Here is a 115,343-nt window from a genome sequence, read left to right as displayed (position 1 = left end):
CTTTATCTTTCTCAGCCACACCGGCGACGATCAGATTCTGATTAGCAGTAAGCCTGAAATCACCTTTGTGGATCTTAGCGATTTCTGCCAAACCGGTTTTCAGTGGCTTGCCCGGGTAATCCAGAATGCGGCCATTTTCGATAAACAGCGTCAGGTGCCACTGGTGGTCGATGCCCTTCACCCAGCCGATGCGGTCGCCGCGGCCGGTAAATGCGTAAGGGCGCACATCAGCGAATTGAATCCCGGCACGTTTTTCTACTTCAGCTTTGAAAACCTCAACACCGACGCGTTCCAGCGTGTATTTGGTTTTGGCATTTTTACGGTTGGTACGGTTGCCCCAGTCGCGCTGAGTGGTCACCACCGCTTCGGCCACGGCCAGCGTGTTCTCCAGCGCAATGAAGCCCAGCTCACTCGCGGTACGGGCATACGTCGCTTTGTCACCGTGAGCGATAGACAACCCGCCGCCGACCAGCACGTTGAAGCCGATCAGTTTGCCGTTATCGGCGATTGCCACGAAGTTCAGATCGTTGGCGTGCAGATCGACATCATTTTGCGGTGGGATCACCACTGTCGTTTTGAATTTACGCGGCAGGTAAGTCGCGCCGAGGATCGGCTCTTCGTCGGTGGTTTCGACCTTTTCCTGATCCAGCCACACCTCGGCGTAAGCCCGGGTGCGCGGCAAAAGATGTTCGGAGAGCTTTTTCGCCCACGCATAGGCTTCCTGATGCAGCTCAGACTCCACCGGGTTCGACGTACACAAGACGTTACGGTTCACGTCGTTGGCGGTCGCCAGTGCGTCCAGCCCGAGTTTATTCAGTAACTGATGCACCGGTTTGACGTTCGGCTTGAGAATACCGTGGAACTGGAATGTCTGGCGGTTAGTAATACGAATACTGCCGTACAGGGTGCTCTCTTCGGCAAATTTGTCGATGCCCAGCCACTGCGCCGGGGTCATGACGCCACCAGGCAAACGGCAGCGCAGCATCATGGCATGGCGCGGCTCAAGCTTTTGTTCGGCACGTTCGGCGCGGATATCACGGTCATCCTGCTGATACATGCCGTGAAAACGGATCAACAGGAAGTTGTCACCGTTGAAGCCGCCGGTCAGGCCATCTTTTAAATCGTCGGTAATGGTCCCGCGCAAGAAATTACTTTCTTTCTTCAGACGCTCAGCATCGGCCAACGGGGCATCGACGACCAAAGGGCCTGGGCCGGGGTTCAGTTCACTCCACAATTTATTGCTCATAATTTCTCGCTCATAACTTTATACCCAAAATCATTCGAGTTGCAGGTAGGCGGCAACTGAAGGAATCCCGATGAGCTTACACAAGTAAGTGATTCGGGTGACTGAAGGAAGCCAACACCCCTGCAATTTGAAGGATGCAGGGTATTAGTAAACGTCACGCTGATAGCGGCGATCCTGACGCAACTCACTTAAAAATTCGTCGGCAGTTTCCAGATCCATCGAACCCTGTTCTGCAATGATTTCCAGCAGAGCCTGCTCAACATCTTTCGCCATACGGTTGGCATCGCCGCAGACATAAAGGTGTGCGCCTTCCTGCAACCATTGCCAGACTTCCGCGCCTTTTTCGCGCAGTTTGTCCTGCACGTAAACCTTTTCGGCTTGATCGCGTGACCAGGCCAGAGAGATATGGGTCAATAAGCCCTCTTTAACGTAGCGCTGCCACTCCACCTGATAGAGAAAATCATCCGTGAAGTGCGGGTTGCCGAAGAACAGCCAGTTTTTGCCACGGGCACCGTCATTTTCACGCTGTTGCATAAAGGCGCGGAATGGCGCGATGCCCGTACCAGGGCCAATCATAATCACTGGCGCCTCGGCGTTGGCAGGCAGGCGGAAATTGTCGTTGTGCTCGATAAACACCCGCACTTCGCCATCTTCCTCCAGACGGTCGGCCAGATAGCCGGATGCGCCGCCAGAACGGGCGCGCCCTTCAATTTCGTAGCGCACAGCCCCCACGGTGATATGTACTTCAGACTCGGTTTCGGCCTGAGACGACGCAATAGAATATAAGCGCGGCGTCAGCGGGCGCAGCAGGTCAATCAGTTGCTGCGCATCCAGCTCAGTCGGCGCCTGGCGCACCATGTCGACAAACGGCGTCGTTTGCGCGAACTGCTGAAGCCTCGGTTTATCTGCCAGCAACGCTGTCAGTGTCTCATCGCGGCACAGCGCGGCATATTTCTCGACGATCGGCGTGGTGTTTTGCGTCAGCTCGATGTGGTTTTGCAACGCCTCGCTCAGCGTCAGCGTTTTACCGTTCACCTCAACCGGCTCGTCGCCTTTCAGCCAGAGTAATTCAACCACTTCCTTCACCAACTGCGGGTCATTTTCAAACCAGATGCCCAGTGCATCGCCCGGCTGGTAACGCAGGCCGGAATCCCCCAGATCAATCTCGATATGGCGCACATCTTTGTCTGAATCACGGCCGGTAATTTTCTGGTTAACCGACAGCAACGCGGTCAGCGGCTGCTCTTTAGTATAGGGGCTGCTGTCGATTTGGTTGACTGCACCGGCAAGCGTTGCAGCAGGTTGCCCGGAGGTATCAGCAGGCACGCGCTGTTTAAGCACCTCCACAACGCGCTGGCGCCACGCGGCGGCTTGTTCATGATATTCAACGTCAGCATCTACGCGCTCAAGCAGGCGTTCTGCCCCCAACTCGCCCAGGCGGTTGTCAAAATCTTTACCCGCCTGACAGAAGAATTCGTATGAAGTATCACCTAGCGCAAATACCGCAAAGGCGGTGTCTTTCATCGATGGCGCTTTTTTCGATTGGAGGAATTTATGCAGCGCGACGGCTTCTTCCGCCTGCTCGCCCTCGCCCTGCGTGGAGGCGACAATCAGCAGTAATTTCTCCTGACCGATTTGCTTGAATTTGTAATCCCCGGCATTCACCAAATTAACATGCAGCTTTACCGCCACTAAGTCATCACGCAACTGCTCCGCCAGCCGGCGTGCATTGCCGGTCTGAGAGGCAGAGATCAGGGTAATCGATGCGGCGGCTACCGCAGGCACACTGGCCGCAATGGCGCCCGGCTGCTGGTTGACCATTCCCCAGAAGTACCCTGAGAGCCAGGCCAGCTGCGTGGGGGAATATTCACCAATCGTCGATTGGAGGCGGGTCAGTTGTTCCGCAGTAAGCGGAAGCAAAGAAGTTGGAGGAGCCTGAGTCGTCATCGCGGTACGAATTCCCTTATGCATAAGCCAGTTAGCAATCCGGCCTTTGGCGCTTATTTGCGCCTTTTGCGGTAAAACGAGCGCGCAAAAAGACCTTTATTGTTTGTAAGGTTAACGAGGCCGATGATAACAATTAAAGAAGTGATGGAAATAATAAATAACCAAAATGACTAAGTGGTTTTAGAGATAGAAATAACCAGAAAAAGTGGTCATTACGTTTTTTTATCTTACTGAAATGGTTATTAAAATATTGGCTATTCGATGGGGCATTAAAAACTGACTGTTATATAAAGAAAAACCCCGCCGCAGCGGGGTCAGATTTATTTTCAAAACGCATCAGGGGCGAAACTCGCCGTGCTGTTCGAACCAGGCAAACTGCCCTGCGGCAAACACCGACATTTTACTTCCGCTGTGGCCGACATCCGGCAGGTCCACAAAGTGCCAGTTAAACGGGGTGTTATTCTGCTCAGCACGCTGCTGGGAGGTGGTGAAGTAGCTTTCGGCCCGTTCAAGGCGGTTGCTGCCCTGCGCCATCGCCTGTTTTGAACGGCGCAATACGTGGTTTTCCGGGTCGTCATCCTCACTGCCTACGGCGATGAGCATCGGCTTTGCAAAGTAGCTGGCCAACTGTTCCTGACTGACAGCAACCGGTGATTCACGCAGCCCATAAGGCCAACGCTGATCGGTATCGGGTAATGTCCACCACCCTGCCGCTGCACACACCGCCGCTTTGACCTGCGGTTGCGGTAACAATGTCAGCATACGGTGAACAAACTGGCAGCCTGCGCTGTTGCCGAACAGATAATATTGCTGCTGGCTGGTAATGCCCTGTTTCTGCAACTGGCTGAACAGGGAATCCACCACCGAGAAGGCCCACTGTGAAGGCGGAAGTTTACGGTGGGTTTTGGCATCGACCAGATTACCCAGGTTGTAGCCTGCGGCACCGGGGAAATCCTGCTCACTAAAGCGCGGGACGATCACTCGCAAGTGGTATTGATCCGCCACGGTCATCCAGTCATTGCGGTACGTAGCCGCATTGCGATCCAGCCCCGTCATGACAATCACCACCGGGGTGCTGGCATCAGCACCAACAGGCTGGTAACTGAAGACCTCCAGACTCTTTTTCCCCTGCGACAGTGGAACACGAAAACTGCCGGATCCCGCTGGAAGTGTAATGGCCGAAGATTGCACAGCCGTCGCAGTTTTGCTCACTTTTATGTCAGGGCTGGCCGTCGCCGGTTCGGGCGTAGCGGGCACAGCAGGCGGCGCAAGGGTTTCCGCACCGACGCTCGCAGAGAAAAGCACTGAAATTATGACCAAACGCAGCACAGTAATCATTCATACACTCAACAGGTTAGTCAGACTTGGCCCACTTTAAGCCAGTGAAACATGCTGAGTAAAGCAGTGGTTGGTAACGCCTTGTACAGTTCCAAGCTTCTTAATATACCCAAAATCATTCGCGTCGCCTGGAGGCGGCAACTGAGTGGATCCCAGGGAGCTTAGAAAACTAAGTGACCTGGGTGAGTGAAGTCAGCCAACAACCCTGCGACGTGAAGGATGAAGGGTATTCATGGCGTGATGGGCTGATATCCGCTACTATGCCGCGTTTTTTGAGCAATGAGACAGCGCCATGACTACCACATTATTTAAAGATTTTCAGTTCGAAGCCGCCCACCATTTACCCCATGTGCCGGCAGGCCACAAATGCGGCCGCCTACATGGTCACTCTTTCACTGTGCGTATAGAAATTACCGGTGAAGTGGATCCGTATACCGGTTGGGTGATGGACTTCGCCGATCTGAAGGCTGCGTTCAATCCGACACTAGATCGTCTCGATCACTATAATCTGAACGACATTCCAGGATTAGAAAACCCGACCAGCGAAGTGCTGGCCGAATGGATATGGAATGAAATGAAGCCAAAACTGCCATTACTCAGTGCCGTACGCGTAAAAGAAACCTGCACAGCGGGTTGCGTTTATAAAGGTAACTAGAATCAAGATCTCCAAAATCATTCGCGCTAAATCGCAAAACTTGCTGCAAGCCGCGTAATGCGGCAAGCGAGTAGATCCCCAGGAGCTTACATAAGTAAGTGACTGGGGTGAATAAGCGCAGCCAACGCAGAGTTAGCGTGAAGGATGAAGGAGATCAGGCGATGTTTAGGTACTTATGGGTCTGCATTGATAACCGCCAATTTTTTGCAATGCAGGTCGCAATGCACAATTTGGTGGCTTCTTCTTTTTGGCTGATCGGCTGCAAAGCAATGATGCGCGACTTCTCATCGGTCAGCGTTGCCAGCAAAACTTCGAGTGCATCTATATCACGCTGACGTGCCACTGGATGTTTCACTTCATCAGCCCGTTTCAGCGCCTGCGGCAGAATGTCGTAGCCGCCACGCATGTTCACTTTCGGCGAAACCGTCACCCAGGTATTCACCGAGCAGCGCACTTCATGCGTTCCGCTGGTTTCGATCTGGCAGCTGAAACCGCTCAATTCCAATAAAGACGTCAACGGTTGCAGGTCATAAATGCAGGGCTCGCCGCCGGTGATCACCACATGGCGCGCGGTATATCCCTGCTGTTCAATAATTTGCAGCAGTTGTTCGGCAGTCGCATTGCCCCAGGCATCACTTTCTTCGGTTTTCACCAGAATGCGCTGCACGTCGACTTCCCGATCGGCAATTTTGTCCCAGGTATGTTTAGTATCACACCAGCTACAACCGACCGGGCAGCCTTGCAGGCGAACGAAAATAGCCGGCACGCCGGTAAAATAGCCTTCCCCTTGCAGGGTTTCGAACATTTCATTAATCGGGTACTGCATGGTTTTCTCAGTCATCTCTAAAAAACAGCACGTATTATCGCAGATAGCACGTGCTGCGCCAAACATAGGCCGATGCGAGTTTGTCAGCAAAGATTATCGATAGCGTCGGTGAAGCGCTGAGTTATCTGTTGCGGACGGGTAATTGCCCCGCCGACGACAACCGCATGCGCCCCCAGACTCAGACAACGTGCCGCCATTGCTGGCGTATCTACATTCCCCTCAGCAATCACGGGTATCGTGCAAAGCGCCAGCACCTGACGCAGAAAGGAAAAATCATCATGCCAAAGTTTGCAGCCCTGAGTTTCCCGGGTGTATCCGTGCAGCGTGGTGCCGATACAATCAAAGCCTAATCTCTGCGCATTTACTGCTTCTTCGGTGCAGGCAATGTCGGCCATCAGCAAAAGCGAAGGGTATTTCACGCGAATGGCCTCTATAAGTGCGTCAAGTTGCAGTGGGCCAGGACGTCGATGAAACGTGGCATCCAGGGCAATCATCTGCGGCCCCACCCGCATCAATGCGTCCACTTCCGTCAGCGTTGCAGTGATATACACTTCGCTGTCTGGATAATCACACTTAATGATCCCAATTACCGGTAAGGGTACGGCGGCGCGAATAGCTTGCACATCTGCGGCACTGTTGGCACGGATGCCGACGGCCCCACCCTGCATAGCGGCCAGCGCCATTCGACTCATGATAAAATCACTGTGCAGTGGTTCATCGTCCAGTGCCTGACAAGACACCACCAATTTTCCTTTTATGGTCGTTAACATCGACAGATTCATACTCCCAGCATCTCCTCAATTTCATTTTTAATGATCGTGACATGTGGCCCATAAATGACCTGGATCCCGTTCCCACGAATTAGCACAGCGCGTGCTCCGCTGGCTTTCAGCCTGGCTTCATCGACCAGTGAAGACTGTTGAACGCTGATGCGCAGTCTTGTTGCACAACAATCCAGTTCAACAATGTTAGATGCTCCGCCGAGCGCTTCAATCACCAGCCCGGCACGATCGGTGATCACACCGCTTTCCTGAACATCTACGCTGTCACGCCCCGGCGTTTTCAGATTGAAGCGTTTAATGAGGTAGCGGAAGGAGAAGTAATAGAGGCAAAACCAAGGCACACCGACCAGCGGCACATACATCCAGTGCGTTTTGCTTTCCCCCTGTAATACGCCAAACAGAATGAAATCGATAAAGCCGCCGGAAAAAGTCTGGCCAATAGTGATATGCAAAATATGGGCAATCATGAATGCCAGCCCGTCAAACACGGCATGCAGGACGTAGAGCATGGGGGCAACGAACAGGAAGGAGAATTCAATGGGCTCAGTGATCCCGGTTAAAAACGAGGTCAGTGCCGCGGAAAGCAACAAACCTGCCACGCGTTTTTTATTCTCAGGTTGCGCAGTGTGATACATCGCAAGACAAGCCCCCACCAGACCAAACATCATGGTGATAAAACGACCGGACATGAATCGTGACGTTCCAATATAAAACTGCTGGGTATTGGGGTCCGCCAGTTGCGCAAAAAAGATGCGCTGGGTGCCTTCGATAAGATGGCCGTTGACGACCTCACTACCGCCCAATGCAGTGGTCCAGAACGGCAGATAGAAGATATGGTGCAGGCCGAAGGGACCGAGCATGCGCAATACAAATCCGTAGATGAACGTCCCAAGATACCCGGTTGCATCCACCAGCCCACCCAGGCTGAAAATGACTTTCTGGAAATGCGGCCATATGAAGAACATGAGCGCACCTACTGCTATCGCCGCCACGGAGGTGACTATAGGCACAAACCTTGAACCACCAAAGAATCCGAGAAATTGTGGCAACTCAATTTTGTTATAGCGGCTATGCAGCCACCAGGTGACCAGGCCGATCACTACGCCACCGAACACACCGGTTTCGAGTGTCTGGATCCCAAGTGCCATACCTTGCCCTGATGCACTGAGATTCGCCGGGGCTAGCTGTCCTTTCAGGATCAAAATGGCATTAATAGTCGCGTTCATCACCAAATAACCCAACAACGCTGACAGTCCCGCAGTCCCTTTATCACTGCGGGCTAATCCAACCGCGACCCCAACAGCAAACAATACAGCAAGGTTGGCAAAAACGATCGAGCCCGCACTGGCCATGACCGTGAAGATAGCCTGTAATCCTTCAATATTTAAAAACGGATAAGCCTTTAACGTATTGGGGTTGGACAATGCACCACCAATACCCAACAGCAAACCCGCAGCAGGCAAAATTGCGATGGGCAACATAAATGACTTACCGAATTTTTGTGCCTTTTCAAACCATGCCCCACCACCTGAACCGTTGAAGATTGACATGAAATCACCTTTATTTTGCGCTGATGTGATAAATATTTTCATCACAATATGTAATTGTGGAGAAAATTACCACCAAATAAAGAAAGTTATCCATACGGAATTCTTCTGGCGTTAACTGCGTCACATCAGCAAACTAGAGTGGTCAATTATTTAAAGGAGAGTTGAGTGAGTCAGACTAAGGAAACCGGCACATTGCTCTTGCGTATGCGCCAGGGGCTAGAAAACTATAGCCCGACACTGTCTAAGCTCGGCAGCTTTGTGTTAGAACAGCCACAACGTGTGCTTTATCTGACCATTACCGAACTGGCACGTGAAAGTAATACCAGCGAAGCCAGTGTCACTCGCCTATGCCGCCAACTCGGATGTAAGGGATTTACCGAGTTCAAAATGGGGCTCGCCATGGAGACTCGTCAAAGCCATCCCCTTAAGTCTGGTGAAGGCGATGATGAAGTCCAAACGTTGATTGAAGACAGTGTGAATGCACTGCGCGATACCGGAAAACTGCTTGATCGTCAAATGCTGACTGACGTCGCCCTGCAAATTCACAATGCACGCTCAGTGCAAATTTATGGGGTAGCCGCCAGTGCTATCGTGGCAGATTATCTTGGCTACAAATTGCTGCGTCTCGGCAAAGCCTCACAATGTTTTTCTGATATGCATCGGGCCGCCATGAATGCGGTCAGTCTGGACAGGCAGGATATCGTCGTCGTGATTTCCAGTTCCGGCTCCACCAAGGATGTGCTTCATGCCATTGAACTGGCACAACGACAGGGAACAAAAATTATTGGTATCAGCAATACACTGCACAGCCCTCTTTCTGCACTAGCTGATGTGTTGCTGGTGGCAGCCAAACCGGAAGGGCCATTAACCGCAGGTTCACTGACATCAAAAGTGGGCGCTATGCTGCTGGTAGAATTGGTCATTAATCAGCTATTAACGCTTTCGCCTTCTTACGTTCAGGCCAGCCAAGACAGTGCCAGCGCGACACTCTCTCTGCTGCTTTAAGTTTTTTACGTTAGATTCATGCTAAACATCAGACATAAAAAAACCCGCCGAAGCGGGTTTTTTTGGAAGTATAAAAGCGCAGTAATTACTGACCTTTAACTTCTTTCAGACCGTTGAACGGAGCAGGTGTACCCTGTGCCGCCAGTGCTTCTTCGATACGAATCAGCTGGTTGTATTTAGCAACACGGTCAGAACGGCTCATAGAACCGGTTTTGATTTGGCCCGCTGCAGTACCTACTGCCAGGTCGGCAATCGTTGCATCTTCGGTTTCGCCTGAACGGTGAGAGATAACGGCAGTGTAGCCAGCATCTTTCGCCATTTTGATCGCAGCCAGGGTTTCGGTCAACGTACCGATCTGGTTGAATTTGATCAAGATGGAGTTAACGATACCTTTGTCGATACCTTCTTTCAGGATTTTGGTGTTGGTTACGAACAGATCGTCACCCACCAGCTGGATTTTGTCGCCCAGAACTTTAGTCTGGTAAGCAAAACCATCCCAATCAGATTCGTCCAGACCGTCTTCAATAGAAACGATTGGGTATTGTTTGGTCAGGTCTTCCAGGAAGTGAGTGAACTCTTCAGAAGTGAAAGCTTTGTTGCCTTCGCCGGCCAGAACGTATTTACCGTCTTTGTAGAATTCTGATGCTGCACAGTCCATCGCCAGAGTAATATCTTTACCCAGCTCGTAACCTGCTGCTTTTACCGCTTCAGCGATAACAGCCAGAGCTTCTGCGTTAGAACCCAGGTTTGGCGCGTAGCCGCCTTCGTCACCAACAGCAGTACCCATGCCTTTAGACTTCAGAACTTTAGCCAGGGTGTGGAACACTTCAGAACCCATGCGAACAGCTTCTTTCAGCGTTTTTGCGCCAACAGGCTGAATCATGAACTCTTGAATATCAACGTTGTTATCAGCGTGTTCGCCGCCGTTGATGATGTTCATCATAGGCAGTGGCATAGAATATTTGCCTGGGGTGCCGTTCAGTTCTGCGATATGAGCGTACAGTGGCAGACCTTTAGAAGCAGCAGCCGCTTTAGCAGCAGCCAGAGAAACGGCCAGAATCGCGTTAGCACCAAACTGAGATTTGTTCTCGGTACCATCAAGATCGATCATGATCTTGTCGATGTTTGCCTGGTCTTTCGCGTCTTTACCCATCACAGCCTGAGCAATCGGGCCATTTACTGCAGCAACAGCTTTCAGTACGCCTTTGCCCAGGAAACGAGATTTATCACCGTCACGCAGTTCCAGTGCTTCACGGGAACCGGTAGATGCGCCTGATGGTGCAGCTGCCAGGCCAACGAAACCGCCTTCCAGATGAACTTCAGCTTCTACGGTCGGGTTACCACGGGAGTCGATGATTTCGCGGCCGATAACTTTAACGATTTTAGACATTAAGATTTCCTCAGTACAAGTTAACTAAAGCTTCAGACAAGCAACAAGCCACCTTGGCGGCATGTTGCTTCTCCTATGTTTATTTTACCTGACGCTTCTGATACTCACCGGCAGCCTTCACAAAGCCTGCAAACAACGGATGACCATCACGCGGCGTTGACGTAAATTCCGGGTGGAACTGGCAAGCCACAAACCATGGATGGGTCGGCAACTCGATAATTTCCACCAGTTGCTTATCGCCAGAGCGTCCCGCAACGCGTAAACCTGCGGCTTCGATTTGTTTGAGCAGCATATTGTTTACTTCGTAACGATGACGATGACGTTCAACTATTGTCGGCTCGCCGTACATCTCGCGAACCAGGCTACCGTCGGTAAGATGACATTGTTGACCACCTACACGCATGGTGCCGCCTAAATCACTCTCTTCAGAACGGACTTCTACGTTCCCGTCCTCATCGCGCCATTCGGTGATCAGTGCCACAACCGGGAATTTACAGTCTGGCACAAATTCGGTCGAGTTGGCATTTTCCATGCCCGCTACATTGCGGGCAAACTCCATCAATGCCACTTGCATACCCAGACAAATGCCCAGATAAGGGATGTTGTTTTCACGCGCGTAACGAGCGGTGGCCACTTTGCCTTCCACACCACGGTAGCCGAAACCACCTGGGATAAGGATCGCGTCCAGCCCTTTAAGGACTTCTACACCACGCGTTTCAACATCCTGAGAATCGATAAGTTTAATGTTCACGGTCAGACGATTTTTCAGACCGCCGTGTTTGAGCGCTTCAATCACAGACTTGTAGGCGTCTGGCAGCTCAGTGTATTTGCCCACCATGCCGATAGTGACTTCGCCACCCGGATTGGCTTCTTCATACACAACCTGTTCCCATTCGCTGAGGTTCGCTTCAGGCGGGGTCAGGTTAAAACGTTTACAAATATAGTCGTCCAGACCCTGAGATTTCAATAGGGCCGGGATTTTATAAATGGAATCAACATCTTTAAGCGAGATAACGGCTTTTTCAGGCACGTTACAGAACAGGGCAATTTTGGCGCGTTCGTTGGCCGGTACAGCACGGTCTGAACGGCAAATCAGCACGTCTGGCTGGATACCAATCGACAGCAGCTCTTTTACTGAGTGCTGGGTTGGTTTGGTTTTGACTTCACCGGCCGCCGCCATGTAAGGCACCAGCGTCAGGTGCATATACAGCGTATGCTCACGACCCACGTCAACCGCCATCTGGCGAATCGCTTCCAGGAATGGCAAAGATTCGATATCACCGACCGTACCGCCAATTTCCACCAGTACAACATCGTGGCCTTCGCCGCCTTCGATGATGCGTTCTTTGATGTTATTGGTGATGTGCGGAATAACCTGAATGGTGGCGCCGAGATAGTCGCCGCGGCGCTCTTTGCGCAGCACGTCGGAGTATATGCGGCCCGTGGTGAAGTTGTTACGGCGGGTCATTTTGGTGCGGATAAAGCGCTCGTAGTGACCGAGGTCCAGATCCGTTTCAGCGCCATCTTCAGTGACGAAGACTTCGCCGTGTTGGGTCGGGCTCATAGTACCTGGATCCACGTTGATATACGGGTCCAGTTTCATCATAGTCACGTTGAGGCCACGGGCTTCGAGAATAGCCGCCAGGGAGGCTGCGGCAATGCCTTTACCCAGAGAGGATACGACCCCGCCGGTCACAAAAATATAATTAGTTGTCATGCTGAACCTGAGAGGTTAGGTTTAAAGATGATGGAGTAACCAAGACGGGAAAACAGTATACCGGAACCTTGTGTGCGCCACAAATAAACGTTTTGCTGCCCATCATCGTTTTCCTCAGCGTCAGTTCAGTAGAGTTAATCCTGCCAGCGTCATTCTTTCCGTCTTTCAAAACAACCAGTTAGCATCTAAAAAGTGCTGTGATACTCTCATCAATCAGTAAAACATCTTAGATTTCAATTTGTTGTACTTTAATGCTCTCAGATCAGGCTTTTACCTGCTTAATGACTCTGAGCTTAACCGTTTCAGCAAGCGCAGATCTTGTCGCCGATCAAAGTCAGAGCACAGGTTTATCCGCTTCGCGCAGTTTTACCTGCTGCCACGCGGCTTCCATCTGGTCTAACGTTGCCTCTTCCATGCCCAACCCCTGCTCACGGATGATGTCTTCCACCTGACGAAAACGGCGTTCAAACTTACGGTTCGCGGCCTGTAGCGCATCTTCAGCTTTGTGGCCGAGGTGACGTGACAAATTCACCGTAGCAAATAACAGATCGCCGATTTCCTCGCCGAGCTTTTCTTCATCGATCACCACCTGACGAGCTTCAAACATCACTTCGTCGATTTCTTCGTAGACCTTATCCAGCACTGGCCCGAGGGTGGTCCAGTCAAAACCAACGTTCGAGCAGCGTTTCTGAATTTTGTGCGCTTTCATCAGCGCAGGCAGTGCGGAAGGAATATCATCGAGTGCCGAATGCAGCGATTTATCCGCCCTTTCCAGCGCCTTGCGCGCTTCCCACTTGACCAACACCTCTTGGCTGCTGGCGTTTTTCGACCAGGCTTCCTCAGTACCGAAAATTTGCGGATGGCGACGTTCGAGTTTGTCAGAGATGGCGTTACAGATATCATCAAATTCAAACAGCCCCTGCTCGCTGCCCATCTGGGCGTAAAACACCACCTGGAACAGCAAGTCACCCAGCTCATCGCGCACATCGTCATAATCATTGCGTGCAATGGCGTCCAGCACTTCGTAGGTCTCTTCCAGCGTGTAAGGCGCGATGGTGGCAAAGGTTTGCTCTTTATCCCACGGACATCCGGCAACCGGGTCACGCAGGGTTTTCATGATAGTGAGCAAACGTTGCAGAGCTGATTCAGTCATGGATGGGTCCGTTTTAAATAAGTTTTTATAAGGCAAATATAAGAAAGGCCCGACTGGCGGGCCTTACAAACTGATGAAACTTAACTGCCATGCAGACGTTTGGCGTCAATCACATCTGGCAGTTGGTTAAGCTTGGCAATCACACGGCCCAGCACCTGCGGATTGTAAATCTCGATATCCATATCGATAGTCGCCAGTTGCTGTTTAGTGTCGCTGCGGCTGGCAACGCCCAGTACGTTAACCTTTTCGTTGGCCAGAATGGTGGTGATGTCACGCAGCAAGCCACTGCGATCGTTAGCCACCACACGAACCACCAGCGAATAACCGCTGGAGTAGCTTTCGCCCCATACAGCATCCACCACGCGTTCAGGCGCATTCAGACGCAAATCCTCAAGCTGGTCACAGTCAGCGCGGTGAATGGAGATCCCGCGCCCCTGAGTGATGTACCCGACAATCTCATCGCCCGGTATCGGCTGGCAGCAGCGCGCAATGTGGTGCATCAGATTACCCACCCCTTCAACCACCACGCGGCCATTGTCTTTACCGCTATTACGCGGCGGCGCGGGGGTGGTTTTCTGGGTTAGTTGACGCAGCGCTTCTTTGTCCAGCTCTTCTGCACTCGGTTTTTTCAACTGAGATTGCAGGAAGTTCACCATCTGATTGAGGCGGATGTCACCATTGCCAATCGCCGCCAACACTTCGTCGAGCGAGTTGACGTTGTAGCGCGGCAGCAGCAGCTTCTCAGCGTCTTTAAGGCTGATGTCCAAGCGGTCTAACTCGTCGTCGAGGATCTGCTTACCGGCAATAATATTTTTGTCGCGATCTTGTTTACGGAACCAGTTATGGATCTTCGAACGGCCGCGGCTGGTGGTAACGTAACCGAGATTCGGATTCAGCCAGTCACGGCTTGGATTGGGGTGCTTTTGGGTGATGACTTCAATCTGGTCACCCATGCGCAACTGATAAGTAAACGGCACGATGCGCCCGCCAATTTTCGCCCCAATGCAGCGATGTCCGACATCGCTATGAATATGGTAAGCGAAGTCGAGCGGCGTCGAGCCCATCGGCAAGTCGATAACATCGCCTTTCGGCGTAAACACGTAAACGCGATCGTCGAATACCTGACTGCGCACTTCATCGAGCATTTCGCCAGAGTCAGCCATCTCTTCCTGCCACGCGATAAGCTTACGCAGCCAGGCAATACGGCCTTCGTAACCGCCGCTGCGGCCCCCCACCACGGCAGTGCCTTCTTTGTACTTCCAATGCGCCGCGACGCCCAGTTCGGCATCTTCATGCATCTGGCGTGTACGGATCTGTACTTCCAGCGTTTTACCGCGTGGCCCCAAAACGACAGTGTGAATCGACTGATAACCGTTTGGTTTTGGGTTAGCGACGTAGTCGTCAAATTCATCCGGCAGATGGCGGAAATGGGTATGTACAATCCCGAGCGCTGCGTAACAATCCTGTAAACGCTCCACCACGATACGCACAGCGCGCACGTCGAACAGTTCGTCAAAGGAGAGGGATTTTTTCTGCATCTTTCGCCAGATGCTGTAGATGTGTTTGGGGCGGCCATAAACATCCACTTTAATGCCTTCTTCACCCATCGCATTTTTGACGGTGGAGACAAAATCGTCGATGTACTGCTCACGGTCGATACGACGCTCATGCAGCAGTTTAGCGATGTGCTTGTATTCGTCAGGGTGCAAATAGCGGAAACAGAAATCTTCCAGTTCCCACTTCAACTGACCGATACCGAGCCGGTTAGCCAGCGGTGCGTAGATATTGCTGCACTCTTTGGCTGCCAGCACGCGCTCTTCTTCAGGCGCATCTTTCACTTCACGCAGATGGGCAATTCGCTCGGCGAGTTTGAGGACTACGCAGCGGAAATCCTCCACCATGGCCAGCAACATACGGCGCACGTTGTCGACCTGCTCGGAGGCCATCGAATCATTTTGTGTGGCTTTCAGCTGGCGGATGGCGTCCATGTCGCGCACGCCATGGACCAGATCAGTGATGCCTTTGCCGAACTGTTGAGTGAGTGTCTCTTCGTCAACGATGCCAACATCAACCAACGGGAACAGCAGCGCGGCGCGCATGCTGTCGTTGTCCATACTGAGGGTCGAGAGGATCTCAACCATCTCCAGCCCGCGCCACAAAAGCAGCGAGGCATCAGGATGGCCCTGAGTCTGTTGTTCGCAGTAGCGCCAGGTTTCGGCTAAACGCTCACATGATTGCGTGCTGGAGAGGCCTAAACTGGTGATCCAGTCGTCGAGCGCAAACTCGCCTGCCGTGTTCAAATGTGCACTTCTTACCGCAACCATACCCTCTCCCTACGTTTCTGCTGCTAATCGGGCAGCAGACGGGTTGATAAACAAAGTCATCGACATGCGAAGGGCATTATCTTCGCCCATTCGCTCCCAGCGTGGCAACACCTTCTGATCCACTGCCGTTTACCGGGTCGTCACACGATGGCTCAGGGAGTAGAATCAAGCTAATATTGTCGATTGCCGCTGGTTCGTCAGCCACTGATTCTCCCACATTGGAACCACATGACCAAATATAGCCTCCGCGCACGGATGATGATCTTAATTTTGGCGCCAACATTAATGATTGGCCTGCTGCTCAGCACCTTTTTTGTGGTGCACCGTTACAACGAGCTGCAAAAGCAATTGATCGACGCCGGTTCCAGTATTATCGAGCCGCTGGCCGTGGCCAGTGAGTATGGAATGACCTTCGGGGAGCGCGATCCGGTTAGACAACTGATTAGCCGCCTGCACCGCAATCACTCTGAAATTGTCCGGGCAATCAGCGTTTTTGACAGTGACAACAAACTGTTTGCCACCTCAAACTCGCTGCGTGAAGGCGGGATATTACAGGTGCCTTCGCCCAGTAAAATCCCCAAAGAGCTGACTAAAAACCGCGTCGGCGACTCGCTTATCCTGCGCACGCCGATTTTAGCCGAGAGCCACACCACACCTGACGATGACGCCTCCGTCACCAATCCGCCGCGCAATCTTGGGTACATCGCGATTGAGTTGGATCTCAGCTCGGTGCGTTTGCAGCAGTATCAGGAAGCCTTTGTCTCCACCATGTTACTGTTGCTGTGTCTGGGGATCGCCACACTATTTGCCTACCGCCTGATGCGCGACGTGACCGGCCCGATACGTAACATGGTCAATACTGTAGACCGGATCCGCCGCGGCCAGCTCGACAGCCGCGTGGAAGGGAACATGCTTGGTGAACTGAGCATGTTGAAAAACGGCATCAACTCAATGGCAATGTCGCTGACGGCCTACCATGAAGAGGTGCAGCAGAATATCGATCAGGCCACCTCTGATTTGCGCGAAACGCTTGAACAGATGGAAATTCAGAACGTCGAACTGGATTTAGCCAAAAAACGTGCCCAGGAAGCCGCGCGTATCAAATCTGAGTTCCTCGCCAACATGTCCCACGAATTGCGCACCCCGCTTAACGGCGTGATTGGTTTTACCCGCCAAACGCTGAAAACGCCGCTGTCGCCAACGCAGGCTGATTACCTGCAAACCATTGAGCGCTCGGCCAATAACCTGCTAACTATCATCAACGACGTACTCGACTTCTCGAAACTGGAAGCCGGGAAGTTAGTGCTGGAGCACATTCCGTTCTCACTGCGTGAGATGCTCGACGAAGTGGTGATCCTGCTGGCGCATACCGCGCATGACAAAGGGCTGGAACTGACCCTTAACATCCACAACAATGTGCCGGAAAGCGTGCTGGGTGATCCAATGCGTTTGCAGCAAGTAGTGACTAATTTACTGGGAAATGCCATCAAGTTCACCGAAAATGGCAATATTGATATCAATGTGGAATTGCGATCGCAGAACAATTTGCAAGTCGAGCTGGAAGTACAAATTCATGACACCGGTATCGGGATTTCAGAACGTCAGCAGTCACAGCTTTTCCAGGCTTTCCGTCAGGCAGATGCCAGCATTTCACGCCGCCACGGCGGTACGGGTCTCGGGCTGGTGATCACCCAGCGGCTGGTCAAGGAGATGGGCGGCGATATCAGCTTCTACAGCCAGATCAACCGCGGCTCGACCTTTTGGTTCCACATCACCCTTGAACTGAATGACAACCGCCACATTACCCCGGTTTCGATGTCCTGCCTCGAAGGTAAGCGCATGGCGTACGTGGAATCCAACCCGGCTGCGGCCAAAGCTACCCTGGAAATTCTGCAATCTACGCCGCTGGACGTTGTGCACCGCACTACCATCCAGGCGCTGCCCGACGCCCATTACGACCTGATGCTGTGCAGCATTCCGGTTAAACTGGATCACCGGTTGTCGGATTACGATGTGCGCCTGCAAAAAGTACTGAGCATGGCGGATCGCCTGCTGCTGGCGTTACCGAGCGAATTCCAGGTCGATGCTGAAATACTGAAAACGCGTGGCGTGCAGGCCTGCCTGATTAAACCGATCTCCAGCCTGCGTTTACTGCCGATGTTGCTGGATGAGCGCCCGGTCAGCATCGTTCTCAATGCAACCGAGGCCCAGGCATCACGCCTGCCGCTGACGGCGATGGCGGTGGACGACAACCCGGCCAATCTGAAGTTGATCGGCACCCTGCTCGAAGAGCTGGTGGAAACTACCCTGCTGTGTCACAGCGGCGAAGAAGCCATCGACATGGCGCGCAACAACGATCTGGATATCATTCTGATGGATATTCAGATGCCGGAAATTGACGGTATCCGCGCCAGCGAAATCATTCATCAGTTGCCACGCCATGCCAAAACACCGATTGTCGCGGTCACCGCCCACTCACTGAGTGGTGAGCGGGAACAACTGCTGAAAGTCGGCATGGATGACTATCTGGCTAAGCCAATCGATGAAAGCATGCTTAAACGCGTACTGGCGCGTCACTATTCACACCATACCCCGCAGGAATCACCGTTAAATCAGGTGGCTGACCAACTGCCTGCCAGCACGCTGGACTGGCAATTGGCGCTTCATCAGTCAGCCAATAAAGAGTTGCTGGCCCGCGATCTGCTGCAAATGCTGGTGGATTTTCTGCCACAGGTCAGCGAACGAGTGAACGCAGTGGCACAGGGTGGGTCCGATCCTGACATTCTTTCCCTAATCCACAAACTGCACGGCAGTTGTAGCTACAGCGGTGTTCCGCGACTGAAACAACTCTGTTTTTACATTGAACAACAACTGCGTAAAAACGTCCTGGCGGATGAACTGGAACCCGAATGGTTTGAATTGCTCGATGAAATCGACAATGTCACCCGAGCGGCGCAATTGCACCTGAGAACCTAGATTTACACGGGTTAAGGTTTGCTTGAGATCTCACTTACGGAAAATAATTCCCCTCCGCATTAACAGTAACCGCATGAAACCATGCGGTATTTATTCTTCATATAAAAAACCTATGGTCGGAAGGTATTTACAACCCCCGATCACTTTGGTTTAACTCTATCTCATCAGTTGCGCAGTTTTCCGCCATCGCTTTTATGCCGGAAATATTTTTTTCGCGTCAGCTGATTTTTTTAAACTTAAAAATGAGAGCGCTCTCTTTTTATTTCTTTGACGCAAAACGTAGCCTGTCTTCCCGATGCCAAGACCACGTCGTTCGTTGACTATCACTGATTTGAGAAAGAGGGAAAACGCATGGATCTGGAAAACATGATTATGGAGTTACTGGTTCACGCAGGAAGCGCACGCAGCCACGCCATGATGGCGCTACAACAGGCCCGGCGCGGTGATTTTGCCGCCGCGGAACAGGCGATGGCACAATCACGTCAGGCTGTTTCACAGGCTCACGGCATGCAAACAGAACTGATTGGCATGGACGAAGGTTGCGGAAAAATCCCGGTGACACTCATCACCGTGCATGCGCAGGACCACCTGATGAATGCGATGGTAATACAAGATTTAGCCATTGATATGATTGAACTTTACCGGCGACTGCCGCCTGCTCAGGTTAAACCTGGCGCAGCGTTGCAGCGTCACCCTCTTTAAGCCCGACATTTTTCAGTCCAAACATTGACGTAACCAGCCACAAACAAAAATAGCCGTTAATAAAAACAGTGCGGAAATCATCCGCTCAGGGGGTGTGTAGTGTCTAAAACGAATGTCTTGCTCGAACGCTATGTTTTGCCTTTTGCCTTGAAAATCGCCTCGCAAAAGCACGTGCTATCGGTGCGCGACGGTATCATCCTCAATATGCCGTTTATGCTTATTGGCTCTTTCTTTCTGATTTTTGCCTACCTGCCGATCCCAAGCTACGCCAACATGATGGGCGAGGTGTTTGGCGCGGCGTGGCGCGAAAAACTGCTGTACCCGGTGAAAGCCACGTACGACATCATGGCGATCATCTCCAGCTTCGGTATCGCCTACCGGCTGGCGGAGAAATATAAATCACTGGATCCGCTGACCACCGGCGCGGTTTCATTGGTAGCCTTCATCCTGACCATTCCGCAAAACACGCTGTTCCAGCCGCTGAATGGGGCGACTGAGCAGATCGTCAAAGGCGTGTTGCCAATGAACTTCATCGGCAGTCAGGGCCTGTTTGTGGCGATTGTGATTGCCATCCTGTCGACCGAAATCTACCGGTTTGTCCACGACCGCAATTTCGTCATCAATATGCCTGCAGGCGTTCCCCCCGCAGTGGCAAAATCCTTTCTGGCGCTGATCCCAGGTTTCGCCGTGATGGCGGTGGTGCTGGCGCTACGTTTGGGCGTTGAAGCCACACCGTTTGGCAACATCAATAATATGATCGCCACCATTATCGGTATTCCGATGCACCACATTGGCGGTACCCTGCCGGGTATGATCTTCTCGGTGATTTTAATTGGTTTGCTGTGGATGGTCGGGCTGCACGGTGATGCCATCGTGCTGGTGTTTATTCAGCCCGTATGGCTGGCCAACATGTCGGAAAACCTGACGGCGTTTCAGGCCGGTCAGCCAGTACCGCACATTATCACCCAGCAATTCTATGATTTATGGATTGCTCCCGGCGGGACGGGTGCGCTACTCGGACTGGTGATCTTCATGCTGATCCGCGCCCGCAGTGCGCAGATGAAGCAACTGGGGAAAATCGCCGCACCGGGCTGTCTGTTTAACATTAGCGAGCCGATGGTCTTTGGTATTCCGCTGGTGATGAACCCGTACTTCGCCATCCCCTTTATCCTGACGCCGGTGGTGCTGGTGATCATCACCTACACCGCGATGGCAACCGGGCTGGTGACGCCGCCGGTGGGCATTGCCCTGCCGTTTACCACGCCGATCTTCATCAGTGGCTATCTGGCCACCGGCGGGCATATTTCCGGCACGGTGATTCAGGTGGTCAATCTGGCGATTTCGCTGGTGATTTACTATCCGTTCTTCCGCGCATGGGACCGCCTGAAATATAAAGAAGAGCATCAGGCCGCGCAGCAGGAAGCCGAGAAAGCCCTGGCGGCTGCGGGTCAGCTGACTACCCGTTAACGTTTTATGAGCAATAAAAAGCCCGGCCTTTGATCGTACATGAAGGTCCGGGCTTGTTTATCTGGCGTGCGTTAACCGGTCAGAACCAGGTGGTCACGGCACCGGTCACGTCCCACTGTTCGTTCACCCGCAGCAGTTGACGCCATTTATCGAAGGTCAGACACGGATGTGAAATATCAAATAGCAGCATATCGCCCACCTTAATATCCGCCTCTGGCGGCAGCGACATAAAGGCGTGCTGGTCCATCATTTTGACGATTTCCCACACCTTCGGCGCAGGCACCACGGTGGTATAACCTGCCGAACGGGTGGTCTCGGGGCGAAAATGCCCGGCCACAACCGGAAAGCCCGCGTCAGCACCCGCATCGCGTTTTCCCAGGCCGATGATTGCTCTGCCCGGCTCGGGTAAAGACTGCACATAGGCCCATACTTGCAACGCCGGTTGCAGACTGCTGTTCATTTCACGCGCAACCGGGTTATGCGCCTGAATGCGCTGATTGGCTTTTTCATACACCCCGGCGTCGTGTGTCAGGTAACAACCAGAACGCAGAATAACCTCGAGGGTAAAGCGTTGCGCTGCATCAAGATACTTGTCGCCACGGCTGAACTCCTCGGCCACCACGTCATACCACGCCGAGCCTGCCCCGGTCAGAATCACCGTCGGCTCAGCAAACAGGCCAGCCTGCGCCAGCGCTTCGGTGCGGCTCATGACCTGTTGCAGGAAGGCGCGAATCGGTGCTTCTTCGTCAATCACACCTTCATAAATCTCCACGCCCACCAGCTTGATCGACTGCGGCCAGCGCTGGATGGCATCCAACACCTGCTGTTCCTGCCCGGCATTGCGAACCCCGCTCCGTCCGCCCATCAGGCCATATTCCAGCAATACACGAAGCGTTTGCCCGCGCGCGGCGAAAAAATCACCCAGGGCGTCAACGTTGTCGGCGGAATCCACAATGCAGGTGAAATCAAACTCAGTATCGTGATCCAGCAGCCCGGCGATGATCGCCATATTGGCTTTGCCATTGAGCTGATTCGCCATAATGACCCGGCGCACACCGTGCTGGAACGCGGCGTTGACCTGCGGCGCAGTCGCCAGCGTAATACCCCAGGCACCGTAATCAAGCTGCAACTGATAAAGCTCCGGGCTCATGGTGGTTTTGCCGTGCGGTGCCAGTTTGAGATGATAGCGGCTGATAAACTCGCGCATCCACGACAGGTTATGTTCGATGCGCTCCTCAAGCAGTACGGCGACCGGCAGACTGACCTCTTCGCGCAGAATGTTCCAGCCCTGCTCGCCGATATCCGCCATGCAGGCTTCCCCGGGCAGCGCCCCAAGGCCTTTGGTCTGGGTGTTTACTGGTTGGGTGGAAAAGTCATACAGCGAGGATAAGTCATACAGTTCAGAAAAATCATAAGGCTCAGAGAAATCAGGCTCGGACATGGTGGCTCTCCATTTGGTGTAGTCGCACAATCAATACCCCAAACCTAGCGCAGCAGACCAGTACGGGTAAAGATGCAGAACACAAATAAAAAACCGGTACAGATTTTCATCAGATACCGGTTTTAGCCGCGCAAAAGGTTCTCCCTCTCGCCTACAATTTTTGCGCCAGCCGGATGGTCGCAGCGATGTTACGCGCCGTCTTGCGTAAATTCTCTGCCGCATTCTCCAGCGCTTCCTCCAGCGTACAGATGGTGTAAAGCACGCTGAAAACGGCGTCAAGCCCATGCTCAAACACCACGTCGACATCTTTGGTCAGGCTGCCGCCGATAGCAATCACCGGCTTATTGTAGCGTTTAGCCACCCGCGCTACACCGATGGGCACCTTACCATTGATGCTCTGGCTATCGATGCGCCCTTCGCCGGTGATCACCAGCGTCGCATCTTTCACCAGCGCGTCCAGCCCGAGCGCTTCGGTGACAATTTCAATTCCCTGGCGCAACTCTGCCCCACAAAATGCATGCAGTGCAGCCCCCATGCCACCCGCCGCGCCGCCGCCGGGGATGGTATCCACATCAATATGCAAATCACGACGGATCACCTTGGCGTAATGGCCGAGATAGCCGTCAAGCTGCTCGATCATTTCTGGCGTGGCACCTTTTTGCGGGCCGAAGACTGCTGAAGCCCCCTCTTTACCGGTCAGCGGATTAGTCACATCACAGGCCACTTCAAAACGGCACGCTTTGATACGGGGATCCAGCCCGCTGACGTCAATACTCGCCAGCTTCTCCAGTTCCCCGCCACCGTAGCCGATCTCCCGGCCCGCCTGAGTCAGCAGTTTTGCGCCGAGCGCTTGCACCATCCCGGATCCGCCGTCATTGGTGGCGCTGCCACCGATGCCAATAATGCAGTGCTTCACGCCGTAGTCCAGCGCGGCGCGGATCAATTCACCGGTACCGAAAGAGGTGGTTTTTAGCGGATTGCGTTTCGCACTGGGAACACTTTCCAGCCCGCTGGCTGCCGCCATTTCGATGAACGCGACTTTCTCATCCCCGGACAATCCGAAGAATGCCTCGAGGGGGTCGCCGAGGGGGCCAGTGACGTTCACCTTCACCACCCGGCCACCGGTTGCCGCAACCATGGCCTCAACGGTGCCTTCACCGCCGTCAGCGACGGGCAGTTTGACGTACTCTGCATCAGGGAATATTTCGCGGAAACCGCTTTCGATGGCCTTTGCCACGTCCAAAGCAGACAAACTTTCTTTGTATGAATCCGGTGCGATCACTATTTTCATAAATTGCACGCGCCGCTGTGGAAAAGCGTCCTGTTGGTTTATTCATTTAGCCAGACCGTAAAACGGCGCATTTTCTGCGCCATTATCCGTAATGACTACCGGGTCACTTCAACCTTCGCTAAGCTTTCATAATAGCGTGCAATTGCACTATGGTCAGACTGACCGTGCCCATCCGCTTTTAGCGCCTGCATCATCTCCATCACCAACGAGGTCAGCGGCAACTGCGCGCCCACGCTGTGAGAGGTGTCCAGTGCATTGGCTAAATCTTTAATATGTAAATCAATTCTGAAGCCCGGTTTGAAATTACGATCCATTACCATCGGTGCTTTGGCTTCTAATACAGTACTGCCCGCCAACCCGCCACGAATGGCCTGAAAAACCAGATTAGGATCAACGCCGGCCTTAGTGGCCAGCACCAAGGCTTCAGACATTGCGGCAATGTTCAGCGCTACAATCACCTGATTTGCCAGTTTGGTGACGTTACCCGCGCCAATGTCACCGGTATGTACCACCGAGCCGGCCATGGTTTTCATCAGCTCATAGCATTTTTCAAACACCGCCTTGTCGCCGCCCACCATCACAGACAGCGTCGCGTCAATGGCTTTGGGTTCGCCGCCGGAGACCGGCGCATCGAGCATGGCGACCTGTTTTTCCGCCAGTACCAGACTGATTTCACGGCTGGCCAGCGGCGCGATAGAACTCATATCAATCACAATCGAGCCCGCTCGTGCGCCTTCAATAATGCCGTTTTCGCCCAGTACCACCTGCTTCACCTGCGGCGAATTGGGCAGCATGGTAATGATAATGTCGCTCTGTTCCGCCACCGCTTTCGGTGTTTCGGCGCGGCTGGCCCCGGCGTCAACTAACTCTTGGGTCGCCTGTGGGTTGTTGTCCAACACAACCAGTTGGTAACCGGCTTTCAGCAGGTTTTTACTCATGGGTTTACCCATGATCCCTAAACCAATAAATCCAATTTTCATGCTGCTAACCTCTTTGGTTATTTGGTGAAACGATCGCACAGCGCCTGCGTTCCGGCGCGGTAAATACCTAAATCACTGCCGACGGCGACAAAGGTCGCACCCCATTCGAGATAACGGCGGGCATCAGCTTCAACCGGTGCCAGAATCCCGCTGGCTTTACCCTGCGCTTTGGCGCGGGCAAAAATGTGACGGATAGCCTCCTGCACCTGCGGATGCCCGGCCTGACCGAGATGTCCCAACGCAGCGGCCAGATCGCTCGGGCCAACAAAGAGGCCATCCACGCCATCAACGGCAGCAATGGCATCAAGGTTGTCGAGCCCGGCCTGGCTTTCTATCTGCACCATCACCGTAATGTTGTCGTTAATCTGGTTGAAATAATCCGGCACGGTGCCAAACATATTGCTGCGATGCGAGACCGATACACCACGGATCCCGGCAGGCGGATAGCGGGTGGCGGCGACGGCCAGTTCAGCCTGCTGTTGGGTTTCCACAAACGGGATCAGAAAGTTGTAGAAGCCAATATCCAGCAGGCGTTTAATCACGACGGGTTCATTACATGGCGGGCGGACTACCGGTGCACTTTTACTGCCCTTCAGCGCCATCAGTTGCGGTACAAAGGTGGTGATGTCATTGGGCGCGTGTTCACCATCGAGTAACACCCAGTCAAATCCGGCCACCCCCAGCACTTCGGTGGCATACGCGCTGCCCATGGCGGCCCAGCAGCCAATCAGGGTTTTGCCTTGCAATAAGTCCTGACGGAAACGGTTTGGAATCAGCTGATCACTCATAGTTACCTCGGTACCTCGGATGTATAAAGGGGACACACTTAACAGACGGCGGCGAACAGCACGCCCTGGTTAACGTCCACTGAGATGGTAAAGCAGTATAAAAATAAGCCCGCCAAATGGCATTGGGCAGAAGCCCAATATTCTGCGTGCAGAAAAAGGTTTTTCGTGGCGTTTACCCATCGCGATGAGAGAGGAATCACAAATCATGTGTGCCGAGATATCCGCGAAAAACAGACAGTGACAGGTGTCACAAAGGGTATGTCAGTTGCCCCAAGGAAGGTGGCATAAAGGCGCGAGAAACTGGTCATATGCCCGATGAACGCGCCCACGCGATCGCCTTAGAATAGACCGGTTAATGTGCAGCACTATTATTCCCTCAGCGGAGACAGTTATGTCACGTCCAAAAGAACAGGCCACTGAAGCGCTATTTATTAAAGTTCATGCCAGCGACAACGTCGCGATTATTGTGAATGACAACGGATTAACCGCCGGCACCCGTTTTGCCTGTGGCCTTGAATTAATCGAGCATATTCCGCAGGGCCACAAAGTGGCGCTGGAGCCTATCGCTAAAGGCGGCGACATCATCCGTTATGGCGAAGTCATTGGCTATGCCCTGCGCGATATCACCCGAGGGAGCTGGATCGACGAGTCTCTGGTGGCACTGCCGGTCGCACCGCCGCTCGACGCCTTGCCGCTGGCCACCCGCGTGCCCTCCCCGCTGCCGCCGCTGGAAGGCTATACCTTTGAAGGTTACCGCAACGCAGACGGCAGCGTTGGCACCAAGAATTTGCTGGCCATCACCACCAGCGTCCAGTGCGTGGCGGGCGTGGTTGATCACGTGGTTAAAATTATCGAACGCGACTTGCTGCCGCACTATCCGAACGTCGATGGCGTGGTCGGGCTGAATCATCTTTATGGCTGCGGCGTGGCGATCAACGCACCGGCAGCCGTGGTCCCCATCCGAACGATCCACAATCTGGCGCTCAATCCGAATTTCGGCGGTGAAGTGATGGTCGTTGGCCTCGGCTGTGAGAAGTTACAGCCCGAACGCCTGCTGGAAGGCACACCGGATGTTCAGCCAATTTCACTTGATGATGTGCACATTGTGCGCTTGCAGGATGAACAACACGTCGGCTTCCAGTCGATGGTCGACGACATTCTAAACGTCGCCCGCCATCACCTCGAACGGCTTAACCGCCGCCAGCGGGAAACCTGTCCGGCGTCGGATTTAGTGGTCGGCACCCAATGCGGCGGCAGCGACGCGTTCTCCGGTGTCACCGCTAACCCGGCCGTGGGTTATGCCTCCGATCTGCTGGTACGCTGCGGTGCTACAGTGATGTTTTCGGAAGTGACCGAAGTGCGCGATGCGATTCACCTGCTGACACCGCGTGCAGCCGATGAAAACGTCGGTAAGCGCCTGCTCGAAGAGATGGCGTGGTATGACAATTATCTGTCACTGGGGCAGACCGACCGCAGCGCCAATCCTTCGCCGGGCAATAAGAAAGGCGGCCTGGCCAACGTGGTAGAAAAAGCGCTGGGTTCGATCGCGAAATCTGGCACCAGCGCGATTGTCGAAGTGCTCTCCCCCGGCCAGCGCCCGACTAAAAAAGGGCTAATTTACGCCGCCACACCGGCCAGTGATTTTGTCTGCGGCACCCAGCAACTGGCCTCCGGTATTACGGTTCAGGTCTTCACCACCGGGCGCGGCACCCCTTATGGTCTGGTGGCCGTGCCGGTAATCAAAATGGCGACCCGCACCGCACTGGCGAATCGCTGGTTTGATTTGATGGACATCAACGCCGGCACCATTGCCACCGGAGATGCCACCATCGAGGATGTCGGCTGGGAGCTGTTCCACTTCATTCTGGACATCGCCAGCGGTCGCAAGAAAACCTGGTCAGATCAATGGGGGATCCATAATGCCCTGGCGGTGTTTAACCCGGCACCGGTCACTTAATCGGGCTGCCGCCCAAACTGGCTTTTAAATTCAACGTCAAGGCCTTGGGCTGCCGCCCAAACCTGCTTTAAAACCAAAACCGCGGGCTCGCCGCCCACACGGGCCCAAAGGAGGTTTAAACGAACCTCCTTTGGAATCCTGTGTTTTTTTAACTGCGCGCTATCGCTGGGACGAAGGACATATTTCGCAACTTCCGAGTGGGGCGCAAAATGTCACGGCTTCGCCGTCCCCGTATTTCGGGATTCGAGCCTAAGGTCTCGAACCTCTCATCCGGTGCCATTTTTGACTGCGCCTTGGCGGCTATATAAAGAAAAAGATAAAAGCAAAAAGACAAAACCGGTCAGGTTTTGAATTTAAAAAAGCCTGGGCCGCATTCAAAACGACGTCGAGTGAGCGGCGCAAAACCGCGAGTCTTTTTACGCGGGTTGAAGCCCGAAATGAGAGGACCGCGCAGCGGCGGAGTTTGCGGCTATAACTGCGGCCCCTGAAACACGGCCATTGTGACCAGCGCAGCTGGAGGAGCCACATAAAAAAACGCAGGAGTTACAAGAGGAGGTTCGTTTAAACCTCCTTTTGGGCCGGTTTGGGCGGCAGCCCAAGGTCTTGACTTTGCATTAAAAAAAGCGAGTTCGGAGCGCGATCCGAAGCTAGGTCGGTGTGAGCCGACGCCCACGGTTTTGACCTTAAAGTTGAAGTTGAAGTTGAAATTGAAATTGAAATTGAAATTGAAATTGAAAATTAAGTTTTACCCAGCTTTTCCAAAAGCCCAAAAGCGGTTAGCGAACAAGACACGGCTTCTTCGGATCAAACTTCCAGTCTGGCACCAGGAACTGCATGCCCATCGCGTCATCCCGCGCCCCCAGCCCCATGTTTTTATACAACTCGTGGGCTTTCATCACCTGATCCATATCGAGTTCCACACCAAGGCCCGGTCTTTCTGGCACTTTCACCATGCCGCCTTTAATCTGCAACGGTTCTTTGGTCAGACGCTGATTGCCCTCCTGCCAGATCCAGTGAGTGTCGATGGCGGTGATTTTGCCCGGAGCAGCGGCGGCAACATGGGTGAACATCGCCAGTGAAATGTCAAAGTGGTTATTAGAGTGTGAACCCCAGGTCAGGCCCCATTCATGGCACATCTGCGCAACGCGTACCGACCCCTGCATAGTCCAAAAATGCGGGTCCGCCAGCGGAATATCCACGGATTTCAGCTGGATAGTGTGCCCCATCTGCCGCCAGTCAGTGGCGATCATATTGGTGGCCGTTGGCATACCGGTGGCCTGACGGAATTCAGCCATCACTTCGCGGCCGGAAAAGCCCTGCTCTGCGCCACACGGATCTTCCGCATAGGCCAGTACGCCACGCAGCTGTTTACCTAAACCAATGGCCTCGTTGAGTGACCATGCGCCATTCGGGTCTAACGTAATGCGAGCCTGAGGGAAGCGTTTCGACAGCGCCGTCACGGCTTCGGCCTCTTCGCTGCCACGCAGCACACCGCCTTTCAGTTTGAAGTCATTAAAACCATATTTTTCATAAGAGGCTTCGGCCAGACGCACAATGCTGTCCGCATCCAGCGCCGTTTCGTGGCGCAGGCGGTACCAGTCGCAGCGCTCGCCGGACTGATTCTGGTACGGCAAATCCGTTTTATTACGATCGCCGATGTAGAACAGATAACCAAGCATTTCGACCGCGTCGCGCTGCTGGCCGTCACCGAGCAGGGAGGCAACGCTAACGTTAAGATACTGACCGAGCAGGTCCAGCATCGCCGCTTCAATGGCGGTCACCACGTGAATGGTGGTACGCAGATCAAAGGTTTGCAACCCGCGCCCGGCGGCGTCGCGGTCGGCAAACTGGCCGCGCACGGCGGTCATGACATTTTTGTATTCACCCAGCGTTTTACCCACCACCAGCGGTTGTGCGTCTTCAAGCGTCTGACGGATTTTCTCGCCGCCTGGCACTTCTCCGACGCCGGTGTTGCCGCTGTTATCGGTAAGAATCAGAATATTACGGGTGAAATAAGGCGCATGTGCGCCGCTGAGATTGAGCAGCATGCTGTCGTGACCGGCAACCGGGATCACCTGCATGGAGACAATTTTTGGAGTAGAAGACGTGGTCATAGTGTGTCCTTTTCAAAAGCCGTTGAAGAGTGGCATAGCATCAGCGCCCAAGCGCCGGGCGTTTGCGATCAAATGTCCAACCGGGGATCAGGTATTGCATGGCAGCGGCGTCATTGCGCGAGCCGCCGGGCAGTTTTTGATGTAATTCGTGTGCCTGACGGATCCTGTCCATGTCGACCTCGACACCCAGCCCAGGTTTTTCAGGCACTTTGATTTTGCCGTTAACGATCTGCAACGGCGCTTTGGTCAGGCGCTGATCGCCCTCCTGCCAGATCCAGTGGGTGTCGATCGCCGTCGGTTTACCCGGCGCGGCGGCAGCGACATGGGTAAACATCGCCAGTGAAATATCGAAATGGTTGTTGGAATGACAACCCCAGGTCAGGCCCCAGTCGTCGCAGAGTTGTGCAACGCGAACTGCGCCATGCATGGTCCAAAAATGAGGGTCGGCCAGCGGAATATCCACTGCCTGCAACATCACCGCGTGCTGCATTTCGCGCCAGTTGGTGGCGATCATATTGGTGGCGACAGGTAAACCGGTCGCGCGGCGAAACTCCGCCATCACTTCCCGGCCAGAAAAACCCTGCTCGGCACCGCACGGATCTTCCGCATAACTGAGGATCCCCTGCATGTTTTTACACAGATCAATCGCTTCATCCAGCAGCCAGGCCCCATTGGGATCGACCGTGATCCGCGCCTCGGGGAAGCGCTTAGCCAGTTCGCACACCGCCTCGATCTCTTTTTCGCCGGGCAATACGCCGCCCTTTAGTTTGAAATCCTTAAAACCGTAGCGATCCTGCGCCGCTTCGGCCAGCCGGACAACGGCGTCGCTGTTCATCGCGGCCTGATGGCGCAGGCGATACCAGTCGTGGCCGCGCTGTTGAGTACCGTCGAGATAAGGCAAATCGGTTTTCTGCCGGTCACCGATGTAAAACAGATAGCCGAGGACGGTCACTTCATCGCGCTGTTTACCCGGCCCGAGCAGTTCACATACCGGCACGCCGAGGAACTGGCCCAGCAGGTCAAGCAGCGCGGCTTCCAGCGCCGCCACGGCGTTAACCCGCAGCTCGAACGTCCAGGCACCTTTACCGAAAGAGTCGAAATCCGAGGACTGATTACCGGCATGAATCTGATGCACCAGCCGATTCATGCGCGCCACTTCCTGCCCTTTAACCTGGGGGATAGCCTCGCACAGCGTGTTGTAAATCACCTCACCACCCGGCGCTTCCCCAACGCCGGTATGCCCGGCGCTGTCTTTTAAAATCACGATATTACGGGTGAAATACGCGCCGTGCGCACCGCCGATATTCATCAGCATACTGTCATGACCGGCTACAGGGATCACCTGCATGTCGGTGATCACCGGAGAGTGTTGAGTACTCATCTTAATTTTCCTCCTGCTGCCTCAGGGCTGACGAAAGGGCGCAGCTGAATACGCTCGATTTTGCCCACAATAAACACATAGCTGACCACTGCCAGCAAAGCGTGGATGCCGACATAAATCAGCGCGCCGTTGAAAGAACCGGTAGAGCCGATGATGTAACCGATAGCGATTGGCGTGATGATGCCGGAAACGTTACCGAACATATTGAACAAACCACCGCTCAGGCCGCTGATCTCTTTTGGCGCGGTATCTGCCATCACCGCCCAGCCCAGTGCACCTAATCCTTTGCCGAAGAAAGCAAAGGCCATAATGCCGACCACCATCCATTCGGTGTCCACGTAGTTGCAGGCCACCATCGAAATGGAGAGCAGCATACCGACGACAATCGGCGCTTTACGGGCAAATGTCAGGTTGTCGGTTCTGCGCATCAGGTAATCAGAAATCACACCGCCGAGGACGCCGCCGAGGAAACCGCAGATCGCCGGAACCGATGCCACCATCCCAGCTTTGAGGATCGACATACCGCGCGCCTGCACCAGATACACCGGGAACCAGGTGATAAAGAAGTAAGTGATGGCGTTGATACAGTACTGACCGAGATACACGCCAATCATCATTCGTGATTTCAATAATTGCTTAACCTGGAAAAGCTTTTCACCTTTGACAGCTATTTTTTTGGCGCTTTTCTGATCCATGTTGATCAGCGCACCACCGGCTTCCATGTAGTCGAGTTCTGCCTGATTCACGCCCGGATGATCTTTCGGATCATGGATCACTTTTACCCAGACAAAGCTGAGGATGATCCCAAGTCCGCCCATAAAGAAGAACACGTGCGACCACCCGACAGCGTGCGTCAGCCAGCCCATGATGGGGGCGAAGATCACCGTCGCGAAGTACTGGGCAGAGTTGAAAATAGACACGGCGGTTCCGCGCTCTTGTGCCGGGAACCAGGCCGCAACGATACGGCTGTTGCCGGGGAACGACGGCGCTTCAGCCAGCCCGACCAAAAAGCGCAGGGCAAACAACGACGCCACAATGCCAAAACCGCTGAAAAGATCCACAAAGCCCTGTAGCAGCGTGAACAGCGACCAGATGAAGATGCTGTAGAAGTAGACTTTCTTCGAACCGAATTTATCCAGCAACCAGCCACCGGGAATTTGCCCAATGACGTAGGCCCACGAAAAGGCCGAGAAGATGTAACCCATACCGACGGAGTCGAGGCCGATATCTTTGGCCATCGCCGAACCGGCAATCGACAGCGTCGCGCGGTCGCCGTAGTTGAAGGAGGTGACAATAAATAACATCACCACTATCCAGTAGCGGGCGTTAGTTCTTTTTTGTGTCACGCTCGCCGCTGAGCTTAATGTATCCATGGTGTTCTCCAGAATAACTTGCCAGGCAAAATTCACTCCCCCCACAGAACATGTAGGGTTCAGGGGGAATGGGGGAAAAGCCTGATCGAGTATAAGAACAACCCCATGGCGACTCATTAGGCAAACCAACAAGCATAAATTCAGAATTGCAGTTTTCTTATGGCGGATGCCCAGAGCAATGCGAAACAGCTCACGAAATGCTCCAGGAGTGTGATCCCGGGGAGGTTTGTCTCAGCGCTCGTTGTCGAGTTGCAAGGCGATGTAGAGCAGCAGGCGGTCGTCAAAGTTACCCAGATCCAACCCGGTGAGTTCAGAGATACGGTTCAGGCGGTATTCAAGGGTGTTGCGGTGAATGTAGAGCGCTTTGGAGGTCGCTGTAGGTTGAACGTTATTGCTAAACCACGAGGAGAGCGTACGCCGCAGCAGGCCGTTGCTGTCCATCGATTTCAACCGTGCCAGCGGCCGCACCAGTTCATCGGCCTGCCAGCCGCCGCGCAGGCTGTCGAGCAGCACCGGCAGGACCAGATCCTGATAACAATAGCTGCGCTGTTCCGGCATCCGTTGTTTGCCGACGCTCATGGTCGTGCGCGCCGTGCGGTAGGAACGCGCGATGCTGCCAGGACCGGTGAAATAGTTGCCCAGTGAAATACGGATACGCAAACGGCCGGTTTCCGTCATGCGCGACAAGAGATGGTCGATACGCTGGCGGTGCGCTTCCGGGTCCCAGCGGTCGAAATTGTTCAGCGCCGGTTTCAGCACGACCATTTCCGTCAATGACACGATGGCGATCAGGTTATCGCGCTCCGGCGTGGTGAGCAGAGTTTGCAATTGCTGAAGCTCCGCCATTGCGCTGTCTACCCCCAACTGGCCGCTGTCCACCTCTACCACGGCCGCAATACGCGGTTTATTCAGATCAATGCCGAGGCGCTGCGCCCATTCGTTTAGCGCAGGTGAAAGCACATCCACGCGGATCAAATTCAGCACCAGCTCTTCACGCAGGCGGCTGTCCTGCGCCAGCATGTTCAGTAAACGCGCCTGTTCGAGCATCATTTCTGCCGTCATGCACACCAGTTCGCCATACTGACGCAACTGCGTAGGGTTGCCGGTCAGGCCGATCACACCGATGATCTCGCCATCAATACGCAGGGGCAAATTAATGCCGGGCCGTACGCCGTGCAGATGCCGGGCAACACCGTCATCAATATCAACAATCCGCATCTGCGATATCGCCAGCAATGCCCCTTCGTGCAATTCCCCAAGACGCTCCTCGTCACCGCTGCCGATGATTCGGCCACGAGCGTCCATGACATTCACATTACTATCAATAATTTGCATCGTGCGGGCTACGATTTTCTGCGCCAGCTTTGCATCGAGATGATATGCCGCCATGGACTGCTGCTCCTGCCGTGAGATCAATGATCAAACAGCATACTCAGCGGCTCTGCACCAAACATTATGCAAATGCCCAAAGCGTAAAAAAACCCGCCGGAGTTGCGGGTAGAGTCACAGTTTTGCTGTCGCAGTGTTGGCACCCACGAATAAAAAAGGCACGCCGAAGCGTGCCTTAGAGAATCGCGGTTAAACCGCAAAAATTACTGCGCTAACAGATAGATTGAGGTATCGCCACGTTGAATATCCAACGCCAGTACAGAAGGCTTGCTGTCGAGGATCTTACGCAGTTCGCCCAGATTAGCGACTTTCTGCTGGTTAACACCGAGGATCACGTCATCCTTTTTCAGGCCAACGCGTGCCGCAGCACTGCCCGGTTTCACCGCATCCACTTTCACGCCTTTCTGCGCGCCAGACTCTGCGTTGCTCAGCTCAGCCCCTTCGATACCGGTGTAGATATTGCCGGAATCGACTTTCGCCGTTTGTGTGCTCTGCTCAATGGTCACGTCAACATTGACCGGTGCGCCATCGCGCAGCAGGCCCAACGTGACTTTGGTGCCGATAGGCAGCGTGCCAATGTCAGCGCGGAAGGATGCGAAGCTGCTGATCGGTTTACCGTTCATGCTCAGGATCACGTCGCCCGCTTTAATACCGGCTTTTTCCGCCGCAGACTTCGGCATCACCTGGCTGATAAAGGCCCCGCGCTGTGCATCAACCTTCATGGCTTTCGCCAGTTCAGAGTTTAGCTCAGTCCCCATAATGCCCAGCTCACCGCGTTTCACCTGACCGAATTCGATCATCTGCTTGGACAGGTTTTGCACCATGTTGCTCGGGATCGCAAAACCGATACCGATGTTGCCGCCGTCCGGCGCGAGGATCGCGGTGTTCAGACCGATCAGCTCACCGTTGAGGTTCACCAGCGCACCACCAGAGTTACCCCGGTTAATCGCGGCATCAGTCTGGATAAAGTTTTCGTAGTTTTCGATATTCAGGCCACTACGTCCCAGCGCGGAAACGATACCGGACGTCGCGGTTTCTCCCAGACCATAAGGGTTACCGATAGCCACGGTGTAGTCACCAACGCGCAGTTGCTCGGAGTCTGCGATTTTAATCGCCGTCAGGTTTTTCGCGCCAATCAGCTGGATAACCGCGATATCTGAGCGTGGATCTTTACCGATCACTTTGGCTTCAAATTTACGGCCATCATTAAGCTGTACGGTAATTTTGGTGGCGTTATCCACCACGTGGTTATTGGTGACGACATAGGCTTTATCGGCATCGATGATCACGCCGGAACCCAGCGCACGGAAATCTTCTTTCTGTTGCTGAGGTGCCTGTTGTGCACCATCAGGACCCTGACCACCGCCCTGGCAAACAGGTGAACTCTGGAACGGCGAGCCGTCCTGGCACAGTGGCGAATTCTGGCCAAAGAATTGCTGGAACTGTTGGCCCATTCGCGGCGTTTTCACTTCTGCGCTGCCTTCAACATTCACACTGACCACAGAAGGCATCACTTTTTCCAGCATAGGCGCCAGACTAGGAACTTGAGTTGTGCTTGAAGACGCCGTTTCTGCGGCAAACGCCGATGAAACCGGGGCCACAGCCATACCAATACTTAACGCTAATGCGCTTAGGAATAGAGTAGATTTTTTCATCAGTCGTAATCTCTTTAATGAGTTTTTAAATTTATACGTGGCAACCGTAAGCGGTCACCTTGCTTGGTAGTCGTGGTACTGAGATATTATTAAAAACGTGAAGTTCATTTTGGTCGAAATCACAATGGTAAAAAATTATTGTGGTTATTTACAAAAGCTTAATTTTTAACCAGATGACCTCATGGCATTAATATTTGTTCCCTTTCAAATTATTCAAGGGAGATACCCTAAATAATCCGGGCTGCAGGGCGATGGCAACTCAATAAACCCCGTTAAGCATAGCTAACCTGATGATCAGAATGAATAATACTGCCAACAACGCGGCAGCTTGAAATATGACAGGGATATTATTCAGCAGCCATTAAACGGCGATACTCATCGTAAGCGTAAAGATCTGTCATGCCGCTGATATAATCCTGAATCATGCGTGCCCGGTAATAAAACTCACCGACCTGCTGCTGATTTTCAGGTTGCTGATTCAGCCTGGCGACGGCTTCGTTATAGGCCAGACGGTGTTTGGCGGATAACTTATGAAACAGCCGGGTTTCAATAGGATACTGGCGGTGAGTATCCTCGCTGACCAGTTGGCGGAATTCCTGCAAAGGCATATCCAATATCGGACTGTAAATATCCAATAGTCCGCTAATGACACGGTAGCCCTGTAATTCCAGCTCTTCGACTTCGTGATGATTAAAGACGTGTTTAAATGCCACGTTTTTATATATTTTCAACAACCTATTAGCCTGACTAACGTCTTCGAGTAACGCCTGATTAAAGCTTCCCTCAAATATTGCGGGCAGATTATCGATAAACCGAATAGCAGCGTGCGGCACCAGATGTTTTACCGTTTGCACCCGAAGTTCCATAAAGAAATAATCCACCGGGTTGCGGAAGGTTTTGGCTTTATTCATTTTATGATAGGCCATCCGCACCACCTTTTCGAACCAGTCGCCCTTAATTCCCTCGCCCCACTCGCGTTCGAGGTGGCCAAACAGTTGCTCCACGCTGAAAATATTCTTTTCTACGGCATCTTCCAGATCGGCGATGCAGTAAGAGATATCATCCGCGGCTTCCATAATGTAGGTCAGCGGGAAACGGCTGAACTCGCCCATATCCAGCTCTTCGCGCAACCGCTCGATGAACGGCTCTTCCGCCAGATAAAACCCCGGTTTTTTCATCAGGTAGTTGTGGTTTTCCGGCATCGACGCGGCCCAGTACGCCGGGCGGGTGTACTTTAAAATACAGGCGGTTTGCGAGAACGTCAGGTTGAGTTTGAGCAGGGTAAACACCAGCCGGATGGCCTGCGCATTGCCGTCAAAATTACATAAATCATGGCGGATTTTACTGCGAAACAGGTTCAGTTGATCTTCCCCTTCCAGCAGACGCAGGAAATTGAAGGTACAGCTGTCGGCACTTTGCGGCACCGCCCCGCAACTGGCGATATCCATCCGTTTCGCAAACCAGTTGTTGATTGCTGACTCGCCAAAATGACCAAACGGCGGATTGCCGATGTCATGCATCAGGCAGGCCATTTCCACCACGCTTTCGAAGGGATCGGTGAAGTTGCTTAGGCCGAGTGCATCGAGTTTTTCCTGCTTGCGTAAGCGGTGTAAAATCTCTTTGGCGATATGACGGCCTACCTGCTGAACCTCAAGAGAGTGCGTCAGACGGCTGCGCACTGCCGCGTTTTTCTCCAGCGGGAAAACCTGGGTTTTTTGCTGTAACCGGCGGATAGCAGCCGAGTTAATAATGCGCCCGCGGTCGCTTTCAAACTGGCGCACGACGTCATATTCATCACGCGCTTCAATCGGCGGACTGAAAGGACGCTGGAAATTGAATTTGTTCTTAAAATCGATCCCGGACATGTTCCCTACCCTTTTCAGCCACGCACGCGCCATTCTGGCGTCCCGCCAGCATCCCAACGCATTATCACTTGGTAATAGCCATGATAGACTATCGTGTATCGGACTTGTTATAAAACACCCAAATCCCTCCCTAATCTGCGAGTAATACTATGAAAGTTGGCATCATTGGCGCAATGGAGCAGGAAGTTACCTTGCTGCGCGATAAAATCATCAACCGCAAAACCATCGAACGCGCAGGCTGCGAAATCTATACCGGTCAGCTACATGGCATTGACGTGGCGCTGCTCAAATCAGGCATCGGTAAAGTCTCGGCGGCGATGGGCACCACGCTGCTGCTGGAATTGTGCAAACCCGACGTGGTGATTAACACCGGCTCCGCAGGCGGGCTGGCGAAAACCCTGAAAGTGGGGGATATCGTGGTCTCCGAAGAAGTGCGTTATCACGATGCTGACGTTACCGCATTCGGTTATGAGCCAGGCCAGATGGCAGGTTGCCCTGCGGCTTTCGCGGCAGACCCGACGCTTATCGAACTGGCTGAAACCTGTATTCGTCAGCTGAATCTGAATGCCGTTCGCGGCCTGGTGTGCAGCGGTGACGCCTTCATCAACGGTGCTGCCCCGTTGGCGCGTATCCGTGCGACCTTCCCGACCGTGGCTGCCGTAGAAATGGAAGCCGCCGCCATCGGCCACGTCTGTCACCTGTTTGAAACGCCTTTCGTGGTGGTTCGCGCCATTTCTGACGTGGCTGACAGCAAATCACACCTGAGCTTCGAAGAGTTCCTGGTGGTGGCCGCCGAGCAGTCAACGTTGATGATCGACGCCATGCTGCAATCCCTGGCGGACAACTACGACGCATGATCCCTCGTTTTTCCGGGTTATTGCTGTGCTTATGGCTGCCGTTGGCAGCCATTGCTCAACCAGCACAGCGGGTTATCAGCCTGGCCCCCAATCTTACCGAACTGGCGTATGCCGCAGGGCTTGGCGAGCACCTGGTGGGCGTCAGCGCCTATTCGGATTTCCCGCCACAGGCGAAGACACTAGAACAGGTTGCCAGTTGGCAAGGTGTGAATGTCGAACGCGTGCTGGCGCTGAAACCTGATTTAGTGCTGGCGTGGCGAGGGGGTAACCCGCAGCGTCCGCTGGATCAGATTGCCTCGCTGGGGATCCCGGTTTTGTATCTCGATCCGCAAAATATCGAGCAGGTGGCGCAAGCGCTGGAACAGCTGGCGGCTTACAGTCCCGTTCCACAAATGGCCGAACAGGCCGCGTCGCAAATCCGCCAGCAACGCGATCGTTTGAAAAAACAGTACGCCCGCCCTCATCCATTACCGGTGTTTATTCAGTTTGGTACGCAGCCCCTGTTTACCGCATCGTCAAAAACGCTGCAAAGTGAAATTGTCGCGCTCTGTGGTGCACAAAATATTTTCGCTGACAGCCGCGCGCCGTGGCCTCAGGTAAGCCGCGAGCAGGTTTTAGCCCGTCAGCCGCAGGCGATCGTGATAAGCGGTGGAAAACCGCAAACAGAGAGTGTGATCGCTTTCTGGCAACCGGCGTTAACCGTACCCGTTGTGGCAGTCGACGCCGACTGGTTCAGCCGTGCGGGACCGCGTATTTTGCTGGCCGCTGAACAGCTCTGTACACAGCTGCAAGCCCTGCCTTCGCCGTGATCGCCACCTTTCCCAATCTCAGCGCGGCCTGACACGCGCTGGCAGGTCCTTTCTGATTTGCTGCTTTATTGCACAAAATCAAATTTCAGTCTGCAGATTTTTGTTATCATGCCGTCCTGAAATCGCATCAGCGCACGACGCGTTTAAGAAGCGATTATTTTCTTATTATTCAAGAGCACGCTGGAAACAGAGGGCATCCCCCCTTTGGCAGAATGAGTCCCCCACAGGCAATAAGTTTGCATTTATTGAAATTGACTAAAGATGCCGTGGTGATCATCCGATAACTGTTTTGAGTTTTTAGCTTTTTTTGAATTTTAGTGACCACACCAGGAATTCCCCTATGAGACATCTTTTGCTCAGTGCGCTGATTGCCCTGAGTCCGCTCACTGCTTTTGCAGGAACGAGCAGCGGAGAAATCAACATCAGTCTGACCATCATGCCGACCTGCGCAGTCAGCGTGACCGGCAACCAACCTTCAGTCAGTTGCGCACAGCAAAGCTTCAGCCAGCCCCATATCAGCGAAAGCCGACTGCCAGCAGTTCCAGGCATTTCAGTGGGAACTAAACGGGTTACCGTAGAGTGGTAAAAACCAAAAAGAAAAAGCCCGTGTGCCAATAAAGGCAGACGGGCTTTTTTTGTGCTTGTGTCAGACGACAACTAAATGCTGAACGAGGATCCACAACCACAGGTGGTTTTTGCATTCGGGTTGGTCACGATAAAGCGCGAACCTTCCAGACCTTCGGTATAATCCACCGAACCGCCTACCAGATATTGCAGGCTCATCGGGTCAACCACCAGCGCAACGCCGGATTTTTCGATAGTCATGTCGCCGTCGTTGATCTTGTCATCGAAGGTGAAACCATACTGGAAGCCACTGCAACCGCCGCCGGTAATGTAAACACGCAGTTTCATGTCCGGGTTCTCTTCATCGGAGATCAGGACTTTGACTTTACGGGCAGCCGCGTCGGTAAATTGCAGCGGCAGTGCGCTGGTTTCTACGTCGGTCGGGTCACTCATTGTTGCTTCACTCATCTTTTTACTCCCAATCCGTTTTCTGTTCAGGCCGCCGCATTGACTGTCTGAATAATGACCTGATTATGTAGTACCTGAACCAATACTTCAATTATGAGCGGTTTTCGCGCCGTCGTCCTGCCTATTTATGCCCTCACCCCTCGGTTCATCTTTCGCTTTGACCGCATTCTCACGCTCCTGCCGCTGCAAGGTGCGAGTCAGGATCGCGGAATATAAGGGTTTTCCGCCGAGAAACTGCGCCAGCAGCGTGGCACCGAGGCAAGTAATGATCATCGGCAAAATCAGCTGATAGTTATCGGTCATCTCCAGTACCAGTACAATACCGGTCAGCGGCGCACGCACACTGGCAGCAAACAGCGCGCCCATTCCGGCAATTGCAAACGTGGCCGGTTCGATACCGTACTGCGGGAACATCGCCAGACTGGCGCTGCCAAAGGCGGTGCCGAGTAACGTGCCCAGCGCCAGCATCGGGGCGAAAATCCCGCCCGGTGCGCCGGAGGCAAAGCATAAAAGTGTGGTGATCACGCGGACGATAAAGATGAAAAGCAGCATGCCGAGAGTATATTTTCCGGCTGCCGCCAGCGGGATCAGCGCAAAACCGCCGCCGGCGGCTTCAGGCTGGATAAGCCCGAGAATACCGCACATGCCGCCAAGCAGACCGCCGATAATCAGCACCTTGCGTAAATTACCGCCGTGAATACGGGCGAACATATCCTGCGTACGGAAAATCAGCGCATTGAACCCGACGCCCACCACACCAAACACCATACCCAGCACCAAATAGAGCCACAGCGTGTTCAGCGGTGCACTGGCCAGTTTGCCCACTTCAACCACCGCTCCTTCGCCGTTAAAAATACGAAACACGATGCTCGACATAATGACGCCGATAAACACCGCTTTTATCGAAATCAGGCTGTAGCGAAACTGCAAACGCATCTCTTCAATGATAAACAGAATCCCGGCCAGCGGCGCATTAAACGCTGCGGAAAGCCCTGCGGCAGCGCCGGTCGCCAGCAACGAGTGGCGCGCCTCGGCACTGCGCAGGCGGAAAATATCCACCATCATTTTGCCCACGTTAGCCCCCATCTGCACTGTGGGGCCTTCACGCCCCAGCACCATGCCTGCGCCAAGCGTGCCCATGCCGCCAAAGAATTTAACCGGGATCACCCGCCACCAGCGCACCGGACGCAGCTCCTCCAGCGCCCCCTCAATTTCAGGAATACCAGACCCACTGGCCTCCGGCGCAAAACGATGGACCAGATAGTAACCAAACATCGCCAGCAGCGCGCACACGACAAACGTCGCGGGCCACAGCAAAATCACGTAGTCGCTAAAAAAACCTAACCCCGTGAGCCGCCAATGCTGCACACCGTTCACGGCTTTCTCAAACGCCACGCCAAGCAAGCCCGCCACGGTTCCGACGATAGCCGCCACGATTAAAATGGCGACCGGTGTTTTATCACGGCGCAAAAACTGGCGCAGAATTTCGCTACGTTTACGTGGACCACGCAACGCGGCAGATTCGATCGGGTCATCGTTCATCATTGGTTTTGTAAGAAAAAGAGTTTTGGGAAGAAGTGGCAATTTAATCATACAAATCCTGGTTTCGGAAAGCGTAATGCCCCGCCAGTCACGCGTAACGATTTCCTAACGCCGCCCACTTCTCTAGAATAGAGGGATTAACACACTCTCTTTTTGAGCAGCAAAAACCAGGAGCCGTATATGAGTAAGTCAGAAAGTCTGTTTTCGCAGGCGCAAGCGCTGATCCCAGGCGGGGTGAATTCGCCGGTACGCGCCTTCTCCGGCGTGGGCGGCGTCCCTTTATTCATTGAACGTGCCGATGGTGCTTTCTTGTTTGATGCCGACGGCAAAGCCTATATTGACTATGTCGGCTCATGGGGACCGATGGTGCTTGGCCATAACAATGCAGAGATCCGTAATGCCGTGATCGACGCAGCCCAGCGCGGCCTGAGCTTCGGTGCGCCGACCGAAATGGAAGTTAAAATGGCCGAGCTGGTCACCAACTTAGTGCCAAGTATGGATATGGTACGCATGGTGAACTCCGGCACTGAAGCCACGATGAGCGCCATTCGCCTGGCCCGTGGTTTCACCCATCGCGATAACATCATTAAATTCGAAGGCTGCTATCACGGCCATGCCGACTGCCTGCTGGTGAAAGCCGGTTCCGGCGCGCTGACCCTCGGCCAGCCAAATTCGCCGGGTGTTCCGGCAGATTTCGCCAAACACACACTTACCTGCACCTATAACGATCTAAATTCTGTGCGTGCCGCGTTCGAGCAATTCCCGGACGATATCGCCTGCATCATCGTTGAACCGGTCGCGGGCAACATGAACTGCGTGCCGCCATTACCTGAATTCCTGCCGGGCCTGCGTGCGCTGTGTGATGAGTTCGGCGCACTGTTGATCATCGACGAAGTGATGACCGGTTTCCGTGTAGCACTCGGTGGCGCGCAGGAGTATTACGATGTGATGCCTGATCTCACCTGTCTGGGCAAAATCATCGGCGGCGGTATGCCGGTGGGTGCCTTCGGCGGACGCCGCGACGTGATGGACGCACTGGCACCTACGGGTCCGGTGTATCAGGCAGGTACGCTGTCCGGTAACCCGATTGCCATGGCCGCCGGTATCGCCTGCCTGACACAGGTCGCACAACCCGGCGTGCATCAGACGCTGAACGAACTGACCACCCGTCTGGCTGATGGCCTGATGGACGCAGCCCGGAAAGAGAATATTCCGTTCGTGGTCAACCACGTCGGCGGCATGTTTGGCCTGTTCTTTACCGAGGCCGAAACCGTCACCTGCTATCAGGACGTCATGCAGTGTAATGTCGAGCGCTTCAAGAAATTCTTCCACCTGATGCTGGAAGAAGGTGTTTACCTGGCACCGTCCGCGTTCGAAGCCGGTTTCATGTCACTGGCGCACTCGCAGGAAGATATCCAGCGCACCATCAGTGCAGCACGTCGTTGTTTCGCGAAGCTTTGAGTTAACCGCAGCGTTAAAAATAAGAAAGGGGCCAATTTGGCCCCTTTTGCATGGTCAGAGACACATTACCGGCCCTGCTTCCTCAGTAAATAGATAAAGTACGGCGCACCGATAAAGGTGGCGAGCAGACCGGCCGGGATTTGATCCGGGAAGATCACCATACGCCCGCACCAGTCGGCAAAGACCATCAGCAGCCCGCCCAGAATACTGGCGACCATCCACTGCGGCATAGCGCGACGGAAACCCAGCATCCGCGCCATGTGCGGCGCCATCAGACCGACAAAACTCAGCGGGCCGACGGTCAGCGTCGCGGCAGCGGTCAGTACCGAAGCCAGCAGCAGCGTCGCCATGCGGGATGGAGTAAGCGCCATACCTACCGATTTTGCCGTCACACTGCCGAGCGGCAGAATAGTGATCCAGCGGCGGCAAAATGGCACTAACATCAGCAACACTACAGCGATCGCCGCCGTACGCCATGCCTGAGCCATAGTGACCGAATAGGTTGAGCCGGAAAGCCAGGTCAGCAGCCCCCCCATACGCGGATCACCACTGGCCAGCAGCAGCGACATCAGCGTGGTGAAGGCCGTACTCAACGCGATACCGGCCAATAACATGCGTTGGGCCGAAAAATTCCGCATCCCTGAAGCGGCCATAACCACCAGCAATGTGGCAGCCGCACCGACGCTGCCTGCGGGCAGCAGCCAGACAAAGGCATCGCCCGGTACAATAAACAACATCACAACGACACCGAAAGCCGACCCCGAACTGATGCCGAGCACTTCAGGGCTGGCCATCGCATTACCGGTCAGTTTTTGAATCAATACCCCCGCCGACGCCAGCATCACCCCCGCCGCCAGCGCGGCCAGCACGCGCGGCAGTCGCCACGGCAACAGGGCATCGAGCTGCGCCCCTGTTGACCCATTCCAGCCGTGCGAATCACGCCCTACCATCAGTGCCACAGCCATACCCACCAGCAGCAGCAATAGTCCCAGTGAGACCCAGCGAATCAGATGATGACGTTCATTGGGCACATGGTCGCCCTGATCCATCGGCGGTGGTATCAGGCTGTTACGCAGACGCGGCAGCAGCCATAACAGCAGCGGCGCACCGACCAGCGCCGTGGCGGCACCGGTTGAGATCTCCATCCATACCTGTGTCAGGTATTGCATGATCTGATCCGTCAGCCACAGCAGCAGTGCGCCAATCAGTGGTGCGAGCACCAGCCGCGATGGCAGGCGGCGTGCGCCGAGCATTTTTGCCAGCAAGGGGGCAAACAGGCCGATGAAACCGATGATGCCAACCGCATTAACCAGCTGCGCACTCATCAGAATTGCCAGTGTCAGCACGGTCAGCCGTGCCACATTCAGCCCCAGTCCTAAATTTTTCGCCACGCCGTCGTCGAGCCCCAGCAGGGTCATCGGCCGTTGCAGCATAAATGCCAGCAGCCAGACGATGATCACCCTGGGAAGCAGGAAACTGGCCACGCTCCAGTCCTGCTGATTGAGCGACCCGGTGCTCCACATATACAGGCTTTGCAGACTCTGGTAATTAAACAGGCCAAACAGAGCGTTAATCGCGCCGCAATACAAACCGAGCACCAGACCGGCGAGGATCAGCGTCACCGGCGACATACGCTTACCCCAGACGATGCCAAACACCAGCAGGCCAATAACCACGGCGCCAATCATTGCAGCGAATTGTTGGGTGATCTCCCCGCCCGGCAGCGCCCACAAGGTGGCGACGGTCAGCCCGAGCTGTGCACCGGCCGAGACGCCGAGCGTGGCGGGTTCAGCCAGCGGATTACGCAACACCTGTTGAAACAGCAGGCCAACCAGCCCCAGACCGGCTCCGGCCAGCAGCGCAACGGCCACGCGTGGAAGCTGGCTGTAATGGAACAGCATCTGACCGACGTCATTGATGTCGGGCTGCCACAGCGCCTCACGCCACAGCCCATAAGGCAGTTGCTGACGCAGGTTGTAAACGGTGAGCACCGCACTGACCAGCGTCAGCAGGGTTAACAGAATAAAGGTCTGGCTCAGTGAGCGACGGTTCATGGCGCGCTCCCCAGCTGTTCATTAAGAATGCGGCAAAAACGCATCGCACTGAAGGTGGAACCGTAGAACCATACGGCAGGCACCACGCTAAGTTGTTTTTCACGCACAAACGGCAGCGCCTGCCAGAGCGGCATGCGGGAAACGTTGGCAAAAATATCGGCATCGCCGTGGCTGAAACAGAGTGCGCGGGCGTTTTTGATCGACGCCAGCCGTTCTATGCCGACGGTCACGCTGCCCCAGAAACTGTCTTCGCCCTGCCAGGCATTGGTCAGCCCGAGGTCTTTCATCACTTCCTGAAACAGGCTGCCCTTGCCGAACACCAGCGCGTGGCGGGTATCGAGTAAAGAGAACAATAAAATCGGCTGCTGCGCGACGGGTTGCAGATTCTGCCGGATCTGGTTCAGCAGGTCGTGATAAGCCTGCACATGCAGTGCGGCGCGTTCCTGCAAACCGAGGTAATCGGCCAGCTTATACAGCGAACTGATGGCGCGTTTTAGCGGCTCTGCGCTGCCATCATTGGCCGTCATGCCCAACACCGGCGCAATCGGCGCCAGCTGGCTGACTTTCGGACCGTAACCTTCAGACACCAGCAACAGCGAGGGTTGAAGCTGTTGCAGCAGCTCCATGTTCGGTTCCATTCTCTGGCCCACGTCAATGACGCTGGCGGGGAGCTTGGGCTCATCCACCCACAAATTGTAATTGTGGATATCCGCCACCCCCATCGGCATCACGCCCAAGGCGATCAGCAGTTCAGCAGGCAACCATTCGAGGGCAATAATTTTTTGCAGATCGGGACGGGAAGCCGCGAACGAAGGCAATGAAGCCAGCAATGGCGAGAGCGCCAGCGCCTGTAACAGACGGCGACGCGTTAAACCGGGAGTCATTAAAATCTCAGACATATCAGTACACAAAGCTCACGGGGGCGCCACCGGCCGGGTGCGGGAGGATCCCCATCGGAATACCATAAATTTGCTCCAGAACCTCGCCGCGCATCATCTCCTGCGGCGTGCCCTGCGCAATTAATTCACCGCCGCGTAGCGCCATCAGATAATCGCAATAACGGGCGGCCATGTTCAGGTCATGCAGCACGGCGATCACCGTCAGCCCTTTCTCATGACTGAGCCGATGAATAAGCGCCAGCACATCAACCTGATGGGCGATGTCGAGCGCGGAAGTCGGTTCGTCGAGCAGCAAACAGCGGCTATCCTGCGCCACCATCATCGCCAGCCATGCGCGCTGGCGTTCGCCACCAGAGAGGCTGTCGACCAGACGATGCGCAAAAGGCTTCAGCCCCACCAGCGCGATCGCTTCTTCCACTTTCTCTTTATCCTGATGTTTAAAACGCCCCAGCGCGCCGTGCCACGGGTAACGCCCAATCGCCACCAACTCCTGCACCGTCATTCCTTCGGCGGCGGGTAATTGCTGCGGCAGATAGGCCACCTGACGGGCAAAGGTTTTGTTGTCCCACTGCGAAAGCGGCGTCTCATTAAGCAGAACTTGCCCTGAGGATGCCGGCTGATGACGGCCAAGCATTTTTAACAACGTCGACTTCCCGGAGCCATTATGCCCTATCAGACCGCACACTTTTCCCTGCGGAAAGGTCAACGAAAGCGGCGCCAGCAGCGTGCGTCCCGGCACGGTAAAACTGGCATTTTGCAGACGGAATACGCTTTCGGGCAGCGGTGAAGACAAGGACACGTTGTGATCAGCCATAAAATTTTCTTCGTTTACATCCGGGTTTGACGGTGAGTTCAATAGGAAATGGGCACGACCAGCGTGCCCGAATTGACAATGTTAACGACTGACGATCAGAAACGGAACGTCGCGGTGGCGACAATCTGACGATCGGAGCCCCAGTAACAGGCGTAATCGCGATAGCAGCTGGCGACATACTCGCGGTCCAGCAGGTTGTTGATATTCACCCCCACAGAAGAACCCGGCATGCCGAAGCGGCCCAGATCATATTTCACCGTCGCATCAACCAGCGTGTAAGCCGCGACGTTGAAGGTATCGTTAGTTTTGTCACCGGTGGTGTAGAAGCTGGAGCTGTCACCGACGTAACGCACGCCGGAGCCGACGGTCAGGCCGCTAAGCGCCGTTTCGTGGAAGGTGTAATCCGCCCACAGTGACGCCATATTGCGCGGCACTTCTGTCGGACGTTTGCCTTCGTAGCTGGTGTCATGCGTGTAGACCGCATTGGTATAGGTGTAAGACGCCGTGACGTTGATGTTGGCGTTAACCGCTGCCTTGGCTTCCAGCTCAACACCGCGCGAACGAATTTCACCCGACTGCACCTGGAAGAAGATGTTGTTCGGATCGACGGTCAGGTTGTTGGTTTTGGTCAGCTGATACACCGCAGCGGTAAGGCTGATCGGGCGATCGTTCGGAATGTACTTAACACCGGCTTCGTACTGTTTACCGATTGAAGGAACAAACGCTTGTCCACCGACGGTCGCACCGACGTTCGGCTCAAAGGATTCGCTGTAGCTGAAGTAAGGTGAAATCCCGTTATCGAACAGGTAGTTCAGACCACCACGCCAGGTGAACTTATCATTGTTCACTTCATCAGTAACATTGGTGCTGCGCGTCAGAACTGAGTTTTTCGAGAAGTCATAACGTCCACCCAGAGTCAGGATCCAGTGATCCCACTCTGCCTGATCCTGCGCATACAGGCCCGTCTGCTCCTGACGATCCAGAACCTGGTACGGGAAGTTCAGCGCCACACCGGCATTGCCGTATTGTGGATTCAGCATATTCAGCGAATTAGCCGTGCCGTAATAAGAATCTACGTCATTGCTCATACGCATGTAGTCCACACCGGTCAGTAACGTGTGGTCAACCGGGCCGGTGGCAAATTTAGCCTGCGCCTGCGTATCGACATCAAAGTTGTTCAGGCTCTCTTTTGACTGCACATAAGCGCGGCTCAGGACGCCGTTACCCGCATAACCCGTGCCGTAAACACCAGAAAAATCGGTATCCAGTTTGGTATAACGCAGGTTCTGGCGCACGGTCCAGGTATCGTTAAACTCATGATCGAAGCTGTAGCCGACCATTTTCAGATTACGGGACAGCTTATTGGACTGCTCGCCATCATTGAAATCAGTAGGGAGTTTATGCGAGTTACCGTTGGCATCAACGTAAGGCACAACGGTGCCTTCACGCGGCAGCCAGCCGTAGAAACCGGTGTTCGGATCGTTCTGGAAATTGCTCAGGAAGGTAAAGTTGGTTTTGTCATCCGGGCGCCAGCTGAATGAAGGTGCGATGGCATAACGCTGCTCTTTCGACATCACCTGCTGTGAATCCTGACTGCGCGCCACGCCGGTCAGACGGTAGGAATAAACACCCGCGTCGTCGATAGCATCACTGAAGTCAAAACCGGTCTGATAGAGGTTGTCTGACCCCATTTTGAACTGTATTTCTTTCAGCGGCTCAGTGGTCGGGCGCTTGCTGACCATCGTCACTACGCCGCCCGGGTTACTTTTGCCGTAGAGCACGGAAGACGGGCCACGCAGCACTTCCACACGTTCGAGGAAGTACGGATCCATCGACACTTCAGAGTAGTTGTCACCCTGCAGTTTGATACCGTCGAGATACTGGTTGGTATTCACCGAAGTGAAACCACGAATCGCGACAGCGTCATAAACGGAAGAACTGCCACGGCTGGCGTACACGCCGGGCGTATAACCCAGCGCTTCTTTCACCGTGGACGGCTGTTTCATGTCCATCTCTTCACGCGTCACCACGGAAATAGACTGCGGCGTCTTAACGATAGGCGTATCGGTTTTGGTGCCAGTGGCGCTGTGCTTGGCGGCGATAGTCGGTGCCGGGCCCCAGGCAGATTCTGGTGCCACATCAGCCGACGTCGAACCCGTTACAACGATAGTCTCGTCTTTTGCCGTGGATGCAGCATTAGCCTGAAAAGCATAAGAACCCAGTGCAGCGGCGATAGTTAACGCCAGTGTGCCACGCTGAAAAGTTCCCTTGGATGAAATCAGTGAAAGAGAGCGCTGAAGTGCCATTTATTATTCTCTGGAGATGTTTGAATGGGAATGTAAACGATAATTATTATTATAAACATCGCATAATATGCGCAACCCATAGCCTTCTGCAAGCCTATTAAGCCCGGACAGTCGGTGAGTGAATAAAAAATAGCCCTATGTGAAGTATGGGTAAAATCGATTGAAGATTGTTCGAAATGGGATGTGACGAGGTTGTGATGAATGCGGCTTCCCCAGCCCGTAAAGCGGAGGATTCGATATAAAAAGGGCGCGAAACTTGTCGCGCCCTTTGAGCCGGTCGTGGCACCAGTAAGAGAATTACTGGCCTGAACCGAACATATCTTTAATCCAGCCAGCGACGCCTTTGCCATCTTCTTGCTGCGGCGACTGTTGCTGCTGTTGTTGTTGTTGCTGTTGCTGCTGCTGCTGTTGTTGAACTGCTGCCTGCGACGCCTGACACAGGCTATCCGGCGCATCAGTCCACACAGGAATGCTGCGGGAACCGCCACCGTTACAAACGAAGTTTCCGCTGCCGTCGATGTTCATCAAGCTGATGCCTTCCGGCACCTGCAGGTTCAATGGCTGCGGCATTTCGTTCTCCAGATAGCGGCTGTAGAGCACCAGCGCACCGGTAGATCCCCAGAGTTTTGACGGTCCGTTGTTGTCACGCCCTACCCAGGTGATCGCCACCTGATTGCCATCAATGCCGGCGAACCAGCTGTCACGCAGTTCGTTCGAGGTCCCGGTTTTCGCCGCCAGATGCAGGTTAGGGAATTTGTTCGCCAGCGCGCGTGATGTCCCTTCGGACACCACCTGTTGCATGGCGTACATAGTCAAATACGACGCCTGGGCCGGGATCACCCGTTCTGCCTGCGGGAAGCTCTGATACAGCACCGTGCCATCTTCAGCGATCACCGAACGCACCGCAGACAGCGGTGCCTTGTTACCGCCGCTGGCGATAGTCTGGTACTCCTGCGCCACTTCCATCGGGGTCAGGGCAATCGCACCAAGCAACATGGATGGCAACTGATTCAGTGACTCTTTCGGCACGCCGAGGTTAATCAACTGTTTGGTGATGTTATCCAGCCCGACCGCCATACCGAGATTCACGGTAGGTACGTTCATCGAACGCGCCAGCGCATCGACCAGCAGCACCTGCCCACGGAACTGATGGTCATCATTTTTCGGTGACCATGTCTGGCCGTTGGCCAGTTTAATCGTCAGCGGCTGGTCAGCCAGCACGGTATTGAGGCGGTATTTGTCCGGCTGAGACAGCGCAGTCAGATAGGTTGCTGGTTTCGCCAGCGACCCCACCTGGCGACGTGCCTGCATAGCACGGTTGAAACCGGCGAACTGCGTATCCGCACCGCCGACCATCGCCCGCACTTCACCGGTATAACGGTCAACAATCACCATGGCGGTTTCGATGTCATTCAGGCCGCTTTTCTTACGCAGCAACGGAATGCCCTCTTCTACCGCTTTTTCAGCCGAATCCTGAGAAAGAGGATCGAGCGTGGTGAAAATTTTCACGCCGGACATGTCCTTCACTTTATCGCCGAGTTTGGCCTGCAACTCGTTACGCACCATCTGCATAAACGCAGGCTGCGGAGAAATCACCCCGCCCTTCGGCTGAACGCCGAGGGGGCGTGCGCTGAGCATGTCATACAGCTCCTGATCAATAACCTTCTGATTGACCAGTAAACGCAGCACTAAGTTACGGCGCTCCAGCGCCAGCGTCGGGTTACGCCATGGGTTATACAGCGACGCCCCTTTCACCATACCGACCAGCAGCGCCTGCTGATCCAGACTCAGTTCATTCACCGGACGGCCAAAGTAATAGAGGCTGGCCAGCGGGAAACCGCGGATTTGATCGGAACCGCTCTGACCGAGATACACTTCGTTCAGGTACAGTTCCAGAATGCGATCTTTGCTGTAGTTGGCGTCGACCAAAATCGCCATGTAGGCTTCACGCGCTTTACGGCTGAGGGAGCGCTCGTTGGTCAGAAACAGGTTTTTCACCAGTTGCTGCGTCAGCGTACTGCCGCCCTGCACCGCATGACCAGCACTCAGGTTAGCCAATACCGCACGGCCAATCGCCCAGAAGTTGATGCCGTCGTGCTCATAGAAGTGACGGTCTTCGGTCGCCAGCAGGGTGTCGACCAGCAAGTCTGGGAAACCGGCGCGCGGCACGAACAGACGCTGTTCACCGTTGGGTGACTGCAACATAGTGATCAACCGCGGGTCGAGGCGGAAAAGCCCGAAATCGCGGTTGTTATCCAGGTTTTTAATCTCATCGAGATGGTCATCGGCGAAGATCAGGCGTGCGTTGATCTGCCCTTCCTTACCTTCCGGGAAATCAAACGGACGACGCAGCAGATCGATGCTGTTGGCCGCCACGGTGAATTCACCTGGGCGAGTGATCCGCGTTACCTGACGGTATTGCGTCCCTTCCAGCAGGTTAACCATCTCTTTTTTGCTGTACGGCATGTCCGGCTCAAGGTTCACCTGACGGCCGAACACGGCCGCGGGTAACTGCCAGACTTTGCCGTCGATGCGGCCACGGATCTCGGTGTTGAGGTAGAAGCCGTAAATCCCCATCACAATGGCAAAAATGATAAACAGTTTGAACAGCAGCCAGAACCACCAGCGTTTCCGGCTGCGTGGTTTGCCACTGTTGTCTGACTTCGCGGCTTTACGCGGTGCAGCTTTACGGGTCATGCGCGACTCCCGGCGGTGATCTTGTTCTTCGTCGTCATCATCCGTTTCGTGATCATCTTCATACTCGTGGTCAATCTCTTCATCATCGTCATCCCGACGACTGCGAACGGGACGGGAGCGCGGAGGCTTGCGCCCTGCGGGTTTGCCTTTACGGCCAATCGGCTCGCGATCATCGCCAGACATGACAATTCTCCATAAAACCTGCTGTATTCATAAATTGCGGCCTACTCTCTGCCTCGGTTCGTATTCTGACCAGAAGAAATCTCTTAAAAGAGAGCCTTCTGATCATTGATATTTCTTGGTGCGCCGCGTGGGTAACGCGATGGCCGGATTGTCCGGCCACGGGTGCTTAGGATAGCGGCCTTTCATCTCTTTTTGTACGTCGCGATAAGTACCCTGCCAGAATGCGGCTAAATCGGCGGTGATCTGCAACGGACGTTGGGCTGGTGAGAGCAGTTCCAGCACCACGGCGACACGGCCTTCGGCCAGCATCGGGCTGCGCTCTTCGCCAAACATCTCCTGCATCCGCACCGAGAGTACCGGCGGCTGGTCAGCATGATAGCGGATTGGCAAACGGCTGCCAGTAGGAACGCAATAATGCGTGGGTAATGCGTTGTCCAGACGCTGACGTTGATTCCAGTCCAGCAAGCGTGAAAGAGCGTCGTGCAAATCAACCTGTTGCAGCGCTTTCAGGGAGCGCACTCCGCCGAGCGACGGCAATAGCCACTGCTCCAACCCGTCGAGCAGGTCCTGGTCATCCATTGCGGGCCAGCCCGCCTCCGGCAGCCATTTCGCCGCGCAGGTCAACCGTAGGCGCAACTGTTCCGCCGCGACCGACCAGCTCAACGCCTGTAAGCCCTGATTGCGGATCCAGTCGATCAGCGCCTGTTGTAATTCGCCATCATCGGGTTTGGCCAGCGGATGGGCTTTGAGCACCAGCCGTCCAACCTGCCAGCGCCGCCATGCGCGCAGCGTGCCTTTTTCTTCATCCCACTCGACGGCAGTTTGTTCTTTCACAATCTGCGGTAAACGCCCGGCCAGTTGGCTGGCGTCCAGCGTCACCGCCAATAAAATACGGGCATCCGGGCTGTTATTGCCCTGCAATAACTGTGGTGCCACCAGCCAGGCGGCGCGGGTTAAGGCGTCATCCTGCGGCAGGGAAGCACCGAGGCCGTTGGCCAGCAGATAGCGCCCGTCAGCGCCACGACGCTGGGCGATGCGGTCGCTGAAGGCTGAGGCCAGCAGCCATGGCGCGAGAAAGGCATCAACATGACCTTTCTTGCCGGACACGCGCTGAGCGAGCTGCGTGGCGCGACGCTGCCAGTTTCCCTGTGGCCTGCTAAGCCAGTAATCGATATCCGGTATGCCACCGCGCGGCGGCTCTTCCAGCATCGCGGCCAGCAATGCAGCGGTGGCCAGTGCATCAGCGCCCTGGGCATCGGCGGCAATCAGCATCGCGGCCAGGCGCGGGTCACAGCCAAGTTTCCCCATGCGCTGCCCCGCCGGGGTCAGTTTGCCCTGTTTATCCGTAGCGCCCAGCGAATAAAGCAGCGTTTTGGCCGCCGTCAGCGCCGGTGCAGGCGGCGCGTCCAGCCACGCGAGTTGCGCGGCATCCTGACAACCCCACTGCAATAACTCCAGCCAGAAGCTGCTTAAGTCGCTTTGCAGAATTTCGGCTTCGGCCTGCGCACTGGCGCGTTCTGCCTGCTCTTTGGCGAACAGATGCCAGCACAGGCCCGGTTCAAGACGCCCGGCACGACCTGCGCGCTGGGTCATCGACGCCTGACTAATACGCTGGGTGATAAGCCGGGTCAGTCCGCTGCGCGGGTCAAACTGCGCACTGCGCTCCAGACCGCTGTCCACCACCAAACGAATACCTTCGATGGTCAGGCTGGTTTCGGCAATATTGGTGGCCAGCACGATTTTCCGGCGGCCAGCGACGGCGGGTTGAATGGCTTTTTGTTGTTGTTCGAGCGTCAAAGCGCCGTACAGCGGGCAGAGATCGACATCATTGGCCACTTTGCCCGCCAGCAGGTTGTGTACGCGGGTGATCTCCCCGACGCCCGGCAGAAACAGCAGCATCGAGCCGTCATGCTCGCTCATCAGGCGGCTGACGATGCGTGCCACGCCGTCATCCAGCCGTTCATGGCTGGCGAGGGAAAGATAATGGCGTTCAACCGGGAAACTGCGGCCTTCGGAGATAATCACCGGCGCATCCGGCAGCAACGGCGCAAGGCGCACGTTGTCGAGCGTGGCTGACATGATCAGTAATTTGAGGTCATCGCGCAGGGCATTTTGCACATCAAGCAGCAGCGCCAGCGCCAGATCGGCCTGCAGACTACGCTCGTGGAATTCATCGAGGATCACCAGCGACACACCGGTAAGCTCCGGGTCAGCCTGCACCATGCGGGTCAAAATCCCCTCAGTCACCACTTCGAGCCGGGTGGCGGCGCTGGTTTTACTTTCCGCACGCATACGGTAGCCAACGGTTTGACCGGGCGTTTCACCCAACTGCTGCGCCAGCCGGAACGCCACGTTTTTCGCCGCCAGACGACGGGGCTCGAGCAGCAAAATTTTGCCGGGCAGATTGGCCTGTTGCAGTAATTGCAGCGGCAGCCAGGTGGATTTACCGGCCCCGGTCGGCGCCAGCAATAACACCTGCGGCGCCGTTCGCAACGCGGATAATAACGGTTCGAGTACGACACTGACCGGCAGAGGAGAAGACAATGAAAAACCCCGTATAATTTGATTTACAGCGCCAGCATTGTAGCATCTGGTCCTGCCTATACCGTCAGGGAACCCGAAATGTCTGCTCAACGCCGCCTTTTTTTTGCTTTATCACTGCCACCTAAATTGCAAAAACAGGTGATTCAGTGGCGTGCTGACCATTTCCCTGAGGATACAGGACGCCCCATCGCCGCCGCCAATTTGCACCTGACGCTGGCGTTTCTCGGCGAAGTCAGCGAGCAGAAAGAGACCGCCTTACGTAGCGTGGCGGGGAGAATTGATGCCAAAGGGTTTAGCCTGTGTATCGATGATGCCGGGCACTGGCCCGGTGCGGGTGTGGTCTGGCTCGGTACCCGCCGGGCGCCGCGCCCGCTGCTGCAACTGGCAGAGATCCTGCGCTCACACGCTGCGCGCAACGGCTGTTATCAAAGCGCCCTGCCGTTTCATCCCCATATTTCATTATTTCGCGCTGCGACGCGGCAGGTGGCCATTCCTCCCGCCACACCCCACTGGACGCTGGAAGCGCTGGAGTTCGGGCTGTATCAGTCAATTTATGAGCGTGGCCGCACCCGCTACTCTCTGTTGCAAAGCTGGCCACTGCCTGCGCCGCTTGCCTAATTTCAATCAGGAACTGTCATGCATTTCGATCCCCCGCTGCAAGCCGCGACGCTAATCAAACGTTACAAACGCTTTCTGGCCGATGTGATAACGCCAGATGGCCGGGAGTTGACGCTGCACTGCGCCAATACCGGTGCCATGACCGGCTGCGCCACGCCGGGGGATACCGTGTGGTATTCGGCCTCTGACAACCCCAAGCGCAAATACGCCCACAGTTGGGAACTGACAGAAACCCCGCAGGGGCACTGGATTTGCGTCAATACGTTACGGGCAAACCAATTAGTCAGAGAGGCGCTGGAAGCCGACGCAGTTCCAGAATTATCCTCTTACAGTAAGTTAACCGCTGAAGTTAAATACGGTACCGAAAATAGCCGCATTGACCTTATGTTACAGGCGGATAATCGTTCCGACTGCTATATTGAAGTGAAATCTGTCACCTTGCTGCAACAAGGATGCGGCTTCTTTCCCGACGCAGTTACGCTGCGGGGTCAGAAGCATTTACGCGAGCTGCAAGCGATGGCGGAACAGGGACAGCGAGCGGTGCTTTTTTTCGCTGTATTGCATTCAGGCATTGAAAGCGTGTCTCCGGCACACCATATTGATCCGCGTTACGCAGCATTACTGACGCAGGTACAACAAAGCGGTGTCGAAGTGATGTGTTACGGTGCAAAACTTTCTGCAGAGGGTATCCGCCTCTCAGAACGTTTACCTCTGGCTAACCGCCAGTTTGTCGGATAACCCCTGTTATTACAGCCATCGGCAGCTAGAGATAGCAGATATCTGCCATTATTCGAGTTGCAACAAGTCGGCAACCTGAACGGTGATGAAAGGTACGCGAATACGCTCTTCCTCACAGGTGTGTCAAGTACCTGTGATGATTAATTGCTTACGTCGCCCCCTTCTGGTATTTATAGCGGCCTGATTTTTTCCCCCTTTGGGGATCGAAATACTCAACATCGTTTGCATTGCACCAAGGCAGCTTCGGCTCCCGCAATTTGAAGGATGATGGGTATAGTGCGTTTTATGTAGGAGAAGCATCATGCAAGAAGGGCAACCCCGTAAGACATCGTCCTTGAGCATTCTCGCCATCGCTGGGGTAGAACCATACCAAGAGAAGCCAGGCGAAGAGTACATGAACGTCGCTCAGCTGACCCACTTCAAGAAGATTCTTGAAGCGTGGCGTAATCAGCTCAGGGATGAAGTTGACCGTACCGTTACGCATATGCAAGACGAAGCTGCAAACTTCCCGGATCCGGTAGACCGTGCCGCTCAGGAAGAAGAATTCAGCCTCGAACTGCGTAACCGCGATCGCGAACGTAAGCTGATAAAAAAGATTGAAAAAACACTGAAAAAAGTGGAAGACGAGGATTTCGGTTATTGCGATTCCTGTGGCGTTGAGATCGGCATCCGCCGTCTTGAAGCACGTCCTACCGCTGATTTATGCATTGACTGTAAGACATTGGCTGAAATCCGCGAAAAGCAGATGGCTGGTTAAGTCTCGGGTCCCACGCGGTGCGTCATGCACCGCGTTCCCTTTATAGAAGATGTTCTGCAACTATGTCTGATTCGCCTGCTTCCGCTCACGCTACGCGTTATGTTGGCCGTTTTGCCCCTTCGCCTTCCGGTGTTCTTCATTTTGGTTCCCTGATTGCCGCCCTCGGTAGCTATCTGCACGCCCGATCTTTGCAGGGCCGCTGGCTATTGCGCATTGATGATCTTGACCCCCCGCGTGAAATCCCTGGCTCCGCCGACAGCATTTTGGCGACACTGGAGCGTTTCGGCCTGCACTGGGATGGCGACGTCGTCTGGCAATCCAAACGTCATGATGCTTACCGCGCTGCGCTGGACAGCCTGCGCCAGAAGGGGCTGAGCTATTACTGCACCTGCACCCGCCAGCGAATAGCCCAGCTCGGTGGCACCTACGACGGCCACTGCCGCGATGCGGCACTCGGCGCTGACAATGCCGCGATCCGTTTGCATCAGACTCGCCCGGTCTATGCATTTGACGATGACTTTCAGGGACGGTTGCACGCTACGCCGGCGCTGGCCGAAGAGGATTTCATCGTGCGCCGTCGCGACGGTCTGTTCGCCTATAATCTGGCGGTGGTGGTCGATGATCACTATCAGGGCGTGAACCATATTGTGCGCGGGGCGGATTTAATCGAGCCGACCGTGCGCCAAATTTCGCTTTATCAGCATTTAGGTTACCCGCAGCCGGGTTATTTGCATTTACCGCTGGCGGTCAATGCGCAGGGCGATAAACTCTCCAAGCAGAACCACGCGCCCGCATTGCCAGAGGGTGATCCTCGCCCGGTCCTGTTGAAAGCGTTACAATTTTTAGGCCAAACCTTGCCGGAAAACTGGCAGGATATGCCGTTAGATTTATTATTATGTTGGGCGACAGAACATTGGGCACCGGCCCAGATGCCGCGTCAGGATGCGAAAGCTCCGGCAGATATGACTTCGGCATTCTCAAAGTAGCCAGTGTGAGCTATGATTAGCCGCTGTTTTTGCGTCGCGTCATTTTTATCAGTCACTATCGAGGTGTCCCATTTTTACCCGAGTAGCCAATTTTTGCCGTAAGGTGCTAGTTCGTGAAGATAAAGTCATTCGTGAAGAAACCACGGTGCCTGAGCAGGCCCCTCTTCGTGAAGAGAACACCCGTCGCGATACAACCCCCGTGGCTGAAGGCAACGTGAAAACGACCCAGGCCCCACGCCGCGAACGCAGCGGCAGCCGTGATAACCGTGGCCGTCGGGATGAAAACTCTCACCGGGGTGACCGCCGCAACAACACCTCTTCGCCGGGGGCTGGTCCGCGCCACAGCGCTAACAATGCCAACCGACGCACGGCCAGTGTGTCACCACGTGGTGAACATCAGCCCATTATTGAGCGTTATGTCACTGAGCATCCGTCCAAACCGCGTGCCTCCTTCGACTACGCCGGTGAGACGCGAGCCATCACCATTATTCCGCGTGACGAGCACAATATTTCTCGCCGTGATATCAGCGAAAACGCCCTGAAAGTTCTCTACCGTCTGAACAAGTCTGGCTATGAAGCCTACCTGGTCGGCGGCGGTGTACGTGATTTGCTGCTGGAAAAGAAACCGAAAGATTTCGACATCACCACCAACGCCACGCCGGATCAGGTACGTAAACTGTTCCGCAACTGCCGTCTGGTTGGCCGTCGTTTCCGCCTGGCGCACGTGATGTTCGGGCCGGAAATCATCGAAGTGGCCACTTTCCGCGGTCATCACGAGCAACTGGAAGAAGAGCCAGAAGACAAGAACTCCTCCCAGCAGGCGGTAAACGGCATGCTGCTGCGCGACAACATTTTCGGCAGCATCGAAGATGACGCCCAGCGCCGCGACTTCACCATCAATAGCCTTTATTACGGCGTGGCCGATTTCACCGTGCGTGATTACACCGGCGGCTTGCGTGATCTGGAAAACGGCATTATCCGTCTGATTGGCGACCCGGAAACCCGCTATCGCGAAGATCCGGTGCGGATGCTGCGCGCTGTGCGTTTTGCTGCAAAACTGGACATGAAAATCAGCCCGGAAACCGCTGAGCCGATCCCGCGTCTGGCGACCCTGTTACAGGAGATCCCGCCAGCCCGTCTGTTTGAAGAGTCGCTGAAATTATTGCAGTCCGGTTATGGTCATCAGACCTACCTGAAACTGTGTGAATACCAGCTGTTCCAGCCGCTGTTCCCACTGATTGCCAGCCAGTTCACCGAACAGGCTGACAGCCCGATGGAACGCATTCTGATTCAGGTGCTGAAAAACACTGATTTCCGTCTGCAAAACGATCAGCGCGTCAATCCGGCATTCCTGTTCGCTGCGATGCTGTGGTATCCGGTGATTGAACATGCACAGAAGCTGGCACAGGAAGGCGGTCTGACCTATTACGACGCGTTCTCGCTGGCCATGAACGATGTGCTCGACGAACAGTGCCGCTCACTGGCCATTCCGAAACGAATTACCACGCTGGTGCGTGATATCTGGGCGCTGCAACTGCGTCTGTCGCGTCGTCAGGGCAAACGTGCGCACAAACTGATGGAGCATCCTAAGTTCCGCGCGGCATTCGACTTACTGGCGCTGCGTGCCGAAGTAGAACAGCATCGCGAACTGCAAAGTCTCACCGAATGGTGGAGCGAGTTCCAGGAAGCCACTCCGGCGTCACAGAAAAATATGTTGGGTACGCTGGGCGACGACGTCGCACCACGCCGCGCCCGCACACGTCGTCCGCGCAAACGGGCACCACGTAAGGAAAGCGGTCAATGATCCGGGTCTACATTGCGCTCGGCAGTAATCTTGCCAAGCCTGTAGACCAGGTCAACTGTGCGCTGGAAGCTCTGGCGCACATGCCCCGCACCACACTGGTGGTCTGTTCCTCGTTTTATCGCAGTAAACCTCTCGGCCCGCAAAATCAGCCTGATTTTCTCAACGCCGTGGTTGCCCTCGATACCCAATTGCCCGCAGAACAGCTGCTCGACTGCACCCAGGCCATTGAGCAGAACCAGGGCCGTGTGCGTAAAGCCGAACGCTGGGGTCCGCGCACGCTGGATTTAGACATGCTGTTGTACGGCGACCAGGTGATCAACACTGAACGTTTGATCGTTCCGCATTACGACATGAAAAACCGCGAGTTCATGCTTTACCCGCTGGCAGAGATTGCCCCGGCGCTGGTATTCCCCGATGGCGAACCTCTGCAAGAGCTGCTGAATCGCATTCCCCGCAATGGCCTGGAACGCTGGTGATCCTGCTTTAGTGTTGGCGAACCTGTACCTGTAATCCTCCCTCTGCCCGGTTGCGGTAGACCACACTCAGCCCGTGCAGTTGGGCGATGCGTTTAACAATCGACACGCCAAGACCGCTGCCGGTCTGCTCCTGACCCGGCGGGCGATAAAACCGTTCCCCCAGCCTTGCCAGGTGTTCATCCGAAATCCCCGGCCCCTGATCGTCGACATCAATACCCTGCTCACTCAACCGGACAGTCACCTTAGAGCCCACCGGTGAATAGCGCACGGCGTTATCCACCAGGTTACGTAGCATCAACGACAGTAACAGCGACTGCCCCTGAATCGGTGCCGGATCGCCGGTCTGCTCAAAACGTAAGACGATACCTTTAGCATGCGCCGCCGCATCCTGTGCGCCCACAACTTGTGCAATCAGCCCCGCCCAGTCGACCGGTTCTAATTCATCCAGTCCGCTGAAAGACTCAAGCCGCGAGAGCGTCAGCAGTTGGTCAACCAATCGGGTGGCGCGGTCGATACTGATGGTCAGGTTTTCCAGCGCGTGTTCGCGCATGTTGGTGTCATCCCCCGACAGTTGCACCACTTCGGTTTGCACCCGCAGCGCCGCCAGCGGGCTGCGCAATTCATGCGCGGCATCCGAGGTAAAACGCCGTTCGCGAACCAGCATGTCGCCGGTGCGGGTGAACAGTGAGTTGAGAGATTCCACCAGCGGCAGCACCTCGCAAGGCACCCGGTCAGTGGAGAGTGGGGAAGCATCATCCGGCGCACGCCGGTGAAGATCGTCCGCCACGCGCCGCAGAGGGCGCAGTTCCAGGCCGATCATGATCATCATCGCCAACAGTAATATCGGCAGACAGGCCAGCCACGGCAGCAGTTGCCCTGAGACCAGATTCCATGCCATATCCTCGCGGTAATCGTACTCCTGACCGACCGCCACCCGAAAACGCCCGTCAGCGGTGGTCAGCCACAGCAACCGCCACTGGTCGTCATCGTTATCGATTTCGCTGTCCGTAAAGCCCTGCGTATTCTTGTCGAAGCGGATTTTTTTACCGTTTTCGCCGTCGTTAAGCAGCATCTTGCCTTGCAGATCAAAGATGGCAAACGTCAGGGCGTCATCATCGGTGTGGCCACGCTCGCCTTTATGCATCAGCGTTTTGGTTTCAGGCAATCTGACTTCATGATTTTGCAACAACATATCGCCCACGCCGGTCGCCGCCAGCCGTTTGGCAAACAGCATTTGCTGGGTATCAAACACTTCGTTGATGTTATGGCGGGTCTGATGCCAGGCCACGAGCGAAGCCACCAGCCAGGTGACCAGTGCCAGCAGGCCAAACAGCAGGATCAATCGCAGGCGTAAGCTCAGATCCTTAAAATGCCGCTTCACGTCCTTTCCCCCGTCGCGCTGTCGGCAGAATTGTCCGTTGCCTCAGCCACGGCGTCACCTAGGGTGTAACCCACGCCGTGAACTGTGCGAATAAATCCGTTGCCCAGTTTTTTACGCAGATGATGAATGTGCACTTCGACGGCATTGCTGCTGACTTCGTCGTCCCAGTTATAGAGTTTTTCCTGGATCAGCGGACGCGGCAATACGCGGCCTTTGTTGTTGAGGAACAGCTCCAGCACCGTGATTTCACGCGGGGTCAGCACCACCGGCTCACCATTCATGGTGACGCTGCGCAGTGCCGGGTCAAACTCCAGAATACCGTGGATAATTTTCGGCGTGACGTGCCCATGACGACGCCGAATCAACGCCTGCAGGCGGGCCGCCACTTCCACCAGCGCAAACGGTTTACACAGATAATCATCCGCACCGGCCTGTAATCCGCCCACCCGCTGTTCAAGCGCATCGCGCGCGGTGAGGATCAGCACCGGGGTATCTTTCCCAGCCTGCCGCCACTCTTTTAGCAGCTGCATACCGTCCATTCCCGGCAGACTGAGGTCGAGGATCACTGCATCATAAGGCGCACTGTCGAGCGCCGCTTTGCCGATCAATCCGTCGGTAAACCAGTCGAGCGTAAACCCCAGTTTCCCCAGGCCAGCCCGGATACCGTCGCCGATCATTTTGTCATCTTCTATCAGCAGAATGCGCAAATTCCCTCTCCTGTCGTGGGTGATGCTGTACATCGCATTATACGCCATGCTTATTATGGGATTCTTAAGATGTTCATTCCAAAGACAGGAACTTCGCTACCTGCTTATCGGGTCATACAGTAGAATGTTGGCAAAATATTCACCGTATGAATTGTTCACAGGAAGATCCCATGAAAGCTACCACCCTGAGTCAGTTACGCCAGTGGAAACAAGATAATCATAAGTTCGCGACCATCACCGCCTACGATGCCAGCTTTGCCCAGCTGTTCGCTGAACAGGGGATACCGGTCATGCTGATCGGCGATTCTCTCGGCATGGTCGTGCAGGGAAATGACTCCACCCTGCCGGTGACCCTCGAGGAAATCACCTACCATACGCGCTGCGTACGCCGTGGTGCGCCGCTGGCGCTGCTGCTGGCTGACCTCCCCTTCATGAGTTACGCCACACCGGAGCAGGCCTTTGCCAGTGCCGGCGTAGTCATGCGTGCGGGTGCCAACATGGTCAAACTGGAAGGGGGGAGCTGGCTGTGCGACACGGTGAAAATGCTCACCGAGCGTGCCGTACCGGTGTGCGGACATCTGGGCCTGACGCCGCAATCGGTGAATGTCTTTGGCGGTTATAAAGTGCAGGGCCGCGATGAAGTGGCCGCCAATCTGCTAGTGAAAGATGCGCTGGCATTGGAAGAGGCCGGAGCGCAGGCGCTGGTGTTGGAATGTGTGCCCGTTGATTTAGCCAAACGCGTGACCGACGAACTGTCGATTCCGGTGATTGGCATCGGCGCGGGCAATGTGACCGACGGCCAGATTTTGGTGATGCATGACGCCTTCGGCATTACCGGCGGCCATACACCGAAATTTGCCAAAGACTTCCTCCGTGAAGCGGGCGATATGCGCAGCGCCGTACGTCTTTATGTTGAACAGGTTGCCCAAGGCATTTATCCGGGCGAAGAACACAGCTTTAAATAAGAAGGGTTAGCCAAGTGCTTATTATTGAAAACGTTCCGCTGCTGCGCCGTGAAATTCGCTTTTACCGCCAGAACAATAAACGCATTGCGCTGGTACCAACCATGGGCAATTTGCACGAAGGCCACATGACGCTGGTAGACGAAGCTAAAGCCCGTGGCGACGTGGTGGTGGTGACTATTTTTGTTAACCCGATGCAGTTTGAACGCCCTGACGATCTCGAGCGTTACCCGCGTACCCTGCAGGAAGATTGCGAGAAGCTGAACAAGCGCGGCGTGGATCTGGTGTTCGCGCCCTCGCCTGCCGATATTTATCCGAAAGGGCTGGCGACGCAGACGCAGGTCGATGTACCGGTGATCTCCACCATTCTGGAAGGGGCCAGCCGTCCGGGCCATTTTCGTGGCGTCTCCACCATCGTCAGCAAACTGTTCAATCTGGTACAGCCCGACGTGGCCTGTTTCGGCCAGAAAGATTTCCAGCAACTGGCGCTGATCCGCACCATGGCAGAAGACATGGGTTATGACCTCGAGATTGTCGGCGTGCCGACGGTGCGGGCGAAAGACGGCCTGGCGCTGAGTTCACGCAACGGTTATCTGACCAGTGAAGAGCGTAAAACAGCCCCGCAGCTGGCAAAAATCATGAACCAGTTGGCGTTGCGCCTGAGCCAGGGAGAACGTCATACCGAAGAGATGTTGGAAGAGACCGCGCAGCAGCTGCGCCAGGTGGGCTTCACGCCGGATGAACTGTTTATCCGCGACGCCAAAACCTTGCAGGACCTGACCGTTGACAGCACCTCGGCGGTGATCCTGATGGCAGCATGGCTTGGCAAAGCACGCCTGATTGATAACCAACAGGTTGATCTGACGCAGTAGACAGCGCCTGACAGATCGGCAACTATGTGGGTCGCCAGACACATGAGATTTTTAGTATGTCAGCCTGGCAGGTTCTCAGACTTTTTACGTCAGTAAGGGCAGAAGAAATGGTACGTACTATGTTACAAGGCAAACTGCACCGGGTGCATGTGACTCAGGCAGATTTGCATTATGAAGGCTCCTGCGCCATCGATCAGGATTTCCTCGACGCCTCAGGCATTTTAGAATACGAAGCTATTGATATTTATAACGTTGACAACGGTCAGCGTTTTTCCACCTACGCCATCGCGGCCGAACGCGGTTCGCGTATTATTTCGGTCAACGGTGCAGCAGCCCGCTGCGCGTGCGTGGGCGACCTGTTGATCATCTGCTCTTATGTGCAGATGTCAGACGTTGAAGCCCGCAAGCACCAGCCGAAAGTGGCCTATTTCGACGGCGAAAATCAATTGAAGCGTACGGCCAAAGCCGTGCCGGTTCAGGTGGCCTAACCGTCATTTAAGACATAAAAAACGGGGCATAGATTTGCCCCGTTTTTATTACTCAAATTTGAATCCACAAAATCATGCGTGCTGCATCACTAAACCTGCTGCAAGCAGGGTTAGAACGCAGGCAGCCAACGCCGAGGCAGCGCGAGGGATGACGGGGATTAGCTTCGTAAGCCGCGCCCGCGCTCGATCAAATACCACGCCAACAGATAGAATACCGCGATAAACCCGACCAGCACGGACATGGTAAACACCAGCGACACGTCAGAAATCCCCAGAAAACCGTAGCGGAAACCACTGATCATGTAGACGATCGGGTTCAACTTGGAGACTGCCTGCCAGATGGGTGGCAACAGCGACAGTGAGTAGAACACCCCGCCCAGATAGGTCAGCGGTGTCAGCACGAAGGTCGGGATCAGGCTGATATCATCAAACGTCGTCGCGAATACCGCATTCAGCAGGCCGCCCAGAGAGAACAGGATCGCAGTGAGCAGCAGTGTGAGTGCTATCACCCACCAGGAGTGGATCACCAGCGGCACGAAGAAGAGTGAAATCGCCGTAACCAGAATACCCACACAGACCCCGCGCGCCACGCCGCCCCCGACATACCCGGCGATAACCACGTGCGTCGGCACCGGCGCCACCAGCAACTCTTCAATATTGCGCTGGAACTTGGCGCTGAAAAACGATGACGCCACGTTGGCGTAGGAGTTAGTGATCACCGCCATCATGATAAGGCCCGGCACGATAAACTGCATGTAAGTAAAGCCGTGCATGCTGCCGATCTGCGAGCCAATCATGTTACCGAAGATGATGAAGTAGAGCGTCATGGTGATGACTGGCGGAACCAGCGTCTGGATCCAGATGCGTCCAAACCGGTTAATCTCTTTCAGCCAGATACTTTTGAGTGCCACCCAATACAGTTGCGACATTATTTCTTTTCCTCGCTGCCGTTCACCAGCGTGACAAACAGCTCTTCCAGACGGTTCGCTTTGTTACGCATACTCAACACCTGCACGCCCTGCTTGCTCAGTTGGCTGAACAGAGAGTTCAGCCCCTGTTCACGCATCACTTCCACTTCCAGCGTGGAGGTATCGGTCAGGTGATTACGATATCCCTCCAACTGCGGCAGTGCGCTTTTCGGTGCTAAATCAAGAATAAAGGTTTCGGATTTCAGCTTGGAGAGCAGCGCTTTCATACTGGTGTTTTCCACCAGCAGGCCACCCTGAATGATGCCGATATTGCGGCACAGCATTTCCGCTTCTTCCAGATAGTGCGTCGTCAGGATGATGGTGGTGCCCTGCACGTTTAGCTCTTTGAGGAAGCCCCACATGGAGCGGCGCAGTTCGATATCCACGCCGGCGGTAGGTTCATCAAGGATCAGCAGTTTTGGCTCGTGCATCAGCGCACGGGCGATCATCAGACGACGTTTCATCCCACCGGACAACATGCGTGAACGTTCGTTGCGCTTGCCCCAAAGATCCAACTGCGTGAGGTATTTCTCGGCCCGCTGCAACGCCAGCGGGCGTGGAACGCCGTAATATCCGGCCTGATTGACCACCACCTGCATCACGGTTTCAAACGGGTTGAAGTTGAACTCCTGCGGCACCAGCCCGAGCTGGCGCTTGGCGTTAACAATGTCCTTATCAATGTCGTAACCAAATACCTGCACCCTGCCGGCTGTCTTATTCACCAGTGAGCTGATGATGCCAATGGTAGTGGATTTCCCGGCGCCATTTGGCCCGAGCAGGGCGTAAAAGTCACCCGCTTCCACTTTCAGATCGATACCGCGCAAAGCCTGCACGCCACCGGCGTAAGTTTTGGTTAACTTCTCCAGTTCTAATGCATATGTCATAAGTGGAGCTTACCTTGTGTAGAGAACCTTGTTATAAATTCTGCCGTTAAGATTTGATCATCATTAGAGATGCTGAATCGGTTTTAAAAAACGATATGTTGCCCTATATTAACCCATCGTTGTTATTCGGTTACAGGCTATTAACTTCCATGAACGACATTGAAACACTTAAAAGTAATAACGCCCTTTGGTCGAAAACCATGGTGGAAGAAGACCCAGGCTTCTTCGAACGTCTCTCAGAATCGCAAAAACCACGCTTCCTGTGGATTGGTTGTTCCGACAGTCGCGTTCCCGCCGAACAACTGACCGGGCTTGAGCCTGGCGAACTGTTTGTACACCGTAACGTCGCTAACCTGGTGATTCACACCGACCTCAACTGCCTATCGGTTGTGCAATACGCCATCGACGTGCTGGAAGTCGAGCACGTGATCATCTGCGGGCACTACGGCTGTGGCGGCGTACAGTCGGCGGTTGAAAACCCGGAACTTGGGTTGATTAACAACTGGCTGCTGCACATTCGTGATATCTGGTACAAACACAGCTCGCTGCTGGGCGAACTGTCTCCTGACCAGCGTCTGAATAAGTTGTGTGAACTGAACGTCGTTGAGCAGATTTACAACCTTGGCCACTCCACGGTAATGCAAACAGCATGGAAGCGCGGACAGAAAGTCTCGCTGCACGGCTGGGTTTACGGCATTCAGGACGGGCGTCTGCGCGACCTCGAAGTGACCTCCACCAGCCGCGAAACGCTGGAACAGCGTTACCGCCAGGGTGTCTCAGCACTGCTGCACGGCAACCCGCAGTAACTGTACAAAAGATTAAAAAGCAAAAGGCACATTATGTGCCTTTTTTTGTGCCTTTTTTTCAAGCCCCCACAGTGACTTGCAATAAAATCAGTGGGTTAACCACCACTACCAGCCACTATAACCAGACCTAAACGACTAGGGCGTGGACACTATGTGGACGTTAAGGGTATCAGGCTACGCAACGATCATTCCATGTATCGCGGTAGATAATATTTCCATCCGTGTACTTCCAAGTGATCGCCTCATAACGTAATTCGAGGGTTTCTAGATGAGTGCTGCTGAGTCCATTGGGGGACAGGTACGGTGAAATCGTAGTAATTTTGACGTTTTCCAACATGATATTGAAGTATTCAGATTCGATGCCTGACTCCAGAATGCGGTACATCTTGATCGTTGCTTTTTTCAGGGTACGGCCTTCACATACGGCGCGATACAAAACGGGCGTTGTCTGGTCAAACTCTTTCACTATAACGATAGGGCGGTGAATTCGCGTTCCGGTGAGTTTGCCCCAATTTGCATCAACCGGAATGGTTACGCCGTGGGAAAATGATTTTAATTCGATGGAGCCTAAACGCATTGGCATCAAACAACTGCCGACAATCGGTGAACCGTTTTCATCTTCAAGCCATAAATGTGCTGGGGTAGACATATAATTTCCTTATAAGTGAGATTTACACAGTGACAATTGTTTGGTGTTCACCATTTCATGTAACGGCTAAATAAAACCACCATTAATATGGCGAATACACCTATAGGCCAAATAGGGCCATCAGGGAAGAAATGCACTAGGCCGATTGCGAATAGCAGTGTAAGCAATCCGGGGCCGTACATCGAAAATAAGAATTTCAATTGCCAGCGTAAGAATTTTTTAAGAAATTTCATCATGATTATCGAATCATTCTTGTAATGATATTTACTACATCCGAATCTGATGCCCATTGTGCCTCGAGTGCACCAGCACGTTCAAATAACGGCTCTATCAAGAAATACATCATTTCTAATTCTTGCACGTATAGAGCGGCATAATAGGCGGGATACCTCAAACTGAGACGTTGGGCGTTATCTGCTGCTTTCTGGACGACGCCATAAGTCGTCACTATCCCGACAACCGTGCCAGCCGTGCGGCCTGTGAGGATGCTTATTTCCATGCTTAGGTTCAGTCCAACGCTAACGGAGGCGGCGGCTGCTAAAGAAAACCCAGCACCAGTTAGAGAACTTGCGGCAATATGGATATTCACTGCCATTAGCATTTTTTTGATAATTTCTAATTGCTCTGAGGTTTTGTATTTAAATATTTCTTCAAAATAAATTTTAAGCATGTCGTAGACAACGCCGCCATTTTCAAGAAGATAAGTAACGCCCTTAGTAAATCGTATATCTTCATTCTTTTGTTTCTTGCAGACGTCCTGATATTCATCGGTAAAACATGATGTGTAATATGTCAGGCGGGTAGCGCCCGCACCTAATGTTTGAATTTGATTTGCCACCTGTCCTCTGACTGAGGCTAAAGCGTGGTCGAGTTTTAATGCAAGGATTTTATTGGACTGCAAATAACTTATGACTTCATTCCTCTGGTACATAACCGCTCCTGGTTAACTTCCATTTAGTCCGTGCGGCAAGTGTAAATGTTCAATATTGGTGAGTAAATGTGCATTTGTGTTGCATGGATTTGCATTTTTCCAAAAAATTATTAATCACCGTGCCGCGCCTGTACTGGGGCGGCTCTCAGTGGGTCAGGCAACTGCATTAAAAGCGACACATAAAGCGGGCAGGCGTGGCGGGGATAGCATTGTGCGCAAAGGGTGTTTGCAGGGTTTTATTCCTGCGCCTGAGCACGCTGTGGTGAGGTTCTCGATTCTTCGCGCGATGTTGATGCAAGCTGGCGCTTTCGCCGCGGGTGGTGCGCGCTGAGCAGGTCGTCGCGTGTCGCGTTCTTGATGTTAAAGAAATCATCTTTGGTTGCCACTTCGCTGAGCGGGATAATTTTAATCGCGTCGGGTTTGCCGTTCGGTGCGTGATAAAAAATGTTCCTGAAATTCCCGTCACCTTTCGATTTACTCATCATGTCGCGCAGTGCCGAAATATCCTCTTTGTTCTGCGCGGGGTCGGTCACGTACATCACATAGCCTGCGTGTGCGCCGTTCTCGAAATACTTGCGGCGGTACAGCGTCGCGGACTCATTGAGCCATACGCTGTTTAAGGCGCTGAGATATTCGGGCTGGCCGTAAAGCTCCTGATTAATATCGGGCTCCTGCAAATGAAAGATGGTATCTGCTGCGAAAGAATGGGGTGAGACGTAATTCTCTACGAACCAGTAAAACCCCGCCTCTACGCCGCGACGGGTATATTTGGCTGGTGAGGTTTCCAGTCTCAGTAACTGGCCAGTGCGGCTCTGCCGCTGCTCCATAAACCCGTTGCCAAAGATAATATAATCCAGTGCATACCCGCTCAAGCCGTTACCTGAGTGAGAACTGAGTGAGAACACAAAAGAGCGTTATAACCAGTGCCAGAATATAAACTGCGGGCATACGTTCAAGACAATGGAGTCATTCGACGGCTCAATCATGAAGCCGGGCCATATCGTCGCGGTCATGCCTCACCCGACCTCGCACGGTCAGCAAACTTTCCTGATGTAAGGGCACAAAAAAAGCCTCGTTATTCGAGGCTTTTTGCTATGATTTTTCTCAACGTGGTCAATGCGTGGACATCGATAGAAATCCTTTTATTTCAGTTGGTTAAAATGATTTCCCAGGCACATAATGTGCCTTTTTTTGTGCCTTTTTTCAGGCGATCCACTCAGTAATACCGAGGGTGTAGCCGGTTACTGACTACTCGTCGAGCATCACGACTTTGCCAACGTATGGCAGATGACGGTAGCGCTGGGCATAGTCGATGCCGTAGCCGACGACGAATTCGTCGGGGATGGCAAAACCGACGTATTCGACTTTCACGTCAACTTCACGGCGCTGGGGCTTGTCGAGCAGCGTACAGATGGCCAGTGATTTCGGGCCGCGCAGTTGCAGCAGTTCACGCACTTTGCTCAGGGTATTGCCGGAGTCGATGATGTCTTCAACGATCAAGACATCTTTGCCGCGGATATCCTCGTCGAGGTCTTTGAGGATTTTGACATCACGGGTGGTGGACATGCCGTTGCCGTAGCTGGATGCGGTCATGAAATCCACTTCGTGGGATACGTCAATGGTACGACACAGGTCAGCCATAAACATGAACGAACCGCGCAGCAGCCCGACCAGCACCATTTCGCTGCCGCTGTCACGGTAGTGTTCGGTGATTTCACGGCCTAATTCAGCGATGCGGGTTTTGACTTCCTGCTCGGAAATCATGACGTCTACTCTGTGTTTCATATATAGCCTAACCACCTGAAATTTGAGATATTTATCGCCATCAAACCGAATGATGGCGACCTTGAAGCGGAAAGGATTATAACAAAGAACCCGGTGATGGGTAACGCTGACGCGTCAACCAATCCCAGCCTGATGTAAATCATGCAGATTGAGTGCGCCAACCAGTACGCCGTCGCTGTTCACAACCGGCGCAGCGCTGATGTTTTGCTGATGCAGGGCTTCCAGTGCTTCACCGGCGCGCCACTGTGCGGGCAACAGAAAACCAGGCCGGGTAATGGCATCAGTCAGGGGTTCATCCAAACGATGCCCTTTGACCAGCCAGCGGCGCAGGTCACCGTCGGTAAAAACGCCCACTACGTGTTGGGCGGTGTCACACACAGCAATCAGCCCGAGGCCAGTGCGGCTCAGCTCCAGCATCGCATTCATGACATTATCGTCACAGCCGATCACCGGCAGACGGTCACCGGTTCGCATCAGATGATGTACGCGGTTGAGCAGGCGCGCGCCCAGACTGCCGCCGGGATGTGAGCGGGCAAAATCTTCCGCACCGAATCCCCGGTGACGCATCAGCGCCATCGCCAGTGCATCGCCCATCATCAGCGTATTGACCGCGCTTGAGGTCGGGGCCAGCCCCATCGGGCAGGCTTCACGCTCAACGCTGACGTCAATCACGGCGTCGGCCGCATGCGCCAGCGGGGAATCTTTGCCGCCAGTAATGGCGATCAGTTTGGTGTTATTTTCGGCCAGTAGCGGCAGCAGCATCTCCAGCTCTTTGGCGCGGCCTGAGTAAGAGATAAAAATCAGCACGTCCTGGCTGCCAATCATGCCTAAGTCGCCGTGCAGCGCCTCGGCGGGATGGACAAAAAAAGCTGGTGTGCCGGTACTGGCCAGCGACGCAGCAATTTTTTTGCCGATGTGCCCGGATTTCCCCATCCCGGACACTACCGCTTTACCGGTGCAGTTGAGCAACAACTGGCAGGCGTGGACGAAGTGCTCATCCAACCGTGTCAGCAGCCGCTGCGCTTCTTCAATTTCGATTTCCAGTGTTTCGCGTGCGAAGTCCAGCAGCGATTTATTCATCTTCCTCTCCCACAAGAATGATACGAATACCGTGTTTTTCGATTGCCTCACGGTACTGTTCGCTGATGCCGCTGTCAGTGATCAGGGTATCGACACGGGAAAGGTCACACACAATATTGGGGCTTTTACGGCCAAATTTTGAGGAGTCAACCATCAGAATAATGCGTTCTGCGGCTTTGCACATGGCCTGGCTGACACCGTGGGCCTCATTAAACGTTGTTACGCCGCCGTTGAGATCCACGCCATCGGCGCCGATAAACAGCTTGTCGAAGTTAAATTGGTTGAAGGCACCTTCGGCCAGGCTGCCGTGAAACGAGGAGGATTTTTTGCGGTAAGTACCGCCAGGCATCAGGATAGTCTGGTCGTTATCCAGTTCCACCAGTGCATTGATGATGTGCAAGCTGTTGGTCATCACCGTAATGTTATTAAACTGGCCGAGGAAAGGCACCATCTGCATGACCGTACTGCCCGCATCAAAAATCAGGGAGTCACCGTCCTGAATTTCTTTAATCGCGGCGCGCGCAATACGTAATTTTTTGCCGGTATTGATGTGGGTTTTACGGTCGATGGGCTGATCGCCCTCTTCCCGGCTCAACACCACGCCGCCGTAGGTTCGGATCACTGCGCCCTCGTCCTCCAGCAGAGTGAGATCTTTGCGAATGGTGGTGCCGGTGGTAGCAAAATGCGCCGCCAGGTCATCCACTGCCGTTTTACCAAATTGTTGCAAATGTTCCAGTATCGCCGCCTGACGTTGTTTAGGTTTCATCACGATTTCCACTCAAATTTTCAGATAAATTTCATTCGCCACCATTCTTTTTGAAAGATAATAGCTTTTAAAATGAAAATATCATGATTTCGGTTTAATCGCTAATGATAGTGCAGTTTGAACATTCGGATCTTTCGGGAAGATCACACCTGTCATCAATTGTTGACGGCTCATACCGTTAAGCATGAAAAGAGGCTGGGGACTGGCGAAGATCGTCAGGCCACGCAGTAAAAATCCGCCGCACACGTTCTCGTCTTTATCAAACGCCAGCGCCAGCACAACCCGGGGTTTGAAGCGTCCGGCTGAGCGACCGACGCCGACAGTGCCCTGCTGGCATAACCGGTCAAATGCCCGGTTAAAGCGTTGTAATTGCCACCAGCCCAGTGCGATCTGCGCCAGCCAGGCCAGCACCGCGCAGAAGATTAATGCCGAAGCAGACGTCATGGTGTTCTCCTTAAAAAGGGAAAACCGCCCCCTGACAACAGGGGCGGTTTGGCATCAGAACATCACCTGACCACCGGTGATATTGATCGACTGACCGGTGCAGTAAGAGGCTTTATCGCTGGCGTAAAACAGCAACATGTCGAGCACATCCTGATAGTCACAGCCGCGTTTAAGCGGCACTTTGTCGATGTAATACTGTTCGACCTGATCGGCATCGATCCCCAGTTTATTGGCGTACTGCGGCAATAATGATTGGAACATCGGCGATTTCAGCAAATTTCCCAGCATCAGTGAATGCACGGTAATACCGTATTCTGCCAGATCCAGTGCCATCGACTGTGTCAGACCTACACCGCCGAACTTGGCCGCGCTGTAACCTGCATTGTGTTTACTGCCCACTTTGCCGGATTTCGAGTTGATTTGAATGATACGCCCAGGGATCCGGTCACGGATCATCAAGCGTGAAAACTCACGAGCGCACAGGAAATACCCCACCAGATTCACCTGCAATGAGAGATCGAAATCATTGAGCGCAAAATCGGTGATCGGCGAAGCCTTCGCCATTCCCGCACTGTAGACCAGTAAATCCACCTGACCGAATGTGTGATCAACCGCTTTTGCCAGTTGCTCGACGCTGCTTTCACTGGTGGCATCCACCGCAAAACCAAACGCCCGATCGGCCCCAAATTGTTGATTGATCTGTGCAGCAACCAGCGCCGCATTCTTCTCATTGAGATCCGCAACAGCAACCCGATAGCCGGATTCAGCCAGCCCCTGACAGAGAAATGCGCCCAGCGTCTGACCACCGCCGATCACGACTGCAACCTGTTCCATAATTAACTCCTGATCCTAATATTAATCGATGAATTTCAATATGCTACCGAGAGGAATGTCCTCGGGGGTCATGCCTTTCACATGCACGCTGCCGGGGAATTCAGCCTGATCTCTGCCGTCAAAACGCAACGTGATATGGCCCAGCTCACGTAAATTCTGCATCGCCACGTCTCCAACGGCGGTGACCGGATAGCGGACACCCGCCAGGTCCATATACGCACCGCTGTGCAGTTCGCCTTGGGTCTGACCGTGCTGATGGATGAAGCAATAATCCTGAATATCCTGCGGCGCACCTTCCCGGAAGGTGATCAGCATCTGGTCGGAAAGGGCTTCCCGGGCAAAGTCACCGATATGCGTGATCGTGGTTTGGTAAATGGTTTGCATGGTGACTCCTTATTGATAGATGAAGGCTGAAGCCGCCCAGGCGATAAGCACCGTCGGCGCCCCCGTCAGGAAGCGGCCGACCAATACCGACGGTACGCCCACCCGCACGGTGTCCTGTTTGGACTCCGCCAGGGATAATCCAACCGGAATAAAATCACACGCTGCCTGTGCATTAATGGCAAACAGGGCAGGCAAGGCCAGATGCGGCGGAATATTTCCCAGCCCAATCTGTACGCCCACCAGCACGCCAATGACCTGCGCAATCACCGCGCCAGGGCCGAGGAAAGGTGAGAGCAGCGGGAAGGAACAGATCAGTGCCAGCATCACCAGTCCAACCGGGCTTTTCGCCAGCGGCGTCAGGCCGTGGGCCACCAGATCGCCCAACCCGGAAGCCATGATGATGCCGATAAGCGCTGCCACAAATGCCATAAACGGCAGAATGGTTTTGAGCACCGTATCGATGGTGTCGCGCCCAGCCTGGAACAGCACCGCCACGCCGGACCCCATACCCATACCGACTTTTGCCAACAGCCCGTCACTTTGTTCGGTGATTTTTTTGCTGGTGTCATATTCACGCCCGGCGCTGGGTTGTGCGGCCTTCGCGGCAGCCGGAACCGGCTCAGAACTTGCCGCGGTATCGATGACAATATCGTGCTCACGCACCCCGGAAACATAAATGTCTTCGGTAATATATTGCGCCAGTGGACCGGATTTGCCGGTCGAATGGATATTGACCGTCGGGATCCTGCGCTTCGGATAGATGCCGCAGCGCAAGGTTCCGCCGCAGTCGATGACCATCACACCGATCTCTTCGGCAGGCGGCTCACCTTCTTTGAAACCATCCACGGTTTCCCAGCCGGTCAGCGCAGCCAGTTTGTCGACGATCGCCGGACGGGTACCCGCCGTGATGTACACCACTTTTTTGCCGGGCACGGCCTGAATCAATAAAGGACCGCCCCAACCGCCTTCACCCCGGTTAATTCGAATAATAACGCTCATTTTCTGCTCCGCGTTTAAAGTTGAACCTGACGGTCAAGCTGGATACCCATCTTGCGTTCGAAGATGCGTGTTGTGAGATCGGTTACCCAGCCCCGGAAGAAATTAGTCACCATACCGACCAGGAAATAACTGACCGCCAACGGCCCCAGAGGTAATCCGAGCGTGGTCAGGCCGCTGGCAACGCCGAGGTAGACGAACAGTTCGCCAGGGTTGATGTGCGGGAATAATCCGTTCATGGAGTGGCAGCTGTAGGAGCTGGCAGCGTAATAGCTGGGCTTGTAGATCTCCGGCATGAAACGCCCGAGGCTCAATGTCATCGGGTTGCAGAACACAAAAGTGCCAATCACCGGCAACAGCAGGTAACGCGACACCGGATTCCCGGCACAGCGTTGTGCCAGACGTTCGATTCTTTTCTGGCCGACAAATACGATCAACGCATTCATCACCACCAGCAAACTGATTAAGAGAGGTAAAATGCCAGTGACCATACTGACAAAGACCTCCCCCCCTTTCTGAAACAGGCCGATAAACCACTCGGCACCGTGTGTGATAATCTCGATCATCTCGCTCTCCTGTAGGATATGTGGGTCTATGCTTTCATTTTTATCTCACCACACATAAAATATAATCATTATGAATATATAATTATCTTGTATTGATCACACTTTGAAAGATTTACCTTTCAAAGTGAAATATAGATAAGCGAATGATAAGACGTGCTCAGAAGAGAGGGAGAGGATCAGGGCGACAGAAGGCGGCCAGAGGAGTGTCTCTGGCCTGAGTGTGCAGAAGGATATTTAGGAAAGAAGTTTGAGAAAGTGCATCACGCAGAAACCGTAAAACCAAGCATCATCCCGGTGTCTTCGTGTTCCAGCAGATGGCAGTGCGCCATGTAAGCCTGCTGTTTGTCAGCCAGATGATTGAACCGCACCAGCACCACGCTGCGCGCGCCTTCAACGCGGACGATATCCTTCCAGCCAGTACGATGAGCAGCGACCGGCTGCCCATTTTCGGAAAGAATACGAAACTGGGTGCCGTGGATATGGAAAGGATGCAGCATCATGTCGCCCTCTCCTGAAAGAGTCCATTTCTCGTACTGGCCCCGTTTGACGTCAAAAGCAGGCGCATTCATATCGTAAGCTTTACCGTTAATTTTATTGCCGTTCATGAAATCAAATTTACCAGCGCTTTTCGACATATCCATTCCGGCCATGCCGCCATGAGCGTCGTGGGACATCCCCGGCATTGACGCCATGTCATTGCCTTTCCCTGCATCGCCGTGGTCCATACTCATTCCCGCCATCGCCTGATGACCATAGCGTTCCATCAGGGCTGCCATCCCCTGCTGGTCGAGCTGGGGATCCATCGAAAGTTGCAGCCAGCGGGCCGGCAGGCCATCGGCAGAAACCAACGCAGGCATTGTCACCAAGGTGTCAGGGATCGACTGCGCGCCCAGCGTCAGCGTCGGCTGAATACGCAGCACCGGCAGCGGCTGGTCAAAGGGTGCCAGCGTCATACCCATCTGTTTAACCGGCAGCGTGACGATATCAAAAGGCGTATTGCCCTGACACTCCACCAGCACTTCGAAGCGTTCGCCCATCAGCATCGGCAGTTCGCTGACTTTTACCGGCTCAGCCAGGAAACCGCCGTCGCTGGCGATCACGTACAACGGGCGACCGTCACTGGTGGCGATATTAAGCGAACGCGCATTACAGCCGTTCAGCAGGCGCAAACGCACCCAGCCACGTGAGACGCCGTGTTGCGGGTAAACCGCACCGTTGGTCAGCATATGGTTACCGAACCAGCCGATGGCGGCAGTCATGACGTCCATCTGGTAGTCAATTTGCCCGGCATCGTTCAGACGTTTATCCTGAAAGATCAACGGAATATCATCCACACCCCAGCGGGAAGGCAGTTGCAGTTTATTGCTTTCGTCATCCTCAATCAGCACCAGTCCGGCCAACCCCATCGCGACCTGATAACCGCTGGTCTGATGCGGATGCGGGTGGAACCAGCACGTCGAGGCGGGCTGGTCGAGCTGAAACTGCACAGTGCGGCTGGCACCGGGTGCAATCACCCCCTGCGGGCCGCCGTCGATATCACCGGGAATTTCCAACCCGTGCCAGTGTACGGTGCTGGCGACATCAAGATGGTTGTTAATGGTGACCTTAACCGGTTCGCCGCGCTTAATGCGCAGCGCCGGGCCAAGCAAATCGCCGTTAACACCCCAGGTTTCGGTCTTCACGCCGGGTAAAAACTGACTCTGCCCGCGCTGTAAATTAAGGGTGTAGTTGCCCTTGTAATCGGCCTTGAGGATCGCGGGAACCGGTAGCACCGGGCGGTCGGCGGCAAATGCCAGGCGGCTCCAGCCGGGCAACGTGGTGGCTGCGCCCATCAGGGTGGTCCATTTGATAAAGTCACGACGATGCATGTTCAGATCCTTTTGGCGGTGTGCGGGCAGTATAAGAACATCAGCCTAAACCTTCCACCAAGGGTAAGGTCAAGCCGCAGGGCAGATAAAAGAAATTTAGTGTGACTCAGGGCAAATATGTTAACGTCCTTTCATTCTATTAGAGTCTCCTTTTCCTATTAAAAGAACAATTCGATGAAAAGAACCACGCTGACTTTGCTGTTGCTGACCCTCCTTGGCTTCTCCTCTGCAAGCCAGGCATTGAGTGAATCTGAAGCCGAAGATTTAGCGGACTTAACCGCGGTTTTCGTTTATCTGAAAAATAACTGCGGCTATGACCAGTTACCTAACGCGCAAATCAAGCGCGCCATCGTGTTCTTTGCACAACAGAACCGCTGGGATTTGGCTAATTACAACAGTTTCAATATGCAGGCCATGGGCGAAGACAGTTACCGTGATTTAAGCGGTATCGCTGTGGCAACGCCAACCAAGTGTAAATCACTGGCGCGCGACTCCCTGAGCTTGTTGGCCTACTCGAACTGATCGCACTATCCCGGCGGATATTAATCGCTTCTTACGCCGGGCCTTTTCTCATCCCTCTTTCTACCCTCAGCTACACTTAATACCATTCTTTTTAAACAACGTCCTCTGAGCGAAATTCAACCGTGCATAGGCTGGCAATGTTGGCTATTATGACGCCCCCATTTTTCAAGGCTGTGAATACTCAGGAGAAGACCGCAACATGTCCCATGACTCATCACAAAAGCTGTCACCCAAAGAAATGTGGTTTGAGACTCTGCACGCCAATTTTGGCCAGTATTTCAGTGTCGAAAAAGAGTTGTACCGTGATAAAACCACGCATCAGGATCTGGTGATTTTCGAAAACGCCGCACTCGGTCGCGTGATGGCGCTCGACGGCGTGGTGCAAACCACCGAGCGTGATGAATTTATTTATCACGAGATGCTGACCCACGTGCCGCTGCTGGCTCACGGTAACGCCAAAAAAGTGCTGATTATCGGCGGCGGCGACGGCGGAATGCTGCGTGAAGTGTGTCGTCATAAAGGCGTGGAGTCGGTGACGATGGTGGAAATTGATGCCGGTGTGGTGGCGTTTTGTCGCCAGTATCTGCCCAATCACAGCGCCGGATCTTATGACGATGCCCGTTTCAATCTGGTGATCGACGACGGCGTGAACTTCGTCAACCAAACCGCTGAAACCTATGACGTGATCATCTCCGACTGCACCGATCCTATCGGTCCTGGCGAGAGCCTGTTTACGTCGGCGTTTTATGAAGGTTGTGCGCGCTGTCTGAAACCAGGCGGGATTTTTGTGGCGCAAAATGGCGTCTGTTTCCTGCAACAAGATGAAGCCGTCAACAGCCACCACAAACTGAGCCACTATTTCAGTGATGTCAGTTTTTATCAGGCCGCGATCCCGACCTATTACGGCGGCATCATGACTTTTGCCTGGGCAACCAACACCCCGGACTATCGCCAGATTGACAGCAAAACCTTGCAGGCACGTTTCGACGCCGCAGGCATTATTTGCCGCTATTACAATCCGGCGATTCATCACGGCAGCTTTGCCCTGCCACAATATTTACTGAATGCGCTGTCAGCAGCGCGCTGATATGGCTTCCATAAGGGGGTGAACTAAATTGCAAAAGCTGAAACTGCATGGCTTCAATAACCTGACCAAAAGCCTGAGTTTTTGTATCTACGATATCTGTTATGCCAAGACGGCTGACGATCGTGATGGCTATATCGCCTACATTGACAAAGAGTATAACGCCAACCGTTTGACGGAAATTCTCACCGAAACCTGCTCGATCATCGGCGCGAATGTCCTTAACGTGGCACGACAGGATTACGAACCACAGGGTGCCAGCGTCACGATTTTAGTGAGCGAAGAGCCGGTCGATCCGCGTGATGTGGATACCACTGAGCATCCGGGTCCGTTATCAAATTCGGTGGTGGCCCACCTCGATAAGAGTCATATCTGCGTTCACACCTACCCGGAAAGTCACCCGGAAGGTGGCCTCTGTACTTTCCGTGCCGATATCGAAGTTTCCACCTGTGGCGTGATTTCACCGTTGAAAGCATTGAACTATCTCATTCACCAGCTGGAATCGGACATTGTCACCATTGATTATCGCGTGCGCGGCTTCACCCGTGACGTCAATGGTGTGAAGCACTACATCGATCACTCCATCAATTCGATTCAGAATTTTATGTCTCAGGATATGAAAGCGCTGTACGACATGATGGATGTGAATGTGTATCAGGAAAATATTTTCCATACCAAAATGATGCTTAAAGAGTTCGATCTCAAACATTACCTGTTTAATGCCAAACCGGATGAACTGAGTGCGGCAGAACATAAAGAGATCACGGACTTACTCTACAAAGAGATGCAGGAAATTTATTACGGCCGCAATTTGCCGTCGATGTGATATTCAGGTAAGACCGCGAACAATATGAAAAGCCAGACGCAAGAGTATCTGGCTTTTTAATTTGACTTAATATCCAGAGTGACAGGCAACAACCCTTGTAGAAGTTTGCTCTTCTACCAGAAAAAGTGGCTAAAGGCTTATTTCATAAAACCTTAAGTCAAATTGATCATAAATTGATCTGTGCAATAACTTAAATTATCAGCATATAACAAAGACACTAACTCAAATCATGATCGTTAATCACCTTTAATTTAACTTATAACCTTTGGCTTGATCTTATTTACCCCAAAAATGAATAGAGCCTGTTTTAGCTGCCTTATCCTGCGTTAGCATCCTGCCGCTGTTTTTAAAATCACCACTCCTGATTATCTGCACACAGAAATATACAATGACAATGCATAAATTAAAGATCGCATCCAGTCTGCTGGTCGCGAGTTCTTTATTGGCTTCCGGGGTTTCCTGGGCCGGGGAAAATTTGTTTAGCAATAACAATGACGGAACACGCCACTATGTCAGTTATGGGGCGGAATATTATAAATGGGATGAAACTGTCGATAATATCGACGGTAAATATGTTGCCGAACATGGTCCCCGCCTGCGGGTAAACGTTGGTACCAATAATTATCTTGATGCGCAAAGCGGCTTATTAACTGCGTGGGACATGAGCCTGATGTTTGGCATCGTCAATTACAAAGGCAGCACCCTTGACGATAAAGCCAACGTGGCAGATGGCTCGCTGAAAGGCAAAACCTACTACACCGGGTTTAGCACAGACATCACGCGTGGCTACCGCTACCGCGCTTCGGAAAGCCTCTCAATCGACGCCAAAGGCAGCGCAGGGGGTCAGGTCTGGTTGCGTCATATCCGCTCCGACGATGTCTATATCGCTTCAGAAAATCGGAGTCAGCAGTACACCGCGCTGGAAGTGTCATTACAGCCCTATGCCAAAGCGGCGCTGGGTGCCAACTGGCAGATGACAACTGATTCCAGGCTAAGTCTCGAAGGCGGTGCGTTTTACCCTATCGCCACCTGGACGCACAGCAATCAGGGCGGCGTCTGGCTGCAACCAAAATCGCGCCTGTCACCTTTCACCAGCCTGACCTGGAACATCGACAAAGATCTGTTTGTGAAAGCCTCCTATGTTCACCAGAAATATGGCAAGTCAGATGAGAAACGGGGTCAGTTGAACGGGCGTGACGTCGGTTATTACCAGCCCGCCACCACCACTTCAACGCTGGGTCTGGAGTTCGGGTTCTATTTCTAATGCGTCCTCATAAGGAGATTGTTCCGGTGTAATTCATGGGAACAATCGCTTATCTTAGTTTTATGCTTCCCTGATACAGACCCAACCGATGGATCGTTTCGCTACGCTGTTTGGTGTTATTGCCATTTTACTGTGGAGCCTGAGCATCGCGCTCACCCGCACTCTGGCTGAATCTCTGGGGCCGTTTGGCGCTGCCGCCTCTATTTATACCGTCAGCGGCATTATGGTGTGGATGGCCAGCGGCCGGCCGACGCTGCGCGGGCAGTCTCCGGCCTATCTGATTTTATGCGGTTTGCTGTTTGTGTTTTATATGGTGGCGTTTTCGCTGGCCATTGGTTTGGCGCATAGCCGCCAGCAAACCCTGGAGCTGGGACTGATCAACTATCTATGGCCGAGCCTGACACTGCTGTTTGCGGTGCCGCTGTTGAAATTAAAAGTGCGCTGGTGGATGTGGCCTGGAGCGGCACTGGCATTTGCGGGCGTGCTGTGGGCGATAAGCGGAGGGCACGGGCTGGATATTCAACAACTCATCCGCAATGTGCGCGGCAATCCGGTGGCTTATACGTTGGCCTTTGGTGCGGCGGTGGCGTGGGCGCTCTATTCCAATCTGGTGCGCCTGTGGAGCAAAGGCAAAGGCGTTCTGCCGCTGTTTCTGCTGGCAACCGGTGCAGTGCTGTGGGCGCTGTATTTCATGTACTCATCAACCCGCATCAGCCTGACCTGGCCTGCCATCACCGAGCTGCTGGCAATGGGTGCGATAACAGCAATCTCATATCAGTGCTGGGATATTGCGATGAAGAAAGGCAATGCCACACTGGTGGCTGCGCTGTCGTACTTCACGCCGCTGTCAGCGATTTTTATCGCCGGTTTGTGGTTGCATACCCTGCCGGGCGCCAGTTTCTGGCCAGGCGTGGGCATGGTGGTTGCCGGTTCGCTGCTGTGCTGGACGGCCTCACGCGGCAAATAAAGGGTTATTTATAGGTGGTCACGAACGTACGATATTTCTCGAGGACTTGCAGAAAGTCCTCCACGCCGCAGAAAGCCAGGCTCTCTTCGTCGTAGTAGCTCATTCCGTCTTCCATTTCATCGCCTTCGAAGCCCAGTTGATTGGCGCGGATCATCACTTCGTCATCGCCGAGCAGCAGGGTGTATTCATGACCAACCAGTTCCCACTGGCGCTCGCTGCCTTTGACATCCGCTATCGCTGCTTCGACCTTGTCGAGCACGCTGAAATCGCCCTTCACTTCCTCGTTAATCCAATGTCCAACCACTTCATGGCCCATTGAAAAACGCACTTTGACCTCACCGGTAATGTCACGCAAGAAGTCGTAGTCCATGGTGTCGTCCTCAGGAAAGGGTCCCCAAAAGGGAAATAAAAAAGGAGGCCGAAGCCTCCTTTCCAACAATGCCGCAAATATAACGATTTACACTGCGGTTTGGAAGATCACGCCGTCAGCTTTGTCGGTGTATTCGCTCAGCTTGTCGAAGTTCAGGTAGCGGTAAGTATCCACTGCCGTTTTGTCGACCTGTTCCATATAGCCCAGATACTCTGCTGGCGTCGGTAAACGGCCCAACAGAGACGCTATGGCAGCCAGCTCTGCGGAGGCCAGGTAGACGTTAGCGCCATTCCCCAGACGATTCGGGAAGTTACGGGTTGAGGTGGAAACCACCGTCGCGCCGTCAGCAACACGCGCCTGGTTACCCATGCACAGTGAACAGCCCGGAATTTCAACCCGCGCACCGCTCTTACCAAAGATGCTGTAGTAGCCCTCTTCGGTCAGCTGGGCAGCATCCATTTTGGTCGGTGGTGCGACCCACAGGCGGGTTGGCAACGCGCCTTTATGGCTGTCGAGCAACTTACCGGCCGCACGGAAGTGACCAATGTTGGTCATGCAGGAACCGATAAAGACTTCATCGATTTTGCTGTTCTGCACGTCAGAGAGCAGGCGCGCATCATCCGGATCGTTCGGCGCACAAAGGATCGGCTCTTTGATATCAGCCAGATCGATTTCGATCACGGCCGCGTACTCGGCGTCAGCGTCGGCTTCGAGCAGGCTTGGATTCGCCAGCCACTCTTCCATGCCTTTGATGCGGCGCTCAATGGTACGGCGATCGCCGTAGCCTTCAGAGATCATCCACTTCAGCAACACGATGTTGGAGCTCAGGTACTCTTTGATCGGTGCCTGATCCAGTTTGATGGTGCAACCTGCCGCTGAACGTTCTGCGGACGCATCCGCCAGTTCAAACGCCTGTTCCACTTTCAGTTCCGGCAGACCTTCGATTTCCAGAATACGGCCAGAGAAGAGGTTTTTCTTACCCTTCTTCTCAACGGTCAGATGACCTTCTTTAATCGCGTAATAAGGAATGGCATGAACCAGGTCACGCAGGGTGATCCCCGGCTGCATTTTGCCTTTGAAACGCACCAGTACGGACTCTGGCATATCAAGAGGCATCACGCCGGTCGCTGCCGCAAAGGCCACCAGACCAGAACCCGCCGGGAATGAAATGCCGATTGGGAAACGAGTATGCGAGTCACCGCCGGTACCGACGGTGTCAGGCAGCAGCATACGGTTCAGCCACGAGTGGATAATACCGTCGCCAGGGCGCAGTGACACACCACCGCGGTTCATGATGAAGTCCGGCAGCGTATGGTGAGTGGTCACGTCAACCGGCTTAGGATAGGCCGCCGTGTGACAGAATGATTGCATCACCAGGTCAGCCGAGAAGCCCAGACAGGCCAGATCTTTCAGCTCATCACGGGTCATCGGGCCGGTGGTGTCCTGAGAACCCACAGATGCCATCTTCGGTTCGCAATATTCGCCAGGGCGAATACCGGCAACACCACAGGCACGGCCAACCATTTTCTGTGCCAGCGAGAAACCTTTATTGCTGGCAGCAACCGGCTTAGCAATGCGGAATACGTCGCTCAGAGGCAGTTTCAGCGATTCACGGGCTTTGGTGGTTAAACCACGGCCAATGATCAGCGGAATACGGCCACCGGCGCGGACTTCATCAAGAAGTACGTCGGTTTTCAGCTCGAAAGTGGTCACTACAGCACCGGTCTCGTGGTTACGCACTTCGCCAAGGTACGGGAAGATGTCGATCACATCGCCCATATTGAGGTCAGAAACGTCCACTTCGATTGGCAGCGCGCCGGCATCTTCCATGGTGTTGAAGAAGATTGGTGCAATTTTGCTGCCCAGTACCACACCACCAGCGCGCTTGTTCGGCACGTGTGGAATGTCGTCGCCCATGAACCACAGCACCGAGTTGGTGGCGGATTTACGCGAAGACCCAGTACCGACCACGTCACCGACATACGCCAGCGGGAAGCCTTTTTTATTCAGTTCATCGATCTGCTTGATAGGACCCACAGTCCCCGGCGCATCAGGCACGATGCCTTCGCGTTCGTTTTTCAGCATCGCCAGCGCATGCAGAGGAATATCTGGACGGGACCAGGCATCCTGAGCCGGAGACAAATCATCGGTGTTCGTTTCGCCGGTCACCTTGAACACGGTCACCGTGATTTTTTCGGCCAGTGGTGAGCGTGACAGATACCATTCGGCATCGGCCCAGGACTGTAGAATTTTTTTCGCGTGTTGGTTACCTGCGTGCGCTTTCTCTTCCACATCGTAGAAGTTGTCAAACATCAGCAGAGTATGGGACAGCGCTTTGGCAGCGATAGGGGCCAGTGTCTCATCATCCAGCGCGTCGATCAGCGGATGAATATTGTATCCGCCCTGCATGGTGCCCAGCAGTTCGACAGCTTTTTCACGGGTAACCAACGGGGAAGTTGTTTCGCCTTTGACGACAGCAGCCAGGAACCCGGCTTTAACATAGGCGGCTTCATCAACGCCTGGCGGTACACGATTAATCAGCAGGTCTAGCAGCGTGTCTTCTTCGCCTTTTGGCGGATTCTTCAGGGACTCAACCAGCGCGGCCATCTGTGCAGCATCAAGTGGCTTGGGGACGATGCCCTCAGCAGCACGCTCGGCTACGTGCTTACGGTATTCTTCTAGCACGACTTTCTCCTCGCTCTCATTGTCATTTATTATGCCTGGCTTCCATCATCAGACTGGCGTCATGCCTGTAGGGACAGGGGCGTTCAAACGGTCTGATGAGGCGGGTCACTGCGGGTATGCTTGTTTCTTTGCCCGCTTTATCAGGTAAAGCGGGCACGTCCTGAACCTAAGCACAGTGGCCCTTTGCGGCCTGGGCAGCATAGCAGGATTTCACCTGCTTGTTAATTCGTTCACATAAAAGCAACATTAAATCTTTGCTGAATCGTTGAGTACAGACGGATCGACTGCACGCAGCGATATCGTTCATTAGATCAGCATAATAGACATACTCAGGCAAGGGATTAAACTGCTGGAGAGCAACCTTAAAAAATCCAAACTCAGACCTGCCTCGCATAAAATAGCTAAGAAAATTAATCCAAATGACTCACGGCAATAATTGGGTTATATCTCGTTAAACATCACGTCAAAGCAAAACAATAATAGTTTCATGCATGCAGTGAATATAATAAATGTAATTATAGATATATTTAATATACAGACCCAGGAATAATTTAAATAATCACATCAAAATTCAACGTTGTGCTCGTGATTACGATAAATAATCACGAAAAAATGACAATATTATAAAAAGGAATAAACATGCCTGACGACATAGCCCTTCTTCCCCCAGTAAATATACCTAGCATTCAGTACGGTATAATTCCAGAGCAAGTATCTCTTCATAGAAATATCATGGAAGTCCCACGAGAAATCATATTCACTGAAGAGCCATGTACTCATTCATCACCACATGTAAATATTACATCTATTTCCAAACACGGCACAGGTAAAGTACAGGAAAGAATAGTGAGTTCTTTTTCTGGACATTATCATCTAAGGCCTTTTAATGTCAGTATAGATACTCAAGATTTCCATCACCATGGTGCTTCAAATAAAGCCATTAAGAATGATGCTTTGAAATCTGGTTACATGTCTATGGAAAAAGACGGGAATCATAATCATGTCATTAAATTTTCTCTACCGGCTCAAATTGGAAACTTCCGCACTGAGCTATCGCATTCTAACCATGTGAATATGTTTGTTGATTCCTCTTATAGTTTCAAAATGAAAGTGGGACAAGCAGCCTACGATGTGATTTTTTTCCAGGTGCGAGAGCCAGGAGGATTGATGAAAACTCAGGGACGTGATCGCCCACCATTATCCCTTCATCTGATCGATGAAAAAATAATAAGAGTTATTGTTAATTCTATACATGGCACCGAACTAAATCGCGATATTAATTTACTAGCATGCCCTAAAGCATGGAATCTCTTTCAGATAAAAATGACCTGGGACAGAGATAAGCCTTTTATTGAGTTATTGATTAATGGGAACAGTATATTTTCGACAACATGCCCATTTGGATCACCGACATCTCAGCGGCATTATTCGAAATTTGGTGTTTATATTCCCAATCAGAAGAATGTTCCGGGGACAAAACCTACATCGATATTTTTTGATAATGTTCGTGAGGTTCATCGTAAACGAAGGAGGACTCAGTAGCTGCGCCTAATATACATAGGTCTGGCCTAGCAGAAATTCCTAGCAGGGCAGGAAAATGCCAACCAAACGGCGTTGACCATTGTCAACGCCGGGGCTACTTGAAGAATGACAGGATATTATTTCTTCTTAGCTTTCGGGTTCGGCAGGTCAGTAATGCTGCCTTCGTAGATTTCTGCTGCCAGACCCACGGACTCGTGCAGAGTCGGGTGAGCATGGATGGTCAGCGCGATATCTTCTGCATCACAACCCATTTCAATCGCCAGACCAATCTCGCCCAACAGCTCGCCGCCGTTAGTACCGACAATCGCACCACCGATAACACGGTGAGTTTCTTTGTCGAAGATCAGTTTGGTCATGCCGTCTGCACAGTCGGAAGCGATAGCACGGCCTGAAGCTGCCCACGGGAAGGTGGCAGTTTCGTAGCTGATGCCTTTTTCTTTGGCTTCTTTCTCAGTCAGACCCACCCAGGCAACTTCTGGCTCAGTGTAGGCAATCGATGGAATGACTTTCGGGTCGAAGTAGTGCTTCTTACCGGAGATCACTTCAGCCGCCACGTGGCCTTCATGCACACCTTTGTGTGCCAGCATTGGCTGACCGACGATGTCGCCGATGGCAAAGATGTTTGGCACATTGGTACGCATTTGTTTGTCGACGTGGATGAAACCACGGTCGTCAACTTCAACGCCTGCAGCGCCTGCTTCCAGCAATTTACCGTTAGGAACACGGCCGATCGCCACCAGCACCGCGTCGTAACGCTGTGGTTCAGCGGGCGCTTTCTTGCCTTCCATGGTCACGTAGATGCCGTCTTCTTTGGCTTCAACAGCAGTGACTTTGGTTTCCAGCATCAGATTGAATTGCTTGCTGATTTTTTTGGTAAAGACTTTAACAACGTCTTTGTCAGCAGCAGGAATGACCTGGTCAAACATTTCCACGACGTCGATTTTAGAACCGAGCGCATGGTAAACGGTGGCCATTTCCAGACCGATGATACCGCCGCCCATAACCAGCAGACGCTCAGGAACGCTTTTCAGCTCCAGGGCATCGGTTGAGTCCCAAACGCGTGGGTCATCATGTGGAATGAATGGCAGTTTGATTGGACGGGAACCCGCCGCAATGATGGCATTGTCGAAAGTGATGGTCGTTGGACCATTTTCGCCTTCAACAACCAGAGTATTCGCGCCAGTAAATTTGCCCTGACCGGTGACAACTTTAACTTTACGGCCTTTCGCCATACCGGCCAGACCACCGGTCAGCTGGTTGATGACTTTTTCTTTCCAGAGACGCACTTTGTCGATGTCTGTTTTCGGCTGACCGAAAACAATACCGTGCTCTTCCAGCGCTTTCGCTTCTGAGATGACTTTCGCCACGTGCAGCAGGGCTTTGGAAGGGATACAGCCGACATTCAGGCAAACGCCACCGAGGGTGGAATAACGTTCAACCAGAATGGTTTCAAGACCTAAATCAGCGCAACGAAAAGCAGCAGAGTAACCTGCAGGGCCTGCCCCAAGTACCACGACCTGAGTTTTAATTTCAGTACTCATCATGACCTCTTAATTTATTTCCGGCGGGTCTGACGTCATTTTTGTGTCGTAACGCCCATCATCCACCGGGTCGTTCTATCCGCCCGCAGTTTACAAAATTGTTAACAACTTTGAAACAACAAACGGCAAACGATTTGTATTGGCACCTGACAATCTCAAACAGCAGAATGAGATTACCAGAAAAAAGCCGACCGTTTGGCCGGCTTTTTGGCTTACATCACCAGACGGCGAATGTCGGACAGTACGTTGTTGATGATGGTGATAAAGCGCGCACCATCGGCACCGTCGATAACGCGGTGGTCGAAGGAGAGCGACATTGGCATCATCAGACGCGGTACGAACTCTTTACCGTTCCAGACTGGCTCCATGGAAGACTTGGAGACACCCAGGATAGCCACTTCCGGCGCGTTAACGATTGGCGCGAAGTGAGTCGTTCCGATACCGCCAAGGCTGGAGATAGTGAAGCAACCGCCCTGCATTTCGCCAGCCGTCAATTTACCGTCACGTGCTTTCTTGGAGATCGCCATCAGTTCACGGGACAGCTCAGCGATGCCTTTCTTGTTCACGTCTTTGAAGACCGGAACAACCAGACCGTTAGGCGTATCCACTGCCACACCGATATTGATGTATTTTTTCAGCGTCAGTTTCTGACCATCTTCGGACAGAGAACTGTTCAAACGTGGCATCTGCTCAAGCGCAGCCGCGACCGCTTTCATGATGAACACCACAGGGGTGAACTTCACGTCCAGCTTGCGTTTAGCGGCTTCATCGTTCTGTTGTTTACGGAACGCTTCCAGCTCGGTGATATCGGTTTTGTCGAAGTGCGTAACATGCGGGATCATGACCCAGTTACGGCTCAGGTTAGCACCAGAGATTTTCTGGATGCGGCCCAGCTCCACTTCTTCGATTTCACCAAACTTGCTGAAGTCCACTTTGGGCCAAGGCAGCATGCCCGGAATACCGCCGCCAGTGGCAGCAGCCGGAGCAGTTTCAGCGCGTTTGACCGCGTCTTTCACGTAAGTCTGAACGTCTTCGCGCAGGATACGGCCTTTACGGCCAGTCCCTTTGACTTTCGCCAGGTTGACGCCGAATTCACGGGCCAGACGACGGATAACCGGCGTGGCATGAACGTAAGCATCGTTCTCAGCGAAGTCGCCTTTACCTGCGGCTGGAGCAGCAGCAGGTGCAGCCGCTTTCTGTTCCTGTTTGGCAGGTGCAGCAGCGTCTTCTTTCTTAGCGGCCGGAGCTGGAGCTGCGCCTTCCACTTCGAAGACCATGATCAGGGAGCCGGTGCTGACTTTGTCGCCCGCAGCAATTTTGATCTCTTTCACGGTACCCGCGAACGGAGCCGGAACTTCCATTGACGCTTTGTCGCCTTCAACGGTGATCAGGGATTGCTCAGCGGTGACTTTGTCGCCCACTTTGACCATGATTTCAGTGACTTCAACTTCGTCGCCGCCGATATCAGGCACGTTGACTTCTTTGCTGCCGGAGGCCGCTGGAGCCGCCGGAGCGGCTTCTGCTTTAGCTTCTTCTTTCGCCGGAGCAGCAGCGCCAGAGCCTGCTACTTCGAAGACCATGATCAGAGAACCGGTGCTGACTTTGTCACCCGCAGCGATTTTGATCTCTTTCACAGTACCGGCGAACGGTGCAGGGACTTCCATGGAGGCTTTGTCGCCTTCCACGGTGATCAGAGACTGCTCAGCGGTGACAGTGTCGCCGACTTTGACCATGATCTCGGTGACTTCAACTTCGTCGCCGCCGATATCTGGTACGTTGACTTCTTTGCTTTCGCTCGAAGCCGGTGCGGCAGCAGGCGCTTTCTCTTCTGCTTTTGCTTCCTGTTTCGCAGGTGCTGCATCTGCAGCACCATCAGCGGCTTCAAAAATCATGATCAGTTTGCCGGTTTCGATGGTATCGCCCACCGCCACTTTGATCTCTTTTACAACGCCTGCCTGTGGAGAAGGCACTTCCATAGAAGCTTTATCGCCTTCAACGGTGATCAGCGATTGTTCAACTTCAACCTTATCGCCCACCTTCACCATAATTTCGGTGACTTCCACTGCATCTGCACCGATGTCCGGTACGTTAATTTCAATAGCCATCTGTCTCTACCTCTTATGCCAGACGCGGGTTAACTTTGTCAGCATCGATGCCGAACTTGGTAATGGCTTCAGCCACAACCTTCACATCGATCTCGCCACGTTTGGCCAGTTCGCCCAGTGCCGCAACCACAACATAGGAAGCGTCGATTTCGAAGTGGTGACGCAGGTTTTCGCGGCTGTCAGAACGGCCGAAACCGTCGGTACCCAGTACGCGGAAATCGCTGGCAGGAACGAAGTTACGAATCTGTTCTGCGAACAGCTTCATGTAGTCGGTTGAAGCTACAACCGGTGCATCGTTCATCACCTGAGCCACGTACGGTACGCGTGGAGTTTCAGTCGGGTGCAGCATGTTCCAGCGCTCGCAGTCCTGACCATCACGGGCCAGTTCGGTGAACGAGGTGACGCTGTAGACGTCAGAACCTACGCCGTAGTCTTTGGACAGGATCTGAGCGGCGTCACGTACGTGACGCAGAATTGAACCGGAGCTCATCAACTGCACTTTACCTTTGCTACCTTCCACGGTTTCTAACTTGTAGATACCTTTACGGATGCCCTCTTCCGCGCCTTCTGGCATGGCTGGCATATGGTAGTTTTCGTTCAGCGTGGTGATGTAGTAATAGATGTTTTCCTGCGCGTCACCGTACATACGCACCAGACCGTCATGCATGATGACTGCCACTTCGTAGGCATACGCCGGATCATAAGAAATACAGTTCGGGATAGTCAGCGACTGAATGTGGCTGTGACCATCTTCGTGCTGCAAACCTTCGCCGTTAAGCGTTGTACGACCCGAAGTGCCACCGACCAGGAAGCCACGCGCCTGTTGGTCACCCGCTGCCCAGCACAGGTCGCCGATACGCTGGAAACCAAACATGGAGTAGTAGATGTAGAACGGGATCATTGGCAGATCGTTGGTGCTGTAAGACGTCGCTGCGGCCAGCCATGAAGACGCGGCGCCCAGTTCGTTGATCCCTTCCTGCAGGATCTGACCTTTCTCGTCTTCTTTATAGTAAGCAACCTGCTCACGGTCCTGCGGGGTGTACTGCTGACCGTTCGGGCTGTAAATACCAATCTGACGGAACAGACCTTCCATACCGAAAGTACGCGCTTCATCGGCGATGATCGGCACCAGACGGTCTTTGATGGAGTCGTTTTTCAGCATCACGTTCAGGGCACGGACGAAAGCGATAGTGGTAGAGATCTCTTTCTTCTGCTCTTCCAGCAGTTGTGAGAAATCTTCCAGTTTCGGCATTTCCAGCTTCTGGGTGAATTTCGGCAGGCGGGTCGGCAGGTAGCCTTTCAGCGCAGCGCGACGCTCATGCAGATATTTGTACTCTGCAGAGTCTTTTTCCAGCGTGATGTACGGCAGTTTTTCCAGACTTTCATCGGTAACCGGTACGCTGAAACGATCACGGATATAGCGCACGCCATCCATGTTCATTTTCTTCACCTGGTGGGCAATGTTCTTGCCTTCAGCCGCTTCGCCCATGCCATAACCTTTGATGGTATGCGCCAGGATAACGGTCGGCTGACCTTTGGTGTTCTGTGCTTTGTTCAGTGCAGCGAAGACTTTCTTCGGATCGTGACCACCACGGTTCAGCGCCCAGATCTGGTCGTCGGTCATGTCTTTGACCAGCTCAGCGGTTTCCGGGTAACGGCCAAAGAAGTGTTCGCGAACGTATTTACCGTCGCGGGACTTGAAGGTCTGGTAGTCGCCGTCCACGGTTTCGTTCATCAGTTGGATCAGTTTGCCGCTGGTGTCTTTACGCAGCAGTTCATCCCAACGGTTGCCCCAAATCACTTTAATTACGTTCCAGCCAGCGCCTGCAAAGATGCCTTCCAGTTCGTTGATGATTTTGCCATTACCGGTAACCGGGCCATCAAGGCGCTGCAGGTTACAGTTAATGATGAAGCACAGGTTGTCCAACTTCTCACGGGTGGCGATAGTGATCGCACCTTTAGATTCCGGCTCATCCATCTCACCGTCGCCCAGGAACGCATAAACGCGCTGTGCGGTAGTGTCTTTCAGACCACGGTGATCAAGGTATTTCAGGAACTTAGCCTGATAGATCGCACCGATTGGACCCAGCCCCATAGACACGGTCGGGAACTGCCAGAATTCAGGCATCAGTTTAGGGTGCGGATAAGAAGAGAGACCTTTACCGTGAACTTCCTGACGGAAATTGTTCATCTGGTCTTCGGTCAGGCGGCCTTCAAGGAAAGCACGCGCGTACACGCCCGGAGAGATGTGGCCCTGGAAATACACCAGATCGCCGCCGTCTTTGTCGTTGCGCGCACGGAAGAAGTGGTTGAAACACACTTCGTAAATAGCGGCTGAAGACTGGAAGGAGGACATGTGGCCACCGAGATCCAGGTCTTTCTTGGATGCGCGCAGAACGGTCATGATCGCGTTCCAACGGATAGCAGTACGAATGTTGCGTTCCAGCTCCAGGTTACCCGGATACTCAGGTTCGTCTTCAACAGCGATGGTATTGATATAATTACGGCTGGCAGCGCCAGCTGCGACACTCACGCCGCCTTTACGTGCTTCACTCAGAACCTGATCAATCAGGAACTGCGCACGCTCAACACCCTCTTCACGGATGACCGATTCGATCGCTTGTAGCCAGTCGCGAGTTTCGATCGGATCCACGTCATTATTTACACGTTCTGACATGGTGCTTTTCCTTATCTGTATCTAATACGTTGGTTTATCTGGAGCCTGTCTTCCTGCGTTCTGATGCAGGGTCTTCATGCTATGCAAAACGCACGAAGACAGGCCCGTCAGTTTAGTTGCCGCCGTTCTCAAAATAAGAACATTAACGTTAGCCCTGGTGGACTAATTTTCTTCTTTGCGTTGCTGGAGACGACGTAATGACCGGTCGCGACGACTGCGCTCCCGGCTGACATCCAGCATGACTTCTTCGATAAACGCCAGGTGACGGTGTGATGCTTCACGCGCTTTTTCTGGTTCGCGTGCCACAATCGCCTCGAAAATCCCGGCGCGATGCTTGCTCACCACCGCCAGCATTTCCCGGCGTGCATAGAGCAATTCAAAATTCTGTCGGACGTTTTTCTCCAGCATCGGTCCCATACAGCGGAGCAAGTGCAGCAGCACGACATTATGTGCAGCTTCTGTTACAGCCACCTGATACTGCATAACGGCGTCGGCTTCAGCGTCCAGATCTCCGCTCTCTTGTGCGACCTGAATCAGCAGGTGGCAATCGCGGATACGTTGTAAATCATCGTCTGTTCCCCTGAGCGCGGCATAATAGGCACCAATGCCCTCAAGAGCGTGACGTGTTTCAAGGAGATCAAATTGTGATTCAGGATGGTCGGCGAGTAATTCTGCCAGCGGATCACTCACGCTTTGCCAGAGATTGCTCTGCACAAATGTGCCACCACCCTGGCGGCGAAGGAGCAGGCCTTTGCCTTCAAGACTTTGGATTGCTTCTCTCAAAGAGGGACGCGAAACATCGAACTGTTTTGCCAGTTCACGCTCAGGAGGTAATTTCTCGCCCGGACGTAAGGTCCCTTCAAGGATCAGGAACTCCAGTTGCTGCTCGATCACATCTGATAACTTAGGCTGTCGAATTTTGCTGTAAGCCATGTGAACTGTTCTCTGCGAGTAGCGTACCTGTGAGTGCGCGGAGTAAATTGGTAATACCAATTTAAAAAACGTGGCCGTAAAGTAACAAAGTATTCACCTTGTGTCCATATGGGCCCCCAGGAATAGAGCAAGTCCCGCACATTTTAACAAATATTTATCATTCAAAATTTTTGCAACGACCGACCTCACCTTTTTTAGATCTCAGACAATTTATCGCTTCTTTTGCTTATTCGTTATTCAGTTAGCGTATAAAGCAGGTGCAAACTCGCCCGCATAGCACTATTCTTTCGACAGCGGTAGTTCATGCGGGTTTTTTATCGGCTTGTCGCCGTAAATAAATAGATACAATAACTGTAACTATCGCATTACAACTTATTTAAGTTGCAGATTTGTATGGGTTTACCCAAACGACAGAGGGTCAGTGAATGAGTGATCAACAACATGGCGATGAACTGAAGCGCGGACTTAAAAACCGCCACATTCAGTTGATTGCATTAGGTGGGGCTGTCGGAACAGGCCTGTTTCTGGGCAGTGCCTCCGTTATTCAGTCCGCAGGACCGGGGATTATTCTCGGCTACGCGATTGCTGGATTTATCGCATTTTTGATTATGCGCCAGCTCGGTGAAATGGTCGTTGCAGAGCCAGTTGCCGGTTCTTTCAGCCATTTTGCCTATAAATACTGGGGTGGGTTTGCCGGTTTTGCCTCTGGCTGGAACTATTGGGTGTTGTACGTCTTAGTCGCGATGGCAGAACTGACCGCTGTCGGTAAATATATTCAATTCTGGTATCCAGAAATCCCGACCTGGGCTTCCGCTGCCGTTTTCTTTGTACTGATTAACGCCATCAACCTCACCAACGTCAAAGTCTTTGGCGAAATGGAGTTCTGGTTTGCGATCATCAAAGTTGTCGCGGTTGTGGCGATGATTCTGTTCGGCGGCTGGCTGCTGTTCAGTGATACCGCAGGCCCGCAGGCAACAGTACGCAACCTGTGGGAGCAAGGCGGATTCCTGCCGCATGGCATGACCGGACTGGTGATGATGATGGCGATCATCATGTTCTCATTCGGTGGTCTGGAACTGGTCGGTATTACTGCCGCTGAAGCGGATAACCCGGAAGTCAGTATTCCTAAAGCCACCAATCAGGTTATCTACCGGATCCTGATTTTCTATGTGGGTTCGCTGGCCGTTCTGCTTTCGCTGATGCCATGGACCCGCGTCGGGCCGGACACCAGCCCGTTTGTGCTAATTTTCCATGAATTGGGTGATGCGCTGGTCGCAAATGCGCTCAATGTGGTGATCCTGACGGCGGCCCTGTCGGTCTATAACAGCTGCGTTTACTGTAATAGCCGCATGCTGTTTGGCCTTGCCCAACAAGGAAATGCGCCAAAGTCGTTGATGAAAGTCGATAAGCGTGGCGTTCCGGTGGCCTCTATTCTGGTTTCTGCTGCCACCACGGCACTCTGCGTACTGATTAACTACCTGATGCCAGGCGAAGCCTTTGGCCTGCTGATGGCGCTGGTGGTTTCAGCACTGGTTATCAACTGGGCAATGATTAGCCTTGCGCACATTAAATTCCGTCAGGCTATGCGTCGTGAAGGGGTGGAAACCAAGTTCAAAGCGCTACTGTATCCGGTGGGCAACTACATCTGCCTGCTCTTTATGGCGGGTATTCTGGTGATTATGGCTATCACACCGGGCATGGCGATCTCCGTATGGTTGATCCCTGTTTGGCTGGTGATCCTCGGCATCGGTTACTGGATTAAAAATCAGCAAAGCGGGAAATCTGTTAACGCCTGAGTATGAGGCGTAATTGAAAACTCACAGCGCTCCGACTCGCCGGGGCGCTATGTTATCTGCGTCACACTTTCCCCTGCACGACTAAAACGTCCATCTTCATGACTCTTACTTCCTGACCCTTCAACCATTCCTAAGCCAAACTCTTTGCTATCAAACAGTTTTTTAACAACTGTCCTTTTTAACCAATAGCCGGAGAGAACATCCATGAAGGAAGGCGCACTGTCATTCAAAGAAAAAGTGGCGTACGGCATGGGAGACGCAGGATGCAATATGATTGGCGGCGCCGTCATGCTGTTCCTCAACTATTTTTATACCGACGTTTTCGGTCTGGCACCGGCTCTCGTCGGTGTTTTGTTACTCTCCGTACGGGTAATTGATGCCGTAACTGACCCCATCATGGGGGCCATTGCTGACCGAACCACCACCCGATGGGGTCGTTTTCGCCCCTATCTGTTGTGGGTCTGCGTGCCCTACACCCTGTTCAGCGTGCTGATGTTTACTACGCCGGAATGGAGCTACAACAGCAAAGTTATCTATGCGTTTGTCTCCTATTTCCTGATGTCATTGACCTACACGGCAATTAACATTCCCTACTGTTCACTGGGAGGCGTGATAACGTCTGACCCCCACGAACGCGTGGCCTGCCAGTCTTATCGGTTCTTTATGGTAGGTATTGCAACGCTCATTCTTTCCTCGACATTACTGCCGATGGCAGACTGGTTCGGCGGCGCTGATAAGGCCAAGGGCTATCAGATGTCGATGGGTGTTATGGCTATCATTGCGCTCTTTATGTTCCTGTTCTGTTTCAGCTTCGTGAAAGAACGTATTCAACCCGCCGTGCCCTCCAAAAATGCATTGAAATCTGACCTGAAAGACGTATGGAAAAATGACCAGTGGGTGCGCATCCTGCTGCTGACTTTCTGCAACGTTTGTCCCGGCTTTATCCGCATGGCGGCCACCATGTATTACGTTACCTGGGTGATGGAGAAATCGACCTCATTTGCCAGTCTGTTTATCAGCCTCGGCGTGGTCGGCATGATGATTGGCAGCGCACTGGCTAAGCCCCTGACCGATAAATACTGCAAACTGAAAGTGTTCTTCTGGACCAATATCGTGCTGACCATTTTCTCCGTGGGCTTCTACTTCCTCAATCCACACATGACCTCGCTGATTCTGGTGGCCTATTTCGTTCTCAACATTCTGCACCAGCTCCCTTCCCCGCTGCACTGGTCGCTGATGGCGGATGTGGATGATTACGGCGAGTGGAAAACCGGTAAACGCATTACCGGCATCAGTTTCTCGGGTAACTTGTTCTTCCTGAAATGTGGACTGGCGGTAGCTGGTGCGATGGTGGGCTTCCTGCTTTCTGGTTATGGCTACGATGCCAGCGCCGCGCGCCAGAGCGATCACGCCATTAACGGCATTATGCTGCTGTTCACCGTGATACCTGGTATCGGGTATTTGATCACCGCAGGCGTGGTACGGTTGCTGAAGCTAGACCGTAAAACCATGCAAAAGATTCAGGCCGATTTGGAAATCCGCCGCCGCAACTACCGTGAACTGAATGAATATCATGACGCTAAAAATGCTGACAGCGCCGCACCGTTGCCACTGAACAGCAAGGAGTTAAAACATGAGTAACACCGGTTATCCGAATCCTTTGATTGAACAAAGAGCCGATCCACATATCTGGCTGCACAGCGACGGTTACTACTATTTTATCGCCTCAGTACCGGAATATGACCGGCTGGAAATACGCAGAGCATCGACATTGATCGGGCTGGCCCATGCTGAAGCTCAGGTGGTGTGGCAGAAACCTGAAACCGGCCCGATGAGCGCATTAATTTGGGCGCCGGAGCTGCATTTCATCAACGGGAAGTGGTACATCTACTTTGCGGCGGCACCGTCACAGGAGATTGTGGATGGACTTTTCCAGCACCGGATGTTCGTGATCGAATGCGCAGGGGCAGATCCCCTAAAGGGTAAATGGGTTGAGAAAGGTCGAATTAACACCCAATTTGACAGCTTCTCTTTAGACGCCACCCACTTTACGCATCAGGGGAAAAGCTACTACTTGTGGGCACAGAAAGATCCGGCTATTCGGGGTAACTCCAACCTGTATCTGGCTGAAATGGAAAACCCGTGGACGTTGAAATCTGCGCCCGTGATGCTCAGCAAACCCGAGCTTGAGTGGGAGATACAGGGCTTTTGGGTCAATGAAGGGCCCGCTGTTATCACGCATGGCGACAAAATTTTCATCAGCTACTCAGCCAGCGCCACGGATGAGAATTACTGTATTGGCCTGCTGTGGGCTGACCTTAACCGCGACATCACCGATCCTGCCCAATGGCATAAATCACCAATCCCACTGTTTACCACGCAAGCAGATAACCGCCAGTTTGGCCCGGGTCACAATAGTTTCACCCGCGATGAAAACGGACAGGATGTGCTGGTCTATCACGCCAGAAACTATACCGAGATTGAAGGCGATCCGCTGTATGACCCAAACCGGCACACCCGCATAAAAACCATCGAATGGGATAAAAACGGCATGCCGGTATTTGGCGAACCGCCAGCAGATAACCAGCCGCTGACCAAACAGCAACATAAAGCATAAAAAAAGCCCGGACGTGAAAACACGCCGGGCTTTTTCTTTGGCTTATCGCTTATCGCTTATCAGATTAGCGTGCCATAAATCGTCAGCACCGCGACCACCACCAGAATAATCATGGTGACTTTACGCGCCAGCGCAACGGCAGCACGCGGAGTTTGAACCGGGTCAGTATGCGGATCCCGTGCCAGCGAAAACTGTGCCAGACGGGTCAAAACATGATACTGGGAAGTGTGAATATCGCCCAGAGAAGCAAACCAGGCCGGAAGGGCTTTCTCACCGTGACCGAACAGCGCATAGGCAACGCCCGCGAGACGCACCGGGATCCAGTCGAGAATATGCAATAGAGCATCAACGCCGGACTGCGAACGCTTAAGCGGCGTCATATGCCGGGCCAACCAGGTTTGATAACCGCGCAGTGCCGCATAACCGCCTAACGCGACGGGGCCGTAGGGACCAAATACCACAAACCAAAATAAGGGGGCCAGATAATAGCGGAAGTTAACCCACAGAAGGGCATTTTGGAGTTCACGCAGGCGGGCTTCTTCCGTGCACTCTACCGGTAAACCATGAATCAGAGCCAACTCTTCCGCCATTTGCGCACAGGCATCGGTGTCTCCCTGACGGGCAGATTTGAGATACGCGCGGTAGTGTTTACGCTTGATCCCCGCGCCGATGCAAAACAGGCAGATCACCACCCACAAAAACAGTGAAGGCACGCCAAAAAATAGCCCTTTAACGGCATGTAGCACGACCCAGAGCAGCAGCATCCAGACGACAGCGATCGCCAGCGTTTTGGTCAGCGTGGCGTTGCGTCCACGGCGGAATATTCCTTCAAAACGGTGATCTAACTGCCAGTGCTCACCTAACTTAAATAAGCGTTCCCACGCCAGCACCAGCAACAAGGTAAATAACGTCATCAGTAATTACTCTCTCTTTTGCCCGACACGGAGTTTAAACGGTGCATCCATTACTGGACAGTCTACGTTAATCTCCGGCGCTGCCGTTAACCTGATGTTGCTTTAATAAAGACAAATAATGCTGCCAGTCAAACTCAGGCCCTGGATCAGTTTTACGCCCTGGGGCGATGTCACTGTGCCCGGTGATAGCATCAAAACCAATAGAATAGTGCTTAGTTAACAAGTCACTGACAACAGCCAGGCTCGAATATTGCGCCTCAGTGAAAGGGACAAAGTCCGTACCCTCAAGCTCAATACCGATAGAGAAGTCATTACAGCGTTCCCTGCTGTGCCAAACGGATACTCCGGCATGCCAGGCCCGTTTATCAAACGGGACATACTGCACGATTTCGCCGTCACGCCGGATCAGGCAGTGTGCTGCCACGCGCAACGGGTGGATACCCGCGAAGTACGGATCATCGTCGGGATCCAACGTACCGGTAAAGAGTTGATCGATATACGGGCCACCGAACTGACCGGGCGGCAAACTGATATTGTGGATAACCAACAGCGAGGGGATTTCATCTTCAGGACGGTGGTCACAATGAGGTGAAACCACCCGCCGGGCTTCGGTAAGCCAGCCGTTTTCTAACTGCATCAAAGACCTCAATGATGTGCTGTGGTGGTACTTATTACAGCAACAGGGTAGCATGTTTTTTTCTCTCCCTTATCCGCCATTTCGGAGTATTTGTATGACGACACGCAGCTATAGCCCTGAAAGTCGCCGCGCTCTGTTACTCGAACGTATTCAAAATGATATCCCTGTATCAGTGACTCAGGCTCTCGGTGAAGACCTCGGTGGCGAGGCCAGTGCAGACAACGATCTCACTGCGCAGCTTTTACCTGAAGACACACTGGCGAAAGCGACGATCATCACCCGCGAAGCGGGTATTTTCTGCGGCCAACAATGGCTGGACGAAGTCTTCCACCAACTGGGGGACGATAAGGTCACCATTACCTGGAAGGTAAAAGACGGCGATACGCTTGTTGAAAACCAGCCACTCTGTGAATTGTCAGGTCCGGCACGTCTGCTTCTGACCGGCGAGCGAACTGCACTTAATTTTGTGCAAACGCTGTCTGGCGTGGCAACCGAAGTTAACCACTACGTGAAGCTGCTGGAAGGTACCCAAACCCGCCTGTTGGATACCCGCAAAACCTTGCCCGGCCTCAGAACCGCGTTGAAATATGCCGTGCTCTGTGGCGGCGGCAGCAATCACCGCCTGGGGCTGGCCGACGCATTTCTGATTAAAGAAAATCACATCATCGCCTGCGGTTCGATCAAAGCCGCGGTGGTACGTGCCCAGCAAATCCATGCGGATGTTCCTGTGGAAGTCGAGGTTGAAACCCTCAACGAACTGCAACAGGCATTGGATGCCGGGGCAGATATCGTGATGTTGGATAACTTCACCATCCCCATGATGCAAGAAGGCGTTGCACTGACCGCAGGCAAAGCCTTGCTGGAAGTCTCGGGTAATGTCACCGAACAGACCCTACGCAAATTCGCAGAAACCGGCGTTGATTACATCTCCGTTGGTGCACTGACCAAGCATATTCGCGCCATGGACTTATCAATGCGATTCCACTGATTTTTAGCCTCTTTCCAGCCCTCTGCTGTTGCTTCAGGGGGCTTCGTTATCTATTTACCCCCGATGATCTCCTGGCTAATAACCCTCTCATACCTCCCCCTTCCGTCACCAGATTCTTTGGCCACTGTTTTTTAGGCCTGCGGGATACGCCGCACATTTACCCACGAATTACACCTTTGCATTCTTATTTTCCGAGACGTGCTGGAGACCGCTTCTCTGGTGATGGCGCAAGGTTTCTGAAGCAGATAATTTGCTGACGGAAAGCCTCTCTTAGCCAAAACCAAGGATCGGAAAATGAACGCGAATAATCAGCAATGCAACGTTAAACAGGGCGGATTTACCCTGATCGAGTTGATGGTGGTCATTGCCATCATCGCCATCCTCAGTGCCATTGGCATTCCCGCCTATCAAAGCTATATCCAAAAAGCCGCTTTAACTGACATGCTGCAAACCATGGTGCCTTACAAAACCGGGGTCGAACTTTGTGTGATTGATCAGGGTGCGCTGACTTCGTGTAATGCCGCCAGCCAGGGTATCCCTGCCGCAGCTACCACGCGCTATGTCAGCCAGGTTCAGGTCGCAGCGGGCGTTATAACCCTGACCGGACAGCAGGCGTTGAATGGCCTGAGCGTCATGATGACGCCGACGGTTGATACTACATCAGGCGGGATTATCTGGAGCAGAGGCTGCACCAGTGCCAAAGATACCGGCATGAAAGAAGCCTGTGAAAGCGTATTCCGCTTTGAAGGCACAGGAGCAACCAAATGAGCGACTCCTTCCTGGATTCTTCAGTTTTTCATCATGCTGAAAGACACACATCTGATGCAACGCTGAATGCACTGTGTCAGCGCTATAAAGCCATTGTGCTGCATCAGGACGACGTGCATTTACACGTCGCATGCCATGAGGCAGAAGGTGACACGGAAGCGCTCACCAAAGCGTTACAGTTCGCCTGCGGCCTAAAGGTGCAGATCGAGCGCTGGCCGCACGCCCGCTTCGAACAGGCACTGGAAAAACCGACCCACTCTTCAGTGGCGGTGACTCCCGAGAGCAAACCGAACCCAGTGAAAATCGCAGAAGCGAATGAACTGGAGGATACCAGCGACGCACCGGTGGTTAACTTCCTTAACCAGACTCTGCGCATGGCAATATTACGTCGGGCTTCGGATGTCCATTTTGAACCGGGCGAAAATAGCTTGCGTATTCGACTGCGTATTGATGGCGTTTTGCAGGAGATCCCTGGCCCTGAGTTCTCGATGGCCGCCAGTTTGTGTGCCCGGCTTAAAATCATGGGTCAGTTGAATGTAGCCGAACGCCGCCTGCCTCAGGATGGGCAATTACTGATCACTTTTCAAAATCTTCGCTACTCCATGCGCATCGCTTCTTTACCGGTTCTGCATGGTGAGAAAATTGTGCTTCGGATCCTGCATATGACCCAACAGGCGTTGGGCATGAGCCAATTGGGGTTTACGCAAGAAGATCTCAGTCATTATGTGAATGCACTAAAAAGCCCACAGGGATTGATCCTCGTCACCGGTCCAACCGGCAGTGGCAAAACAGTGACGCTCTACAGCGGGCTGCGCCACCTGAATGCGGTACAGCGTAATATTTGCAGCGTTGAAGATCCGGTCGAGATCCCCGTGGTTGGAATTAACCAAACGCAAGTGAACACCAAAACCGACCTGAGCTTTGCCAGAGTACTAAGAGCACTACTGAGGCAGGACCCGGATGTCATTATGGTGGGCGAGATACGCGACAAGGAAACCGCGGAAATTGCTATCAAAGCAGCGCAGACCGGCCATCTGGTGTTATCAACGCTGCACACTAATTCAACCTGTGAGACGCTTAGTCGTCTTGCACAGATGGGCATTGAGGGCTACCACATTGCTGCCAGCTTGCGTTTAGTCATCGCTCAGCGCTTAGTGCGAAAACTCTGCACCCACTGTCGAAAACCCCACTCCGCGTGTGTTGAAAACGATGAGAGTACAAAAACAACCCCGACGCCCTTGTGGCGGCCCGTTGGCTGTAATCACTGCTTCTCCGGCTATTATGGTCGGACTGGAATTTATGAAATCCTGACCATTACGCCACGTTTGCAGCAGGCACTGGTGGCAGGTGCAGGTGTTGCTGAACTCAATAAAATCGCCCATGAACAGGGTCATAAAACTTTGCTGGAAGCAGGGATTGTATTGGTGGAACAAGGTATTACGTCACTTGAAGAACTCTATCGGGTGGCAGGTGAAGGCTTTGAAGCATGAACTCACTTCTCCCCTCCCAACATCGCCTCTTTCTTTACCGATGGCAGGCTATTGACGCACTCGGGCAGTTACAGGCAGGAGAACGGCTGGCTGCTGATGTTGCCGATGTTCATCAACAACTTTTTGCCCTCTCCCTCCAACCAGTTACCGTCAATAAACGGCTACGTCTGAGGGCAACTTACTGGAAAAGTGTTGACCGTATTGCTCTGATACGACAATTAGCAACACTGTTGCAGGCAGGACTTCCTTTGGTCAATGGCCTGATGCTGCTAGCTGGCGAACATTCCAAAGCGCCCTGGCGCTGCATTTTGCAAGATATCGCCACCGGGGTAAAACAGGGGAAACCGCTATCAGTAATGTTAACCGTGCTCCCTGACGTGTTTCCACTGATTTACCGGCATATTATTTCAGTTGGAGAATTAACAGGGCAGTTAGATCGCTGCTGCATGCAACTGGCGATCCAACAAGAACAACAGTCCGAATTACGCGCAAAGGTGAAAAAAGCCCTGCGTTATCCGCTAATAGTGTGTTGCATTGCAACGATCGTTACTGTCCTGATGCTGACGATGGTGTTACCTGAGTTTGCAAAAATATATGCATCCTTCGATGCTAGCTTGCCTTGGTTTACTCAGCTATTGATGACAGTTTCGGGGGCGTTGATCCGTTACGGTCCGGCATGCACCTTAGCAATTGCAGCTTTCATGGTCGCCTATCTTCGAATTTATCATCCACAATCAAAGTGGCGCTGGCGTGAACAAAGACTTCTGTTACGCATGCCATTAATAAAAAGCTTGATTGCGGACAGTTGTCTGAGCCAGATATTCCAAACTCTCGCCATGACTCAGCAAGCTGGAATGACATTGATCACCGGACTGGAAGCTGCGGCAACGTCGTCGTCGAATCTACTTTTTCAGCGCGCAGTTATGGAGGTTAAAGAACAGATTGCGCTGGGTGTCCCACTTTATAGCGCGATCGGGCAAATCCCCCTATTTCCTTCGCTTTGCCAACAGTTGATACGTATCGGTGAAGAGTCGGGATCACTGGATGATATTTTATTGAAACTGGCGCATTGGCATAATCAACAGGCTCATCAACTGGCGGAGACGATGTCACAATCTATCGAACCGATGCTGATGGTAGTGATGGGAATTCTGGTGGGGGGACTCGTTATCGCCATGTATTTACCCATATTCCAGCTGGGGGCGGTTATGGGATAAGTGCTTTGGCAGAAAAATCATGCGGTGGTTTACTACCGCCGCCGCATGAAAGTAATTTAGAGGCGGTGATTAGTTGGAACCGAAAAGTCGGTTTTCCTGCTCGGCAACACGAATAAATGTTGTGCGTTTGGTCAGCTCTTTCAAACGTTCCGCACCGACATAGGTACAAGCGGAGCGTAACCCACCAAGGATATCGCGCACGGTATTTTCTACCGGGCCGCGCAGTGGCAACTTAACCGTTTTACCTTCGGCTGCACGGTATTCAGCAACGCCGCCGACGTGGCGCTTCATTGCTGATTCAGAGCTCATTCCGTAGAACAACATGAATTTCTCACCGCCTTCTTCAACGACTGTACCCTCACACTCATCGTGCGCAGCCAGCATACCGCCCAGCATCACGAAATCTGCGCCGCCACCAAAGGCCTTTGCCACGTCACCCGGCACTGCACAGCCACCATCGCTGACGATCTGTCCACCTAACCCATGAGCTGCGTCAGCGCATTCGATGACTGCTGATAGTTGCGGATAACCCACGCCAGTTTTAACGCGTGTGGTACAAACTGAACCCGGACCAATACCGACTTTGACAATATCGGCACCTGAAAGAATCAGTTCTTCGACCATTTCGCCCGTCACTACATTGCCAGCGCAGATGACTTTGTCAGGGCAAGCTTCACGGACGCGTTTCAGAAACGACACAAAGTGTTCCGAATATCCATTAGCAACATCAAGACACACAAATTTTAGCAGCGGCGAAAGAGCCAGGATTTGCTTCATTTTGACAAAATCAGCTTCGGAAGTGCCTGTCGATACCATCACATGACGCAGAACAGACTCGGTGGAAGCATCAACAAACGCCGTCCATTGCTCAACGCTGTAGTGTTTGTGAACCGCAGTCAGCACATCGAATGAAGCTAGCGCTTCAGCCATGCGAAAAGTACCGACAGTATCCATGTTTGCCGCAATGATGGGTGTACCGGACCATTTGAAACCGGAGTGTTTGAAGGTAAAGGTGCGCTCCAGCTCAACTTCGGAACGGCTTTTGAGGGTCGAACGTTTTGGTCTAATCAAAACGTCTTTAAAACCTAATTTCAAATCTTCTTCAATGCGCATGAGGTCATGTCCTGGGTTTGGCGAGAGTGAGGTAGTTCGTACCGACGTATCGCTGAGGTGTTAAACGGGGTTGTTTGGCACCCTTCCAGTGGTTTTATCATACGCATGAAAACCATAACGGCAAGACTGCTTTCATAACTTTAATCGCACCCCATCCGTCTGCACCGTTTGAAGCATTTCAGGCCAAAAGCGCGATGAGCACGGCTTGCACTTACTCATAATCTCTTTATCATTTACCTCAACTGTTATTATTGAGCACGCCAATGAGTTATGTCGTTGCATTGACCGGTGGTATCGGCAGTGGCAAGAGTACCGTGGCAGAAAGTTTTGCCCGCCATGGTGTCAGCATTGTTGACGCTGATGTAATTGCACGCCAGGTCGTTGAACCCGGCCAACCTGCACTTCATGATTTGGCGGTTCGATTGGGTCAACAGATTCTTCTGCCTGATGGCTCGCTAAATCGTGCCCTTTTGCGAGAGATTATCTTTAGCGACCCCACGGCTAAACAGTGGGTTAATCAACTTTTGCATCCGTTAATCCATGCAAAAACCCGGCAATTCATTGCCGCGGCTACAACACCTTACGTACTGTGGGTTGTGCCGTTGTTGATCGAAAATGGGTTACAGAAACAGGCTAATCGTGTGTTAGTGGTGGATGTTGATGAACAAACGCAGCTTGCCAGAACCATGCTGCGTGACGGCGTGGATCGCCAGCAGGCAGAACGAATTCTCTGCGCTCAGGTAAGCCGCCAACAGCGCTTAGCCTGCGCAGATGACATTATTGATAACAACGGTGGTGCCGAGACGATCGAACCGCGTGTTGCTTCATTACATAGCCGTTATCTGGAATTAGCGGCTTCAGCGACCCGACAGGATATTGACAAGAATGAGTGATGTAGTAACTACCGTTCTCTTTGAACATCCTTTGAATGAAAAAATGCGCACCTGGCTGAGGATCGAGTTTTTGTTGCAGCAAATGCATACAAATACTCAGATCACTTCAATTTCTTCTGCCCTGATTTTCTTTCGTACGGCATCTGACCTATTAGATGTACTTGAACGCGGCGAAGTACGGACAGATTTGCTGAAAGAGCTCGAGCGTCAGCAGCAGAAACTCTCTCAATGGGAAGATGTGCCCGGTGTTGATGCCTCACGTATCGATTCACTGCGAGGCGATCTAAAACAGACAGCCGCCGTGTTGATGAAAGCCCCGCGTATCGGTCAGGCTTTGCGGGAAGATCGTCTAATGGCTCTGGTACGCCAGCGTTTGAGTATCCCCGGTGGCTGTTGCAGTTTTGATCTGCCTACTTTGCATATATGGCTGCATCTATCACAAACACAGCGTGACAACGATGTGCAAGGCTGGCTGGTCACATTGGACCCGTTGCATCATGCACTGACATTGGTACTGGGTTTGATCCGGCAATCAGGCGTATTCCGTAATCAGATTAGCCTGAATGGATTTTTTCAGGAAAATGCCGGAGGCGCAGACTTGCTAAGAATGCGTATCACACTGGAAAATCAACTTTATCCGCAAGTATCTGGTCATAAAACCCGTTATGCCATCCGCTTTTTACCGCTAGACAGTGAGCGCGGTCAGGTGCCAGCCAGACTGACTTTTGAACTAGCCTGTTGTTAGGAGTAACAATGGATCCCGAAATTATTGTTGTAAAATGTCCAACCTGCGGCAAATCAGTAGTCTGGGGTGCCCAGAGTCCTTATCGTCCTTTTTGCTGTAAACGCTGCCAGTTGATTGATCTTGGCGAATGGGCAGACGAAGAGAAACGGATCCCAAGTAAAGGGGAGATCAACGATTTGGATGACTGGAGTGAAGAAGACCTCCGTTAATGACCAGTCAAACACCAGAAATAAAAAAGGGCCTGAGGCCCTTTTTTATTGATATCGATAATGAGCGAATCACGTTAAATTTCGCCACTGATTAACGCTTGCACTATCGATTCATTAGCCGGTGGAAACTCCGCCGGGTTTAGCGCTGACTGAGCTAACCAACGCATAGGCTGCCCCTCTTTACCGTAAGGTTCCCCTTGCCATTTCTCGACCAGATGGAAATGCAGAGTGATCACCCGATCCGGGAAAATGTGCTCAAGGCTTTTAATCAGCACCGGTTGCTCGGCCACAATCCCCGTTTCCTCTTGCAGTTCACGGACTACCGCTTCGTAAGGTGTTTCACCTACTTCAACTTTACCGCCCGGAAACTCCCAAAAACCCGCCATATGCGATGAAACATCACGCTGCGTGATAAAGATTTCATTTTGCGAATTACGAATAATACCCACCGAAATAGTGATTTTTTTCAGCGTCATTATATCTATCCTTACAACATAACTGATTTGGAAAAAACAAAGGGCGGTGATTAGCCGCCCTTCAATTTCATACACAGAACAAAGCTGCAGCTTACTTCTGCAGGCGGCCGTGGCACTGCTTGTATTTCTTACCCGAGCCACACGGACAAGGGTCATTGCGCCCTACTTTGCGATCACCTTGTGAACCGGAGGCCAGACGCTCTGCTTCTTCAACTTCCAGGGAAGTCTGGTTCTGATGGCTGAGTTGCTGCTGACGAGCCAAACGTTCAGCTTCTTCACGGCGCTGCTCTTCCATTACCTCCACGTCTTCAGGCATACGCACCTGAACCTTGCTCAGTACACTAACCACTTCATATTTAAGTGATTCCAGCATAGAAGCAAACATGGCGAAAGACTCACGTTTGTACTCTTGCTTTGGATCTTTCTGCGCATAACCACGTAAGTGAATACCCTGACGCAGGTAATCCATAGCCGCAAGATGCTCTTTCCACAATGAATCCAGCGTTTGCAACATCACACCTTTTTCAAAGTTACGCATCATTTCAATGCCAACCACTTCTTCTTTACGGGCATAGGAATCCAAAGCATTTTGCAGGATACGCTCGCGCAGAGTTTCTTCATGCAGTTCTGGTTCTTTGTCCAGCCACTCGGCAATCGGCATCTCCAGTTCAAAGTCATTTTTCAGACGCTGTTCCAGCCCTGCCACATCCCACATTTCTTCCAGGGACTGCGGCTGAATATAGCTGTCGATAGTGGTTTTGAACACATCTTCACGGATACTGCGAATGGTTTCACTCACGTCAGACACGTCGAGCAACTCATTACGCTGGCTATAAATAGCCCGACGCTGATCGCTCGCAACATCATCATATTCAAGCAATTGCTTACGAATATCAAAGTTACGGCTTTCCACTTTACGCTGCGCGTTGGCAATCGCTTTGGTGACCCAAGGATGCTCAATCGCTTCACCAGGTTTCATGCCCAGTTTACGCATCATGCCAGTCACGCGGTCTGATGCGAAGATACGCATCAGGGCATCTTCCATTGACAAGTAGAAGCGTGAAGAACCTGCATCACCCTGACGACCGGCACGACCACGAAGCTGGTTATCAATACGGCGAGATTCATGACGCTCAGTACCAATGATGTGCAAACCACCCGATGCCAGAACGGCGTCGTGGCGAATCTGCCAGGCAGCTTTAATCTCAGCTTTTTGTTCGTCGGTCACTTCTTCGCCCAGGTTTTCAATCTCAACCTGCCAGCTACCGCCCAACACGATATCGGTACCACGACCGGCCATGTTGGTAGCAATGGTCACCGCACTTGGCTGACCTGCCTGGGAAACGATTTCGGCTTCTTTGGCGTGGAACTTGGCGTTCAGTACGCTGTGCGCAATACCGGCTTTATCGAGTTCACGCGAAACAACTTCAGATTTTTCTATCGAAATAGTACCAACCAGCACCGGTTGACCGTTAGCTGTACGCTCGCGGATATCTTCAATGATAGCGCCGATTTTTTCCATTTCAGTCATGTAGACCAGATCGGGTAAATCTTTACGCACCATGGGGCGGTTAGTTGGAACAACGATGGTATCGAGTTTGTAAATGGAACTGAATTCGAACGCTTCGGTATCGGCGGTACCTGTCATACCGGCCAATTTTTCGTACAGACGGAAGTAGTTCTGGAAGGTGATAGATGCCAGCGTCTGGTTTTCGTTTTGAATATCAACGCCTTCTTTGGCTTCAACGGCCTGATGCAGACCATCTGACCAGCGACGCCCCTGCATGGTACGGCCAGTGTGCTCATCGACAATAATGACTTCACCATCTTTTACGATGTAGTCAACGTCAAGGGTGAACAGTACGTGAGCACGCAATGCAGCGGTAACATGGTGCATAAGCATAATGTTTGACGGGGAATACAGGGATTCGCCATCGTCCATAATGCCCGCTTCCATCAGCAGCTCTTCGATCAATACCAGACCACGTTCGGTCAGATGAACCTGACGCGCTTTTTCATCCACCGAGAAGTGACCTTCACCCTGGAAGGTTTCCGTATCTTCTTTTTCCTGGCGAATCAGCTGTGGGATCAGTTTGTTAACGCGTACATACATCTCGGAGCTATCTTCAGCCGGACCAGAAATGATCAGCGGTGTACGTGCTTCATCGATCAGGATGGAGTCAACTTCATCGACCAATGCGTAGTTCAATTTACGTTGTACGCGCTCTTCCGGGCTGAACGCCATGTTGTCACGCAGGTAGTCAAAACCGTATTCGTTGTTGGTACCGTAAGTGATGTCAGCGGCATAGGCGGCACGCTTGGCAGGCGCTGGCATGTTCGGCAAGTTGATACCAATGCTCAACCCGAGGAATTCAAACAGGCCGCGGTTGTTTTCGGCATCACGCTGGGCCAGATAATCGTTCACGGTCACAACGTGCACACCCTTTCCGCTCAGGGCGTTGAGATAAGCTGGCAGGGTCGCGGTCAGGGTTTTACCTTCACCGGTACGCATTTCTGCGATGCAACGTTCGTTGAGCACCATACCGCCAAGCAGCTGCACGTCAAAGTGGCGCATCCCAAACACACGCTTACTCGACTCACGGACAACAGCAAAGGCTTCCGGGATCAGGTTCTCAAGAATCTCGCCTTTTGCCAAACGCGCGCGGAATTCATCCGTCTTCGCTCTTAACTGATCATCAGTCAGTTGCTGGATTTCAGGTTCCAAACGGTTGATGAGATCGACCACTTTGCGCATGCGGCGCAGGGTACGATCGTTACGGCTACCAAAAACTTTGGTCAATAATTTAATTAACATAGTGCTTAATGTCTCTTTGAGACCACGTGAAGCGGCCACTGTTTTGTTGATTTATTGATAGAACCACAAGGTAAAAATCTGTGAAATCAGAGGGGGTTAACTCAAAGACAATGGACCGGCACGAATGCCTTGCACCTGAGCCAGCCATAGACCGGGTTGATGCTGATGGGTAGAAAGGATCTGCGGTTGTTGCGTCTGACGGATAATAACTGGGGGTTTTGACTCATGCGTCAATAATGCGTTGAGGGTCACCAGCAATGCCAGTTGCTGCACGTGAAGCGGTTCGGCTTCCTCAATGATAATCTCAGGAGCTGCGGTATACACTGCCTGCGGGGCCAGGGCAAAAGAAAGGTGGCGAATTACGGTGCGAAGCGCATGCTGTTGCCAGTAATCGACCCCAAAAGCAGGCCGGCGATGTGCCTGGAGCAGAGCGAGATTCGTCAGCCCTGTACTCCCGATGCTTAGCCGGTTTAAACTTGAAGACGTATTCGGTACTGCTGCCAGTTCCGTTTGCGTCAGGTTTGTGGACACGCCGAGGCTTGCCGCGACCATCCCCAACAGGAGATGCGGCCAAAAATACCTTCTGCCAAATTGTCGCCAACGATTTAGAATACCAATCACAAGTTTACAATCCGCCGGAGCCGGTCATGCGCGATAGTCGCCCACAATTATTAGATGTCCTGTTCGACGATGCCTCTTCAGCGGACAAAAGCCCGCTGCGACTGGTTCAGCAACGTGCTGCGGCATTGTTAAAACTTAACCGCGCCGTGAAGGGCTTGTTACCTGCGCCCATGAAACCATGGTGCCGCGTCGGTAATTATCGACAAGGTGTTTTAGTGCTGGAGATAGCAAACGCCAGTTGGATGATGCGGCTACGCTATGAACAACCCGCACTCCTCTCTGCACTTCGAGCGCAAATTCTACCATCATTGTCATCAATCGACATCAGGATTAATCCTTCCCTGATGGTGAAAGTGGAAAATGCGTCGCAGTTTAAGGATCAGACAAGCACCACAGCGTGCGGTGAGAAACCGTTCAGGCAGCTGAGTGCAGAAAGTGCGCAGGAATTAATGTTATTAGCGAGCCGAAGCCCAGAGAAACTTAGAAAGGCATTAGAACGACTGGCTGGGTTGGCCGGAGAGAGTGCCAAACCAACCAGTCGTAATAAATAATGATATCAATACCGATTATGCCAATACTGTGGAAGGGGCTTTGAATGCCAAAGGCATTTCAGCTTCATCCTGGAAGGTAACTAATTCCCAGGCTTCCTGCTTAGCCAGCACCGCTTGCAGTAACTTGTTGTTCAATGCATGACCAGATTTGAATGCGGTAAACGCACCAATGATGTTATGCCCACACATGAACAGATCGCCGATAGCATCCAGCATTTTGTGACGAACGAATTCATCTTCAAAACGCAGGCCATCTTCGTTAAGCACGCGGTAATCATCCACAACAATTGCACAATCAAAGCTGCCACCCAGGCACAAACCACGTGACTGCAGATACTCGATATCACGCATAAAACCGAAAGTACGTGCGCGGCTGATTTGGCGAACAAATGCTTCTGCGGAGAAATTCATCTTGTAACGCTGAGAACTGGCATCGATCGCCGGGTGATTGAAGTCGATAGTGAAATCCAGAGAGAAACCATTGAATGGCGTAAACTCGGCCCACTTATCACCGTCTTCAACACGAACCGTTTGCTTGATGCGCAAGAATTTCTTGGCGCAATTCAGTTCTTCAATCCCTGCATCCATCAACAGATAGACGAAAGGCGCTGCGCTACCGTCCATAATCGGCACTTCTGGCGCATCAACTTCGATAACGATGTTATCGATGCCTAAACCGGCCAGGGCCGCATTAAGGTGCTCTACCGTAGAAATACGCACGTCATGCTCATTGACCAGGCAAGTACAGAGCATGGTATCACGCACGGATTTTGCATCTGCCGGGAAATCGACCGGTGGATTCAAGTCAGTGCGACGATAGATGACCCCGGTATTGGCCGGTGCAGGACGCAGAGTCAGAGTGACTTTCTTGCCGGTATGTAAACCGACACCCGTCGCCTGAACGATACGTTTTAATGTACGTTGTTTGATCATCGTTTTTATCTCGCAATGTTATCCATCTATCCTACCAACCTCTTAATACTACATTAAGGTTGGTGGGACAGTTTAGCACAAAGAGCGGAGACCCTACAATTCGGACTAGTCTGCCTGCTTACGCAGGAAGGCTGGGATGTCCAGATAGTCGGGCTCTTTGTTTGATTGCGTGTTCGGATCATTAACCACCTTCGCTGCGGGTTTAGTTTCCTGCGGCAGAGGCGACAACCCGTGCTGCTGATAACGATGATCCATCACTGGCTGGCTGGCTGGCTTGTTAGTCACCAAAGTGATCTCTGGACGTTTATCCATGCCAATGCCTGTTGCCACCACGGTGACACGCAGTTCGTCATTCATTTCCGGATCAAGCGACGTACCGATAACCACGGTAGCGTTGTCAGAAGCAAAGGCACGAATAGTGTTACCCACGGTTTCAAACTCATCCAAACGTAAGTCGAAACCGGCGGTGATGTTGACCAGCACGCCACGGGCACCGGACAAATCGATGTCTTCCAACAGTGGGCTGGAAATGGCCATTTCTGCCGCTTCTTCCGCACGGTCTTCACCACATGCCACACCGGAACCCATCATGGCATAACCCATTTCGGACATTACGGTACGCACATCAGCAAAGTCGACGTTCATCAGACCAGGGCGGGTGATCAGTTCTGCAATCCCCTGCACTGCGCCTTTGAGGACGTCATTGGCCGCACCGAAGGCGTCCAACAGAGAAATGCCACGACCCAACACTTTCAACAACTTGTCGTTAGGAATGGTGATCAAGGAGTCAACGTGTTTGGACAGCTCAGCGATACCCTGCTCCGCGAAAGCCATACGTTTTTTGCCTTCAAAATTGAAAGGCTTAGTCACGACAGCAACGGTCAGAATACCCAATTCTTTTGCTACTTCAGCAACCACTGGCGCTGCACCGGTACCGGTACCGCCGCCCATGCCTGCAGCGATAAAGACCATGTCCGCGCCTTCGAGAGCGGCACGCAGCGCTTCACGGTCTTCTTCAGCAGAATTGCGACCGACTTCAGGGTTTGCACCAGCACCCAGTCCCTTGGTAATACCGCTACCAATCTGGATAGTCTGGCCTACTGCTGTTTTACGCAACGCCTGTGCGTCGGTGTTAACAGCGAAGAATTCAACACCTTCGATGCGCTCACGCACCATGTGCTCGACGGCATTGCCACCGCCACCGCCGACGCCGATGACTTTAATCACCGCGTCGTTGGTCAGTTCCATAGGTTCAAACATAGTTTCTCTCCGTTTTGTGCCTGTCGCTTCGGGATCATAATAAGTGACAACATGATCCCGTTGTTAAAACATTAAAACTCTTTTCTCAACCAGCTGCTGATTCGTTTGAACCAGTTGCCCACTGAGGCGCGTTTTTCCACTTCTGACTCACCACTGAGGTGAGACTCTTTTCCATAGTGCAGCAGCCCTACAGCAGTTGAGTAGTAAGGTTCCTGCGCATAATCTGTCAGCCCGGTGATGTTCAGCGGTTGTCCGATACGCACCTGGGTATGGAATACCCGCTGCGCACAGGCTGCCAGACCATCAATTTGTGCTGCGCCGCCCGTCAATACTATTCCGGCGGCCAGATGATGTTTTACGCCTTGCTGACGTAACTGCTCCTGCAATTGCAAAATCTCATCATTGACTAAATTCAGCAATTCTGTGTAGCGCGGCTCGATAACTTCGGCCAGAGTCTGACGTTGCAGACTGCGCGGTGGTCGCCCACCCACGCTTGGCACTTCGACGTTTTCGTCTTTACCCACCATCGCGCCCAACGCACAACCGTGTCGTACTTTAATCGCTTCGGCGTCAGTCGGCGGTGTACCAAATGCGTAGGCGATATCACTGGTCACAACGTTACCCGCATAAGGTATAACTTTAGTATGACGCAGCGCTCCGCCGGTATAAACAGCGATATCCATGGTTCCACCGCCAATATCGACGACACAGACACCCAATTCACGTTCATCTTCAGTCAAAACCGCGTAACTGGCTGCCAGACCTGCAAAAATAAGCTGGTCAACTTTCAAACCACAGCGTTCAACGGCTTTAACGATGTTCTTCGCCATATCATTGTGGCAGGTGATCAAATGGACCTTAGCCTGCATACGCACGCCGGAAAGTCCGACTGGATTTTTGATCCCTTCCTGATAATCGATGGCATATTCCTGCGGAATCACGTGTAACACACGGTGCTCATCACGAACGCGAACCGATTTAGCGGTATGCACTACGTTCTCTACATCTTCCTGTGTTACTTCCTCTTCTGAAATAGGAACCATCCCTATTTCATTCTGACAACTGATATGTTTACCAGACAAAGCAAGGTAAACAGAGGAAATTTGGCAATCTGCCATTAATTCTGCCTGATCAATGGCGCGCTGTACGCATTTCACCACTGATTCAAGGTCATTCACGCCGCCTTTATCCATGCCGCGCGATGGGCAACTTCCCACGCCAATAATATTGACCATGCCATCGGGCAGAACTTCCCCTACCAATGCGGCGACCTTCGCCGTACCGATCTCCAGCCCAACTACCAGTTTTCTGTCCGTCGACTTGATCATTGTTGTTTAGCCTGTGCCTGATTCTGTTGCTGATTACTGTTTTGCTGATCGATAAACTCTGGGGCCCAGCCTACTGACGCACCGGTGTCGTAACGTAAATCGACATAACTGATGCGTTTTTTATCGGTGTCGGCCTGTTGCTGGAACTTCGGATAAAGTTCGATAAAACGTTGCAAACGCCCCATTCGATCGTCTC

Annotated in this window: 97 protein-coding genes and 1 pseudogene (2 of these 98 cut by a window edge); 38 read left to right on the top strand and 60 right to left on the bottom strand. The window is 53.1% G+C overall.

Annotation, left to right across the window (positions count from 1 at the left end; translation table 11 throughout):
• From cysI to EAH77_RS12125, 3 genes are all read right to left on the bottom strand, one after another.
• Nucleotides 1–1,246 carry the 5' portion of an assimilatory sulfite reductase (NADPH) hemoprotein subunit gene (gene cysI, locus EAH77_RS12135; protein ID WP_140472957.1) on the bottom strand. Its footprint begins 491 nt before the window's first position, so 1,246 of the gene's 1,737 nt are visible here — the first part of the coding sequence; its start codon is at nucleotides 1,244–1,246; its stop codon lies off the left edge, out of view.
• A 144-nt stretch (nucleotides 1,247–1,390) separates the two neighbouring features.
• Nucleotides 1,391–3,193, bottom strand: a complete 1,803-nt coding sequence (gene cysJ / locus EAH77_RS12130; RefSeq protein WP_140473085.1) for an NADPH-dependent assimilatory sulfite reductase flavoprotein subunit — start codon at nucleotides 3,191–3,193, stop codon at nucleotides 1,391–1,393.
• Between the two features lie 336 nt (nucleotides 3,194–3,529).
• Nucleotides 3,530–4,531, bottom strand: coding sequence for a hypothetical protein (locus EAH77_RS12125; RefSeq protein WP_140472955.1), 1,002 nt, complete (start codon nucleotides 4,529–4,531; stop codon nucleotides 3,530–3,532).
• 292 nt (nucleotides 4,532–4,823) lie between these two features.
• Here EAH77_RS12125 and queD point away from each other — a divergent pair, with 292 nt between their 5' ends.
• Nucleotides 4,824–5,186 (top strand): 6-carboxytetrahydropterin synthase QueD, encoded by a 363-nt coding sequence (gene queD / locus EAH77_RS12120; protein WP_140472953.1) that lies wholly within the window; start codon nucleotides 4,824–4,826, stop codon nucleotides 5,184–5,186.
• Between the two features lie 154 nt (nucleotides 5,187–5,340).
• On the opposite strand, the gene queE is transcribed toward queD, so the two are convergent.
• The 3 genes from queE to EAH77_RS12105 all read right to left on the bottom strand — a co-directional run bounded on the left by queE (nucleotide 5,341) and on the right by EAH77_RS12105 (nucleotide 8,344).
• Nucleotides 5,341–6,012, bottom strand: a complete 672-nt coding sequence (gene queE / locus EAH77_RS12115; protein ID WP_140473083.1) for a 7-carboxy-7-deazaguanine synthase QueE — start codon at nucleotides 6,010–6,012, stop codon at nucleotides 5,341–5,343.
• 83 nt (nucleotides 6,013–6,095) lie between these two features.
• A complete protein-coding gene (locus EAH77_RS12110) occupies nucleotides 6,096–6,794 on the bottom strand; it encodes an N-acetylmannosamine-6-phosphate 2-epimerase (protein WP_140472951.1) in 699 nt (232 codons plus the stop codon).
• Nucleotides 6,791–8,344 (bottom strand): PTS transporter subunit EIIC, encoded by a 1,554-nt coding sequence (locus EAH77_RS12105; protein ID WP_140472949.1) that lies wholly within the window; start codon nucleotides 8,342–8,344, stop codon nucleotides 6,791–6,793. The genes EAH77_RS12110 and EAH77_RS12105 overlap by 4 nt, the downstream gene beginning before the upstream one ends.
• 204 nt (nucleotides 8,345–8,548) lie before the next feature.
• On the opposite strand from EAH77_RS12105, the gene EAH77_RS12100 reads away from it, so the two are divergent.
• Nucleotides 8,549–9,349, top strand: a complete 801-nt coding sequence (locus EAH77_RS12100) for a MurR/RpiR family transcriptional regulator (protein WP_170215675.1) — start codon at nucleotides 8,549–8,551, stop codon at nucleotides 9,347–9,349.
• Between the two features lie 85 nt (nucleotides 9,350–9,434).
• On the opposite strand, the gene eno is transcribed toward EAH77_RS12100, so the two are convergent.
• The 4 genes from eno to relA form a co-directional block, all read right to left on the bottom strand.
• A complete protein-coding gene (eno, locus tag EAH77_RS12095) occupies nucleotides 9,435–10,739 on the bottom strand; it encodes a phosphopyruvate hydratase (RefSeq protein ID WP_140472945.1) in 1,305 nt (434 codons plus the stop codon).
• A gap of 79 nt (nucleotides 10,740–10,818) precedes the next feature.
• Complete coding sequence (gene pyrG / locus EAH77_RS12090; RefSeq protein ID WP_140472943.1) at nucleotides 10,819–12,456, bottom strand: glutamine hydrolyzing CTP synthase; 1,638 nt, start codon at nucleotides 12,454–12,456, stop codon at nucleotides 10,819–10,821.
• 334 nt (nucleotides 12,457–12,790) lie between these two features.
• Nucleotides 12,791–13,609: a nucleoside triphosphate pyrophosphohydrolase gene (gene mazG / locus EAH77_RS12085; RefSeq protein WP_140472941.1), complete on the bottom strand. Its 819-nt coding sequence runs from the start codon at nucleotides 13,607–13,609 to the stop codon at nucleotides 12,791–12,793.
• An 80-nt stretch (nucleotides 13,610–13,689) separates the two neighbouring features.
• Complete coding sequence (gene relA, locus EAH77_RS12080; RefSeq protein ID WP_140472939.1) at nucleotides 13,690–15,933, bottom strand: GTP diphosphokinase; 2,244 nt, start codon at nucleotides 15,931–15,933, stop codon at nucleotides 13,690–13,692.
• 228 nt (nucleotides 15,934–16,161) lie between these two features.
• On the opposite strand from relA, the gene barA reads away from it, so the two are divergent.
• The 3 genes from barA (at nucleotide 16,162) to celB (ending at nucleotide 21,078) form a co-directional block, all read left to right on the top strand.
• Complete coding sequence (barA, locus tag EAH77_RS12075) at nucleotides 16,162–18,909, top strand: two-component sensor histidine kinase BarA (protein WP_140472937.1); 2,748 nt, start codon at nucleotides 16,162–16,164, stop codon at nucleotides 18,907–18,909.
• 351 nt (nucleotides 18,910–19,260) lie between these two features.
• Complete coding sequence (locus tag EAH77_RS12070; RefSeq protein ID WP_140472935.1) at nucleotides 19,261–19,611, top strand: PTS lactose/cellobiose transporter subunit IIA; 351 nt, start codon at nucleotides 19,261–19,263, stop codon at nucleotides 19,609–19,611.
• Nucleotides 19,612–19,728: 117 nt separating this feature from the next.
• On the top strand, nucleotides 19,729–21,078 hold the full coding sequence (gene celB, locus EAH77_RS12065) for a PTS cellobiose transporter subunit IIC (protein ID WP_431306764.1): 1,350 nt from the start codon (nucleotides 19,729–19,731) through the stop codon (nucleotides 21,076–21,078).
• A gap of 79 nt (nucleotides 21,079–21,157) precedes the next feature.
• Here the strand turns inward: celB and EAH77_RS12060 are convergent, their stop codons facing one another.
• The 4 genes from EAH77_RS12060 to garL all read right to left on the bottom strand — a co-directional run bounded on the left by EAH77_RS12060 (nucleotide 21,158) and on the right by garL (nucleotide 25,578).
• Complete coding sequence (locus tag EAH77_RS12060; RefSeq protein WP_140472931.1) at nucleotides 21,158–22,519, bottom strand: amino acid deaminase; 1,362 nt, start codon at nucleotides 22,517–22,519, stop codon at nucleotides 21,158–21,160.
• Between the two features lie 151 nt (nucleotides 22,520–22,670).
• Complete coding sequence (locus EAH77_RS12055; protein ID WP_140472929.1) at nucleotides 22,671–23,810, bottom strand: glycerate kinase; 1,140 nt, start codon at nucleotides 23,808–23,810, stop codon at nucleotides 22,671–22,673.
• A 95-nt stretch (nucleotides 23,811–23,905) separates the two neighbouring features.
• The gene (gene garR / locus EAH77_RS12050; protein ID WP_140472927.1) at nucleotides 23,906–24,790 is read right to left on the bottom strand and encodes a 2-hydroxy-3-oxopropionate reductase; all 885 of its coding nucleotides are present in this window, start codon (nucleotides 24,788–24,790) and stop codon (nucleotides 23,906–23,908) included.
• Between the two features lie 17 nt (nucleotides 24,791–24,807).
• Entirely contained in the window at nucleotides 24,808–25,578 is a 771-nt protein-coding gene (gene garL, locus EAH77_RS12045; RefSeq protein WP_140472925.1) for a 2-dehydro-3-deoxyglucarate aldolase, read from the bottom strand.
• Nucleotides 25,579–25,969: 391 nt separating this feature from the next.
• On the opposite strand from garL, the gene garD reads away from it, so the two are divergent.
• Nucleotides 25,970–27,535, top strand: a complete 1,566-nt coding sequence (gene garD / locus EAH77_RS12040) for a galactarate dehydratase (protein ID WP_140472923.1) — start codon at nucleotides 25,970–25,972, stop codon at nucleotides 27,533–27,535.
• Nucleotides 27,536–28,311: 776 nt separating this feature from the next.
• Here garD and gudD read toward each other — a convergent pair.
• The 6 genes from gudD to dgt all read right to left on the bottom strand — a co-directional run bounded on the left by gudD (nucleotide 28,312) and on the right by dgt (nucleotide 37,312).
• The gene (gene gudD, locus EAH77_RS12035) at nucleotides 28,312–29,649 is read right to left on the bottom strand and encodes a glucarate dehydratase (protein ID WP_140472921.1); all 1,338 of its coding nucleotides are present in this window, start codon (nucleotides 29,647–29,649) and stop codon (nucleotides 28,312–28,314) included.
• Nucleotides 29,650–29,689: 40 nt separating this feature from the next.
• Nucleotides 29,690–31,030: an enolase C-terminal domain-like protein gene (locus EAH77_RS12030; RefSeq protein ID WP_140472919.1), complete on the bottom strand. Its 1,341-nt coding sequence runs from the start codon at nucleotides 31,028–31,030 to the stop codon at nucleotides 29,690–29,692.
• Entirely contained in the window at nucleotides 31,027–32,403 is a 1,377-nt protein-coding gene (locus EAH77_RS12025) for an MFS transporter (protein ID WP_140472917.1), read from the bottom strand. Before EAH77_RS12025 ends, EAH77_RS12030 begins: the two co-directional genes overlap by 4 nt.
• A 231-nt stretch (nucleotides 32,404–32,634) precedes the next feature.
• Nucleotides 32,635–33,792, bottom strand: a complete 1,158-nt coding sequence (locus EAH77_RS12020; protein ID WP_140472915.1) for a CdaR family transcriptional regulator — start codon at nucleotides 33,790–33,792, stop codon at nucleotides 32,635–32,637.
• A gap of 203 nt (nucleotides 33,793–33,995) precedes the next feature.
• Entirely contained in the window at nucleotides 33,996–35,447 is a 1,452-nt protein-coding gene (gene degP / locus EAH77_RS12015) for a serine endoprotease DegP (protein ID WP_140472913.1), read from the bottom strand.
• A 347-nt stretch (nucleotides 35,448–35,794) separates the two neighbouring features.
• Nucleotides 35,795–37,312, bottom strand: coding sequence for a dGTPase (gene dgt, locus EAH77_RS12010; protein WP_140472911.1), 1,518 nt, complete (start codon nucleotides 37,310–37,312; stop codon nucleotides 35,795–35,797).
• A 149-nt stretch (nucleotides 37,313–37,461) separates the two neighbouring features.
• On the opposite strand from dgt, the gene mtnN reads away from it, so the two are divergent.
• From mtnN to EAH77_RS11995, 3 genes are all read left to right on the top strand, one after another.
• The gene (gene mtnN / locus EAH77_RS12005) at nucleotides 37,462–38,169 is read left to right on the top strand and encodes a 5'-methylthioadenosine/S-adenosylhomocysteine nucleosidase (RefSeq protein WP_140472909.1); all 708 of its coding nucleotides are present in this window, start codon (nucleotides 37,462–37,464) and stop codon (nucleotides 38,167–38,169) included.
• Nucleotides 38,166–38,978: a vitamin B12 ABC transporter substrate-binding protein BtuF gene (gene btuF, locus EAH77_RS12000; RefSeq protein WP_140472907.1), complete on the top strand. Its 813-nt coding sequence runs from the start codon at nucleotides 38,166–38,168 to the stop codon at nucleotides 38,976–38,978. The genes mtnN and btuF overlap by 4 nt, the downstream gene beginning before the upstream one ends.
• A gap of 340 nt (nucleotides 38,979–39,318) precedes the next feature.
• Complete coding sequence (locus EAH77_RS11995) at nucleotides 39,319–39,564, top strand: hypothetical protein (RefSeq protein ID WP_140472905.1); 246 nt, start codon at nucleotides 39,319–39,321, stop codon at nucleotides 39,562–39,564.
• A gap of 71 nt (nucleotides 39,565–39,635) precedes the next feature.
• On the opposite strand, the gene erpA is transcribed toward EAH77_RS11995, so the two are convergent.
• Together erpA and clcA are read right to left on the bottom strand one after the other, a co-directional pair.
• On the bottom strand, nucleotides 39,636–39,995 hold the full coding sequence (gene erpA / locus EAH77_RS11990) for an iron-sulfur cluster insertion protein ErpA (protein ID WP_140473081.1): 360 nt from the start codon (nucleotides 39,993–39,995) through the stop codon (nucleotides 39,636–39,638).
• Between the two features lie 102 nt (nucleotides 39,996–40,097).
• On the bottom strand, nucleotides 40,098–41,552 hold the full coding sequence (gene clcA, locus EAH77_RS11985; RefSeq protein WP_140473079.1) for a H(+)/Cl(-) exchange transporter ClcA: 1,455 nt from the start codon (nucleotides 41,550–41,552) through the stop codon (nucleotides 40,098–40,100).
• Nucleotides 41,553–41,732: 180 nt separating this feature from the next.
• Between clcA and hemL the strand changes: the two genes are divergently transcribed.
• Nucleotides 41,733–43,013, top strand: a complete 1,281-nt coding sequence (gene hemL, locus EAH77_RS11980) for a glutamate-1-semialdehyde 2,1-aminomutase (RefSeq protein ID WP_140472903.1) — start codon at nucleotides 41,733–41,735, stop codon at nucleotides 43,011–43,013.
• Nucleotides 43,014–43,078: 65 nt separating this feature from the next.
• On the opposite strand, the gene fhuB is transcribed toward hemL, so the two are convergent.
• From fhuB to hrpB, 6 genes are all read right to left on the bottom strand, one after another.
• Entirely contained in the window at nucleotides 43,079–45,067 is a 1,989-nt protein-coding gene (gene fhuB, locus EAH77_RS11975; protein WP_140472901.1) for a Fe(3+)-hydroxamate ABC transporter permease FhuB, read from the bottom strand.
• On the bottom strand, nucleotides 45,064–45,966 hold the full coding sequence (gene fhuD, locus EAH77_RS11970) for a Fe(3+)-hydroxamate ABC transporter substrate-binding protein FhuD (RefSeq protein WP_140472899.1): 903 nt from the start codon (nucleotides 45,964–45,966) through the stop codon (nucleotides 45,064–45,066). Before fhuD ends, fhuB begins: the two co-directional genes overlap by 4 nt.
• Before the next feature lies 1 nt (nucleotide 45,967).
• A complete protein-coding gene (gene fhuC / locus EAH77_RS11965; protein ID WP_161985795.1) occupies nucleotides 45,968–46,780 on the bottom strand; it encodes a Fe3+-hydroxamate ABC transporter ATP-binding protein FhuC in 813 nt (270 codons plus the stop codon).
• Between the two features lie 95 nt (nucleotides 46,781–46,875).
• Nucleotides 46,876–49,086: a ferrichrome porin FhuA gene (gene fhuA / locus EAH77_RS11960; RefSeq protein ID WP_140472897.1), complete on the bottom strand. Its 2,211-nt coding sequence runs from the start codon at nucleotides 49,084–49,086 to the stop codon at nucleotides 46,876–46,878.
• A gap of 297 nt (nucleotides 49,087–49,383) precedes the next feature.
• The gene (gene mrcB, locus EAH77_RS11955; protein WP_140472895.1) at nucleotides 49,384–51,966 is read right to left on the bottom strand and encodes a bifunctional glycosyl transferase/transpeptidase; all 2,583 of its coding nucleotides are present in this window, start codon (nucleotides 51,964–51,966) and stop codon (nucleotides 49,384–49,386) included.
• 102 nt (nucleotides 51,967–52,068) lie between these two features.
• Complete coding sequence (hrpB, locus tag EAH77_RS11950) at nucleotides 52,069–54,510, bottom strand: ATP-dependent helicase HrpB (RefSeq protein WP_431306761.1); 2,442 nt, start codon at nucleotides 54,508–54,510, stop codon at nucleotides 52,069–52,071.
• Nucleotides 54,511–54,588: 78 nt separating this feature from the next.
• Between hrpB and thpR the strand changes: the two genes are divergently transcribed.
• The 6 genes from thpR (at nucleotide 54,589) to folK (ending at nucleotide 59,889) form a co-directional block, all read left to right on the top strand.
• On the top strand, nucleotides 54,589–55,128 hold the full coding sequence (thpR, locus tag EAH77_RS11945; protein ID WP_140472893.1) for an RNA 2',3'-cyclic phosphodiesterase: 540 nt from the start codon (nucleotides 54,589–54,591) through the stop codon (nucleotides 55,126–55,128).
• A gap of 18 nt (nucleotides 55,129–55,146) precedes the next feature.
• Nucleotides 55,147–55,866 (top strand): DNA/RNA nuclease SfsA, encoded by a 720-nt coding sequence (gene sfsA / locus EAH77_RS11940; protein ID WP_140472891.1) that lies wholly within the window; start codon nucleotides 55,147–55,149, stop codon nucleotides 55,864–55,866.
• Nucleotides 55,867–56,167: 301 nt separating this feature from the next.
• On the top strand, nucleotides 56,168–56,623 hold the full coding sequence (dksA, locus tag EAH77_RS11935; protein ID WP_140472889.1) for an RNA polymerase-binding protein DksA: 456 nt from the start codon (nucleotides 56,168–56,170) through the stop codon (nucleotides 56,621–56,623).
• Nucleotides 56,624–56,685: 62 nt separating this feature from the next.
• Nucleotides 56,686–57,609 carry a tRNA glutamyl-Q(34) synthetase GluQRS gene (gluQRS, locus tag EAH77_RS11930; RefSeq protein ID WP_140472887.1) on the top strand — a complete coding sequence of 308 codons (924 nt, stop codon included), beginning with the start codon at nucleotides 56,686–56,688 and terminating at the stop codon, nucleotides 57,607–57,609.
• Nucleotides 57,610–58,087: 478 nt separating this feature from the next.
• Nucleotides 58,088–59,413 carry a polynucleotide adenylyltransferase PcnB gene (gene pcnB, locus EAH77_RS11925; protein ID WP_241673451.1) on the top strand — a complete coding sequence of 442 codons (1,326 nt, stop codon included), beginning with the start codon at nucleotides 58,088–58,090 and terminating at the stop codon, nucleotides 59,411–59,413.
• On the top strand, nucleotides 59,410–59,889 hold the full coding sequence (folK, locus tag EAH77_RS11920; protein ID WP_140472883.1) for a 2-amino-4-hydroxy-6-hydroxymethyldihydropteridine diphosphokinase: 480 nt from the start codon (nucleotides 59,410–59,412) through the stop codon (nucleotides 59,887–59,889). The genes pcnB and folK overlap by 4 nt, the downstream gene beginning before the upstream one ends.
• A gap of 7 nt (nucleotides 59,890–59,896) precedes the next feature.
• On the opposite strand, the gene qseC is transcribed toward folK, so the two are convergent.
• Entirely contained in the window at nucleotides 59,897–61,270 is a 1,374-nt protein-coding gene (qseC, locus tag EAH77_RS11915) for a quorum sensing histidine kinase QseC (RefSeq protein ID WP_241673445.1), read from the bottom strand.
• On the bottom strand, nucleotides 61,267–61,977 hold the full coding sequence (gene qseB, locus EAH77_RS11910) for a quorum sensing response regulator transcription factor QseB (protein ID WP_140473071.1): 711 nt from the start codon (nucleotides 61,975–61,977) through the stop codon (nucleotides 61,267–61,269). Before qseB ends, qseC begins: the two co-directional genes overlap by 4 nt.
• 170 nt (nucleotides 61,978–62,147) lie before the next feature.
• Here qseB and panB point away from each other — a divergent pair, with 170 nt between their 5' ends.
• The 3 genes from panB (at nucleotide 62,148) to panD (ending at nucleotide 64,299) form a co-directional block, all read left to right on the top strand.
• The gene (panB, locus tag EAH77_RS11905) at nucleotides 62,148–62,942 is read left to right on the top strand and encodes a 3-methyl-2-oxobutanoate hydroxymethyltransferase (RefSeq protein WP_140472881.1); all 795 of its coding nucleotides are present in this window, start codon (nucleotides 62,148–62,150) and stop codon (nucleotides 62,940–62,942) included.
• A 14-nt stretch (nucleotides 62,943–62,956) separates the two neighbouring features.
• Entirely contained in the window at nucleotides 62,957–63,811 is an 855-nt protein-coding gene (gene panC / locus EAH77_RS11900; protein ID WP_140472879.1) for a pantoate--beta-alanine ligase, read from the top strand.
• 107 nt (nucleotides 63,812–63,918) lie between these two features.
• On the top strand, nucleotides 63,919–64,299 hold the full coding sequence (gene panD / locus EAH77_RS11895) for an aspartate 1-decarboxylase (RefSeq protein ID WP_140472877.1): 381 nt from the start codon (nucleotides 63,919–63,921) through the stop codon (nucleotides 64,297–64,299).
• Nucleotides 64,300–64,457: 158 nt separating this feature from the next.
• Here the strand turns inward: panD and EAH77_RS11890 are convergent, their stop codons facing one another.
• Nucleotides 64,458–65,228 carry an ABC transporter permease gene (locus EAH77_RS11890; protein WP_140472875.1) on the bottom strand — a complete coding sequence of 257 codons (771 nt, stop codon included), beginning with the start codon at nucleotides 65,226–65,228 and terminating at the stop codon, nucleotides 64,458–64,460.
• Entirely contained in the window at nucleotides 65,228–66,151 is a 924-nt protein-coding gene (locus tag EAH77_RS11885) for an ABC transporter ATP-binding protein (RefSeq protein WP_140472873.1), read from the bottom strand. Before EAH77_RS11885 ends, EAH77_RS11890 begins: the two co-directional genes overlap by 1 nt.
• 149 nt (nucleotides 66,152–66,300) lie before the next feature.
• Between EAH77_RS11885 and can the strand changes: the two genes are divergently transcribed.
• Nucleotides 66,301–66,957: a carbonate dehydratase gene (gene can, locus EAH77_RS11880; RefSeq protein ID WP_140472871.1), complete on the top strand. Its 657-nt coding sequence runs from the start codon at nucleotides 66,301–66,303 to the stop codon at nucleotides 66,955–66,957.
• 169 nt (nucleotides 66,958–67,126) lie between these two features.
• On the opposite strand, the gene EAH77_RS11875 is transcribed toward can, so the two are convergent.
• From EAH77_RS11875 to EAH77_RS11855, 3 genes and pseudogenes are all read right to left on the bottom strand, one after another.
• Nucleotides 67,127–67,606 carry an Hcp family type VI secretion system effector gene (locus EAH77_RS11875; protein WP_140472869.1) on the bottom strand — a complete coding sequence of 160 codons (480 nt, stop codon included), beginning with the start codon at nucleotides 67,604–67,606 and terminating at the stop codon, nucleotides 67,127–67,129.
• Nucleotides 67,607–67,844: 238 nt separating this feature from the next.
• Nucleotides 67,845–68,537, bottom strand: a complete 693-nt coding sequence (locus EAH77_RS11865) for a hypothetical protein (RefSeq protein ID WP_140472865.1) — start codon at nucleotides 68,535–68,537, stop codon at nucleotides 67,845–67,847.
• Between the two features lie 320 nt (nucleotides 68,538–68,857).
• Nucleotides 68,858–69,421 (bottom strand): annotated as a pseudogene (locus tag EAH77_RS11855) (phage portal protein); the annotation flags it as partial.
• Between the two features lie 7 nt (nucleotides 69,422–69,428).
• Between EAH77_RS11855 and EAH77_RS11850 the strand changes: the two are divergent.
• Entirely contained in the window at nucleotides 69,429–69,593 is a 165-nt protein-coding gene (locus EAH77_RS11850) for an ogr/Delta-like zinc finger family protein (protein WP_431306763.1), read from the top strand.
• Between the two features lie 192 nt (nucleotides 69,594–69,785).
• Here EAH77_RS11850 and hpt read toward each other — a convergent pair whose 3' ends face one another.
• The 9 genes from hpt to cueO all read right to left on the bottom strand — a co-directional run bounded on the left by hpt (nucleotide 69,786) and on the right by cueO (nucleotide 77,260).
• Nucleotides 69,786–70,322 (bottom strand): hypoxanthine phosphoribosyltransferase, encoded by a 537-nt coding sequence (gene hpt / locus EAH77_RS11845; RefSeq protein ID WP_140472861.1) that lies wholly within the window; start codon nucleotides 70,320–70,322, stop codon nucleotides 69,786–69,788.
• A gap of 114 nt (nucleotides 70,323–70,436) precedes the next feature.
• Complete coding sequence (gene gutQ, locus EAH77_RS11840) at nucleotides 70,437–71,402, bottom strand: arabinose-5-phosphate isomerase GutQ (protein ID WP_140472859.1); 966 nt, start codon at nucleotides 71,400–71,402, stop codon at nucleotides 70,437–70,439.
• The gene (gene srlR / locus EAH77_RS11835) at nucleotides 71,395–72,168 is read right to left on the bottom strand and encodes a glucitol operon DNA-binding transcriptional repressor SrlR (protein WP_140472857.1); all 774 of its coding nucleotides are present in this window, start codon (nucleotides 72,166–72,168) and stop codon (nucleotides 71,395–71,397) included. Before srlR ends, gutQ begins: the two co-directional genes overlap by 8 nt.
• 81 nt (nucleotides 72,169–72,249) lie before the next feature.
• Nucleotides 72,250–72,612: a transcriptional regulator GutM gene (gene gutM, locus EAH77_RS11830; RefSeq protein ID WP_140472855.1), complete on the bottom strand. Its 363-nt coding sequence runs from the start codon at nucleotides 72,610–72,612 to the stop codon at nucleotides 72,250–72,252.
• A gap of 54 nt (nucleotides 72,613–72,666) precedes the next feature.
• Entirely contained in the window at nucleotides 72,667–73,446 is a 780-nt protein-coding gene (srlD, locus tag EAH77_RS11825; protein ID WP_140472853.1) for a sorbitol-6-phosphate dehydrogenase, read from the bottom strand.
• Between the two features lie 21 nt (nucleotides 73,447–73,467).
• Nucleotides 73,468–73,830 carry a PTS glucitol/sorbitol transporter subunit IIA gene (gene srlB / locus EAH77_RS11820; protein ID WP_140472851.1) on the bottom strand — a complete coding sequence of 121 codons (363 nt, stop codon included), beginning with the start codon at nucleotides 73,828–73,830 and terminating at the stop codon, nucleotides 73,468–73,470.
• 9 nt (nucleotides 73,831–73,839) lie between these two features.
• Nucleotides 73,840–74,829, bottom strand: a complete 990-nt coding sequence (gene srlE / locus EAH77_RS11815; RefSeq protein WP_140472849.1) for a PTS glucitol/sorbitol transporter subunit IIB — start codon at nucleotides 74,827–74,829, stop codon at nucleotides 73,840–73,842.
• Nucleotides 74,830–74,843: 14 nt separating this feature from the next.
• Nucleotides 74,844–75,392, bottom strand: coding sequence for a PTS glucitol/sorbitol transporter subunit IIC (gene srlA / locus EAH77_RS11810; RefSeq protein WP_140472847.1), 549 nt, complete (start codon nucleotides 75,390–75,392; stop codon nucleotides 74,844–74,846).
• Between the two features lie 260 nt (nucleotides 75,393–75,652).
• Nucleotides 75,653–77,260: a multicopper oxidase CueO gene (gene cueO / locus EAH77_RS11805; RefSeq protein WP_140472845.1), complete on the bottom strand. Its 1,608-nt coding sequence runs from the start codon at nucleotides 77,258–77,260 to the stop codon at nucleotides 75,653–75,655.
• Nucleotides 77,261–77,434: 174 nt separating this feature from the next.
• Here cueO and EAH77_RS11800 point away from each other — a divergent pair, with 174 nt between their 5' ends.
• The 5 genes from EAH77_RS11800 (at nucleotide 77,435) to yddG (ending at nucleotide 81,923) form a co-directional block, all read left to right on the top strand.
• On the top strand, nucleotides 77,435–77,782 hold the full coding sequence (locus EAH77_RS11800) for a YacC family pilotin-like protein (RefSeq protein ID WP_140472843.1): 348 nt from the start codon (nucleotides 77,435–77,437) through the stop codon (nucleotides 77,780–77,782).
• 223 nt (nucleotides 77,783–78,005) lie between these two features.
• Complete coding sequence (gene speE / locus EAH77_RS11795) at nucleotides 78,006–78,869, top strand: polyamine aminopropyltransferase (RefSeq protein WP_194150510.1); 864 nt, start codon at nucleotides 78,006–78,008, stop codon at nucleotides 78,867–78,869.
• Nucleotides 78,870–78,897: 28 nt separating this feature from the next.
• Complete coding sequence (gene speD, locus EAH77_RS11790) at nucleotides 78,898–79,692, top strand: adenosylmethionine decarboxylase (protein WP_140472839.1); 795 nt, start codon at nucleotides 78,898–78,900, stop codon at nucleotides 79,690–79,692.
• Between the two features lie 388 nt (nucleotides 79,693–80,080).
• The gene (locus tag EAH77_RS11785) at nucleotides 80,081–80,956 is read left to right on the top strand and encodes a hypothetical protein (RefSeq protein ID WP_140472837.1); all 876 of its coding nucleotides are present in this window, start codon (nucleotides 80,081–80,083) and stop codon (nucleotides 80,954–80,956) included.
• A gap of 88 nt (nucleotides 80,957–81,044) precedes the next feature.
• Entirely contained in the window at nucleotides 81,045–81,923 is an 879-nt protein-coding gene (yddG, locus tag EAH77_RS11780) for an aromatic amino acid DMT transporter YddG (protein WP_140472835.1), read from the top strand.
• Between the two features lie 4 nt (nucleotides 81,924–81,927).
• On the opposite strand, the gene yacL is transcribed toward yddG, so the two are convergent.
• Nucleotides 81,928–82,293: a protein YacL gene (gene yacL / locus EAH77_RS11775; protein ID WP_140472833.1), complete on the bottom strand. Its 366-nt coding sequence runs from the start codon at nucleotides 82,291–82,293 to the stop codon at nucleotides 81,928–81,930.
• Nucleotides 82,294–82,380: 87 nt separating this feature from the next.
• Nucleotides 82,381–84,978, bottom strand: a complete 2,598-nt coding sequence (gene acnB, locus EAH77_RS11770) for a bifunctional aconitate hydratase 2/2-methylisocitrate dehydratase (RefSeq protein WP_140472831.1) — start codon at nucleotides 84,976–84,978, stop codon at nucleotides 82,381–82,383.
• 639 nt (nucleotides 84,979–85,617) lie between these two features.
• Between acnB and EAH77_RS11765 the strand changes: the two genes are divergently transcribed.
• Nucleotides 85,618–86,520 (top strand): heparin lyase I family protein, encoded by a 903-nt coding sequence (locus tag EAH77_RS11765; protein ID WP_140472829.1) that lies wholly within the window; start codon nucleotides 85,618–85,620, stop codon nucleotides 86,518–86,520.
• 116 nt (nucleotides 86,521–86,636) lie between these two features.
• Here EAH77_RS11765 and lpdA read toward each other — a convergent pair whose 3' ends face one another.
• From lpdA to pdhR, 4 genes are all read right to left on the bottom strand, one after another.
• A complete protein-coding gene (lpdA, locus tag EAH77_RS11760; RefSeq protein ID WP_161985794.1) occupies nucleotides 86,637–88,061 on the bottom strand; it encodes a dihydrolipoyl dehydrogenase in 1,425 nt (474 codons plus the stop codon).
• A 212-nt stretch (nucleotides 88,062–88,273) separates the two neighbouring features.
• A complete protein-coding gene (gene aceF, locus EAH77_RS11755) occupies nucleotides 88,274–90,166 on the bottom strand; it encodes a pyruvate dehydrogenase complex dihydrolipoyllysine-residue acetyltransferase (protein WP_140472826.1) in 1,893 nt (630 codons plus the stop codon).
• A 13-nt stretch (nucleotides 90,167–90,179) separates the two neighbouring features.
• A complete protein-coding gene (aceE, locus tag EAH77_RS11750) occupies nucleotides 90,180–92,843 on the bottom strand; it encodes a pyruvate dehydrogenase (acetyl-transferring), homodimeric type (RefSeq protein ID WP_140472824.1) in 2,664 nt (887 codons plus the stop codon).
• A gap of 162 nt (nucleotides 92,844–93,005) precedes the next feature.
• Complete coding sequence (pdhR, locus tag EAH77_RS11745) at nucleotides 93,006–93,776, bottom strand: pyruvate dehydrogenase complex transcriptional repressor PdhR (RefSeq protein ID WP_140472822.1); 771 nt, start codon at nucleotides 93,774–93,776, stop codon at nucleotides 93,006–93,008.
• Nucleotides 93,777–94,201: 425 nt separating this feature from the next.
• On the opposite strand from pdhR, the gene aroP reads away from it, so the two are divergent.
• The 3 genes from aroP to EAH77_RS11730 all read left to right on the top strand — a co-directional run bounded on the left by aroP (nucleotide 94,202) and on the right by EAH77_RS11730 (nucleotide 98,189).
• Nucleotides 94,202–95,572, top strand: coding sequence for an aromatic amino acid transporter AroP (aroP, locus tag EAH77_RS11740; RefSeq protein WP_140472820.1), 1,371 nt, complete (start codon nucleotides 94,202–94,204; stop codon nucleotides 95,570–95,572).
• A 204-nt stretch (nucleotides 95,573–95,776) separates the two neighbouring features.
• Nucleotides 95,777–97,213: a glycoside-pentoside-hexuronide (GPH):cation symporter gene (locus tag EAH77_RS11735; protein WP_140472818.1), complete on the top strand. Its 1,437-nt coding sequence runs from the start codon at nucleotides 95,777–95,779 to the stop codon at nucleotides 97,211–97,213.
• The gene (locus EAH77_RS11730; protein ID WP_140472816.1) at nucleotides 97,206–98,189 is read left to right on the top strand and encodes a glycoside hydrolase family 43 protein; all 984 of its coding nucleotides are present in this window, start codon (nucleotides 97,206–97,208) and stop codon (nucleotides 98,187–98,189) included. The genes EAH77_RS11735 and EAH77_RS11730 overlap by 8 nt, the downstream gene beginning before the upstream one ends.
• A 59-nt stretch (nucleotides 98,190–98,248) precedes the next feature.
• Here the strand turns inward: EAH77_RS11730 and ampE are convergent, their stop codons facing one another.
• Nucleotides 98,249–99,103, bottom strand: a complete 855-nt coding sequence (ampE, locus tag EAH77_RS11725) for a beta-lactamase regulator AmpE (RefSeq protein ID WP_140472814.1) — start codon at nucleotides 99,101–99,103, stop codon at nucleotides 98,249–98,251.
• Between the two features lie 67 nt (nucleotides 99,104–99,170).
• Nucleotides 99,171–99,740, bottom strand: coding sequence for a 1,6-anhydro-N-acetylmuramyl-L-alanine amidase AmpD (gene ampD, locus EAH77_RS11720; protein WP_140472812.1), 570 nt, complete (start codon nucleotides 99,738–99,740; stop codon nucleotides 99,171–99,173).
• A gap of 94 nt (nucleotides 99,741–99,834) precedes the next feature.
• On the opposite strand from ampD, the gene nadC reads away from it, so the two are divergent.
• From nadC to hofC, 4 genes are all read left to right on the top strand, one after another.
• Complete coding sequence (gene nadC / locus EAH77_RS11715; RefSeq protein WP_140472810.1) at nucleotides 99,835–100,728, top strand: carboxylating nicotinate-nucleotide diphosphorylase; 894 nt, start codon at nucleotides 99,835–99,837, stop codon at nucleotides 100,726–100,728.
• A gap of 294 nt (nucleotides 100,729–101,022) precedes the next feature.
• On the top strand, nucleotides 101,023–101,496 hold the full coding sequence (gene ppdD, locus EAH77_RS11710) for a prepilin peptidase-dependent pilin (protein ID WP_140472808.1): 474 nt from the start codon (nucleotides 101,023–101,025) through the stop codon (nucleotides 101,494–101,496).
• Nucleotides 101,493–102,986: a type II secretion system protein GspE gene (gene gspE / locus EAH77_RS11705; protein ID WP_140472806.1), complete on the top strand. Its 1,494-nt coding sequence runs from the start codon at nucleotides 101,493–101,495 to the stop codon at nucleotides 102,984–102,986. Before ppdD ends, gspE begins: the two co-directional genes overlap by 4 nt.
• A complete protein-coding gene (gene hofC / locus EAH77_RS11700) occupies nucleotides 102,983–104,203 on the top strand; it encodes a protein transport protein HofC (RefSeq protein WP_140472804.1) in 1,221 nt (406 codons plus the stop codon). The genes gspE and hofC overlap by 4 nt, the downstream gene beginning before the upstream one ends.
• 69 nt (nucleotides 104,204–104,272) lie before the next feature.
• Here the strand turns inward: hofC and EAH77_RS11695 are convergent, their stop codons facing one another.
• Nucleotides 104,273–105,316: a GMP reductase gene (locus tag EAH77_RS11695; RefSeq protein ID WP_140472802.1), complete on the bottom strand. Its 1,044-nt coding sequence runs from the start codon at nucleotides 105,314–105,316 to the stop codon at nucleotides 104,273–104,275.
• A gap of 263 nt (nucleotides 105,317–105,579) precedes the next feature.
• Here EAH77_RS11695 and coaE point away from each other — a divergent pair, with 263 nt between their 5' ends.
• The 3 genes from coaE to yacG are packed head-to-tail and all read left to right on the top strand — an operon-like array spanning nucleotide 105,580 to nucleotide 107,163.
• Nucleotides 105,580–106,209 (top strand): dephospho-CoA kinase, encoded by a 630-nt coding sequence (gene coaE / locus EAH77_RS11690; protein WP_140472800.1) that lies wholly within the window; start codon nucleotides 105,580–105,582, stop codon nucleotides 106,207–106,209.
• A complete protein-coding gene (zapD, locus tag EAH77_RS11685) occupies nucleotides 106,202–106,954 on the top strand; it encodes a cell division protein ZapD (RefSeq protein ID WP_140472798.1) in 753 nt (250 codons plus the stop codon). The genes coaE and zapD overlap by 8 nt, the downstream gene beginning before the upstream one ends.
• An 8-nt stretch (nucleotides 106,955–106,962) precedes the next feature.
• Complete coding sequence (gene yacG, locus EAH77_RS11680; RefSeq protein ID WP_140472796.1) at nucleotides 106,963–107,163, top strand: DNA gyrase inhibitor YacG; 201 nt, start codon at nucleotides 106,963–106,965, stop codon at nucleotides 107,161–107,163.
• A gap of 74 nt (nucleotides 107,164–107,237) precedes the next feature.
• Here the strand turns inward: yacG and mutT are convergent, their stop codons facing one another.
• The 3 genes from mutT to secM form a co-directional block, all read right to left on the bottom strand.
• On the bottom strand, nucleotides 107,238–107,639 hold the full coding sequence (gene mutT / locus EAH77_RS11675) for an 8-oxo-dGTP diphosphatase MutT (protein WP_140472794.1): 402 nt from the start codon (nucleotides 107,637–107,639) through the stop codon (nucleotides 107,238–107,240).
• A gap of 91 nt (nucleotides 107,640–107,730) precedes the next feature.
• The gene (gene secA, locus EAH77_RS11670; RefSeq protein ID WP_140472792.1) at nucleotides 107,731–110,454 is read right to left on the bottom strand and encodes a preprotein translocase subunit SecA; all 2,724 of its coding nucleotides are present in this window, start codon (nucleotides 110,452–110,454) and stop codon (nucleotides 107,731–107,733) included.
• A gap of 96 nt (nucleotides 110,455–110,550) precedes the next feature.
• Nucleotides 110,551–111,075: a secA translation cis-regulator SecM gene (secM, locus tag EAH77_RS11665; RefSeq protein WP_140472791.1), complete on the bottom strand. Its 525-nt coding sequence runs from the start codon at nucleotides 111,073–111,075 to the stop codon at nucleotides 110,551–110,553.
• A gap of 26 nt (nucleotides 111,076–111,101) precedes the next feature.
• On the opposite strand from secM, the gene EAH77_RS11660 reads away from it, so the two are divergent.
• On the top strand, nucleotides 111,102–111,626 hold the full coding sequence (locus EAH77_RS11660) for a DUF721 domain-containing protein (protein WP_140472789.1): 525 nt from the start codon (nucleotides 111,102–111,104) through the stop codon (nucleotides 111,624–111,626).
• A 15-nt stretch (nucleotides 111,627–111,641) separates the two neighbouring features.
• Here the strand turns inward: EAH77_RS11660 and lpxC are convergent, their stop codons facing one another.
• From lpxC to ftsQ, 4 genes are all read right to left on the bottom strand, one after another.
• Nucleotides 111,642–112,559 (bottom strand): UDP-3-O-acyl-N-acetylglucosamine deacetylase, encoded by a 918-nt coding sequence (lpxC, locus tag EAH77_RS11655; protein WP_140472787.1) that lies wholly within the window; start codon nucleotides 112,557–112,559, stop codon nucleotides 111,642–111,644.
• A 105-nt stretch (nucleotides 112,560–112,664) separates the two neighbouring features.
• Nucleotides 112,665–113,819 carry a cell division protein FtsZ gene (gene ftsZ, locus EAH77_RS11650; RefSeq protein WP_140472785.1) on the bottom strand — a complete coding sequence of 385 codons (1,155 nt, stop codon included), beginning with the start codon at nucleotides 113,817–113,819 and terminating at the stop codon, nucleotides 112,665–112,667.
• A 71-nt stretch (nucleotides 113,820–113,890) separates the two neighbouring features.
• A complete protein-coding gene (gene ftsA / locus EAH77_RS11645) occupies nucleotides 113,891–115,147 on the bottom strand; it encodes a cell division protein FtsA (RefSeq protein WP_140472783.1) in 1,257 nt (418 codons plus the stop codon).
• A protein-coding gene (gene ftsQ / locus EAH77_RS11640; protein WP_140472781.1) for a cell division protein FtsQ crosses the window boundary here: on the bottom strand, nucleotides 115,144–115,343 show its 3' portion. It continues 637 nt past the right edge of the window; only the last 200 of its 837 coding nucleotides appear in the window; its start codon lies beyond the right edge, outside the window; the stop codon is at nucleotides 115,144–115,146. Before ftsQ ends, ftsA begins: the two co-directional genes overlap by 4 nt.

This window comes from Ewingella americana, assembly GCF_006438725.1.
Classification (GTDB): Bacteria; Pseudomonadota; Gammaproteobacteria; order Enterobacterales; family Enterobacteriaceae; genus Ewingella; species Ewingella americana_A.
This window is presented reverse-complemented; position numbering and strand designations above follow the sequence as displayed.

What these genes read in the sequence shown, in the direction of transcription:
- zapD (WP_140472798.1), top strand. Translation starts at nt 106,202, where the DNA reads ATGAGTGATGTAGTAACTACCGTTCTCTTTGAACATCCTTTGAATGAA.
- EAH77_RS12025 (WP_140472917.1), bottom strand. Translation starts at nt 32,403, where the DNA reads ATGGATACATTAAGCTCAGCGGCGAGCGTGACACAAAAAAGAACTAAC.
- pdhR (WP_140472822.1), bottom strand. Translation starts at nt 93,776, where the DNA reads ATGGCTTACAGCAAAATTCGACAGCCTAAGTTATCAGATGTGATCGAG.
- gutQ (WP_140472859.1), bottom strand. Translation starts at nt 71,402, where the DNA reads ATGAATAAATCGCTGCTGGACTTCGCACGCGAAACACTGGAAATCGAA.
- thpR (WP_140472893.1), top strand. Translation starts at nt 54,589, where the DNA reads ATGTCTGCTCAACGCCGCCTTTTTTTTGCTTTATCACTGCCACCTAAA.
- mutT (WP_140472794.1), bottom strand. Translation starts at nt 107,639, where the DNA reads ATGACGCTGAAAAAAATCACTATTTCGGTGGGTATTATTCGTAATTCG.
- garR (WP_140472927.1), bottom strand. Translation starts at nt 24,790, where the DNA reads ATGAAAATTGGATTTATTGGTTTAGGGATCATGGGTAAACCCATGAGT.
- EAH77_RS12125 (WP_140472955.1), bottom strand. Translation starts at nt 4,531, where the DNA reads ATGATTACTGTGCTGCGTTTGGTCATAATTTCAGTGCTTTTCTCTGCG.
- clcA (WP_140473079.1), bottom strand. Translation starts at nt 41,552, where the DNA reads ATGAACGATGACCCGATCGAATCTGCCGCGTTGCGTGGTCCACGTAAA.
- EAH77_RS11800 (WP_140472843.1), top strand. Translation starts at nt 77,435, where the DNA reads ATGAAAAGAACCACGCTGACTTTGCTGTTGCTGACCCTCCTTGGCTTC.
- hpt (WP_140472861.1), bottom strand. Translation starts at nt 70,322, where the DNA reads ATGAAACACAGAGTAGACGTCATGATTTCCGAGCAGGAAGTCAAAACC.
- gluQRS (WP_140472887.1), top strand. Translation starts at nt 56,686, where the DNA reads ATGTCTGATTCGCCTGCTTCCGCTCACGCTACGCGTTATGTTGGCCGT.
- garD (WP_140472923.1), top strand. Translation starts at nt 25,970, where the DNA reads ATGTCACGTCCAAAAGAACAGGCCACTGAAGCGCTATTTATTAAAGTT.
- EAH77_RS11885 (WP_140472873.1), bottom strand. Translation starts at nt 66,151, where the DNA reads ATGACATATGCATTAGAACTGGAGAAGTTAACCAAAACTTACGCCGGT.
- secA (WP_140472792.1), bottom strand. Translation starts at nt 110,454, where the DNA reads ATGTTAATTAAATTATTGACCAAAGTTTTTGGTAGCCGTAACGATCGT.
- lpdA (WP_161985794.1), bottom strand. Translation starts at nt 88,061, where the DNA reads ATGAGTACTGAAATTAAAACTCAGGTCGTGGTACTTGGGGCAGGCCCT.
- EAH77_RS11695 (WP_140472802.1), bottom strand. Translation starts at nt 105,316, where the DNA reads ATGCGCATTGAAGAAGATTTGAAATTAGGTTTTAAAGACGTTTTGATT.
- dgt (WP_140472911.1), bottom strand. Translation starts at nt 37,312, where the DNA reads ATGTCCGGGATCGATTTTAAGAACAAATTCAATTTCCAGCGTCCTTTC.
- ampE (WP_140472814.1), bottom strand. Translation starts at nt 99,103, where the DNA reads ATGACGTTATTTACCTTGTTGCTGGTGCTGGCGTGGGAACGCTTATTT.
- gudD (WP_140472921.1), bottom strand. Translation starts at nt 29,649, where the DNA reads ATGACCACGTCTTCTACTCCAAAAATTGTCTCCATGCAGGTGATCCCG.
- hofC (WP_140472804.1), top strand. Translation starts at nt 102,983, where the DNA reads ATGAACTCACTTCTCCCCTCCCAACATCGCCTCTTTCTTTACCGATGG.
- EAH77_RS11995 (WP_140472905.1), top strand. Translation starts at nt 39,319, where the DNA reads ATGAGACATCTTTTGCTCAGTGCGCTGATTGCCCTGAGTCCGCTCACT.
- gutM (WP_140472855.1), bottom strand. Translation starts at nt 72,612, where the DNA reads ATGACGTCTGCTTCGGCATTAATCTTCTGCGCGGTGCTGGCCTGGCTG.
- degP (WP_140472913.1), bottom strand. Translation starts at nt 35,447, where the DNA reads ATGAAAAAATCTACTCTATTCCTAAGCGCATTAGCGTTAAGTATTGGT.
- EAH77_RS11785 (WP_140472837.1), top strand. Translation starts at nt 80,081, where the DNA reads ATGACAATGCATAAATTAAAGATCGCATCCAGTCTGCTGGTCGCGAGT.
- fhuD (WP_140472899.1), bottom strand. Translation starts at nt 45,966, where the DNA reads ATGTCTGAGATTTTAATGACTCCCGGTTTAACGCGTCGCCGTCTGTTA.
- btuF (WP_140472907.1), top strand. Translation starts at nt 38,166, where the DNA reads ATGATCCCTCGTTTTTCCGGGTTATTGCTGTGCTTATGGCTGCCGTTG.
- mrcB (WP_140472895.1), bottom strand. Translation starts at nt 51,966, where the DNA reads ATGTCTGGCGATGATCGCGAGCCGATTGGCCGTAAAGGCAAACCCGCA.
- EAH77_RS12070 (WP_140472935.1), top strand. Translation starts at nt 19,261, where the DNA reads ATGGATCTGGAAAACATGATTATGGAGTTACTGGTTCACGCAGGAAGC.
- EAH77_RS11865 (WP_140472865.1), bottom strand. Translation starts at nt 68,537, where the DNA reads ATGTACCAGAGGAATGAAGTCATAAGTTATTTGCAGTCCAATAAAATC.
- ppdD (WP_140472808.1), top strand. Translation starts at nt 101,023, where the DNA reads ATGAACGCGAATAATCAGCAATGCAACGTTAAACAGGGCGGATTTACC.
- barA (WP_140472937.1), top strand. Translation starts at nt 16,162, where the DNA reads ATGACCAAATATAGCCTCCGCGCACGGATGATGATCTTAATTTTGGCG.
- queD (WP_140472953.1), top strand. Translation starts at nt 4,824, where the DNA reads ATGACTACCACATTATTTAAAGATTTTCAGTTCGAAGCCGCCCACCAT.
- nadC (WP_140472810.1), top strand. Translation starts at nt 99,835, where the DNA reads ATGACGACACGCAGCTATAGCCCTGAAAGTCGCCGCGCTCTGTTACTC.
- eno (WP_140472945.1), bottom strand. Translation starts at nt 10,739, where the DNA reads ATGTCTAAAATCGTTAAAGTTATCGGCCGCGAAATCATCGACTCCCGT.
- aceF (WP_140472826.1), bottom strand. Translation starts at nt 90,166, where the DNA reads ATGGCTATTGAAATTAACGTACCGGACATCGGTGCAGATGCAGTGGAA.
- erpA (WP_140473081.1), bottom strand. Translation starts at nt 39,995, where the DNA reads ATGAGTGACCCGACCGACGTAGAAACCAGCGCACTGCCGCTGCAATTT.
- panB (WP_140472881.1), top strand. Translation starts at nt 62,148, where the DNA reads ATGAAAGCTACCACCCTGAGTCAGTTACGCCAGTGGAAACAAGATAAT.
- ampD (WP_140472812.1), bottom strand. Translation starts at nt 99,740, where the DNA reads ATGCAGTTAGAAAACGGCTGGCTTACCGAAGCCCGGCGGGTGGTTTCA.
- EAH77_RS12020 (WP_140472915.1), bottom strand. Translation starts at nt 33,792, where the DNA reads ATGGCGGCATATCATCTCGATGCAAAGCTGGCGCAGAAAATCGTAGCC.
- cueO (WP_140472845.1), bottom strand. Translation starts at nt 77,260, where the DNA reads ATGCATCGTCGTGACTTTATCAAATGGACCACCCTGATGGGCGCAGCC.
- aroP (WP_140472820.1), top strand. Translation starts at nt 94,202, where the DNA reads ATGAGTGATCAACAACATGGCGATGAACTGAAGCGCGGACTTAAAAAC.
- dksA (WP_140472889.1), top strand. Translation starts at nt 56,168, where the DNA reads ATGCAAGAAGGGCAACCCCGTAAGACATCGTCCTTGAGCATTCTCGCC.
- ftsZ (WP_140472785.1), bottom strand. Translation starts at nt 113,819, where the DNA reads ATGTTTGAACCTATGGAACTGACCAACGACGCGGTGATTAAAGTCATC.
- garL (WP_140472925.1), bottom strand. Translation starts at nt 25,578, where the DNA reads ATGAGTGATCAGCTGATTCCAAACCGTTTCCGTCAGGACTTATTGCAA.
- srlR (WP_140472857.1), bottom strand. Translation starts at nt 72,168, where the DNA reads ATGAAACCTAAACAACGTCAGGCGGCGATACTGGAACATTTGCAACAA.
- fhuC (WP_161985795.1), bottom strand. Translation starts at nt 46,780, where the DNA reads ATGGCTGATCACAACGTGTCCTTGTCTTCACCGCTGCCCGAAAGCGTA.
- EAH77_RS12060 (WP_140472931.1), bottom strand. Translation starts at nt 22,519, where the DNA reads ATGTCCGAGCCTGATTTCTCTGAGCCTTATGATTTTTCTGAACTGTAT.
- sfsA (WP_140472891.1), top strand. Translation starts at nt 55,147, where the DNA reads ATGCATTTCGATCCCCCGCTGCAAGCCGCGACGCTAATCAAACGTTAC.
- pyrG (WP_140472943.1), bottom strand. Translation starts at nt 12,456, where the DNA reads ATGACAACTAATTATATTTTTGTGACCGGCGGGGTCGTATCCTCTCTG.
- srlE (WP_140472849.1), bottom strand. Translation starts at nt 74,829, where the DNA reads ATGAGCGTTATTATTCGAATTAACCGGGGTGAAGGCGGTTGGGGCGGT.
- EAH77_RS12105 (WP_140472949.1), bottom strand. Translation starts at nt 8,344, where the DNA reads ATGTCAATCTTCAACGGTTCAGGTGGTGGGGCATGGTTTGAAAAGGCA.
- lpxC (WP_140472787.1), bottom strand. Translation starts at nt 112,559, where the DNA reads ATGATCAAACAACGTACATTAAAACGTATCGTTCAGGCGACGGGTGTC.
- EAH77_RS11890 (WP_140472875.1), bottom strand. Translation starts at nt 65,228, where the DNA reads ATGTCGCAACTGTATTGGGTGGCACTCAAAAGTATCTGGCTGAAAGAG.
- EAH77_RS12030 (WP_140472919.1), bottom strand. Translation starts at nt 31,030, where the DNA reads ATGAGTACTCAACACTCTCCGGTGATCACCGACATGCAGGTGATCCCT.
- mtnN (WP_140472909.1), top strand. Translation starts at nt 37,462, where the DNA reads ATGAAAGTTGGCATCATTGGCGCAATGGAGCAGGAAGTTACCTTGCTG.
- panD (WP_140472877.1), top strand. Translation starts at nt 63,919, where the DNA reads ATGGTACGTACTATGTTACAAGGCAAACTGCACCGGGTGCATGTGACT.
- can (WP_140472871.1), top strand. Translation starts at nt 66,301, where the DNA reads ATGAACGACATTGAAACACTTAAAAGTAATAACGCCCTTTGGTCGAAA.
- queE (WP_140473083.1), bottom strand. Translation starts at nt 6,012, where the DNA reads ATGCAGTACCCGATTAATGAAATGTTCGAAACCCTGCAAGGGGAAGGC.
- ftsA (WP_140472783.1), bottom strand. Translation starts at nt 115,147, where the DNA reads ATGATCAAGTCGACGGACAGAAAACTGGTAGTTGGGCTGGAGATCGGT.
- EAH77_RS11735 (WP_140472818.1), top strand. Translation starts at nt 95,777, where the DNA reads ATGAAGGAAGGCGCACTGTCATTCAAAGAAAAAGTGGCGTACGGCATG.
- coaE (WP_140472800.1), top strand. Translation starts at nt 105,580, where the DNA reads ATGAGTTATGTCGTTGCATTGACCGGTGGTATCGGCAGTGGCAAGAGT.
- yddG (WP_140472835.1), top strand. Translation starts at nt 81,045, where the DNA reads ATGGATCGTTTCGCTACGCTGTTTGGTGTTATTGCCATTTTACTGTGG.
- relA (WP_140472939.1), bottom strand. Translation starts at nt 15,933, where the DNA reads ATGGTTGCGGTAAGAAGTGCACATTTGAACACGGCAGGCGAGTTTGCG.
- EAH77_RS12110 (WP_140472951.1), bottom strand. Translation starts at nt 6,794, where the DNA reads ATGAATCTGTCGATGTTAACGACCATAAAAGGAAAATTGGTGGTGTCT.
- yacG (WP_140472796.1), top strand. Translation starts at nt 106,963, where the DNA reads ATGGATCCCGAAATTATTGTTGTAAAATGTCCAACCTGCGGCAAATCA.
- hemL (WP_140472903.1), top strand. Translation starts at nt 41,733, where the DNA reads ATGAGTAAGTCAGAAAGTCTGTTTTCGCAGGCGCAAGCGCTGATCCCA.
- mazG (WP_140472941.1), bottom strand. Translation starts at nt 13,609, where the DNA reads ATGACTGAATCAGCTCTGCAACGTTTGCTCACTATCATGAAAACCCTG.
- srlB (WP_140472851.1), bottom strand. Translation starts at nt 73,830, where the DNA reads ATGCAAACCATTTACCAAACCACGATCACGCATATCGGTGACTTTGCC.
- fhuA (WP_140472897.1), bottom strand. Translation starts at nt 49,086, where the DNA reads ATGGCACTTCAGCGCTCTCTTTCACTGATTTCATCCAAGGGAACTTTT.
- EAH77_RS12055 (WP_140472929.1), bottom strand. Translation starts at nt 23,810, where the DNA reads ATGAAAATAGTGATCGCACCGGATTCATACAAAGAAAGTTTGTCTGCT.
- yacL (WP_140472833.1), bottom strand. Translation starts at nt 82,293, where the DNA reads ATGGACTACGACTTCTTGCGTGACATTACCGGTGAGGTCAAAGTGCGT.
- folK (WP_140472883.1), top strand. Translation starts at nt 59,410, where the DNA reads ATGATCCGGGTCTACATTGCGCTCGGCAGTAATCTTGCCAAGCCTGTA.
- srlA (WP_140472847.1), bottom strand. Translation starts at nt 75,392, where the DNA reads ATGATCGAGATTATCACACACGGTGCCGAGTGGTTTATCGGCCTGTTT.
- EAH77_RS11730 (WP_140472816.1), top strand. Translation starts at nt 97,206, where the DNA reads ATGAGTAACACCGGTTATCCGAATCCTTTGATTGAACAAAGAGCCGAT.
- cysJ (WP_140473085.1), bottom strand. Translation starts at nt 3,193, where the DNA reads ATGACGACTCAGGCTCCTCCAACTTCTTTGCTTCCGCTTACTGCGGAA.
- srlD (WP_140472853.1), bottom strand. Translation starts at nt 73,446, where the DNA reads ATGGAACAGGTTGCAGTCGTGATCGGCGGTGGTCAGACGCTGGGCGCA.
- EAH77_RS11765 (WP_140472829.1), top strand. Translation starts at nt 85,618, where the DNA reads ATGCCTGACGACATAGCCCTTCTTCCCCCAGTAAATATACCTAGCATT.
- fhuB (WP_140472901.1), bottom strand. Translation starts at nt 45,067, where the DNA reads ATGAACCGTCGCTCACTGAGCCAGACCTTTATTCTGTTAACCCTGCTG.
- EAH77_RS12100 (WP_170215675.1), top strand. Translation starts at nt 8,549, where the DNA reads ATGCGCCAGGGGCTAGAAAACTATAGCCCGACACTGTCTAAGCTCGGC.
- aceE (WP_140472824.1), bottom strand. Translation starts at nt 92,843, where the DNA reads ATGTCAGAACGTGTAAATAATGACGTGGATCCGATCGAAACTCGCGAC.
- gspE (WP_140472806.1), top strand. Translation starts at nt 101,493, where the DNA reads ATGAGCGACTCCTTCCTGGATTCTTCAGTTTTTCATCATGCTGAAAGA.
- EAH77_RS11875 (WP_140472869.1), bottom strand. Translation starts at nt 67,606, where the DNA reads ATGTCTACCCCAGCACATTTATGGCTTGAAGATGAAAACGGTTCACCG.
- EAH77_RS11660 (WP_140472789.1), top strand. Translation starts at nt 111,102, where the DNA reads ATGCGCGATAGTCGCCCACAATTATTAGATGTCCTGTTCGACGATGCC.